Origin of the sequence: Dankookia sp. GCM10030260 (assembly GCF_042666655.1) — a bacterium.
Taxonomy (GTDB): domain Bacteria; phylum Pseudomonadota; class Alphaproteobacteria; order Acetobacterales; family Acetobacteraceae; genus Paracraurococcus.
The window spans coordinates 1-112,107 of sequence record NZ_JBHTDE010000009.1 but is presented as its reverse complement, the minus strand read 5'-3'; the positions used below and the strand labels follow the sequence as shown (position 1 = coordinate 112,107).

At 71.6% G+C, this 112,107-nt stretch carries 102 protein-coding genes, 1 tRNA gene and 2 pseudogenes (1 of these 105 only partly in view); 55 read left to right on the top strand and 50 right to left on the bottom strand.

Annotated features, from left to right (window positions below; genetic code table 11):
• Both ACFQS7_RS23060 and ACFQS7_RS23055 read right to left on the bottom strand, forming a co-directional pair.
• Positions 1-14, bottom strand: the start of a protein-coding gene (locus tag ACFQS7_RS23060; RefSeq protein WP_380069492.1) for a 3-oxoacid CoA-transferase subunit B. 646 nt of this gene lie to the left of the window's left edge; only the first 14 of its 660 coding nucleotides appear in the window; its start codon is at positions 12-14; the stop codon falls past the left edge of the window.
• A 13-nt stretch (positions 15-27) separates the two neighbouring features.
• Positions 28-726 (bottom strand): CoA transferase subunit A, encoded by a 699-nt coding sequence (locus ACFQS7_RS23055; RefSeq protein WP_380069491.1) that lies wholly within the window; start codon positions 724-726, stop codon positions 28-30.
• A 153-nt stretch (positions 727-879) separates the two neighbouring features.
• Here ACFQS7_RS23055 and ACFQS7_RS23050 point away from each other — a divergent pair, with 153 nt between their 5' ends.
• The 7 genes from ACFQS7_RS23050 (at position 880) to ACFQS7_RS23020 (ending at position 9,304) form a co-directional block, all read left to right on the top strand.
• Complete coding sequence (locus ACFQS7_RS23050; protein WP_380069490.1) at positions 880-1,884, top strand: Bug family tripartite tricarboxylate transporter substrate binding protein; 1,005 nt, start codon at positions 880-882, stop codon at positions 1,882-1,884.
• Positions 1,881-2,849 carry a Bug family tripartite tricarboxylate transporter substrate binding protein gene (locus tag ACFQS7_RS23045; RefSeq protein ID WP_380069489.1) on the top strand — a complete coding sequence of 323 codons (969 nt, stop codon included), beginning with the start codon at positions 1,881-1,883 and terminating at the stop codon, positions 2,847-2,849. Before ACFQS7_RS23050 ends, ACFQS7_RS23045 begins: the two co-directional genes overlap by 4 nt.
• Positions 2,850-2,865: 16 nt before the next feature.
• Positions 2,866-4,962, top strand: coding sequence for a 3-hydroxyacyl-CoA dehydrogenase NAD-binding domain-containing protein (locus ACFQS7_RS23040; protein WP_380069488.1), 2,097 nt, complete (start codon positions 2,866-2,868; stop codon positions 4,960-4,962).
• A gap of 71 nt (positions 4,963-5,033) precedes the next feature.
• On the top strand, positions 5,034-6,239 hold the full coding sequence (locus tag ACFQS7_RS23035; protein ID WP_380069487.1) for an acyl-CoA dehydrogenase family protein: 1,206 nt from the start codon (positions 5,034-5,036) through the stop codon (positions 6,237-6,239).
• On the top strand, positions 6,239-7,375 hold the full coding sequence (locus ACFQS7_RS23030; protein WP_380069486.1) for an acyl-CoA dehydrogenase family protein: 1,137 nt from the start codon (positions 6,239-6,241) through the stop codon (positions 7,373-7,375). Before ACFQS7_RS23035 ends, ACFQS7_RS23030 begins: the two co-directional genes overlap by 1 nt.
• A 13-nt stretch (positions 7,376-7,388) precedes the next feature.
• The gene (locus tag ACFQS7_RS23025; RefSeq protein WP_380069485.1) at positions 7,389-8,327 is read left to right on the top strand and encodes a dihydrodipicolinate synthase family protein; all 939 of its coding nucleotides are present in this window, start codon (positions 7,389-7,391) and stop codon (positions 8,325-8,327) included.
• 8 nt (positions 8,328-8,335) lie between these two features.
• Positions 8,336-9,304 (top strand): Gfo/Idh/MocA family protein, encoded by a 969-nt coding sequence (locus tag ACFQS7_RS23020; protein WP_380069484.1) that lies wholly within the window; start codon positions 8,336-8,338, stop codon positions 9,302-9,304.
• Here ACFQS7_RS23020 and ACFQS7_RS23015 read toward each other — a convergent pair whose 3' ends face one another.
• Together ACFQS7_RS23015 and ACFQS7_RS23010 are read right to left on the bottom strand one after the other, a co-directional pair.
• Positions 9,305-10,501, bottom strand: a complete 1,197-nt coding sequence (locus ACFQS7_RS23015) for a CaiB/BaiF CoA transferase family protein (protein WP_380069483.1) — start codon at positions 10,499-10,501, stop codon at positions 9,305-9,307.
• Between the two features lie 195 nt (positions 10,502-10,696).
• Positions 10,697-11,488 carry an SDR family NAD(P)-dependent oxidoreductase gene (locus tag ACFQS7_RS23010; protein WP_380069482.1) on the bottom strand — a complete coding sequence of 264 codons (792 nt, stop codon included), beginning with the start codon at positions 11,486-11,488 and terminating at the stop codon, positions 10,697-10,699.
• Between the two features lie 381 nt (positions 11,489-11,869).
• Between ACFQS7_RS23010 and ACFQS7_RS23005 the strand changes: the two genes are divergently transcribed.
• Entirely contained in the window at positions 11,870-13,324 is a 1,455-nt protein-coding gene (locus ACFQS7_RS23005; RefSeq protein WP_380069481.1) for a calcium-binding protein, read from the top strand.
• A 398-nt stretch (positions 13,325-13,722) separates the two neighbouring features.
• Here the strand turns inward: ACFQS7_RS23005 and ACFQS7_RS23000 are convergent, their stop codons facing one another.
• Together ACFQS7_RS23000 and ACFQS7_RS22995 are read right to left on the bottom strand one after the other, a co-directional pair.
• The gene (locus tag ACFQS7_RS23000; RefSeq protein ID WP_380069480.1) at positions 13,723-17,589 is read right to left on the bottom strand and encodes a PAS domain S-box protein; all 3,867 of its coding nucleotides are present in this window, start codon (positions 17,587-17,589) and stop codon (positions 13,723-13,725) included.
• Between the two features lie 278 nt (positions 17,590-17,867).
• Positions 17,868-18,293: a DUF3775 domain-containing protein gene (locus ACFQS7_RS22995; RefSeq protein ID WP_380069479.1), complete on the bottom strand. Its 426-nt coding sequence runs from the start codon at positions 18,291-18,293 to the stop codon at positions 17,868-17,870.
• Between the two features lie 169 nt (positions 18,294-18,462).
• Between ACFQS7_RS22995 and ACFQS7_RS22990 the strand changes: the two genes are divergently transcribed.
• Positions 18,463-18,771, top strand: a complete 309-nt coding sequence (locus ACFQS7_RS22990) for a hypothetical protein (RefSeq protein ID WP_380069478.1) — start codon at positions 18,463-18,465, stop codon at positions 18,769-18,771.
• Between the two features lie 117 nt (positions 18,772-18,888).
• Here ACFQS7_RS22990 and ACFQS7_RS22985 read toward each other — a convergent pair whose 3' ends face one another.
• Entirely contained in the window at positions 18,889-19,926 is a 1,038-nt protein-coding gene (locus ACFQS7_RS22985) for a WD40 repeat domain-containing protein (RefSeq protein WP_380069477.1), read from the bottom strand.
• A complete protein-coding gene (locus ACFQS7_RS22980; protein ID WP_380069476.1) occupies positions 19,923-20,897 on the bottom strand; it encodes a CobW family GTP-binding protein in 975 nt (324 codons plus the stop codon). The genes ACFQS7_RS22985 and ACFQS7_RS22980 overlap by 4 nt, the downstream gene beginning before the upstream one ends.
• Before the next feature lie 1,422 nt (positions 20,898-22,319).
• On the opposite strand from ACFQS7_RS22980, the gene ACFQS7_RS22975 reads away from it, so the two are divergent.
• Both ACFQS7_RS22975 and ACFQS7_RS22970 read left to right on the top strand, forming a co-directional pair.
• Positions 22,320-22,457 (top strand): hypothetical protein, encoded by a 138-nt coding sequence (locus tag ACFQS7_RS22975; RefSeq protein ID WP_380069475.1) that lies wholly within the window; start codon positions 22,320-22,322, stop codon positions 22,455-22,457.
• A gap of 253 nt (positions 22,458-22,710) precedes the next feature.
• Positions 22,711-23,205 carry a c-type cytochrome gene (locus ACFQS7_RS22970; protein ID WP_380069474.1) on the top strand — a complete coding sequence of 165 codons (495 nt, stop codon included), beginning with the start codon at positions 22,711-22,713 and terminating at the stop codon, positions 23,203-23,205.
• Positions 23,206-23,251: 46 nt separating this feature from the next.
• On the opposite strand, the gene ACFQS7_RS22965 is transcribed toward ACFQS7_RS22970, so the two are convergent.
• From ACFQS7_RS22965 to ACFQS7_RS22950, 4 genes are read right to left on the bottom strand one after another with little or no spacing between them, the layout of a single operon-like run.
• Positions 23,252-23,611, bottom strand: coding sequence for a hypothetical protein (locus tag ACFQS7_RS22965; RefSeq protein WP_380069473.1), 360 nt, complete (start codon positions 23,609-23,611; stop codon positions 23,252-23,254).
• A complete protein-coding gene (locus ACFQS7_RS22960) occupies positions 23,608-26,157 on the bottom strand; it encodes a cbb3-type cytochrome c oxidase subunit I (RefSeq protein WP_380069472.1) in 2,550 nt (849 codons plus the stop codon). The genes ACFQS7_RS22965 and ACFQS7_RS22960 overlap by 4 nt, the downstream gene beginning before the upstream one ends.
• Entirely contained in the window at positions 26,154-27,122 is a 969-nt protein-coding gene (gene coxB, locus ACFQS7_RS22955) for a cytochrome c oxidase subunit II (RefSeq protein WP_380069471.1), read from the bottom strand. The genes ACFQS7_RS22960 and coxB overlap by 4 nt, the downstream gene beginning before the upstream one ends.
• Entirely contained in the window at positions 27,119-27,805 is a 687-nt protein-coding gene (locus ACFQS7_RS22950) for a cytochrome c oxidase assembly protein (protein WP_380069470.1), read from the bottom strand. Before ACFQS7_RS22950 ends, coxB begins: the two co-directional genes overlap by 4 nt.
• A gap of 243 nt (positions 27,806-28,048) precedes the next feature.
• On the opposite strand from ACFQS7_RS22950, the gene selD reads away from it, so the two are divergent.
• Genes selD through ACFQS7_RS22915 form a run of 7 tightly spaced genes read left to right on the top strand, consistent with a single transcriptional unit; the run spans position 28,049 to position 36,611 of the window.
• The gene (gene selD, locus ACFQS7_RS22945; RefSeq protein WP_380069469.1) at positions 28,049-30,277 is read left to right on the top strand and encodes a selenide, water dikinase SelD; all 2,229 of its coding nucleotides are present in this window, start codon (positions 28,049-28,051) and stop codon (positions 30,275-30,277) included.
• Entirely contained in the window at positions 30,240-30,428 is a 189-nt protein-coding gene (locus ACFQS7_RS22940; RefSeq protein WP_380069468.1) for a hypothetical protein, read from the top strand. Before selD ends, ACFQS7_RS22940 begins: the two co-directional genes overlap by 38 nt.
• 13 nt (positions 30,429-30,441) lie before the next feature.
• Positions 30,442-33,633 (top strand): molybdopterin-dependent oxidoreductase, encoded by a 3,192-nt coding sequence (locus ACFQS7_RS22935; protein WP_380069467.1) that lies wholly within the window; start codon positions 30,442-30,444, stop codon positions 33,631-33,633.
• Entirely contained in the window at positions 33,630-34,538 is a 909-nt protein-coding gene (locus ACFQS7_RS22930) for a 4Fe-4S dicluster domain-containing protein (protein WP_380069466.1), read from the top strand. The genes ACFQS7_RS22935 and ACFQS7_RS22930 overlap by 4 nt, the downstream gene beginning before the upstream one ends.
• Before the next feature lie 8 nt (positions 34,539-34,546).
• Positions 34,547-35,449: an NrfD/PsrC family molybdoenzyme membrane anchor subunit gene (gene nrfD, locus ACFQS7_RS22925; RefSeq protein ID WP_380069465.1), complete on the top strand. Its 903-nt coding sequence runs from the start codon at positions 34,547-34,549 to the stop codon at positions 35,447-35,449.
• Entirely contained in the window at positions 35,446-35,733 is a 288-nt protein-coding gene (locus tag ACFQS7_RS22920; protein WP_380069464.1) for a hypothetical protein, read from the top strand. Before nrfD (ACFQS7_RS22925) ends, ACFQS7_RS22920 begins: the two co-directional genes overlap by 4 nt.
• On the top strand, positions 35,730-36,611 hold the full coding sequence (locus ACFQS7_RS22915; protein WP_380069463.1) for a formate/nitrite transporter family protein: 882 nt from the start codon (positions 35,730-35,732) through the stop codon (positions 36,609-36,611). Before ACFQS7_RS22920 ends, ACFQS7_RS22915 begins: the two co-directional genes overlap by 4 nt.
• Here the strand turns inward: ACFQS7_RS22915 and ACFQS7_RS22910 are convergent.
• Positions 36,574-36,663, bottom strand: a tRNA-Sec gene (locus ACFQS7_RS22910). The two genes, ACFQS7_RS22915 and ACFQS7_RS22910, sit on opposite strands and share 38 nt — an antisense overlap.
• Here ACFQS7_RS22910 and ACFQS7_RS22905 point away from each other — a divergent pair.
• Positions 36,626-36,850 (top strand): hypothetical protein, encoded by a 225-nt coding sequence (locus ACFQS7_RS22905; RefSeq protein ID WP_380069462.1) that lies wholly within the window; start codon positions 36,626-36,628, stop codon positions 36,848-36,850. The two genes, ACFQS7_RS22910 and ACFQS7_RS22905, sit on opposite strands and share 38 nt — an antisense overlap.
• Positions 36,847-36,966 (top strand): annotated as a pseudogene (locus ACFQS7_RS22900) (hypothetical protein); the annotation flags it as partial. The gene ACFQS7_RS22905 and the pseudogene ACFQS7_RS22900, both read left to right, overlap by 4 nt.
• A 1-nt stretch (position 36,967) precedes the next feature.
• On the opposite strand, the gene ACFQS7_RS22895 reads toward ACFQS7_RS22900, so the two are convergent.
• The 12 genes from ACFQS7_RS22895 to ACFQS7_RS22840 form a co-directional block, all read right to left on the bottom strand.
• Positions 36,968-38,959 (bottom strand): SelB C-terminal domain-containing protein, encoded by a 1,992-nt coding sequence (locus ACFQS7_RS22895; protein ID WP_380069461.1) that lies wholly within the window; start codon positions 38,957-38,959, stop codon positions 36,968-36,970.
• Positions 38,956-40,314 carry an L-seryl-tRNA(Sec) selenium transferase gene (selA, locus tag ACFQS7_RS22890; protein WP_380069460.1) on the bottom strand — a complete coding sequence of 453 codons (1,359 nt, stop codon included), beginning with the start codon at positions 40,312-40,314 and terminating at the stop codon, positions 38,956-38,958. The genes ACFQS7_RS22895 and selA overlap by 4 nt, the downstream gene beginning before the upstream one ends.
• Positions 40,315-40,316: 2 nt before the next feature.
• Entirely contained in the window at positions 40,317-41,264 is a 948-nt protein-coding gene (locus ACFQS7_RS22885; protein ID WP_380069459.1) for a hypothetical protein, read from the bottom strand.
• Positions 41,261-41,674, bottom strand: coding sequence for a c-type cytochrome (locus tag ACFQS7_RS22880; RefSeq protein WP_380069458.1), 414 nt, complete (start codon positions 41,672-41,674; stop codon positions 41,261-41,263). The genes ACFQS7_RS22885 and ACFQS7_RS22880 overlap by 4 nt, the downstream gene beginning before the upstream one ends.
• Positions 41,671-42,210, bottom strand: coding sequence for a DUF3341 domain-containing protein (locus ACFQS7_RS22875; protein ID WP_380069457.1), 540 nt, complete (start codon positions 42,208-42,210; stop codon positions 41,671-41,673). Before ACFQS7_RS22875 ends, ACFQS7_RS22880 begins: the two co-directional genes overlap by 4 nt.
• On the bottom strand, positions 42,207-43,529 hold the full coding sequence (gene nrfD, locus ACFQS7_RS22870; RefSeq protein ID WP_380069456.1) for an NrfD/PsrC family molybdoenzyme membrane anchor subunit: 1,323 nt from the start codon (positions 43,527-43,529) through the stop codon (positions 42,207-42,209). Before nrfD (ACFQS7_RS22870) ends, ACFQS7_RS22875 begins: the two co-directional genes overlap by 4 nt.
• A complete protein-coding gene (locus ACFQS7_RS22865) occupies positions 43,526-46,261 on the bottom strand; it encodes a 4Fe-4S dicluster domain-containing protein (RefSeq protein ID WP_380069455.1) in 2,736 nt (911 codons plus the stop codon). Before ACFQS7_RS22865 ends, nrfD (ACFQS7_RS22870) begins: the two co-directional genes overlap by 4 nt.
• Positions 46,261-46,926 (bottom strand): cytochrome c3 family protein, encoded by a 666-nt coding sequence (locus ACFQS7_RS22860; RefSeq protein ID WP_380069454.1) that lies wholly within the window; start codon positions 46,924-46,926, stop codon positions 46,261-46,263. The genes ACFQS7_RS22865 and ACFQS7_RS22860 overlap by 1 nt, the downstream gene beginning before the upstream one ends.
• 167 nt (positions 46,927-47,093) lie before the next feature.
• Positions 47,094-47,282, bottom strand: coding sequence for a hypothetical protein (locus ACFQS7_RS22855; protein WP_380069453.1), 189 nt, complete (start codon positions 47,280-47,282; stop codon positions 47,094-47,096).
• Positions 47,283-47,292: 10 nt separating this feature from the next.
• Positions 47,293-49,740, bottom strand: coding sequence for a DNA topoisomerase (ATP-hydrolyzing) subunit B (gyrB, locus tag ACFQS7_RS22850; RefSeq protein WP_380069452.1), 2,448 nt, complete (start codon positions 49,738-49,740; stop codon positions 47,293-47,295).
• Between the two features lie 56 nt (positions 49,741-49,796).
• Entirely contained in the window at positions 49,797-50,981 is a 1,185-nt protein-coding gene (gene recF / locus ACFQS7_RS22845; protein WP_380069451.1) for a DNA replication/repair protein RecF, read from the bottom strand.
• 21 nt (positions 50,982-51,002) lie between these two features.
• Positions 51,003-51,329: a TIGR02300 family protein gene (locus ACFQS7_RS22840; protein ID WP_133290384.1), complete on the bottom strand. Its 327-nt coding sequence runs from the start codon at positions 51,327-51,329 to the stop codon at positions 51,003-51,005.
• A gap of 124 nt (positions 51,330-51,453) precedes the next feature.
• Between ACFQS7_RS22840 and aroA the strand changes: the two genes are divergently transcribed.
• The 3 genes from aroA to rpsA all read left to right on the top strand — a co-directional run bounded on the left by aroA (position 51,454) and on the right by rpsA (position 55,496).
• The gene (gene aroA / locus ACFQS7_RS22835; RefSeq protein WP_380069450.1) at positions 51,454-52,803 is read left to right on the top strand and encodes a 3-phosphoshikimate 1-carboxyvinyltransferase; all 1,350 of its coding nucleotides are present in this window, start codon (positions 51,454-51,456) and stop codon (positions 52,801-52,803) included.
• Positions 52,800-53,459, top strand: a complete 660-nt coding sequence (cmk, locus tag ACFQS7_RS22830) for a (d)CMP kinase (RefSeq protein ID WP_380069449.1) — start codon at positions 52,800-52,802, stop codon at positions 53,457-53,459. Before aroA ends, cmk begins: the two co-directional genes overlap by 4 nt.
• Positions 53,460-53,777: 318 nt before the next feature.
• Positions 53,778-55,496, top strand: a complete 1,719-nt coding sequence (rpsA, locus tag ACFQS7_RS22825; RefSeq protein ID WP_380069448.1) for a 30S ribosomal protein S1 — start codon at positions 53,778-53,780, stop codon at positions 55,494-55,496.
• Between the two features lie 102 nt (positions 55,497-55,598).
• Here rpsA and ACFQS7_RS22820 read toward each other — a convergent pair whose 3' ends face one another.
• Together ACFQS7_RS22820 and ACFQS7_RS22815 are read right to left on the bottom strand one after the other, a co-directional pair.
• Positions 55,599-55,781 carry a hypothetical protein gene (locus ACFQS7_RS22820; RefSeq protein ID WP_380069447.1) on the bottom strand — a complete coding sequence of 61 codons (183 nt, stop codon included), beginning with the start codon at positions 55,779-55,781 and terminating at the stop codon, positions 55,599-55,601.
• A 432-nt stretch (positions 55,782-56,213) separates the two neighbouring features.
• Complete coding sequence (locus ACFQS7_RS22815) at positions 56,214-56,579, bottom strand: hypothetical protein (protein ID WP_380069446.1); 366 nt, start codon at positions 56,577-56,579, stop codon at positions 56,214-56,216.
• Positions 56,580-56,764: 185 nt separating this feature from the next.
• Here ACFQS7_RS22815 and sppA point away from each other — a divergent pair, with 185 nt between their 5' ends.
• The 10 genes from sppA (at position 56,765) to ACFQS7_RS22765 (ending at position 64,858) form a co-directional block, all read left to right on the top strand.
• Positions 56,765-57,676 (top strand): signal peptide peptidase SppA, encoded by a 912-nt coding sequence (gene sppA, locus ACFQS7_RS22810; protein WP_380069445.1) that lies wholly within the window; start codon positions 56,765-56,767, stop codon positions 57,674-57,676.
• 47 nt (positions 57,677-57,723) lie between these two features.
• A complete protein-coding gene (gene ihfB, locus ACFQS7_RS22805) occupies positions 57,724-58,050 on the top strand; it encodes an integration host factor subunit beta (protein ID WP_380069444.1) in 327 nt (108 codons plus the stop codon).
• A 117-nt stretch (positions 58,051-58,167) separates the two neighbouring features.
• Entirely contained in the window at positions 58,168-58,509 is a 342-nt protein-coding gene (locus ACFQS7_RS22800) for a lipopolysaccharide assembly protein LapA domain-containing protein (RefSeq protein WP_380069443.1), read from the top strand.
• Between the two features lie 5 nt (positions 58,510-58,514).
• Positions 58,515-59,228 carry an orotidine-5'-phosphate decarboxylase gene (pyrF, locus tag ACFQS7_RS22795; RefSeq protein ID WP_380069442.1) on the top strand — a complete coding sequence of 238 codons (714 nt, stop codon included), beginning with the start codon at positions 58,515-58,517 and terminating at the stop codon, positions 59,226-59,228.
• The gene (locus tag ACFQS7_RS22790; protein WP_380069441.1) at positions 59,225-59,860 is read left to right on the top strand and encodes a phosphoribosylanthranilate isomerase; all 636 of its coding nucleotides are present in this window, start codon (positions 59,225-59,227) and stop codon (positions 59,858-59,860) included. Before pyrF ends, ACFQS7_RS22790 begins: the two co-directional genes overlap by 4 nt.
• 58 nt (positions 59,861-59,918) lie before the next feature.
• On the top strand, positions 59,919-61,160 hold the full coding sequence (gene trpB / locus ACFQS7_RS22785; protein WP_380069440.1) for a tryptophan synthase subunit beta: 1,242 nt from the start codon (positions 59,919-59,921) through the stop codon (positions 61,158-61,160).
• A complete protein-coding gene (gene trpA / locus ACFQS7_RS22780) occupies positions 61,157-61,975 on the top strand; it encodes a tryptophan synthase subunit alpha (protein WP_380069439.1) in 819 nt (272 codons plus the stop codon). Before trpB ends, trpA begins: the two co-directional genes overlap by 4 nt.
• Before the next feature lie 72 nt (positions 61,976-62,047).
• On the top strand, positions 62,048-62,992 hold the full coding sequence (gene accD, locus ACFQS7_RS22775; protein ID WP_380069438.1) for an acetyl-CoA carboxylase, carboxyltransferase subunit beta: 945 nt from the start codon (positions 62,048-62,050) through the stop codon (positions 62,990-62,992).
• A gap of 7 nt (positions 62,993-62,999) precedes the next feature.
• A complete protein-coding gene (locus tag ACFQS7_RS22770) occupies positions 63,000-64,271 on the top strand; it encodes a bifunctional folylpolyglutamate synthase/dihydrofolate synthase (RefSeq protein ID WP_380069437.1) in 1,272 nt (423 codons plus the stop codon).
• A 230-nt stretch (positions 64,272-64,501) separates the two neighbouring features.
• Entirely contained in the window at positions 64,502-64,858 is a 357-nt protein-coding gene (locus ACFQS7_RS22765; RefSeq protein WP_380069436.1) for a hypothetical protein, read from the top strand.
• Here the strand turns inward: ACFQS7_RS22765 and ACFQS7_RS22760 are convergent.
• Positions 64,830-65,312, bottom strand: a complete 483-nt coding sequence (locus ACFQS7_RS22760) for a zinc-ribbon domain-containing protein (protein WP_380069435.1) — start codon at positions 65,310-65,312, stop codon at positions 64,830-64,832. The two genes, ACFQS7_RS22765 and ACFQS7_RS22760, sit on opposite strands and share 29 nt — an antisense overlap.
• A 39-nt stretch (positions 65,313-65,351) precedes the next feature.
• Here ACFQS7_RS22760 and ftsE point away from each other — a divergent pair, with 39 nt between their 5' ends.
• The 4 genes from ftsE to ACFQS7_RS22740 are packed head-to-tail and all read left to right on the top strand — an operon-like array spanning position 65,352 to position 68,328.
• Positions 65,352-66,014, top strand: coding sequence for a cell division ATP-binding protein FtsE (gene ftsE, locus ACFQS7_RS22755; RefSeq protein ID WP_380069434.1), 663 nt, complete (start codon positions 65,352-65,354; stop codon positions 66,012-66,014).
• A 15-nt stretch (positions 66,015-66,029) separates the two neighbouring features.
• Complete coding sequence (locus tag ACFQS7_RS22750) at positions 66,030-66,899, top strand: cell division protein FtsX (protein WP_380069433.1); 870 nt, start codon at positions 66,030-66,032, stop codon at positions 66,897-66,899.
• The gene (locus ACFQS7_RS22745; RefSeq protein ID WP_380069432.1) at positions 66,896-67,558 is read left to right on the top strand and encodes a YdcF family protein; all 663 of its coding nucleotides are present in this window, start codon (positions 66,896-66,898) and stop codon (positions 67,556-67,558) included. The genes ACFQS7_RS22750 and ACFQS7_RS22745 overlap by 4 nt, the downstream gene beginning before the upstream one ends.
• Positions 67,555-68,328 (top strand): lysophospholipid acyltransferase family protein, encoded by a 774-nt coding sequence (locus tag ACFQS7_RS22740; protein ID WP_380069431.1) that lies wholly within the window; start codon positions 67,555-67,557, stop codon positions 68,326-68,328. Before ACFQS7_RS22745 ends, ACFQS7_RS22740 begins: the two co-directional genes overlap by 4 nt.
• Before the next feature lie 237 nt (positions 68,329-68,565).
• Here ACFQS7_RS22740 and ACFQS7_RS22735 read toward each other — a convergent pair whose 3' ends face one another.
• Positions 68,566-69,120, bottom strand: coding sequence for a gamma-glutamylcyclotransferase (locus ACFQS7_RS22735; protein ID WP_380069430.1), 555 nt, complete (start codon positions 69,118-69,120; stop codon positions 68,566-68,568).
• 88 nt (positions 69,121-69,208) lie between these two features.
• Between ACFQS7_RS22735 and ACFQS7_RS22730 the strand changes: the two genes are divergently transcribed.
• Entirely contained in the window at positions 69,209-70,351 is a 1,143-nt protein-coding gene (locus tag ACFQS7_RS22730; protein WP_380069429.1) for a DUF2125 domain-containing protein, read from the top strand.
• Between the two features lie 162 nt (positions 70,352-70,513).
• Here ACFQS7_RS22730 and ACFQS7_RS22725 read toward each other — a convergent pair whose 3' ends face one another.
• Positions 70,514-71,899 (bottom strand): FG-GAP-like repeat-containing protein, encoded by a 1,386-nt coding sequence (locus tag ACFQS7_RS22725; RefSeq protein WP_380069428.1) that lies wholly within the window; start codon positions 71,897-71,899, stop codon positions 70,514-70,516.
• Between the two features lie 260 nt (positions 71,900-72,159).
• On the opposite strand from ACFQS7_RS22725, the gene ACFQS7_RS22720 reads away from it, so the two are divergent.
• Together ACFQS7_RS22720 and ACFQS7_RS22715 are read left to right on the top strand one after the other, a co-directional pair.
• A complete protein-coding gene (locus ACFQS7_RS22720; protein WP_380069427.1) occupies positions 72,160-73,395 on the top strand; it encodes an MFS transporter in 1,236 nt (411 codons plus the stop codon).
• A 99-nt stretch (positions 73,396-73,494) separates the two neighbouring features.
• Entirely contained in the window at positions 73,495-74,730 is a 1,236-nt protein-coding gene (locus tag ACFQS7_RS22715; RefSeq protein WP_380069426.1) for a multidrug effflux MFS transporter, read from the top strand.
• Positions 74,731-74,870: 140 nt separating this feature from the next.
• Here ACFQS7_RS22715 and ACFQS7_RS22710 read toward each other — a convergent pair whose 3' ends face one another.
• From ACFQS7_RS22710 to ACFQS7_RS22700, 3 genes are all read right to left on the bottom strand, one after another.
• The gene (locus ACFQS7_RS22710; RefSeq protein WP_380069425.1) at positions 74,871-75,167 is read right to left on the bottom strand and encodes a protease inhibitor I42 family protein; all 297 of its coding nucleotides are present in this window, start codon (positions 75,165-75,167) and stop codon (positions 74,871-74,873) included.
• Positions 75,160-76,890, bottom strand: a complete 1,731-nt coding sequence (locus tag ACFQS7_RS22705) for a C1 family peptidase (protein ID WP_380069424.1) — start codon at positions 76,888-76,890, stop codon at positions 75,160-75,162. Before ACFQS7_RS22705 ends, ACFQS7_RS22710 begins: the two co-directional genes overlap by 8 nt.
• Positions 76,891-76,984: 94 nt before the next feature.
• A complete protein-coding gene (locus tag ACFQS7_RS22700) occupies positions 76,985-77,560 on the bottom strand; it encodes a YqgE/AlgH family protein (RefSeq protein ID WP_380069423.1) in 576 nt (191 codons plus the stop codon).
• A gap of 193 nt (positions 77,561-77,753) precedes the next feature.
• Here ACFQS7_RS22700 and ACFQS7_RS22695 point away from each other — a divergent pair, with 193 nt between their 5' ends.
• Positions 77,754-78,236, top strand: coding sequence for a peroxiredoxin (locus ACFQS7_RS22695; RefSeq protein ID WP_380069422.1), 483 nt, complete (start codon positions 77,754-77,756; stop codon positions 78,234-78,236).
• Between the two features lie 121 nt (positions 78,237-78,357).
• Positions 78,358-78,624, top strand: coding sequence for a hypothetical protein (locus tag ACFQS7_RS22690; protein WP_380069421.1), 267 nt, complete (start codon positions 78,358-78,360; stop codon positions 78,622-78,624).
• Positions 78,625-78,630: 6 nt separating this feature from the next.
• Here the strand turns inward: ACFQS7_RS22690 and ACFQS7_RS22685 are convergent, their stop codons facing one another.
• Entirely contained in the window at positions 78,631-80,079 is a 1,449-nt protein-coding gene (locus ACFQS7_RS22685; protein WP_380069420.1) for a PLP-dependent aminotransferase family protein, read from the bottom strand.
• 98 nt (positions 80,080-80,177) lie between these two features.
• On the opposite strand from ACFQS7_RS22685, the gene ACFQS7_RS22680 reads away from it, so the two are divergent.
• From ACFQS7_RS22680 to ACFQS7_RS22665, 4 genes are all read left to right on the top strand, one after another.
• On the top strand, positions 80,178-80,897 hold the full coding sequence (locus tag ACFQS7_RS22680; RefSeq protein ID WP_380069419.1) for a pyridoxamine 5'-phosphate oxidase family protein: 720 nt from the start codon (positions 80,178-80,180) through the stop codon (positions 80,895-80,897).
• Positions 80,878-82,293 carry an amidase family protein gene (locus tag ACFQS7_RS22675; protein ID WP_380069418.1) on the top strand — a complete coding sequence of 472 codons (1,416 nt, stop codon included), beginning with the start codon at positions 80,878-80,880 and terminating at the stop codon, positions 82,291-82,293. The genes ACFQS7_RS22680 and ACFQS7_RS22675 overlap by 20 nt, the downstream gene beginning before the upstream one ends.
• Before the next feature lie 133 nt (positions 82,294-82,426).
• Positions 82,427-82,645 (top strand): hypothetical protein, encoded by a 219-nt coding sequence (locus tag ACFQS7_RS22670; RefSeq protein WP_380069417.1) that lies wholly within the window; start codon positions 82,427-82,429, stop codon positions 82,643-82,645.
• A 155-nt stretch (positions 82,646-82,800) separates the two neighbouring features.
• On the top strand, positions 82,801-84,024 hold the full coding sequence (locus ACFQS7_RS22665; RefSeq protein ID WP_380069416.1) for an FG-GAP-like repeat-containing protein: 1,224 nt from the start codon (positions 82,801-82,803) through the stop codon (positions 84,022-84,024).
• Positions 84,025-84,045: 21 nt separating this feature from the next.
• On the opposite strand, the gene ACFQS7_RS22660 is transcribed toward ACFQS7_RS22665, so the two are convergent.
• Positions 84,046-84,906: a TIGR01459 family HAD-type hydrolase gene (locus ACFQS7_RS22660; protein ID WP_380069415.1), complete on the bottom strand. Its 861-nt coding sequence runs from the start codon at positions 84,904-84,906 to the stop codon at positions 84,046-84,048.
• Complete coding sequence (locus tag ACFQS7_RS22655; protein ID WP_380069414.1) at positions 84,906-85,970, bottom strand: quinone-dependent dihydroorotate dehydrogenase; 1,065 nt, start codon at positions 85,968-85,970, stop codon at positions 84,906-84,908. Before ACFQS7_RS22655 ends, ACFQS7_RS22660 begins: the two co-directional genes overlap by 1 nt.
• Before the next feature lie 319 nt (positions 85,971-86,289).
• Here ACFQS7_RS22655 and ACFQS7_RS22650 point away from each other — a divergent pair, with 319 nt between their 5' ends.
• Together ACFQS7_RS22650 and ACFQS7_RS22645 are read left to right on the top strand one after the other, a co-directional pair.
• Positions 86,290-87,192, top strand: a complete 903-nt coding sequence (locus tag ACFQS7_RS22650; RefSeq protein ID WP_380069413.1) for a DMT family transporter — start codon at positions 86,290-86,292, stop codon at positions 87,190-87,192.
• Positions 87,193-87,425: 233 nt separating this feature from the next.
• Entirely contained in the window at positions 87,426-89,564 is a 2,139-nt protein-coding gene (locus ACFQS7_RS22645; protein ID WP_380069412.1) for a putative bifunctional diguanylate cyclase/phosphodiesterase, read from the top strand.
• A gap of 145 nt (positions 89,565-89,709) precedes the next feature.
• Here ACFQS7_RS22645 and ACFQS7_RS22640 read toward each other — a convergent pair whose 3' ends face one another.
• Complete coding sequence (locus ACFQS7_RS22640; RefSeq protein ID WP_380069411.1) at positions 89,710-89,898, bottom strand: hypothetical protein; 189 nt, start codon at positions 89,896-89,898, stop codon at positions 89,710-89,712.
• A gap of 4 nt (positions 89,899-89,902) precedes the next feature.
• Positions 89,903-90,253, bottom strand: coding sequence for a DUF952 domain-containing protein (locus ACFQS7_RS22635; RefSeq protein WP_380069410.1), 351 nt, complete (start codon positions 90,251-90,253; stop codon positions 89,903-89,905).
• A gap of 90 nt (positions 90,254-90,343) precedes the next feature.
• Here ACFQS7_RS22635 and htpG point away from each other — a divergent pair, with 90 nt between their 5' ends.
• Entirely contained in the window at positions 90,344-92,173 is a 1,830-nt protein-coding gene (gene htpG / locus ACFQS7_RS22630) for a molecular chaperone HtpG (protein WP_380069409.1), read from the top strand.
• Between the two features lie 639 nt (positions 92,174-92,812).
• On the opposite strand, the pseudogene ACFQS7_RS22625 reads toward htpG, so the two are convergent.
• From ACFQS7_RS22625 to ACFQS7_RS22580, 10 genes and pseudogenes are all read right to left on the bottom strand, one after another.
• Positions 92,813-93,838, bottom strand: a pseudogene (locus ACFQS7_RS22625) (recombinase family protein); the annotation flags it as partial.
• Positions 93,838-94,938, bottom strand: a complete 1,101-nt coding sequence (locus ACFQS7_RS22620; protein WP_380069408.1) for a tyrosine-type recombinase/integrase — start codon at positions 94,936-94,938, stop codon at positions 93,838-93,840. The pseudogene ACFQS7_RS22625 and the gene ACFQS7_RS22620, both read right to left, overlap by 1 nt.
• Positions 94,935-96,614, bottom strand: a complete 1,680-nt coding sequence (locus ACFQS7_RS22615) for a tyrosine-type recombinase/integrase (protein WP_380069407.1) — start codon at positions 96,612-96,614, stop codon at positions 94,935-94,937. Before ACFQS7_RS22615 ends, ACFQS7_RS22620 begins: the two co-directional genes overlap by 4 nt.
• 154 nt (positions 96,615-96,768) lie before the next feature.
• Positions 96,769-96,927 (bottom strand): helix-turn-helix domain-containing protein, encoded by a 159-nt coding sequence (locus ACFQS7_RS22610; protein WP_380069406.1) that lies wholly within the window; start codon positions 96,925-96,927, stop codon positions 96,769-96,771.
• Between the two features lie 313 nt (positions 96,928-97,240).
• Complete coding sequence (locus ACFQS7_RS22605) at positions 97,241-97,948, bottom strand: hypothetical protein (RefSeq protein ID WP_380069405.1); 708 nt, start codon at positions 97,946-97,948, stop codon at positions 97,241-97,243.
• A 220-nt stretch (positions 97,949-98,168) separates the two neighbouring features.
• A complete protein-coding gene (locus ACFQS7_RS22600; protein ID WP_380069404.1) occupies positions 98,169-98,777 on the bottom strand; it encodes a flavodoxin family protein in 609 nt (202 codons plus the stop codon).
• Between the two features lie 5 nt (positions 98,778-98,782).
• Entirely contained in the window at positions 98,783-99,493 is a 711-nt protein-coding gene (locus tag ACFQS7_RS22595; protein WP_380069403.1) for a type 1 glutamine amidotransferase domain-containing protein, read from the bottom strand.
• A gap of 33 nt (positions 99,494-99,526) precedes the next feature.
• Positions 99,527-101,323, bottom strand: coding sequence for a succinate dehydrogenase flavoprotein subunit (gene sdhA / locus ACFQS7_RS22590; RefSeq protein WP_380069402.1), 1,797 nt, complete (start codon positions 101,321-101,323; stop codon positions 99,527-99,529).
• Between the two features lies 1 nt (position 101,324).
• The gene (locus ACFQS7_RS22585; RefSeq protein ID WP_380069401.1) at positions 101,325-102,035 is read right to left on the bottom strand and encodes an SDR family NAD(P)-dependent oxidoreductase; all 711 of its coding nucleotides are present in this window, start codon (positions 102,033-102,035) and stop codon (positions 101,325-101,327) included.
• A gap of 10 nt (positions 102,036-102,045) precedes the next feature.
• On the bottom strand, positions 102,046-102,876 hold the full coding sequence (locus ACFQS7_RS22580) for an enoyl-CoA hydratase/isomerase family protein (protein ID WP_380069400.1): 831 nt from the start codon (positions 102,874-102,876) through the stop codon (positions 102,046-102,048).
• A 253-nt stretch (positions 102,877-103,129) separates the two neighbouring features.
• On the opposite strand from ACFQS7_RS22580, the gene ACFQS7_RS22575 reads away from it, so the two are divergent.
• The 6 genes from ACFQS7_RS22575 to ACFQS7_RS22550 all read left to right on the top strand — a co-directional run bounded on the left by ACFQS7_RS22575 (position 103,130) and on the right by ACFQS7_RS22550 (position 109,017).
• Complete coding sequence (locus ACFQS7_RS22575; protein WP_380069399.1) at positions 103,130-104,404, top strand: epoxide hydrolase family protein; 1,275 nt, start codon at positions 103,130-103,132, stop codon at positions 104,402-104,404.
• 35 nt (positions 104,405-104,439) lie between these two features.
• Complete coding sequence (locus ACFQS7_RS22570; protein WP_380069398.1) at positions 104,440-104,877, top strand: organic hydroperoxide resistance protein; 438 nt, start codon at positions 104,440-104,442, stop codon at positions 104,875-104,877.
• A gap of 33 nt (positions 104,878-104,910) precedes the next feature.
• Entirely contained in the window at positions 104,911-105,924 is a 1,014-nt protein-coding gene (locus ACFQS7_RS22565; protein WP_380069397.1) for an alpha/beta fold hydrolase, read from the top strand.
• Positions 105,925-105,928: 4 nt separating this feature from the next.
• The gene (locus tag ACFQS7_RS22560) at positions 105,929-107,341 is read left to right on the top strand and encodes an alpha/beta fold hydrolase (RefSeq protein WP_380069396.1); all 1,413 of its coding nucleotides are present in this window, start codon (positions 105,929-105,931) and stop codon (positions 107,339-107,341) included.
• Positions 107,342-107,360: 19 nt separating this feature from the next.
• Positions 107,361-107,987, top strand: a complete 627-nt coding sequence (locus tag ACFQS7_RS22555; RefSeq protein ID WP_380069395.1) for an isochorismatase family cysteine hydrolase — start codon at positions 107,361-107,363, stop codon at positions 107,985-107,987.
• A gap of 322 nt (positions 107,988-108,309) precedes the next feature.
• Complete coding sequence (locus tag ACFQS7_RS22550) at positions 108,310-109,017, top strand: response regulator transcription factor (RefSeq protein ID WP_380069394.1); 708 nt, start codon at positions 108,310-108,312, stop codon at positions 109,015-109,017.
• A gap of 5 nt (positions 109,018-109,022) precedes the next feature.
• On the opposite strand, the gene ACFQS7_RS22545 is transcribed toward ACFQS7_RS22550, so the two are convergent.
• Positions 109,023-111,392, bottom strand: a complete 2,370-nt coding sequence (locus tag ACFQS7_RS22545) for an ATP-binding protein (RefSeq protein WP_380069393.1) — start codon at positions 111,390-111,392, stop codon at positions 109,023-109,025.
• Positions 111,393-111,442: 50 nt separating this feature from the next.
• On the bottom strand, positions 111,443-112,107 hold a 665-nt coding region (locus tag ACFQS7_RS22540), incomplete at its 5' end, for a transposase (RefSeq protein ID WP_380069392.1).

Here is a 112,107-nt window from a genome sequence, read left to right as displayed (position 1 = left end):
GTCGTATCGTTCATCGCCCTTCTCCCGTCAGCGCGTCAGCTTCGGATCGCCGGCCGCGACATGCAGCACGCGATCGACGAAGATGCCCGGGGTGACGATCTCGTTCGCCGGCAGCTGGCCCACGTCGCAGACATGGTGCGTCTGCACCACCGTCAGGGCGCCGGCCATGGCCATGATCGGGTTGAAGTTGCGGCTGGCGTCGCGGAAGACGAGGTTGCCCCAGCGGTCGGCCATCCAGGCCTCCACCAGCGCGACGTCGCCTTGCAGCGCTTCCTCCAGGATGCAGGGGCGGCCGTTGTAGGTCCGCACCTCCTTGCCTTCCGCGACCAGCGTGCCGGCGCCGGTCGGCGTGTAGAAGGCCGGCACGCCGGCGCCGGCGGCGCGGATGCGCTCGGCCAGCGTGCCCTGCGGCACCACCTCGGCCTGCATCCTGCCGTCGCGCACCCATTCGCCGGCGACGCTCTGCGCCCGGACGAAACTGGTGATCACCTTCCGCACACGGCCGAGCTCGATCAGCCGGGCGATGCCGACCGACGCTTGGCCGGGCACGCGCACGCGGCCGGCGGAGTTGATGACGATGGTGAGGTCGCCGGCGCCCTGCTCGATCAGCCCGTCGAGCAGCGCGTTCGGCATGCCGACATCGCCGAAGCCGGCGATCAGCACGGTGGCGCCGTCGCGGACGCCGTCCAGGGCCTCCGCCATCGAGCGCACGAATTTGTCGATCATTCGCGGACGGTTCCCTTTGTGCCTGCTCTAGCGGCCTTGCCCGGAGTGTAGCCGCAGCTTCGCCGCAAGGGCCAGTGCCGGGGGTGGCGCGCCGCGCGCCGGGGTGGTTGACTGCCGCCGGGCGCGCGCAGACGCGCCGAGGGAGAGGAACAGATGGCCCGCAGTCCCTGGCCGGCCGGGATCCCGCGCCGCACCGCGCTCGCCCTGGGCGCCGGCCTCGCCGCGCCGGCGCTGGTGCGGGCGCAGGCGCGTTTCCCCGACCGGCCGATCCGCCTGGTGGTGCCCTTCGGCGCCGGCGGCAACCTCGACACCCTGGCCCGCATCCTGATCCCCGGCGTCGCCGAACGGCTCGGCCAGCCCATCGTCATCGAGAACCGTGCCGGCGCCGGCGGCAACATCGGCACCGAACTCGTCGCCCGCGCGGCGCCGGACGGCTACACCCTGCTGCTGGGCTCGAATGGCGCGCTGACCATCAATCCGCTGATCATGGAACGCGTGCCCTACGACCCGGCGAAGGATTTCGCCCCGGTCTGCCTCTGTTTCCGCACGCCGCAGGTCCTGGTGGTGAGCCCGAAGCTGCCGGTGAAGACGCTGGCCGAGTTCATCGCCCATGCCAAGGCGCGGCCCGGCCAGCTGCAATGCGGCTCGGCCGGCAGCGGCACGTCGAACCACCTCAACATCGAGCTGCTGAACGCGGCGACCGGCATCGGCCTGGTGCATGTGCCCTACCGGTCCAGCGGTGCCGCGACGCCCGACCTGCTGAACGGTGCGCTGGCCTCGTCCATGGAGCAGATCACCACCGCCTTGCCGCTGCATCGCGACGGGCAGTTGCCGATCATCGCCGCCGCGCTGCCGCGGCCCCTGCCGCTGCTGCCGGAGGTCCCGATCCTGGCCGAGGCCGGCGTGCCGGATGGCGGCCTGGTGTCCTTCATCGGCATCCTGGTGCCGTCCGGCACGCCGGAGCGCATCGTCGGCACCCTGCAGGCGGCCTTCGCCGCGGCGCTGGACGAGCCCGGGCTGCGGGCGCGGATCGAGGAGACCGGCAGCCTGATGGCCGAGCCGGCGACGACAAGGCCCGAGGGCTTCGCCGCGCTGATCCGCAGGGAAGCGGAACTGCCCCGCCGCGCCGCCGCCGCGGCCGGGATGCTGGTGCGATGATGCGGCGCCGTTCCCTCCTGCTCGCCGTGCCGTCGCTGCTGGCGGCGCGGTCGGGCGCCGCCCAGGCCTGGCCGACGCGGTCGATCAGCTGGATCGTGCCCTTCCCGCCCGGCGGCATCACCGACACCTCGGCGCGGCTGGTGGCACAGGGGCTGGGCACGCAGCTCGGCCAGCCGGTGGTGGTGGAGAACCGCCCCGGCGCCGGCGGCAGCATCGGGACGGAGGCCGCGGCGCGTGCCGCGCCGGACGGCTATACCATCCTCTACGGCACGCAGGGGACGCTGGCGACCAACCCGGTGCTCTACAAGGGCACGCGCTACGACCCGCTGCGCGACTTCGTCCCCCTGCACGGCCTGACGCAGACGCCGCTGCTGCTCCTGTGTCATCCCGGCCGGCCCTTCCGCGACCTCGGCGCGCTGATCGCCCTGGCGAAGCAGCGGCCGGGCGAGCTGACCTTCGCCACCTCCGGCGTCGGCACCGGCACGCATATGGCGGCCGAGCTGTTCCAGGGGGAGGCTGGCGTCAGGCTGACGCATGTGCCCTACCAGGGCAGCGCGCCGGCGCTGAACGACCTGGTCGCCGGCCGCGTCGACATCATGTTCGACTACCTGGTCGCCACGCGCGGCCATATCGAGGGCGACCGCCTGCGCCCGCTGGCGACCACCGGCCCGGCGCGGCTGCCGGTGCTGCCGGAAGTGCCATCGATCGCCGAGGCCGGGCTGCCCGGCGCGGTGACCGACAGCTGGTCCGCCATCATCGCGCCCGCGGCGATTCCGGCGCCGGTGGCGGCGCGGCTGACGGCCGGGCTGGCGGCGGCGATGGCGGAGCCGCGCGTGGTGCAGGCGCTGGCGGCCGGCGGCAGCACGCCGCTGATGCTCTCCGGCGCGCCGCTGCAGGAATTCGTGGGACGCGAGATCATCCGCTGGCGCGGCGTCGTCGAACGCTCCGGTGCTGCGGCCGGATAAGGGAAGGGACGAAGCGATGAGCGAGCGCGACGTGGTGCGGTTCGAGGTCGAGGACGGCATCGGGATCATCACCATCGACAACCCGCCGGTGAATGCGCTGGGCGCCGGCGTCTCGGACGGCATCGTCGCCGCGGTGGACCGTGGCGTGGCGGACCCGGCGGTGCGCGCCATGGTGCTGATCGGCGCCGGCCGCAGCTTCATCGCCGGCGCCGATATCCGCCGCTTCGGCACCAAGCGGGAGGCGCCGGCGCGGCGCAGCTACGACGCGCTGGAGGGCAGCACCAAGCCGGTGGTCGCCGCCATCCACGGCTATGCGCTGGGCGGCGGCCTGGAGAATGCGCTGTGCTGCACCTGGCGCATCGCTGTACCCGGCGCCAAGGTCGGGCTGCCGGAGGTGCTGATCGGCATCATCCCCGGCGGCGGCGGCACCCAGCGGCTGCCGCGGCTGATCGGGCCGAAGCCGGCGCTGGAGATGATCGGCACGGGGCGGCACGTGCCGGCGCCGGAGGCCAAGGCGCTGGGCATCGTCGACGAGCTTGTCGACGGCGACCTGCGCGGCGAGGCAGTGGCGTTCGCAAAGCGCATCGCCGATAAGCCGCTGCGCCGGATCGGCGAGATGCCGCCGCCGGCGGCCGAGCCGGGCATGTTCGACGCCGCGCGCAAGGCCATTGCCCGCAAGGCGCGCAACCAGCAGGCGCCCTATAGCGCCATCGCGGCGGTCGAGGCGGCGACCAGGCTGCCCTTCGCCGAGGGAATCGCCGAGGAGAAGCGGCTGTTCGGCGCGCTGGAGAATTCGGACGAGGCCCGCGCACTGCGCTACGCCTTCTTCGCCGAGCGCGAGGTGGCCAAGCTGCCGCACCTGCCGAAGGACATCGCCACGCCCGAGATCCGCAGCATCGCGGTGATCGGCGCCGGCACCATGGGCGGCGGCATCGCCATGAGCTGCGCCGATGCCGGGCTGCCGGTGAAGCTGCTGGACGCCTCGGCCGAGACCCTGACGCGCGGCCTGGCCCGCATCCGCGACAACTACGCCGTCAGCGTCAGGCGCGGCAGCCTGGACCAGGCTTGGATGGACCGGCGCCTGGCGCTGATCGAGCCGGTCGAGGGCTACGAGGCCATCGCCGACTGCGACGCGGTGATCGAGGCGGTGTTCGAGCAGCTCGAGGTCAAGCAGGCGGTCTTCGCCGAGCTGGACCGGGTGATGAAGCCGGGCGCGTTGCTGTTCAGCAACACCTCGGCGATCGACATCGACAGGATCGCGGGTGCGACGAAGCGGCCCGAGGCGGTGGCGGGGACGCATTTCTTCGCCCCGGCCAACGTGATGAAATTGTTCGAGGTGGTGGAGGGCACGCAGACCGCGCCGGCAACCATGGCGGCGGCGATGAAGCTCGGCCGCGCCATCGGCAAGATCAGTGCCTATGCCGGCAATTGCGACGGCTTCGTCGCCAATCGCAGCCGCATCCCCTTCACCATGGAACAGAACCTGATGGTGGAGGAAGGCGCGCTGCCGGAGCAGATCGACCGCGTCATGGTCGAGTTCGGCTACCCCATGGGCCCCTTCGCGGTGAACGACCTCTCCGGCCTCGACGTCAGCTACCAGACAAGGCGGCGGCGGCTGGCGGAGGACCCGAACTACCGCATGCTGCCCATCCCCGACCGCCTGGTGGAGCTGGGCCGCAAGGGCCAGAAGGCCGGCGCCGGCTGGTACCGCTACGATCCCGGCGACCGCACGCCGCATCCGGACCCGGAGGTGCACCGGATCATCAAGAAGGTCGCGGCGGAGAAGGGCATCGCCCAGCGCGAATTTTCCGACGAGGAGGTGCTGCAGCGCCTGCTGTTCGGCTCGCTCAACGAGGCCTGCAAGATGATCGAGGAGGGCAAGGCGCTGCGCGCCAGCGACATCGACGTGATGTGGCTGAGCGGCTTCGGCTTTCCGCGCTATCGTGGCGGCCTGATGTTCTGGGCGGACGGCATCGGGGCGCAGGCCGTCTACAACCAGATCGCCGCCTGGCACCAGCGCTACGGCGCGCGCTGGGCGCCGGCCCCGCTGCTGCGCCAGGTCGCCGAGCAGGGCGGCCAGTTCCGCGAATTGAAGGCGCCGAAGCTGCGCTAGCCTGCGATCGTCCTGCGTGGACACACGCAGGGCGTGAATCTCCGGCTCGAAGATTTGGAGGAGAACGGACCATGGACCTGCGATTCACCCCCGAGGAGACCGCCTTCCGCGAGGAAGTCCGCGGCTTCATCCGGGACAACCTGCCGGCCGAGATCCGCGAGCGGATGCGGCTCGGCTACCCGCCGCGCAAGCAGGACACCATCGCCTGGATGCGTATCCTCAACGCGCAGGGCTGGGCGGCCTTCTCCTGGCCGAAGGAGTATGGCGGCCCGGGCTGGACCGCGATCCAGCGGATGATCTTCCTCGAGGAGAACCTCTCGGCCCCGGCGCCGGAGATGCTGTCCTTCAACATCACCATGCTCGGCCCGGTGCTGATCCAGTTCGGCACCGAGGCGCAGAAGAACCACTTCCTGCCGCGCGCCCGGAACCTCGACGACTGGTGGTGCCAGGGCTTCTCCGAGCCCGGCGCCGGGTCCGACCTCGCCAGCCTGCGCACCGCGGCGAAGCGGGACGGCGACCACTACGTCGTCAACGGCCAGAAGATCTGGACCAGCACGGCGCACAACGCCGACTGGTGCTTCTGCCTGGTGCGCACCGACCCCACGGCGGCGAAGCGGCAGGAGGGAATCTCCTTCCTGCTGATCGACATGAAGACGCCGGGGATCGAGGTGCGGCCGATCATCTCGATCGACGGCAGCCACCACCTGAACGAGGTCTTCTTCACCGACGTGCGCGTGCCGGTGGCAAACCTGGTCGGCGAGGAGAACAAGGGCTGGAGCGTCGCCAAGTACCTGCTGGGCAACGAGCGCACCGGCATCGCCCGGCTCGGCAAGTCGAAGGAACGCGTGCGCTACGCGAAGGAGGTGGCGCGCGAGGTGCGGATGAACGGCAAGCCGCTGATCGAGGATCGCAACTTCCGCGCCCGCGTCGCCCAGATCGAGGTCGACATGAAGGCGCTGGAGATCACCCAGCTTCGCGTCGTCTCGGCCTTCGCCAAGGCCGGCGGCAACCGGCCGGACCCGCTCTCCTCGGTGCTGAAGATCAAGGGGACGGAGCTGCTGCAGGCGAGCAGCGAGCTGGTGATGGATGTCGGCGGGCCGCAGGCCATGCCGGTCTGGCAGCAGGAGCTGGCGGCCTTCGCCAACGAGCCCGCCATCGGCCCGGAATGGGCGCCGCAGATGGCGCCGGCCTATCTCATGCTGCGGGCCGCCTCGATCTATGGCGGCACCAACGAGATCCAGAAGAACATCCTGAACAAAGCGGTGCTGGGGCTGTAATGGACTTCGATCTCACCGACGACCAGCGCCTGCTGGGCGACAGCGTCACCCGCCTGCTGGCGGCCGAATACGGCTTCGAGCAGCGCAAGGCCCTGCTGAAGACCCCGGCGGGCTACAGCGAGAAGCTCTGGAGCCAGTATGCCGAGCTCGGCCTGCTCGGCCTGCCGATCCCCGAGGATTACGGCGGCTTCGGCGGCGGCCCGGTCGATGTCATGCTGCTGATGCAGGCCTTCGGCCGGCACCTGGTGCTGGAGCCTTACCTCGCCACCGTGGTGCTGGGCGTCACCGCGCTGCGCCTGGCCGGCACCGAGGCGCAGCAGGGCGAGATCCTGCCGGAGGTCGCCGCCGGCAGCATGAAGCTCGCCTTCGCGCATTACGAGCGGCAGGCGCGCTACGACCTGACCGACATCCTGACCACGGCGAAGCCCAGTGCCGAGGGCTTCGTGCTGGAAGGCGCCAAAAGCGTCGTGCTGCACGGCGACTGCGCCGACCGGCTGATCGTCTCGGCCCGCACCTCGGGCGGCCGGGACGATATCGAGGGCATCTCGCTCTTCCTGGTGGATGCCAAGGCACCGGGCCTGGCACGGCGCGGCTACACGCTGCGCGACGGAACGCGGGCGGCGGAGCTTTCCCTCAGCGGCGTCCGGGTGCCGCGCGACGCGCTGCTGGGCGAGCGCGACCACGCCCTGCCGGTGATCGAGCGGGTGGTCGAGGCCGGCATCGCCGCCACCGGCGCCGAGGTGATCGGCACCATGGAGGCGATGCAGGCCATGACGCTCGATTACCTCAAGACCCGCCAGCAATTCGGCAAGCCGATCGGCGACAACCAGGCGCTGCAGCACCGCGCGGCGGAGATGCTGGTGGCGATGGAACAGGGCCGCTCGATGGCCATGCTGGCGACCATGTCGCTGGAGGAGGAGGATGCGGCCGAGCGCGCCCGCAGCATCTCCATGGCCAAGGTCGGCATCGGCCAGGCCGGGCGCTTCGTGTCGCAGAACGCGGTGCAGCTGCATGGCGGGATCGGCATGACGGAGGAATACGCCGTCGGCCATTTCTTCCGCCGGGTGATGGTGATCGAGCACATGTTCGGCGATACTGCGACGCATCTGGACCGGCTGGCCGACCAGGTTGCCTGAGGGAGTTCCACGCATGCGTCTCGATGAATCCGCGAAGGGCGTCTATGTCATCGCGCCGACGCCCTTCCACGACGATGGCCGGATCGACGAGGCCAGCACCGACCGCATGACCGACTTCTTCCTCGAAGCCGGCTGCGAGGGCATGACCATCCTCGGCGTGATGGGCGAGGCGCCGAAGCTGGACCAGGCGGAGTCGCTGGCGATCAGCCGGCGGATCATCAAGCGGGCGGGGGAGGCGAAGATCATCGTCGGCGTCTCCGCCCCCGGTTTCGCTGCCATGCGGGCGCTGGCGCGGGGCTCGATGGAGGCAGGTGCGGCCGGCGTGATGATCGCGCCGCCCAGCACGCTGCGCACCGACGACCAGATCACCGGCTACTATGCCCAGGCGGTGCAGGCGATCGGTACCGACGTCCCCTTCGTCTTGCAGGACTACCCGCTGCTCTTCCAGGTGCAGATGACGCCCGGCGTCATCCGCCGCATCGTCCAGGACAACCCTTCCTGCGTCATGCTGAAGCACGAGGACTGGCCGGGCCTCGAGAAGATCAGCACCTTGCGCGGCTACACCGCGGAAGGCTCGATGCGGCCTATCTCCATCCTCTGCGGCAATGGCGGCCTGTTCCTGGATTTCGAGATGGAGCGCGGCGCCGACGGCGCGATGACCGGCTATGCCTTCCCCGACATGCTGGTCGACCTCGTGCGGCTCTCGGCAGCCGGCGAGCGCGACGCGGCGCATGACCTGTTCGACGCGCATCTGCCGCTGATCCGGTATGAGCAGCAATTCGGCCTCGGCCTCGCGGTGCGGAAATACGTGCTGGCGCGGCGCGGCATCATCGGCTCCGCCGCACAGCGCGCGCCGGGCGGCAAGCTCGGCGCGAAGGCGGTGGCGGAGGTCGAGTACCTGCTGGCGCGGCTCGGCCGCACCGATGCGCGGGCGCGGCTGGCGCCGGCCTGACGCGCGGCATGGTCACCGCGGGAATCGTCGGCCTGGGCTGGTGGGGAGGCATGCTGCTCGAAGCGGCCCGGGACCTGCCCGGGCTCCGCTTCGTCCATGGCGTGGCGCGGCATGCCGCGGCCGGCGCCCCGGTTGCCGCGCAATACGGCCTGCGCTTCTCCACCAGCCTGGATGCCATGCTGGCCGACCCCGGGGTGCAGGCCGTGGTGCTCGCCACGCCGCATAGCGCGCATCTGGCGCAGATCCGGGCCGTGGCGGCGGCCGGGCGGCCGGTCTTCTGCGAGAAGCCGCTGACCCTGACGCGCGCCGAGGCCGTCGCCGCGGTCGAGGCCTGCCGTGCCGCCGGCGTGCCGCTGGCGATCGGCCACAACCGTCGCTTCCTGCCGACCATCCAGGCGATGAAGGCGATCATCGCCGAGGGCCGGCTTGGCCGCCTGCTGCACATCGAGGGCCATTCGAGCAACCTGAACTCGTCGCAGAATTTCGCGCCCTGGCGGGCCGACCCGGCGGAATCGCCGGCCGGCGGGCTGACCGGCACCGGCGTGCACGTGCTGGACGCCTTCACCAACCTGGTCGGCCCGGCGCGCCGGGTCTTGACGCAGCTGACCGTGCAGAAGCCGGCGCCGGGCGCGCTCGACAGCCTCTCGGTCCTGCTGGAATTCGCCAGCGGCATCTCCGGCACGCTGGCCGCGGTGCGGGCGACGCCGCGCTACTGGCGGGTCCATGTCTTCGGCGACCGCGCCAGCGTCGAGACGGTGAGCGACACCGAGATCATCCTGCGGCAGGACGGGCGGGAGCCCGAGCGCATCGGCTTCGCCCCGGTCGACACGCTGCGCGCCGAGCTGGCGGCCTTCGCCGCAGCGGCGGCGGGCGGCACGCCCTATCCGCTGCCGCCCGAGGAGGCGGTGGCGACGGTCGCCTGCTTCGAGGCGATCGTGCGCTCGGTCGCCGCCGGCGGCGCGCCGGTGGCGGTCTGATCAGCCCAGCGCGCCGGCCGCTCGCAGCCGCGCGATCTCCGACGGGGCATGGCCCAACTCGGCCAGGATCGCGTCGGTATCGGCGCCGGGCGCCGGCGGCGGGGTGGCCGGCGCCTTGACCTCGCCATCGATATGCAGCGGGCTGTCCACGGTCCAGCCGCCGGCGGCGGTCGGCCTGATGGCGCCGGTGGCGCGGGCCTGGGGCGAGGCCGCGGCCTCCTGCGTCGTCGTCACCGCGTCGAAGGTCAGGCCGGCGGCATCCAGCAGCGGACGCCATTCGTCCAGGTCGCGCGCGGCGAAGGCCTCGTCCATCAAGGCGATCAGCGCCCGCGCATGCTCCCGCCGCAGCGGCTGGGTGGCGAAGCGCGGGTCGGTGCCCCAGGCCGGGTCGCCCAACACCCGCAGCAGCGCCGGCCATTGCCGCGGCTCGTTCAGCAGCGCCAGCAGGAACCATCGGCCGCAGCCGGCCCGGTACAGGTTGCCCAGCGCATTGGGGGCCTGGTCGCGCGGCGGGCGGGGGATGAAGCGGGCGCCGTCCAGCGCCGCCTGCACCATGAAGCCGTTCGACCAGAGCCCGGCCTCCAGCAGCGCGACATGCACGAAGCCGCCCTGGCCCGTGCGTTCGCGCCGGTACAGCGCGGTGACGATCGCGCCGTAGAGCGCCATCCCGGTCGGGTGGTCGCCCATCCCGGCGACGGAGCGGCCCGGCGCCGCGCCGGCATCGGCCCGCACCAGGTCCATCAGCCCGCTGCGCGCCCAATAGGCGGTGGCATCGAAACCGGTCTTGTCGGCTTCCGGCCCGCACTCTCCATAGGCGGTCAGCGCGGCGTAGATCAGCCGCGGGTTGATGGCCGCCAGCGCCTCGGGCGCGATGCCGAGCCCGGGGCGCAGGCGGGGAACCGCATTCGTGACGAAGACATCGGTGGTGGCGACCAGCCGGTGCAGCACGGTCTGTGCTTCCGGCCGCTTCAGGTCGAGCATCAGGCCGCGCTTGCCGCGGTTGTCCAGCACCCATGGGTAGTCGGTCTCGCCGCGCGGCTGGCCGGGCGCGCTGGCCAGGGCGCGGTAGGCGTCGCCGCCCGGCGGCTCCAGCTTGATCACCTCGGCGCCGAAATCGCCGAGGATGGTGGCGGCCGAGGGGCCGGCGACATAGCTGGCGGCGTCGATCACCCGCAGCCCGCTGAAGATCCCGGTCATCGGTGTTTTTCCCGTTGCTGTGGCAGGCAGGAAAGCTTGGGGAGGGACAAGCATTCCCTCCCCGAACGTGAGTGTCCCTTTGGCTTTCTTCTTCCGAGCCGCACCGGCCGCGCGGCGGATGCCAAGCCGCCAAGATGGAGGTGGGTCCAGGAGCGATACTTCCTCCCCAGCCTTCCTGTGCTGCGCAACCAGCGCCTAGCCGGTGCTGCCCTGCGAGATGCCGACCGGCGCCGCGGTCCGCCCGCCGTCCACCACGTACTGCGCCCCGGTGATGTTGCTGGCGAGGCCGCTGCACAGGAACAGCACCAGGTTTGCCACCTCCTCCGCCGTGCCGTAGCGGCGCAGCGGCAGGCCGGCCGAGTAGCGTTCCTCCACGCTGTCCGGGTTGTTGGGGGAGACCTGCCGGGCGATGTCCTGCACCATGCGGGTGGCGATCGGCCCGGGGCAGACGGCGTTCACCCGGATGCCGGACTTGCCGACCTCGGCCGCTGCCACCTTGGTCAGCCCGATCACCGCATGCTTGGACGCGACATAGGCCGGCATCCCCGCGGTGCCGACCAGCCCGGCGATGGACGCCGTGTTCACCACCGCGCCGCTCTCCTGGCGGATCATCACCGGCAGCACGTGGCGCAGGCCGAGGAAGACTCCCTTGACGTTGACGCCCATCACCGCGTCGAACATCGCCTCTTCGTACTCGGCAGTCGGCGCCACCTTGCCCTCGATGCCGGCGTTGTTGTGGAAGCAGTCGATGGCCCCGAAGGTGTCGAGCGCCGCCTGCACATAGGCCTGCACATCCGCCGCCCGGGTCACGTCGGCGGCGCGGAAGATGGTGGCGCGGCCAAGCTCGGCGGCCAGTGCCGTGCCGGCCTCCGCATCGCGGTCGACGATGACAACCCTGGCGCCGCGCTGCACGAAGCCGCGCACGACGGCCGCGCCGATCCCGTTGGCACCACCGGTGACGATGGCGACCTTGCCGTTGAAGTCCATGGTTCGCTCCTCCCCCGCGTGTCGCCGCGGTAGGCCGCCATGCTGGCCGCAGCCGGCGGGCAGGACAACACCCGGATCGGTGGGCGCCGCGGCGAGGCACCGGGTGGATGCTGGCCGGGCCGGCTGTGCGCCCGTCGCCGAGACTGGCCACCAGGCGCAATTCAGGGTTACGCGCCGTCCACCTTTGCGCGGGGCGGACGCGTCGCAGCGGCGCCTGGGGCGCCAGCCCGGACCGTCCTGTCCGCAAAGGTTTCATCGAACTCTGTCCGCCGCCGCAGAATTTTTCCGCAGGAAATTCCACGCCGTTCCGCATCCGCGCGCATTGCCTGGCTGTAACCCGTCCGGTGGGAAGAAGCCCATCGATCGGGAGAGAGAGCTCGCATGGCTTGGACGAATTTCGATTTCGGGACGATCGCCTCGTGGTTCCACAAGGCCGGGAACCCGCTTGCCGAGGCATGGCGCGGCCGCGACAACGTCGCGCAGGTCGATGTCGCGCGGGACACGGCGACGGAACGGGACCTGGGCAAGGGTGACGACGTCGTCCTGGTCAAGGGCACCGACGGCCAGGTCCGCCTGACCTTCACCAGCGCCGAGGTCGGCAACGGCAGCGCCGTCGATGCCAACAGCATGGCCAATCAGGATGGCGGCCTCGCGGTCCGCCTGCAGGCCGAGGACGGCGCCGATGGCCTCGCCGGTGCGGTGAGCCGCTTCGACGACGAGGGCATCAGCTTCAAGGCCGCGACCCCCGGCCTGACCTTCGACGTGCGTGACCTGGTCGCCGGCACCCAGCGCGGCGACCAGTTCGACGTGGTCAGCCTGGGCACCGCCGGCGACGACCGCTTCGATGAATCCGGCAGCCGCGATGCCTATTACATCAATGCCGGGATGGGCAACGACAGCATCACCGGCGGCCGCGGCGACGACTTCCTGGTCGGCGGCGCCGGCGACGACCGGCTGAAGGGTGGCCGCGGCGACGATTCGCTGCTCGGCGGCGCGGGCGACGACGTCGCGGTCTTCCGGCCCATGCGCGACGGGACGGACACGACCGACCTCGGCGCCGGCGACGACACGGTGCTGGTGAAGCACGGCCATATCGACCAGGTCCGGCTGACCTTCACCAGCGCCGAGGTCGGCAACGGCAGCGCCAACGACGCCGGCACCCTGGCCAACCAGGATGGCGGGCTGGCCGTGCGGCTGCAGGCGGAGGACGGCGCGGACGGGCTGGCCGGCCCGGTCAGCCGCTTCGACGACGAGGGCATCACCTTCACCGCGGCCCAGGGCGGCAGCTTCGACGTGCGCGACCTGGTCGCCGGCACCCAGCGTGGCGACCGGTTCGAGGTGGTCCAACTGGGGACCTCGGCTGGCGACACCATCGACCTCGGCGGCCAGCACCGGCCGGCCTATGTCAATGCCGGCATGGGCGACGACGCCGTCACCGGCGGGGCCGGCCGCGACTTCCTGGTCGGCGGCGCCGGCGGGGACAGCCTCGACGGCGGCGCGGGGCAGGACTCCCTGCTCGGTGGCGGCGGCGCCGACACCTTCGTCTTCGGCGCCCACGAATCCACGCCGGACAGCATCCTCGACTTCGTCGCGGGCGAGGACACCATCCTGCTCGATTCCACGGTCTTCACCGGGCTCGCCACCGGGGCGCTCGACGCCGGGGCCTTCGCCCTGCTGTCGGATGCCGAAGCCGCGGACGACCGCATCCTGTACGATGCGGATAGCGGGGGGCTGTTCTTCGACGCGGACGGCGGCGGGCGCGATGACCTTGTCAACTTCGCCGTGCTGACCACCCGGCCCGCCGGCCTGGCGGCGTCGGACTTCGTCATCGGCTAGCCCCGGGCTGCCTGGTGACAGGGCGCTGCGGCGGTGCCGCGTTCACCTTCGAACGCCAACCGCTGCGGCGTGGGCGCCGGACGGCCAGTGTCGCCGGCAGGTGATGGCGCCTTGGTCGCCATGACCCGCCGGGACGCGATCCTGCCGTCGGCCTCCCGTCGCCGGGATGCGGCGGGGCGCGCTGCGCCGGCAGGAGCATGATGCGTTCGGCTTCGCGCACGCATCATGCTCCCGCATCCGTTTGGTCGCGCGATTCAGGCTTCTCGGCGATCCCGCCTCAAGCCGTCGCGCTCTGATCCTCCAGCTGGTCGAGCACGGCCTCCGGCAGCGCCTCGATCGCCTGGGCCAGGCGCGGCGTATCGAAGCGCGGCAGCGCCGGGCAGGTTATGCGGGCGTCCTCAGACCGGTCCGGAAAATAGGGCGATGCCCAGCAGATGGGTCGGCCGCGGACCGTGGTCCGCGGCGAGCGGCAGCAGCAACCGCTCGAAGTACATCCGATCGCCACCGTCTTGGAAACAGTAGCGCGCATAATCGTGACACGGCACGCCGAGGCTGGCGGCGCGCTGGAAGGCGACGGTCAGCCCACCGAAGGCCTCGTCGGCCTCGGTGCCGTCATCCACCGCCTGGCCTGCCTGCGCGCTGTCCGGGCGAGCCGCCAGCGCGGCGCCGACCTGCAGGAAACGCAGCCGCGGCGGCGCCTCGCCATCCGGCTCGACCGCGACGGTATAGGCGTCGTCCGCGCCGGACAGCGCCGCGATCTCGGCCGGTGCGATCCAGGGCAGCGCCGTGCCGCCCAGCTCGTCGCGCCGCCGGCGCCAGGCGAAATAGGCCTCGCGCAGTTCCGCCCGGCTCAGCCGCATCAGCAGCCGGTCGTGCAGCGGCGCCGGCAGGCGGCCGAGCGCGGCCAGCACCTGGCGGCTGAATTCGGCGGCGGTGAAGGGCTTGCCGAGCACCACTTCGCCGTCCAGCGACTGCCGGTCGTTGAAACCGGTCAGGAACAGGAGGGGCACGCCCGGCCGGGCGGCACGCAACCGGCGCGCCAGTTCCTGGCCGTTGCCGCCAGGCATGGTGACATCGGTGACCACCAGGTCCAGCCGCTCCGCCGCCAGCGCCTGTGCCATCGCGGAGGCGACGCTGCTGGCCTCCAGCACCGCATAGCCCAGCTCGCGCAGCTGGCTCGCCGTCACCAGGCGGACCTGGTCGTCGTCGTCCACCACCAGCAGCGTCGCCGCGCCGTGCAGCGCCGGGTCGGGCTCGGCCGGGGCGTGGCCGGGAGTCGCGGCGTCCTCCGGCGCGGCGCGGGGCAGCCAGATCTCCGCCGTGGTGCCCTCGCCCGGGGCGCTCAGCAGCCGCAGCGCGCCGCCGGACTGCTGGGCGAAGCCATGCACCATCGCCAGGCCCAGCCCGGTCCCCTTGCCGCGCGGCTTGGTGGTGAAGAAGGGCTCGGCCGCCCGGGCCAGCACCTCCGGCGGCATGCCGGTACCGCTGTCGCGCACCGTGAGGACGACATGGTCGGCCCGGCCATCGAGGCCCGGCGGCCGGGCCTCGCCGCCCGCCGGGGCGTTCCTGACGGTCACCAGCAGCCCGCCCGAGCCCTGCATGGCGTCCCGGGCGTTCATCGACAGGTTGAGCAGCGCCACTTCCAGCCGGTGCGGGTCGGCAAGCACCGGCCAGGTCCCCGCCGCCGCCTCGACCGACAGCGTCACCCCGCTGCCGACCGCGCGGCGCAGCATCTGGTCGGTATTGGCCAGCAGCGCGACGGGGTCGACCAGCACCGGCAGCAGGTCCTCCCGCCGGGCGAAGGCCAGCAGCTGGCGGACCAGCGCGGCGGCGCGTTCCGCCGCGCGCTCGCCGTTGCGGGCCAGGTCGATGACCCGCTCGTTGCCCTCGGCGCGGCGGGTGATCAGCCGCAGGCTGCCCATGACCGCGGCGAGGACGTTGTTGAAGTCGTGCGCCACGCTGCCGGTGAGCTGGCCCAGCGCCTCCAGCTTCTGCGCCTGGACCAGCGCCGCCTGGGCCGCCTCGCGCCGCTGCATCTCGGCCTGCAGCGCGGCGGCGGCCTCGGTCAGCGCACGGGTCCGCTCGGCGACGCGGGTTTCCAGCTCGGCATTGTCGCGCGCCAGCGCGGTCTCGACGATCTTGGTCGCGGTGACGTCGAGGGTGACGCCGAGCATGCGGGTGGCCCGGCCGCCCGGCTCGCGCAGCACCACGCCGCGGGCCAGCAGCCAGCGTGGCTCGCCCTCTGGCGCGGCCACCCGGTACTCCGCCTCGTAGCTGTCCACCCCGCCGAGCGCCGCGGCCACCGCGGCCTCGATCGCCGCGCGGTCGTCGGGATGGATCGCGGCATGCCAGTTCGCATGGCTCGGCTCGTCCCGCACCGGGTCCAGCCCGAGCAGGCTGAAATTCCGCGCCGACCAGCGCTGCGTGCCGCTGGCGAGGTCCCAGTCCCAGATGCCGATGGCCGCCGCATCCTGCGCCAGGCGCAGCCGCTCCTCATTGTCGCGCAGCGCCGCCTCGGCCCGCGCCCGTTCGGACGCCTGCCAGGTGCGGTCGAGCGTGGTGCGCGCCAGCTCGATCTCGGCCGCGGTCCAGCCCTGCGGCGCCGCCCGCAGCAGGAACAGCATGGCGCGCAGCCGGCCGTCCTGCCGCAGCGGGACCGCGAGCGAGGCGCGCGCACCGAGCGCCTCGAAGGCCTGCTGCGCCACCGGGCTCCCGGCGGTCAGCGGATCGGCGATGGCCACCGGGTTGCCCTGGAACAAGGGCGCCAGCCGCTCCGGCGGCAGGTCGGCGAGGCGGTGCCGGCCGCTGGCCGCCGTCCGCCCATCCGCCCGCCAGCCGCCCTCGACGACGACATGCACGCCGTCGGGCTCGACCGCGCCGAGGGCCGCATGCACCAGGCCGAGCGCCCGGCCGAGCGCCTCGCAGGCCGCGGCGGCGGTGTCCCGCACCGTCCGGCTTGCGCGCAGCCGCTCCTCCAGGCCGAGCAGGACATCGTCGCGCCAGGCCCGCTCGCGCCCCGCCGCCTCGGCCAGCCGGGCCTCGGTGACGTCGAAGACGACGCCGAACGCCCGCACCGGTCGGCCATCCGCATCGTGTTCGCGCCGCGCCCGCGCCTCCAGGTGCCGCAGCTCGCCGGTGTCCGGCCGGATGATGCGGTATTCGTAGCGGGCTTCCGCATCGCCGCGGGCGAGCGAGCGGGCCCGCTCGGCCGCGGTGCGCAGCCGGTCCTCGGGGTGGCGGATGGCCAGCCAGTCGGCCATCGGCATCGCCTCCGACCCCGGCGGGAAGCCGAACAGGGTCGGGGCGCCCGGCGCCCAGCGATAGGCATCGGTCCGCAGGTCCTGGACATAGCTGCCGACCCGCGCCGCGTCCTGCGACAGCAGCATCACCGCGGTGCTCTCGCGCAGCGCCGCCTCGGCCTGGCGCTGGGCGGTGACGTCGTGCACCGTCTCCAGCAGCGCCAGCGGCGCGCCGGCCGGGCCGCGGCGCAGCACCTTGCGGCTTTCGACGATGCGCGTCTCGCCGTCCCGGGTGCGTTGCCGGAGATCGCTGGCCCAGCTGCCGTCGCGCTCCAGCCCGGCCCGGCCCGCGGCCTGGGGCGGCGGGAATTCGGTGTGCAGCAGGGTGTGGGAGACCTGGCCGATCGCCTCCTCGGCGGTCCAGCCGTACAGCCGCTCGCAGCCCTTCGACCAGAAGCGGATGGTGCCGTCGAGGTCGCACGCCATGAAGGCACCGAGGTCGAGGGTGGCCAGCAGCTCGCGCTGCCGCGCCTCGGTCTCGGCCAGCGCCGCCTCGGCCGCTTTGCGGGCAGCGATGTCCTCCAGCACCATGATGAACCGGTCCGGCCGTCCCGCCCCGTCGCGCAGCAGGGACACGGTCGTGGTGGCCCAGGCCAGCATGCCGTCACCCCGGCGGTAGCGCTTCTCCATCGCATAGGTCGGCACGCCGCCGTCGAGCAGCGCCCGCATCCGCTCAAGCTCGGCGGCGAGGTCGTCCGGATGGGTGATCTCCTGGAAGCGGCGCCCGAGCAGCTCCGCCTCGGCATGGCCGAGGATGGCGGAGGCCCGGCCGTTCACCCGCAGCCAGCGTCCGTCCAGCCCGACCTGGGCGAGGCCGACCGCGGCCTGCTCGAAGACGCCGCGGAACTCCGCCTCGCGCGCGGCCAGGGCGCGTTCCGCCTCCTGCAGCACGGTGAGGTCGATGGCGGCGGAGACCGGCAGGGGCCGTCCCGCCACATCCTGGCCGATGGCGGCGGCCTGGAACACCGGATATCCTGGCAGTCCGCCTTGCATCACCCGAACGGCCCGCTGGTGCTACGACTGGCAGCCGGCATGCCGCGGGACGGGGCCGTCGCCGGTACGGCGACGGCCAAGGCACCGGACCGGCACCATTGTACCGAGATGGTGTGCAACGCCATGGCTGACAGGAAAATACACTGCAACGAAGTCTATGGGAATAATTGAAGCTTCGTAATTCGCGTCGTGTGGTTCTGCGCCTGGCCGGTGTCGTTGCCCGGTTCACGCCCGCCCCGTGCAGGGATGGTTCAGCGTTCGATGTCCTCGATCGACAGGCCGAAGGCGGCGACGCCTTCCGCCAGCAGGTCACCTGCCATGTCCATGCCCAGCAGGTAGCCACCGGCATCCCCGGTCGCGTTGCGCTCGACGGCCAGGCGCAGCGCCTCCTCCCATTCCTCCGGGCCATAGTCGCCGCGGCCGACCCAGACGAGGGCAATGAGCGCCGCCTGCTCGTCGTCGTTCAGCCCGTCGATGAACTCGCGGAGGCTGTCCTCCGTCATGTCGTCCGGATTCTCCTGCAGCAGCGCCGCCTCGCTGTTGTCATCCTCGGAGAGCTGGTCGGGGTCGGTCTCCTCGGTCACCTGCAGGGCGCGGACGTGGTCGACCACGGTCGCCACCGTTTCCAGGCTGATACCGAGATCCACGTCGTCGTCGTCATCGGGTGTGCGTGCCATCACTGCGTCATCCCCAGGAAAGCCGGGTAAGGCCGCGAAGGCCGCTCCGGTTGCATGCCGGTTCCCCGCCGGGCCGGGAATCTTCCAGCGGGAACAGCATGGCGGAGCCCGGCGTTGGCGGACCAGCCGAATCGCGTCGGGACGGACGCCCAGCAAGGGCCGGTAAGTCATGCAGAGGATCCGCACGGGTGGCAGGCCGGGACGGTGCTGCGTCGCCATCGGGTTGCTGATCCTGGGATCGGCCATGCCCGGCCCGGCGGCGGCCGGGCTTGCGGTGGCGACGCCGCTGATGCGCATGGCGGGCTGCGGTCCGGCCATCGGGATGCCGGTGGCACGGGCGAAGCCGCGGCGGCCGCCGCCCCCCGAGGTGGAAGAGCCGCCGGCGATGGCCATGCATGCCTTCTACACCTGCGCCACCCCCCGGCCGCGGCCGGCCGGGCAGGGTTGGCGGGCGGTGGGCCCGCTGCGGCGCGGCTAGGCGAAATTCCCCGGAGTCCGCAGGCGGAAAAGTCGCCAGGCCGGCATTTCCATCACGCGACGCCGCCGCGCGAAGGGTGGCCCGGTCGACGAAAGCCTGCCGGGGACCGGCCCGGGCTCAGCCCTTCTTCGAAAGGTCGACCAGGCCGGCGAAGCCGGTTTCCGTCCCGAAGGCAAGGTGGGTCCCGGTGGCGTTCCAGCCGAGCGCCGAGATGCTGCCATGGCCGGGGGCGGCGACCGGCACGACCTTGCCGGAGGCGATCTCGGCCAGCAGCACCAGCCCGTCGGCGAAGCCGGCCGCGACCACCTCGTGCTGCGGGTGGCAGGCGACGGCGCTGACCAGCACGCCGTCGCCGCCGGCCAGTTCGGTCGGCGCCTTGCCCATCGGGCCGCCGCCGAAGAAGGGCCAGACCACCACGGCATCGGCGCCGCTGGTCGCCAGCCACTTGCCGCGGGCGGTGAAGGACAGGAAATGGGTCTTCGACGGGTAGCCCGACATCCGCATGTGCTGGCCATCCGCCAGGCGCCAGCCATGCAGGGCGTTCTCCTGCATCGCTGTTACCACATGGGTACCGTCCGGGCTGATGGCGATGGCGGCGTGGCTGCCCTTCCATTCCAGCACCCGCGGCTTGTCCTCCTTGCTGGCCACGAACCACAGCGACGCGCCGTTGTAGTGGCTGGCGGCGACCCGCTTGCCCTTGGCATCGAAGGCGATGCCGCCGACGGCCGAAGGGTGCGGCAGGATCTTCGCCTTCTCCCCCTTGGCGTCGAACAAATACAGCTGCTTGCCGACCGAGGCGGCACGGAGACCCGATTCGTGCGCCGCGACGTGCTCGACCCATTTCATCGCGCCGAGTCGGGCGAGTTCGGTGGTGGCGGCGTCGGGTGCGGTGCGGACCAGCCGGCCGTCGTCGCCGCCCGACAGGAATCCGTCCCTGGCATCGGCGCAGAAGGACAGCACCGCGCCGTCATGCGCCGCCGCGCTGGTCCAGGCGGCGTCGGGGTTGCGCGGCTGGGCGATGTGCACGCTGCCGTCGCCCAGGCCGAGGCCCAGGCTGCCGTCGCGTCCGAAGGCGAGGCCGACCACCCAGGCGCCGAGCTCCCGGCTGGTGCCCCGCGTATCGAGCAGGAAGTCTGCGGCGGCGGTCTCGCTCATGCCTCCACCTGGCAGCTCTCAAAGCCGCGGCGGAGCTGCGGGCGGTTCAGGTCGCGGCCGATGAAGACGATCTTCGACCGGCGCGGGTCGCCATCCTTCACCGGGCCGATGAAGTCGCCGTCGGCGATCATGTGCACCGCCTGGAAGGCGAAGCGGCGGTCGTCGCCGGCGTAGTAGAGGATGCCCTTGGTGCGCAGCAGGTCCTGGCCCTTCGCTGCCAGCAGCTGGGTCATCCAGGCGTTGAACTTCTCCGGGTCCACCGGGCGGGTAACCTCGAAGGACACCGACAGGATGTCGCCGTCGTGCTCGTGGTGGTCCTCGCCGGACAGGAATTCGGGCTCGCGCTCCAGGATGCGCTTCAGGTCGAAGGCCTCCCGCCCGATCACCGTCGAGATCGGCACGTCGGACTTGGTGCTGCGGCGGATCTCGGCATAGGGGTTGATGGCGCGGATGCGGCGCTCGACCTCGACCGCCTCGGCCTCCGAGACTAGGTCCATTTTGTTCAGGACGATGATGTCGGCGAAGGCGATCTGCTCCACCGCCTCCTTGCTGTCGGCCAGGCGGGCCGGCAGGTTCTTGGCGTCGACCAGGGTGACGATGGCATCCAGCCGCGTCGCGCGCTTGACGTCCTCGTCGGCGAAGAAGGTCTGGGCGACCGGGGCGGGGTCGGCGAGGCCGGTGGTTTCCACGATGATGCCGTCGAATTTGCCGCGGCGCTTCATCAACCCGCCGATGATGCGGATCAGGTCGCCGCGCACGGTGCAGCAGATGCAGCCGTTGTTCATCTCGAAGACTTCCTCGTCGGTATCGACGACGAGGTCGTTGTCGACGCCGAGCTCGCCGAATTCGTTGATCACCACGGCGTACTTCTTGCCGTGGTTCTCGCTGAGGATGCGGTTGAGCAACGTGGTCTTGCCGGCGCCGAGATAGCCGGTCAGCACGGTGACGGGGACGGGTGCGGTTTCGGACATGGGGAAGGGGGCTCCGCAGGGCGGGGAAGGATTGGGGTGGAATATGGGGCGGCCGGCGCCGGGGGGCAAAGGGGGTGGCCGCGGGGCGGCCCCGGCCGCAGACGAAAACACCCCGGCGGAGCGATCCGCCGAAGTGCCAAGGGCCAAGCCGCCGCGGCCGTGTCGGCTGCCCCTAAGCTGACACCCTGATGGCACTCAAGCCCGCGAAACGCCTAGACCTGGCCGAGCGCAAACGATGACATGCCGGGTGCGCCTATCGACACTGGGCCTCCACTGAAGCGCATTTCATGACACAGGTCGGCGGGGGCCAGCTTCACCTTATCCGCCTGGTGTGCGCCTCCGCCCGGTCTCCGCCGTGCCAATGTGCCAGCGCCCCGAGTAGGCAAATCGGTCGATGGTGCCGACGTGCTGGCGCAGGCGGGCGGCCCGTCCCCGATGGCCGCCGATCGTGGTTTCGAGTGCTGACATCGCAGCCGTCCGCGCGTGCAGAGGCTGCCGCCGGCACGCGCATGGGGCGCATAGGATGACATGAATGCACAACTTGAGCGCGTATTCTGACACTGCGGCACCGCGCGCAGCCCCCGGAATGTGGCATGAAGCGCAGCCACGATCGCCTGCGGCGGCGCTCCGGGACGCAGTACCGACGGGGCAGCGAACCTCTGCCAGGACGCGCCGAAGTTCCAGCCGCATGACCGGCGAGACGCTGGGCCGACATGGCCCGGTCAGGATCTTGAGGGCGAGGTCCCCGTTTTCGGCGACCGCTTGCACCGCCTCGTCCAGCCACAAGCCTCGCTATGTCATCGAAGCTGCTGGCCACGTTGAGGATGGAAGCGCGGATAGGGTTAGCCGACGCCCTGGACTGCATCGGCCGACAGTCTGGCGAAGCGGGAGGTAGTGGAAGACCCACGCGTCCGAGAAGCAGGATTCAAGGCGGTCAGGCGCTTCGGCACGATCTTTCGCCTGCGACACGCGTCGCCGCCTGTGGACGCGGGGGGGGCGGTTCGTGACAGTGACTGCTCCGAGGAGCGCATTTGCTGACACATGCATGCGCGAAGAGCACGCTTGGTGGCACCGGTGTTTCACACGAGCGCATCTGCCGACATTCGGTGCGCGGCGCGGGAGGGTGAAGGTTAGAGCGCTTTGCAAATCGAATGGGACACCGCTGCCCCTATGTCAGGGCTGAGCCGTACACGGTTAGGCCAAACTCGAGACTGGTCCTGTCTCGCTCCCACGGACACCCCGGATAGGCTGGAGGGTCCGAGAGGTGTCGATGGCGGAGGGCAATAGACAGCGGCCATCCTTTCCGGAAACGCTCAAGCTCGAGGCGGTGGCCGCGCTCCGCCTATGGCTCCGCGCGCCGGCCTCTGTCCCCGCCGCCTCTTGGCGTCCGTTAGATGACGTCAAGGCTTCCACCCCAAACAGTTGCTGCCCGGCTATGCCGGCGTGCTGCGCCGGGCCGAACCGGTGGCCATCGAGCGCGAGCATGTCAGCTTCACCCCCGACGGCATCCGGCTTCAGATCCTCCGTGGCAAGGCCGACACGGCAGGGCAGGACGCCTAGTCCGGCATTTCCCTCGGAAGCGAGCCTGAGACCTGTCTGGTCCATGCGCTGGAAGCCTGGCTGGACGCGAGCAGCTGCCGCTTCGGCCCGGTGTTCCGCAAGCTCAATCGCTGGGGCGATGTCGAGCCGGCGGCGGCTTCCAAGGCCGCCGTCATGGAAGGGAGGGGCCCCGTCACCGAAGCTCCTCGCCGCGCGCCGGGCAACCCGGTGTGGTTGCGTAGCGTTGCCCTGCGCGCGCCGCAGGGGCCATGCCGTGACTAAACGATTTCCCGCCACGGGCTTTCCTGGCCTGAGCCGAAGGCAATTCGGTCTGAGCCTCATCCTGCTTCTCGCCACCGGCTGCGAGGCCGAGGAACCCGCCGCCCTGCAGGTTGTGGGTGGCGATCCGGGCCGCGGCCCGGCGGTGATCCTCGCCGCGGGCTGTGGCGCCTGCCATGTCATTCCTGGGGTGCGCGGCGCCGTCGCCTGGGTCGGGCCGCCTCTCATGGAATGGTCGCGGCGCGGCTATGTTGGCGGCCGTTTGCCGAATACGCCGGAGAACCTGACCGCTTGGCTGCGCGACCCGCAGGCGATCTCGCCCGGTTCCGCCATGCCGGCACTGGGTCTGAGCGAGGCAGAGGCGCGCGATGCGGCGGCCTACCTCTTCACCCTCGGCGCCGGGCGCCTGCCGCCGGTGCCGGCCGGGTTGCCGCTTGGCCCAAATGAAGGCGGGCCGCGCGAGATGCCGCGGATCCGCCCGCGGGCTTGAGCCGGTACCCTGCCTGACGGCCCGCACCCGTCAAGCCGGGACCCAGTCAGCCGCAGCCCGACAGCAGCAGCGCCGGCACTGCCTGGAACACCACCGCCAGCGCCGCCAGCACGGCGGTGCTGGCGGCAAACCAGCGGGTGAAGCGCGGCTCCGCCTCGCCGCCCTCGGTCAAGGCCATTTCGGGGTCGGCCAGGGCCGGGCGCAGCACCAGGGCCAGCAGGGCCAGCGCCAGCAGGGTGGCCAACCCGACCAGCGCCGGCACCAGGGGCAGGCCGAGCAGACTGTCGGCCACCAGCCCCCGTTCGCAGGCCAGGGCACTGACCGCATAGACGGCGGTGAAATGCCCGGCCCAGACCACCAGCCCGGCGACCGAGAGTAGCACGCCGAAGACCGGCCGCGCCGTCATGCCAGCAGCCGCGGGAAGCCATGCAGCAGCAACAGCCCGACAACCCCCTGCCCGGAGGTGTAGAGCCAGAACAGCATGACGATGTCGAAGCTCAGTCGGCGCGTGCCATCCAGCATGCCGGCCCAGGCACGCGCCGCGACATAGAAGGCCATGATGAACGCCACGGACACATGCAGCCCCTGCCACACCAGCAGTGCATAGGACGCGGCGCCATGCGGGTGCAGGCTGGGCCGAAGCCCTGCCTGCCACAGCGCCAGGAGATCCGCCGCGAAGCCGCCCAGCAGCAGCAGGAGAGCCGCCGGCATCAGCAGGCCGGGCAACCCATCCCACCGACGCAGCGCGCGGGAGGCCAGCAGCACCAGGCCGGCGCTCGCCAGATAGCCGGCCAGCGCGGCGGCGCCCCAACCGAGCCGAGGCCGCTCCATCCCGGCGGGTGGCCACATCGCGTCGCCATTCACCAGCCAAAGGAAGAGGTAGCTGCCCATGGTGCAGGTATAGGCCGTGCCGCTCACCAGCATCAGGCAGACCATGGCCCACCAGGAGGTGGCGAGCGGACCGGTGACGTAGTTCGGCAAATCCAGCCCCGCGCCGATGCCGCCCTGGCGTGCCGGCAGCGGACCGAAATCGGTCCCGGTCCAGAGCCAGCGGAGGAAGCCGGCCAGGGCCACCAGGCCGAAGCCCGCCGCCGGCACTACCGCCGAGACCGCGAGCGAGAGGAAGAACCCGGCGGTGCCCAAGGCCGCCACCAGATGCGCGAAGCCTGGGCCGGGGATGACGGCGACATATTGCGGCAGCGCTTCGGCCGGGCTGGTGACCAGCGCCTCCCGCCGGCCGGTCAGCGTGCCGGGCAGGAAGTGGCGGCCAGCCGCAACCTCCGTCCCCAGCCGCGGATTGTCCCAGAGCGGGTAGCGGCCGGTGATCTGGGGGATGCTGCGCAGGCCGAAATCCTCGCCCGGCAGCCACTCCGTCGTCCCGGCATTCCACGGGGAATGGTCGCTGCCCCGGGTCAGCCGGAAGTTGCGGGCGATATCGGTCAACAGCACCAGGCCGCCTACCAGTACCATCGCCGCCCCGGCCGAGGAGAGTGCGTTCCAGAGCTCGAGTCCCATGCCGGCGGGATAGGTGTAGATCCGCCGCGGCATGCCCATGAAGCCGGCGAAATGCATCGGGAAGAATGTCAGGTTGGTGCCGAGGAAGAGCAGCCAGAAGGCCCACTTCCCCAGGCGCTCCGACAGCGGCCGACCGATCGCCGGCGCCCAGTAATACAGCGCCGCCAGCAACGGGAAGACCATGCCGCCGATCAGCACGTAGTGCAGGTGGGCGACGATGAAGTAGGTGTCGTGCGCCTGCCAGTCGAAGGGGGTGGCGGAGACCATCACCCCGGTCAGCCCGCCGAGCACGAAGATGAAGAGGAAGCCGAAGACGAAGAGCGTCGGCGTGGCGACGCGCACCTTGCCACCCGCGGCGAAGGTGCCGATCCAGGCGAAGACCTGCAGGCCGGAGGGCACCGAGACGGCGAAGCCGGCCGCCGAGAAATAGGCCAAGCTCAGACCCGGGATGCCGGTGGTGTACATGTGGTGCACCCACAGGCCGAAACTCAGGAAGGCGGTGCCCACCAGCGCCGTCACCACCAGCCCATGCGCCAGCAGCGCGGTGCCCGCCATGGCCGGGACGATCATCGAGACCATGCCGGCTGCCGGCAGGAAGATGACATAGACTTCCGGATGGCCGAAGAACCAGAAGAGGTGCTGCCACAGCAGCGGGTCGCCGCCGCGCTCCGGCAGGAAGAACGGCCAGTCGAAGGCGCGCTCCAGCTCCAGCAGGGTGCTGGCGACGATCACCGCCGGGAAGGCGAAGACCACCATGGCGGCAAAGACCAGCATGGCCCAGGCGAAGATCGGCATGCGCCCGAGCGTCATGCCCGGCGCGCGGCAGCGCAGGATGCCCACAATGAGCTCAATGGCCCCGGCGATGGCCGAGATCTCGATGAAGCCGATGCCCAGCAGGTACATGTCGGTATTGATGCCGGGCGAATAGGCCTTGCCGGTCAGCGGCGGGTACATGAACCAGCCGCCATCGGGCGCCACCCCGAAGAACAGCGAGGAGAAAAAGGCCAGCCCGCCGATCAGGTAGATCCAATAGGCATAGGCACCCAGCCGCGGCGTCGGCAGCTCGCGCGCGCCGAGCATGGCCGGCAGCAAGGTGATGCCCACCGCCTCCACCGCCGGCACGGCAAACAGGAACATCATCACCGTGCCATGCATGGTGAAGACCTGATTGTAGGTCGCGGCGTCGATGAGGGTGAGGCCCGGCATCGCCAGCTGCGCCCGGATCAGCACGCCGAGAAGCCCAGCCAGCGTCAGAAACAGCAGGGCGGTGGCGACGAACAGAGGGCCGATCAGGTTGTTGTTGACCTCGCCGAGGGCGCGCCAGCCGCGCGGCCGCTCCCAGGCGGCGCGCAGCCGGCCGAGCTCGTCCGGCGGGCGCGGCAAGGGGTTGGGCAGCGCGTCGATGCCTGGCGCGGCGGTGCCCTCAGGCGGGCTCATCGCAGCGCCTCCAGCCAATCCGCCAGCGCCAGCAGCGCCGCACCTTCCAGCGCCCGGCCATAGGGGGGCATGGCGTTGCCAGGCTTGATGTCCTGCGTACCCGCGATCCAGCCGGTGAGGTTGCCGCGGTGGTTCTCCAGCATCCCGGCGCCGAGCGTCAGGCGCGCGCCGATGCGCGACAGGTCGGGCGCCAGCCGCCCCTGCCATTCCGTGCCGCGCACCGCATGGCAGGCGCCGCAGCCGGCCTCGCCGAAGATGCGCATGCCCTCCGCCTGGGCCGCCGTCGCCGGCGGCGGCACCGGGGCCCGCTGGCGGGCGACCCAGGCGGCAAAGGCGTCAGGCTCGTGCGCCACCACCGCGAAGGCCATGAAAGTATGCTGCACGCCGCAGAACTCGGTGCATTGCCCGCGCAGCACGCCGGTACGGTCCACCCGCAACCGCTGGCGGTTCACCCGGCCGGGGATCATGTCCATCTTGCCGTGCAGGTTGGGGATCCAGACGCTATGGATCACGTCGCCGGAGCTGAGCTGCAGCTCCACCTCCCGCCCCACCGGCAGATGCAGCTCGTTGGCGGTGACGGCGCCCTCGCCGAGATCGGGGTAGCGCACCTCCCACCAGTATTGCCGGCCGATGATCTCGACGCGCAGCGGCGCCTCGCCGCCTGGCAGGGTCAGGGCGCGGGAGATGCCGAGGGAATAGAGCAGCAGCGCTGCCAAGGTGACGGTGGGGAAGATAATGCCGCCGCCGATGACGAAGCGGCGCGAGCCCATGGCCCGGCGCAGCTTCCCTGGCGCCAGCAGCGCGGCGGCCAGGAACCCCATGGTCAGCAGGAAGATCGCCGTGCCGCCGAGGAACAGCACCCAGGTCAGCTCGGCAATGTGCCCAGCCTGCGGCCCCCAGGGGTCGAGCGGCGTTTGCTCGCCGGAACAGCCGGCGAGCAGCAGGAGGACGGCCAGCCGCCTCACGCCGCGAAGCGCCCGCGCCGCATCGCCACCACCAGCGCGCCGAGCGCCACCCCGGCGAAGGCCAGCCCGCCCGGCACCCACATCAGCAGCCCACCGAGTTGCTGGTCCTCGAGCGGAGTCAGGCCCCAGGCCAGTGTGGTGAACTCATGTGGCGGAAAGATCGGCCGCGGCGCAAAGGTCAGGAAAGCGCCGAGCGCTCCCATCTGCGCCGCGGTGGCGAGGCCGGCCGGCAGCACCGCCTCCGGCCGTGTCGCCGCCGCCAGCAGCAAGCCACGCCACAGCCACACGGCGGCACCCAACAGGCTGAGGTGCATCGCCCAATAGGCGAGGTCGGAGCGGAAGGTCGCGACATAGGGCCCGGGCAGGTGCCAGAGCCAGAGCAGCACCGCGAAGCCTCCCGCCGCCGCGGCGATGCCGCCCGCCGTGGTCGGCCGGCGCGGTGGGGCGAGACCGAGCGCCAGCAGCGGTGCCGCCGCCAGCAGGATGACCAGATGCTGCCCGACCCGGGCGGAGAACAGCGCGACGGACAGGCTGCAGAGTGGCGAGACCAGCGCCAGGGCCAGCACGGCCCATCCGGCCAGCAGGGCGCGCCGGTCCGCGATGCGTCCCCAAGCCAGTCCCAGCCCGGTGACCAGCGCGATACCCAGCAGCGGATCCCAATTCCAGGCCGTCCCGCCTGGCACGGGCGGTGCGCCGCAATAGGCCAGCCAAGCTGGATCTCCCGGCCACGCGCCCATCCCACTTCCCTTCTTCCTGCCTGGGCGTTCTCCTTGCCCGGGCGTTGCGCCCAGCTCGATTTCATCGGTGCCGGCCGAACCACCCTGATATCCGGCCGGGCGGCCACCTCAGTGTCTTGGGCGGGTTCGTCCGAGATGACTTTGCTGTAACGCGGTGCAAGCCGGAGCGGCTGCGTGGGAGAATGACGAATGATCGAGCGGGAGGTCGTGCTAGCGGGCAGCGGTGCGGCGCATCTGGCCGCCCTGCGCCACCTGGCCATGCGGCCCCTGCCACCCAGGATACGGCTGACCTTCCTGGTGCCGGAGCCGGAGCAGCCCTATTCCGGCATGGTCCCCGGCGTCATGGCCGGCCGCATCCGCCGTGACGCGGCCCGGGTGGATCTCGCCGCGCTGGCCCGCGCGGCGGGCGCCCGGCTGGTGCTGGGCCAGGCTGTCGGGCTGGATCCGGCAGCGCGGCTGCTGCGGTTGGCGGGCGAAAGGCCGCCGCTGCGCTACGACCTGCTCTCGCTGGCCATCGGCGCCGAGCCGGCCCTGGTGCCCGGCGCCGCCGAGCACGCACTGCCATTGAAGCCGCTGGGCCGCTTCCTCGATGTCTGGGTTGCCCTGGTGGCGGACCCGCCACAGGACCTGCTGGTGGTCGGCGGTGGCGCGGCGGGGGTGGAGGTGGCGCTGGCGGCCCGTGCCCGGCTGGGCTCTGGGCCGCGCATCGCCCTGCTCGCCCCGACCGGGCCACTGCCCCGGCTGGCGGCCGGCGCGCGACGGGCAGCCATCCGGGCGCTTGCAGCGGCCCGGATTGAGACGCTGGTAGGCGAAGCCGTGGCGGTCGAGCCGCAGCACCTGCACCTGGCGGGCGGCCGCACCCTGCCCTTCGGCGTCGCCCTCTGGGCCGCCGGGGCCGTCGCGCCGGCCTGGCTGGCGGAAACCGGACTCGACCTTGCGGAGGGCGGCTGGTTGGCCGCCGATGCCACCCTGCGGAGCACCGGCGACCCGGCCGTCTTCGCCGCCGGCGACGCCGGGGCGGTGCTGCCGCATCCCCGGCCGCGTAACGGCGTGTACGCCGTGCGCCAGGGCGTGCCGCTGGCTGAGAATCTTCGTCGGGTCCTTGCCGGGAAGGCGCCACGCCCCTTCCGGCCGCAGCGCTGGCACCTGTCGCTGCTGCTGGCGGGCGAGCGGGCGATCGCCGCCAAGGGGCCCTTCGGCATCGCCGGGCGCTGGGCGCTGCGGCTGAAGGACCGGATCGACCGTGACTGGGTGGCCAGCTTCGCCCGGCTGCCACCCTTCATGGCGCGGGCCATGCCGCAGCCCGCCATGCGCTGCGCCGGTTGCGGCGCCAAGGTGCCGCCGGCGGTGCTCGCCCGGGTGCTGGCCCGACTGCCACACTCGCCGGATACGGGCGTGCCGCTGGGGCTGGAGGCGCCGGACGATGCCGCGCTGCTGGCCGCGCCGGCGCCGGGCCGGGTCCTGGTGCAATCGGTCGATCATTTCCGTGCCCCCTGCGACGACCCCTGGGTCTTCGGTCGCATCGCCGCGTCGCATGCGCTGGGCGACATCGCTGCCATGGGGGGCGTGCCGCGCGCCGCCCTGGCGATCGCCGGTCTGCCGCCAGCCGCCGAACCGGTGCTGGAAGCCGATCTGCTGGCCATGCTTGCCGGTGCGCAATCGACGCTGGAGCCTGCCGGCGCCCGGCTGGCCGGAGGCCATAGCGGCGAGGCCGCAGAGGCCTCGCTTGGCTTCGCGGTGACGGGCGAGGTCGCACCCGAACTGGCGCTGCGCCGCTCCGGCCTCCGCCCCGGCGAGGCGCTGATCCTGACCCGCCCGCTCGGCACCGGCGCCATCCTGGCCGGCTGGATGCGCGGCTTCGGCCGGGGGCGGGATTGGGCGGCGGCGCTGGCGACGATGCAGCGGGACCCCTTCCCGGCTTCCCGCATCCTGCTGGCGCATGGCGCGACGGCGGCGGTTGATGTCACCGGCTTCGGCCTGCTGGGGCATCTGCTGGAGATGCTGCGGGCCTCCGGCTGCAGCGCCCTGCTGGATGCGGATGCGGTGCCGGCACTCGACGGGGCACTGGCAGCGCTGGCGGCCGGCTTCGCCAGCACCCTGCATCCGGGGAATGCCGAGGCCTGTGGCCCGCACCTGCTGGACGCCGACGGCATCGTGCCAGAGCGCCTTGCCTTGCTGCTGGACCCTCAAACCGCAGGCGGCCTGCTGGCCGGAGTGCCGGCGAGGCAGGCTGCGGCCTGCCTGGCCGCTTTGCGAGCGGCAGGCGAGGGTCCGACACTGATTGGCTGGACCATCGCAGGGCCAGCGCAAATTGCCTTGCAACCGGATCGAAGCCGTCGGCGTTCAGGTCCGGATGGAAAGCACGAGCGGCCGGGTATTGATGGTGCAGGAGAGCCGCTTCCGGCTGCTGCGGGATGACGGCCGTGGCTTGACCCTGGTGCTCGCCCCCTCGGCGGCGATTGAGCCGCAGGACCTGCCGCCGCTGACCCACCGCCGGGTGCTGGTCGATTGGCGGGACGCACCGGGGTTGACCGGTGGCACCGCCCACCGTGTCGAATTGCTCGACTGACCGGAGAGACGGTATGGCCCGCCCCCCCTTGCGCCGCAGCCTGTCCCACCGCGCCGGTCAGTTCCTCGAGGAATGGTCGGTGCCCCGCCAGCTTGCCGGGCAGGATCATGCCGGTACGGCGGCCGAGGCGGCGACTTCGCGCGGCCTGCGGCCGCGCACGGACCAGGCGGATAGGGTCGGTACCTCCATCTGCCCCTATTGCGCGGTCGGCTGCGCCCAACTGATCTATGCGAAGGAAGGCCGGCCCATCGCCGTGGAAGGCGACCCGCGCAGCCCGATCAACCAGGGCACGCTCTGTCCCAAGGGCGCCGCGACGCTCGGGCTGATGACCAGTCCGCAGCGCATCGATCGCGTATTGCACCGCGCACCGCATGCGCGGGAATGGCGCGCGGTGCCGCTCGACTGGGCGATGGACCGCATCGCTCATTTGACGAAGCAGGTGCGTGACGACAGCTTCGTCGGCGACGCACCGGACGGCACCAGGCTGAATCACACCCTGGCACTCGGTTCGCTCGGCGGCGCGACGCTCGACAATGAGGAGAATTACCTCATCAAGAAGCTGTTCTCCGCCGGTTTGGGCATGGTCTTCATCGAGAACCAGGCCAGGGTCTGACACAACAACTCGGTACCCAGTCTGGGTACCGCCTTCGGCCGGGGCGCGGCGACGCTGCCCCAGTGGGATCTCGCACGCGCCGACGTGGTGCTCGTGATGGGGTCCAACATGGCCGAGAACCATCCCATCGCCTTCCGCTTCGCGCTCCAGGCCAAGGCGCGGGGGGCGACCCTGATCCATGCCGATCCGCGCTTCACCCGGACCTCGGCGCTGTGCGACCTCTATGCGCCGCTGCGGGCCGGGACCGACATCGCCTTCCTCGGCGGCATCATCCGGCATCTGCTCGAGAACGACCTCTGGTTCCGGGATTGGGCGCTGCCCTACACCAACCTCTCGACCATCATCGAGGCTGGTTATGAAGGCCCCGAGGACGATGGGCTCTTCTCCGGCTGGAACGCCGGGGAACGGCGCTATGACCCGGCAAGCTGGCAGTACCAGGGCCTGACCGTGCCCTCGCCCCTGGCCGAGGCCTGGATGGAGACCGGCGGCGACTTTGCCGAGCGGGTCGCGCAGCTGCGCGAGGGCCCGCCACCGCGCGACGAGACCCTGCAGCACCCGAACTGCGTCTACCAGATCATGCGGCGCCACTTCGCCCGCTACACGCCGGAGGTGGTGGCGCGGATCACCGGCTGCCCCGAGGACGTCTTCCTCAAGGTCTGCGACGCCATGGCGCGCAATTCGGGGCGGGAGCGCACCGGGGTCATCTGCTACGCCGTCGGCTGGAACCACCATACGACAGGGGCGCAGATCATCCGCGCCGGGGCGATCCTGCAGGGGCTGCTGGGCAATGTCGGGCGGCCCGGGGCGGGGATGCTGGCCCTGCGCGGGCATACCTCGATCCAGGGCTCCACCGACATCGCCACGCTCTATGACCTGATGCCGGGCTACCTGCCGCAACCGCATGCGCTGCGCCCGCATGGCACGCTGGCGGAATACCTGACGGTGGAGACGGCACCGACCGGCTGGTGGGCGAATTTTCCCGCCTATGCCGTCAGCCTGCTGCGCGCCTGGTATGCGGGTGAGGCGAGCGCCGCCAATGGCTGGGGCTATGACTGGATGCCCCGCATCGTCGGCGACCACAGCCAGCTGCCGATGACCCTCGCCATGCGTGACGGCATCATGCGCGGGCTGTTCGTCATGGGCCAGAACCCGGTGGTCGGCGGCAGCAATTCCAGGCTGGTGCAGCGCGGCCTGGCGCGGCTCGACTGGATGGTGGTGCGCGACATCGCCGAGACCGAGACCGCCACCTTCTGGCGCGACGGCCATATGGTGCGCGACGGCGAGATGCGGCCGGAGGATATCGGCACCGAGGTCTTCCTGATGCCCGCCGCTCTCAGCGGGGAGAAGGCCGGCAGCTTCACCAATACCCACCGCCTGGTGCAATGGCACGACAAGGTGGTGGAGGCGCCGGGCGACAGCACTTCCGAGCTCTGGTTCATCCACGACCTCGGCCGCCGGCTGCGGGCGTTGTACGCCGGCAGCACGCGCAGCGAGGATGCCGGGCTGCGCAACCTTTCCTGGGACTACCCGGTGGATGCCGATGACGAGCCGGATGCCGAGGCGGTGCTGCGGGAGATCAATGGCTGCACCCTGGCCGACGGCAAGCCCGTCGCCTCCTTCCAGGCTCTGAAGGATGACGGCTCCACCGCCTCCGGCGCCTGGATCTATGCCGGCGTCTTTCCCGAAGCAGGCCGCAACCTGTCGCGCGCCCGGGTGCCGGACGGCCGGGCGGGACCGGGGACGCATCTCGGCTGGGGCTTCGCCTGGCCGGCCAATCGACGAACGCTGAACAACCGCGCCTCGGCCGATCCTGCCGGCAAGCCCTGGTCGGCGCGCAAGGCGCTGATCCAATGGGACGAAGCGCAGGCGAAGTGGACCGGCCCCGACGTGCCGGACTTCCCGCTGGAGAAGCGCCCGGACTATCAGCCGGATTGGACGAAGACCCCAGGCGGCATGGACGCCCATGCCGGCACCGATCCCTTCATCATGCTGGCCGATGGCCGGGCGGCGCTCTTCGCACCCTCCGGCCTCAAGGACGGGCCGCTGCCCGAGCATTACGAGCCGGTGGAATCGCCAGTGGGCAATCCACTGCATCCGCAGAACGCCGCCAGCCCGGCGGCCAAGCAATGGCAGCAGGCGGACAACCGGCTCGCGGCCAGCGGCGATCCGCGTTTCCCGCATGCGCTCACCACCTTCCGGCTGACCGAGCACCATTCCGGCGGCACGCCGACCCGCATCGTGCCGACCACCGCCGAGTTGCAGCCGGAGGCCTTCTGCGAGATCCCGACCGAGCTCGGACGCGCCATGGGCCTGCGAGACCTCGACTGGGTCGTGCTGTCGACGCCGCGCGGCGAGATCGAGGTCAAGGCATTGATCACCGACCGGCTGCGCCCCTTCCCCGACGGCAAAGGCGGCGAAATGTACCAGCTCGCGCTGCCCTGGCATTACGGCTGGGCCGGCTATGCCACCGGCGACATCGCCAATGTGCTGACCTCGATCATCGGCGATTCCAACACCGGCATGCACGAGAACAAGTCGCTGTCCTGCGCGTTGCGCCGCGGCAGGCTTCCCCGCCGCCAGGAGACCACATGATGGATGGCGGGCTTTCGCATGACCGGGCGCGCGGCCCGCACGGCACCGAGGCATGCCTCCCGCTGCCGCAGGAAGCCGAGCTCACCTGCGGCACGCGGATCGAGCCGGGCCGCGCCTACGGCTTCTTCACCGACACCACGCTCTGCATCGGCTGCAAGGCCTGCGAGGTGGCCTGCAAGGAATGGAACAACCTGCCGGCCGACGGCATGACGCTGAGCGGCCGGTCCTACGACAATACCGGCGCGCTCGGCGCGCATACCTGGCGGCACGTGACTTTCGTGGAGAAGCTGGCACCGCAGGGTGAGCGCCCGGGCGCAATGCCGCCCTTCCAGTCCAACTGGCTGATGCTGTCGGATGTCTGCAAGCATTGTGACCCGGCGCCCTGCATGGAGGCCTGCCCGACCGGCGCGCTGTTCCGCACCGAATTCGACACCGTCGTGGTTCAGCAGGATATCTGCAACGGCTGCGGCTATTGCGTGCCGGCCTGCCCCTTCGGCGTGGTCGAGCTGGCGAAGGAGGATGGCAAGGCGCACAAGTGCACGCTTTGCTACGACCGGCTGAAGGGCGGCATGGAGCCGGCCTGTGCCAAGTCCTGCCCGACCGACAGCATCCAGTTCGGCGAGGTCGAGGAACTGATCGGGCGCGCCGAGGCACGGGTGGCGCAACTGCAGGAGTTGGGCCAGGACCGCGCCTACCTGTATGGCGCCCCCGGCACGCCGGGCGCGACGCATGGCCTCAAGCGCCTCAACGCCTTCTTCCTGCTGACCGAGCGGCCCGAGGTGCATGGCCTGCCGGCGGCACCGGTGCGGCCAGCCCGGCGGGCGCGGCCCTCCATCGTCTCCGGCCTGGCGACGGTGGCAGGGCTGGCCGTGGCGGCGCTGTTCCTCGGGGTCGGGCGGCGATGAGCGCGCCGATGGCAGAGCCCTGGCGTGGCGAGACCTATCACGGCCGCCCCGCGCTGAAGCCGGCCGGCTTCGACTGGAAGGTCGCCACCTATATCGCGGTGCTGGGCACCGCCGGCGGCGCGCAGGTGCTGGCGGCGGTGGCGCGGCGCAACGATCCCGGCGACCGCGACGGGCTGGCGCGGCGCGCCCGGCTGCTGGCGCTGGCCGGTTCCGTCATCGGGCCCGCCGTGCTGGTCGGCCACCTGAAGACACCGAAGCGCTGGTACAACATGCTGCGGATCCTGCGGCCGGACTCGCCGATGTCCTGGGGCTCCTGGCTGCTGACCGGCTTCGGTATCGCCAGCGCGGCGACCGCGCTGGGGGATGTGCTGGGCGAACGCTGGCCGCGGACGAAGCGGCTGGCTGACGTGGCGCAGGCGCCAGCCGCAGCGGCTGGGGCGGGCATGGCGGTCTATACCGCCTCGCTGCTTTCGGCGACGAGCAACCCCTTATGGGCCTCGGCGCCGGCGCCGCTCGCCGCGCAATTCGGCGCTGCCTCGATGGCTGGCGCCGCCGCCGCCCTGGCGCTGCTGCAGCGCCGCGCCGGGGAAGCGGGCAGTGCCCGGCGGCTGGAGCGGTTCGGCAACCTGGCGCTGGCCGCAGAATTCCTCGCCGGCGAGGTGGCCGGCTCCCGCTGGCGGCAGGCCGGCGTCGCCGGGCCGCTCGAGCAGGGACCGCTGGCCTCGCAGTACCGCATCGGCGGCAAGGCGGTGGGCCTGGCCCTGCCGGTCGCCGCGCGTGCGGTGGGCAGCCCGGTGCTCGGCTCGCTCGCCGTGCTGGCCGGCAGCGCCCTGCTGCGCCATGCCCTGCTGCGCGCCGGCGATGTCAGCAGCAAACGGCCGCACGACTATTTCGGCGCCACCCAGCGATGAGTGCCGAAGCTTCCGCCGCCCGGGCCATCGCCGCGCTGGACCGGCTGATCGTCGCCGCGCCGCCCTGCGACCTCGACGGCGCGCGCCAGGTCTTCGAGGCGCTGGTCACCCTGCGCGACGGCCTCGCCGCCCGGCGCCGGGCCGGCGAAGCGGTCGAGCCCACCCTGGCCCGGGTCAACGCGGCGCTCGCCCTGACCTGGTCCGGCGCGCTGCCGGTCGCCGGCTTCCGCGCCGGCCGGCTGGAACGGGCCAGGGCGCTGTTGCTGGAGGGGATCGAAGGATGACGCAGCCGCCGAGCCCGGAGGCCCGGGCACCAGAGGCCATCGCCTCCCAGGCCAGCGCGGCCGGGGCGAGGAAGGCTGGGCTCGACTGGCCGGTGGTCACGGTGCTCGGCTTGCTGGCCGGCGCCTATATCGGCTTCGGCGGGCTATTCGCCACCGTGGCGCTGGCGGGCGCGGAGGGCACGCTGCCCTTCGGCGCGGCGCAGGTGCTGGCCGGCGTGGCGTTCTCGCTCGGCCTCGTCCTGGTGCTGGTGGGCGGGGCGGAGCTGTTCACCGGCAATACGCTGATGCTGGTCGCCTGGGCCGAGGAGCGCGCCGGGATGCGCGCGATCGCTGCCAAGCTGGGCCTGGTCTATCTTGCCAACCTGGTGGGGGCGGTGGCGGTGGCGCTGCTGGCCTTCCTCGGCGGCGTGCACCTGGCGGGGGAGGGCGCGGTGGGCGCGGCGGCGCTGGCCGGCGCGCAGGACAAGGCGGCGCTGCCGCCGGGCCGGGCCTTCGCCAGCGGCATCCTCGCCAACATCCTGGTCTGCCTGGCGGTCTGGCTGGCCTGGGGCGCGCGCAGCGCGGCGGACAAGGTGCTGGTCGTCATCCTGCCGGTCGCCGGCTTCGTGGCGCTCGGGCTGCAGCATTCTGTCGCCAACATGATGCTGATCCCCTGGGGCTGGCTGGTGCTGCACCAGGCCGGGGCGGAATTCTGGACCGGGGCCGGCATCACCGCCGCCGCCTTCCCGGACCTGACGCTGGCCGGCTTCGTCGCCAACCTGGTGCCGGTCACGCTGGGCAATATCCTCGGCGGCGTGCTGGTCGGCAGCGCCTACTGGTTCGCCTATCTGCGGGATCCGGCGGAGGCGGATGGGAATCGAACCCACCATCCGCGCTGAGCGGATCCACGGTTTTGAAGACCGCGGGGGCCACCAGGCCCCTGTCGCCTCCGCTGCTGCAACCGGCAGCGCGGCCGCTGGTTGCAGCGGCGGCGCGCCATGCCGCCAGGTTCATCGCAGGAGGAAACGACGACGCGCAGTTTCGCCCCCAGGCCTTCATCCTGGTGCTCGGGATCGCCGTCCCGCCGACCTTGGCGCAGACCGCGACCACGCCCGGCCAGCAGCGCGCCGAGGCCTGATCGACCGGGACGTCTGCAGCGCGGATGACATCGAGATCGGGGAGGTCGATGATCCCATCCTCGATGCCGAGGGCCGCGTCGCCGCCGTGGTCGTCGAGATCGAGAGCCGGCTGGGCTTCACCGAGAAATACCTGGCGGCGCCTTTCGCGCAACTCCAGCCGGATGGTCGCCGGGCGAGGCTGCCGATGACGCGCGACCAGACACGGGCGCTGCCCGGCTTCCGCTATCCGGACTGACCGCCGCCAGGTGCCGCAGGTCGCCGGCGCGCCGGCTGAACCCCTCGGCATCCAGCCGCTCCAGCAGCGGCACGGTGAAGCGGCGGCTGATGCCGAGCCGGGCGCCGCAATCGGAGACCGAGACCCCCGCCGGCCGGGCCGCCAGCAGGCCGGCGAGCGCGGCCCGGGCCGTGGCGACGGCCTCGGCATGGAAGACCACCTCGCGCTTCTGCACCGCATCGGGGCAGCGCAGCAGCACGCCGCTCCGCAGCAGCAGGCGGATCGCCTGGGCGCGGCGCGGGTCGCACGCGGCGACGGCCGCCGCATCGGGCGGCATCAGGCCGCCGGCGCGGAAGGCCGCCTCCACCGCCGCGATGGCCGCGCGGTCCTGGTCGGAGAGCAGCGCCACGCGGTCGAGGCCGCGCAGCCGCAGCCGCCCGGCCGCCAGGGAGAGGGCGCCGCGGGCAACCAGCCGGGCGGCGATGGCCGCACCGGGCGCCTCGGGCGGCAGGCTGGAGGCGAGCAGCGGGCCGGCCTCGGGACCAGGGCCCATGGGGTCGGCCCGCTCCGCCGCCTCCACCGCGCCGAGCAGCTTCGCCTCCAGCGCCGCCAGCACGTCGCGGTGCAGCAGCGGGCCGGTGCGCAGCGACACCGCCTCCGCCGCGGCGGCGTCCAGCGCCGTCGGTGCCACGCCGACCAGCCGTGCGAGGCTTGCGGCCTCCAATCCTGCCGCGCCCGCCGCCCGCAGTCGCAGCGACGCGGCCCGCGCCGGCGTCGCCAGTCGCATCGCGTCCAGCAGCGGCGCATCGCGGGCGCGGCGGCGCGGCGGCGCGGGGTCCAGCACCATGCCACCGGCGACGGTGCGCGGCGGCGAGGGCAGCCGCAGCACGAAAGGTTCGCGCACCGGCAGCGCCAGCCTCCGGTCCAGGACGAATTGCGCCAGGCCCGCCTCGCCCGGCGCCAGCGCCGCCGCACCCAGCAGCCGCAGCCGCGCCCCGGCCTCCGCCGTGCCGCAGAGCAGCCGCAGCGTCTCACCCTGGCGCAGCGCGCGGGGCGCCGAGGCGAGCACCGTCACCCAGGCATCGAGCCGCTCCGTGGGAGCGAGCAGGCCGGGCGTCGCCAGCGCCTCGCCCGGCGCCACCTCGCCCCGCGCGATGCCGCGCAGCGCGACGGCGACCCGCCTGCCGGGCGCCGCCCGCGACACTGCCATGCCATGCACATGCAGGCCGCGGATGGTGGCGGGGCGGAGCCCGGGGAGGAGTTCCACCGCATCGCCCAGCGCCAGCCCACCCCGCCGCAAGGTGCCGGTGACCACAACCCCCGCGCCGGGCAGGGTGAAGGCGCGGTCGAGCGGCAACCAGGCGCCGCCGGGGCCCGCCACACCCTCCCGCGTCAGGGCACCGAGCGCAGTGGCCAGGGCGGCGATCCCCTCGCCGGTCCGCGCCGAGGTCTCGACGACCGGCCAAGTGCCAAGGGCAAGTCCGGCGAGCAATGCCCCGGTTCCTGCCGAGGCTGCGGCGCGCTCCTCTGGCGTAGCCAGGTCGCAGCGGGCGATGGCGACGACGCCGCGGCGGATGCCGAGCAAGGCGGCGATCTCGACATGCTCGCGGGTCTGCGCCCGGACCCCTTCGCGCGCATCCACCGCCAGCAGCGCGGCATCCATGCCGGAAGCGCCGGCGATCATGGTGCGGACGAAGCGCTCATGCCCCGGCGCATCCACCAGATCCACCTCGCCGCCATCGGGCAGCGCCAGGCGGGCGAAGCCGAGGGCGATGGAGATGCCGCGGGCGCGCTCCTCCGGCAGCCGGTCGCACTCGGAGCCGGTCAGGGCGCGGACCAGCGCGGTCTTGCCATGGTCGACATGGCCGAGCACGGCGATGAGGGCCGTCCTCATGCCAGCGCGCCTGTCACGGCTTCGGCGGCCCCGGCGATCTCCGGCTCGGCGAGGCAGCGCGGGTCGAGCAGCAGCCGGCCGCGGTCGAGCCGGCCGAGCAGCGCCGGCCGCGCCGCCCGCAGCCGCGCCGCCAATGCCTCGGCCGGCAGCCCGGCGGGGCGCAGCGCCACCAGCGTGGTCGGCAGTTCCAGCAGCGGCAGGGTGCCGCCGCCGGCCAGGGAGACACCAGCTTCCAGGCTGCCACCGGCCGCGGTCGGCAGCAGCGCCAGCAGCCGCCCGGCGCGGCCGGCCAGCACCTCGGGTGGCGTCGCCAGCATGCCCAGCGCAGGCACCGCTTCGGCCAGCCGGGCAGGGTCGCGGTAGAGCTTGAGCGTCGCCTCCAGCGCGGCGAGCGTCAGCTTGTCCGGCCGCAGCGCCCGCATCAACGGGTGGCGGGCGCAGCGGGCGATGGCGTCGGCGCGGCCGATCAGCAGCCCGGCCTGCGGGCCGCCGAGCAGCTTGTCGCCGCTCGCCGCCACCACGTCGAAGCCGGCGGCGACGCTCTCCGCCAGGGTCGACTCACGCGGCAAGCCGAAGCGGGCGAGGTCGACCAGCGCGCCGCTGCCGAGATCCTCGATCGCCAGCAGGCCCCGCGCATGCGCCAGCCCTGCCAGCGCCGCCGGTGCCACCGCCTCGGTGAAGCCGAGGATGCGGTAATTGGCCGGGTTCACCCGCAGCAGCACCCGCGTCGCCGGGCCGATGGTGGCGGCGAAATCCGCCAGCCGGGTGCGATTGGTGGTGCCGACCTCGACCAGCTTGGCGCCGCCCTGGGCGACCACCTCTGGGATGCGGAAGCCGCCGCCGATCTCGACCAGCTCGCCGCGGGAGACGATGGCCTCGCCCCCCGCCGCCAGGGCCGAGAGCGCCAGCAGCACCGCGGCGGCGCCGTTGTTCACCACCAGCGCCGCCTCGGCGCCGGTGAGCTCCCGCAGCAGCGCGGCGCAGCCGGCATGGCGGTCGCCGCGGCTGCCACCGTCGAGGTCGAGCTCGAGATTGGCATAGCCGCCGGCGAGATCGGCGATGGCGGCCAGGGCGGTGGGGGCCAGCGGCGCGCGGCCGAGGCCGGTATGCAGCACCACCCCGGTGGCATTCAGCACCCGCCGCAGCCCGGGCGTCGCACCCAGCGCCTCGGTGGCGGCGGCCAGCAACGCGGCGGCATCCGGCGCAGCGGCCCCGGCCCGGGCGGCCTCCAGCGCCGTCCGCAGCGCCGCCACCACGGCGGCGCGCGGATGCGCCGCCAGCAGCGCCTGGGCCTCCGGCGCATGGAGCAGGCGGTGCAGCGCCGGCAGGCGGCGGCGCGGGTCGTGCCCGTCCATGCTCAGCCGGCCCGCGCGGTGCGGCGCCAGGCCAGGGCGACAGCCAGCGCCATCGCGCCGGGCACCAGCGCATCCGCCAGGACCGGCGTCGCGTTGCCGGCAAGCGTCGCATCCGGCCGCACCACCCAGGCCAGATGCGCCAGGTGCTGCACCAGCAGCAGGGCGCTGACCGCCGCCAGCCGCCAGCGCCGCCACTGCGGCACCAGCGCCAGGCCGATCGCCGCCAGCAGCGCCGGCACCGCGATCCCTGCCTTCACCCAGCCCCAGGGCCCTCCGGAGCGCCGCAGGTACCATGCAGCTTCCTGCGGCAGGTTGGCGGCGTAGACGACGACATATTGGACGAACCAGAGCCAGAGCGTGGCCATGGCGAAGGTCAGCAGCGCGCGTTCCAGGCCGGTCCGGGCATCGTCGTCCGGTGTGACATGCCGCAGCGCCAGCAGCGTCGCCAGCGCGATGGCGGCACCCGCCTGCTCCACCAACAGCGCCAGGCCCTGCAGGCTGCCAGTCCAGGCCTGGTCGCGGGACAGTGCCCAATCCTCCATCGCCAAGGCGCCAGTCAGCACCAGCAGCAGCAGCGCCGCGCCGGCCGTGCGACCCCGCACGTACGGCCGGGCCAACAGCCGGCCGAGCCCGACCCAGAGCAGCAGCACGGCCAGGCCGCGCAGCAGGAAGGCGTCGGCCCGGTACCAGGCGCTGGCCCCCGGCGCTGCGGCCCAAGGATAGAAGGCGGGCGGGACCAGCAGCAGCGGCAGGGCCAGCGGCAGCAGCACCGGCGCGGCGCGGGCCATGGCGGCAAGTGGCGGGTGCAGCGGCGCCAGCCAGGCCTCGCCCAGCAGATGGCCCAGCGCCAGCGCCACCAGCGCGCCGGCGGTCAGCCCGGCCGCCAGCAGGAAGGCGGGCAGCCAGGCCTCGGCCCATGGAGCAACCAGGGGCGAGGCGAGTTCGATCACTCTGCCCACCGCAAAGCTGCGACATGCCGCGCCACCGCCCAGCGCTGGCGCGGGTCCAGTCGGTCCGCCAGCGGATGCGCGCCGGCGAGGTTTCCGGCGATCGCCGCCATGCTCCGTGCCGGATCGGCCGGCAGCGGCGGGATGGGCGGATGGCCGCGCGCGACCACCACGCCATCGCCGCGGCCGGAGGCCCCATGGCAGGGGGTGCAGTAGATGGCGTAGCGCCCGGCGCCCTCGGCCAGCAGCGCGGCGTCCACCGGCGGGCCCGGCGGCGCCAGCGCGGCGCGGTGGGCCGCCGCCCCGCGCGGGACGGCGCCTTCCGGCGGCGCGGCGGGCGGCGGCGGCTTCGGGCTTTCCGGCCAGCCGTCGCAGCCGGCCAGCAGCAGCAACAGCGGCAGCGCCCGGATCATGCGGCGCGCACCGTGGAGACCCGCAACGGCCGGAGGCCGCGCAGGAATTCCAGCGCCGCCTCGGGCGCGAAGATCGGATCCTCGGCCGACAAATAGAGGAAGTAGCGGTCCTGGGTGGCGCGGTGGAAGCCGCGGGCGAAGAACACCGGGTGGTGCAGTCGCGGCAGCCGGTTCAGCCACAGCATTCCCAGCAGCGCCGCCGCCGCCGCCCAGAGCACGCCGACGATATAGGCCGCCGGCAGGAAGACCGGCCAGGCATCCATCGGCCTGCCGCCGACATTCAGCGGGTAGTCATGCACGGAGAGGTACCATTCTGTGCCATAGGCGGTGATCGCGCCGAAGATCCCGGCGGCGATGGCGATCCAGGCAACCGGCGTGGCCCGCGCGCCGAGCGCTTCCGCCGCCTCCGGCACCGGATGCGGTGCATGCGCGTCGAGCCGCGACCAACCGGCCGCGCGGGCGGCACGGACCGCGGCGACCAGCGTGTCGGCCGCGGCAAATTCGGCGATGGCGCCGTGGAGCGGCGGCTGGCTCACCGTTCCTCCTCGGCCGTTTCGGCGAGCGTTTCCTCATGGCGGATCTCGAAGATCGCCACGACGGGGATGTAGCGGCCGAACAGCAACAGGGCGGCGGCGAACAGCGCGGCGCTGCCGCCGAGCAGCGCCCATTCGGCCGGGCTCGGTGCATAGGCCACGGCATGGGCCGGCAGGCGCTCGCGCAGCATGCCGCCCACCACCAGCGACCAGCGGTCGAGCCAGACGCCGGCGGCGGCCAGCAACCCGACCGGGATGGCAACCCAGGCACGCAGCCGCAGTCCGCGCGACCACAGCACTTGCGGCAGCAGCACCGCCAGCAGCACGGCGCCCCAATAGGCCGGCGCCCCGGCGCCGAAGGCGCGGGCGACGAAGGCGACGCGGGTCTCGGCATCCTCCAGCAGCAGGCCGGTGACCAGTTCATGCGCATAGGCAGCGCCGGAGGCCAGGGCGGCGCAGGCCAGCAAACGGGCCAGCAGGTCCATGTCCCCCGCATCGACGAAGCGTTCGAGCGAGAGCGCGTGGCGCAGCACCGCCGCCATGGCCAGCACCACGCCGAGGCCGGAAGGCAGGCCCGTCACCACCACATGCACCGGCAGCCGCGCCTGGTGCCAGGCCGGGACCAGGGTGGTGGCGAATTCCAGCGCCACCACGGTCTGCGCCGAGAGCAGCAGAGGCAGCACCAGCGCGGCGACCAGCCGATAGGCCAGCTGATGCCGGTGCCAATGCATGACCGAGCCGCGCCAGCCCAGCGCGAACAGCCCATAGGTCCGGGCCATGGCCCAGTGGCCCTGGGTCGCGGCGCGGTCACGCAGGGTCGCCAGGTCGGGGATCAGGCCGATGAACCAGAACAGCGAGGTGACGACGACATGCGCCATGATCCCCCAGAAATCCCAGACCAGCGGGCTGCCTAATTGCGGCCAGAGGCGCGTCGTCGCCGGATAGGGGATGGTCCAGCCGAACAGCCAGGGCCGGCCGAGATGCAGGATGGGATAGAGCGCGGCGGCCAGCACGGCGGCGAGTGCGACGGCCTCGGCGAAGCGGTTCACCGCGGTTCGCAGCCCGTGCCGGCGCAGCACCAGCACCGCGGCGAAGAGGCTGGCGGCATTGGCGATGCCGATCCACCAGGCATAGGCGATGAGGTCGAAGCCCCAGACATAGGGGATGTTGTTGCCCCAGATGCCGATGCCGAGGACCAGCAGCGCGGCGACCGCCCCGGCCAGCACCGCGACGCCCGCCAGGGCCAACAGCAGCGAGACCTGGAACCCCCAGCCACCGGGCCGCAGGGTGGCGGCGACGACCGGCGCTGCAGAGATACTCAAGCCGGCGCGTCCGGCAGGATCTGCGCCAGGTAGGTGGTGCGCGGCCGGGTGCCGAGATGGCCGAGCAGGGCGTAGCTGCGGCCATCCCGGCGCAGCGCGGCGACGGCGCTGCCCGGCGCGTTCAGGTCGCCGAAGGTGATGGCCTGGGTCGGGCAGGCACGCTGGCAGGCGGTCTCCACCTCGCCGTCGCGCAGCGCGCGGCCCTCGAGCCCCGCCTGGGTCCGCGCCGCTGTGATGCGGTGGCTGCAATAGGTGCATTTCTCCATCACCCCGCGCGGCCGCAGCGGCACCTCAGGATTGCGGCGCGGCGTGTCCATCGCCCGGCGATGGTCGTCCCAGTTGAAGCGGCGGACCTTGTAGGGGCAATTGTTGGAGCAGGTGCGGGTGCCGATGCAGCGCGCATGCACCATGACGTTCAGCCCCTCGTTGTCATGCACCGTGGCATTGACCGGGCAGACCGGCTCGCAGGGCGCCTTCTCGCACTGCATGCAGGGCACCGGCTGGAAGCTGGCTGCGGCGGCCTCGGGCGCCGGGCTGTCGTAGCGGTCGATCCGCAGCCAGTGCATGCCGCGGCCGCGGGCCAGCTCCTCCGGTCCGACCACGGGGACGTTGTTCTCCGCCTGGCAGGCGACGGCGCAGGCGTTGCAGCCGATGCAGGCGTCGATGTCGATCGCCATGGCCCAGGCGCGGCCGGCATAGGCCCAGTCCGGATGCAGCGAGGCCCCGGGCGCGATCGGCGGCAGCGCCTCGCCCGGCCGCAAGCGTGGCACCGCCCCGGCCTCGTCCGGCCGGTGATGCGCATCGGTGGCGACCAGCGCGGCGCGCCGGCCGGTGGCCCGCACGCCGAGGCCCGGCGCCGTCCAGGCGCCATCGGCCGGGCGCAGCCGGTTGGCATCGAAGCCGCGCCCGGTGCCGACCTCGCCGGCCGCCCGCCGGCCGCCGCCGAGCGGCAGGGTGACGCAGCCCGGCGCATGGCCCGGCACTGGCCAGCAGGCGGCGAGCACCCGGCGGCCGTCGAGGGTCAATTCCGCCTCGTCGCCAGGGGCGAGGCCGAGGGTCGCCGCGGTCAGCGGGTCGAACAGCGCGGCATTGCCCCAGGCGAGGCCGGTCAGCGGGCGCGGCATCTCCTGCAGCCAGGCATTCTGCGCCTCGGCGCGCAGGCCCGCGTCGGGGGCGAAGACCGCCGTCAGGGCGGCGGGGGGCGCTCCGCCCGGCTGGTCCCAACCGGGGAGCAAGGCGGGGGTGACGGTGGGGGCGGGATCGCCGGCGATTCCGGCTTCGAGCGCAGCATCCCAGCGGGCGTCGAAGCCATCCTCGCCCCAGGCGGCACGCCAGGTGGCGGCGACCGCCTCGCGCGCGGTGAGCGGCGTGCCGAGCAGCGCGCCGAGCAATTCGGCCTCGCCGCGCGCTGCCTCGGCCAGGGGTAACGTCACCGGCTGGCGGATCGCCAGGGTGCCGTCGAAGGCACGGGAATCCCCCCAGGCCTCCAGCGGATGCGGCAAGGGCACGTGCCAGCGGCAGAGATGCGCCGTCTCATCCACCCACTGGCCGGCATGCAAGGTGAATTCCACCCGGCGCAATGCCCCGGCGAAGTCCAGCGCCGCCGGCGCCTCGGCCACCGGGTTGGCGCCGAGCACCAGCAGATGCGTCACCACCCCCACCTGCATGGCCTGGGTCAGGTCAGCGAGCGAGGTGGCCATGGGCTCTGGCCGGGCCAAAGGCGGGACGATCAGCCGCAGCGCGGTGCCGGAGGCGCCGAGCGCCTGGTTCATCGCATGCGCCAGGGCATGCACCGCCGGCGGCTGGCCGCGCCCGGCGAGTACCAGCCCGGCCGGACCGGCGTCGCGCAGCGCGGCGCCGATGCCGGCGGCCTCCGGATGGGCGCCGTCCCTGGCCAGACCGGGCAGGCCGAGCGTGGCGGCGACGGCGCGGGCAAAATCCTCGGCCTCGGCCGGGTGCAAGGGGATGCGGCGGTCGGCCCGGGCGCCGGTCAGGCTGGGCGAGGCCTCCGCGACGAAGAGCCGTGGCATCCGGCCGGCGGCCCGGCCTTTCCGGCGCCCGCTGCTCCAGTCCCGCGCCTGGCGCAGCTGCGCCGGTCCCGGCCCCAGCGGATCGGCGCCGAGGCAGAGCACCGCCTGCGCCCGCGCCAAGTCCGGCAGCACGGCGACCGGTTGGCCGACTGCGGCCATCGCCCCGGCCAGCGCCGCGTCATCGGCCAGCGGGTCGTGCTGGTGCCAGTGCGCGCCAGGATATTCCGCCAGCACCTCGCCGATCAGCCGCGCCAATGTGGGCGAGCCGACGGGTCCGGTCAGCAGCCGCAGCCCGGCGCCCTGATCCGCCAGCAGCGCCGTCCGGATCGAGTCCAGGGCGGCATCAAGCTCCGCTGGCGGGCGCGGAGCGCCATCGCGGCGGATCCGGCGGGAGCGTGCGGGGTCGTGCAGCGAGAGCACCGCCGCTTCGGCGAAGATGTCGGTGGCGCCGAGGCTGGCCGGGTGCTGCGGGTTGCCCTCCAGCTTGATCGCATGGCCGGCCCGGGTGCGGGCCAGCACACCACGACCCAGCCCTTCGAGGTCGAGCACGGTGGCGAAGCTGGCGGCTTCCCCGACCACGCCGCGCGGACGGGCATGCAGCGGGTGACCATGCTCGTCCGGCCCGTCGCAGCCGGCGGCGGCGAGGGCGATGGAAGCGCCCATCAGCAGGACGTCGCGGCGGCTGGTGGGATCGGCCGGCATCAGCGGTGGCATGTCGAGCAACGGGTCAGCGGCGAGACCTCGATGCCCTGGTGCAGGACGGGCTGCGCGGCAAGACCGAAGGGCCGGTCGGGGGGCTGCCCTTCCACCGGCGTGCGGTCGAAGACCTGCTCCACTGTGCCCTGGCGCGGTGCCGGGTCGCGGTGGCAGTCGAGGCACCAGCCCATCGACAGCGTCTCCGCCTTCACCGTCCGCGGCATCTCCCAGACCGGACCATGACAGGTCTGGCAGGAGACGCCGGACTGAACATGCGCGGCGTGGTGGAAACGGACATGGTCCGGCAGGCGATGCACCGAGGCCCAGGCGACCGCCGTGCTCCGCGCCAGGGCGGTGGCCAGCGGCGCGAATTGCGGCACCACGGTCCAGACCCGGGCGTGGCAGCCGAGGCAGGTCTCGGCGGTCGGCATGCCCGCCGCGGCCTCCCGCTCGACTCCGGCATGGCAGAAGCGGCAATCGAGGCCGAGGCCCCCGGCATGCACGGCATGGCTGAAGGGGATAGGCTGCAACGCCGGCCTCCCGACCGCCCAGGCGGCGCCGGAGCGGGCATAGGCGAAGCCCACCGCGAGGCTGAGGAACAGTGCCGCCGCCCCGATGGCCAGCGCCAGGCGCAGCCGGCGATCCGACCTGGACGAGAAGATCTGCGGCATGCTGTCCCGGCACCTGCAACGGTTCGGCTAACGCCAGCGACCCGGTATGGTTTACTGTTTTTTCATTGACTGCAGATGTTCGCGCCGACCGGCTGGCGACAACCCGACAGAAACACGCTTTGCAGCATCATTCTGCTCGACCATCCGCTACTGGTGGCTTTCGTTAATTAATAAATTTTCATCTGAAGCGTGGCGTGGTGATCCAGTTCGACACCGACGACGACGTGCACGGGAGCGATAACCCTGGCGTCGCAGGCCGCCGCCAAGGTCGAGGCGACACCGGCGCGGTTCGCCGGCCAGCTCACCTGCATTGAGGTGCAGCTCGGCGACGAAAGTGCGACCCGGTCCGGCAGCATGGACAACCGGCTAGACGTCGAGGTTCGCCACCTTCAGCGCGTTAGTGACGATGAAGTCGCGCCGCGGCTCGACCACGTCCCCCATCAGGGTGGAGAAGACCGTCTCGGCGTCCTCCACATCCTCGACCCGGACGCGCAGCTGCGTGCGCACCGCCGGGTCCAGCGTGGTCTTCCAGAGCTGCTCGGGGTTCATCTCCCCCAAGCCCTTGAAGCGCTGGATGGTCAGGCCGCGGCGGCCGAGCGCCAGGATGCGGTCCAGCGCCATGGCCGGGCCCTGCACCGCGGCGTCGGTGCCGTCGATGGTCAGCCGCGCGCCCTCGGCGAAGTCGCGCGACAGCCCTTCATGCCGCTCGTCCAGCCAGCGCGCCTCGGCGCTGCGCAGCGCCGCCGGGGTCAGCGCATGGCGTTCGGTCACGCCGCGCACCACGCGCCGCAGCTGCAGCCCGCCCTCGTCGGCGGTGGCCTTCCAGCCCTTCTCGTTCGGCAGGGCCAGCGCATCCAGCCGGGCCGCCAGGACCTGCGCCGCCGCCAGGGCCCGCTCGGGCTCCAGGGTCAGCGCGCCGGCGACCGCGGCCTGCTCGATGATCTCGGCCGGCACGGTGGTCGCCAGCCGGCGGATGCGGGACGCGATCTGCCGCAGCGCTTCCGCCTCCGCCTTCAGCTCCGCCCCGGTCACCGCCCGCCCGCCGCCGAGCGTCAGGCTGGCGCCGGACAGCGCCTTCTCCAGCAGGAAATCCTCCAGCGCCCGGTCGTCCTTCAGGTACCGCTCGTCGTTGCCGCGCTTGGCCCGGTACAGCGGCGGCTGGGCGATATAGAGATGCCCGCGGGTGATCAGCTCGGGCATCTGGCGGAAGAAGAAGGTCAGCAGCAGGGTGCGGATATGGCTGCCGTCCACGTCGGCGTCGGTCATGATGACGATGCGGTGGTAGCGCAGCTTGTTCGGGTCGAACCCGCCCTTGGCCGGCTCCCCGCTGCCGATGCCGGTGCCGAGCGCCGTGATCAGCGTGCCGATCTCGGCCGAGGACAGCATGCGGTCCAGCCGGGCGCGCTCGACGTTCAGGATCTTGCCCTTCAGCGGCAGGATCGCCTGGAAGGCGCGGTTGCGGCCCTGCTTGGCGGACCCGCCGGCGCTGTCACCCTCGACCAGGAAGAGCTCGCACTTGGCGGGGTCCTTCTCCTGGCAGTCGGCCAGCTTGCCCGGCAGGGTCGAGAATTCCAGCGCGTTCTTGCGGCCGACCTTCTCGCGGGCCATCTGCGCCGCCTTGCGGGCGGCGCCGGCCAGCACGACCTGCTCGATGACCAGCTTGGCTTCCTTCGGATGCGTCTCGAACCAGTGGGAGACGGCGTCGGCGACGGCCATCTGCACCACCGGCTGGACTTCCGAGCTGACCAGCTTCTCCTTGGTCTGCGAGCTGAACTTGGGGTCGGGCACCTTGACCGACAGGACGGCGGTCAGGCCTTCCCGCATGTCCTCCCCGACCAGCTCGATCTTTTCCTTCCTCGCCAGGTCCTCGGCGTATTTCATCACCACCCGGGTCAGCGCCTGGCGGAAGCCGGCCTGGTGGGTGCCGCCGTCGCGCTGCGGGATGTTGTTGGTGAAGCAGAGCGTCATCTCGCGCGGGGTGGTGTTCCACCACATCGCGATCTCGACCTTGATGCCCTCGATCTCCTTCGACGTCACCGCGATCGGCGGCTTGAACAAGGGCTCCTTGCCCTGGTCCAGCCATTCGACGAAGGCGGTCAGGCCGCCGCGGAACTGGAAGAAGATCTCCTGCGCCGGGACATGGCGGTCATCCCGGAAGGAGATCGCCAGGCCGGAATTCAGGAAGGCCAGCTCGCGCAGGCGGCGTTCCAGGATGGCGAATTCGTATTCGACCTTGGTGAAGGTGCCGGCGGAGGGCTTGAAGGTCACCTCGGTGCCGTTGTGCTCGGTCGAGGTGCCGGTGACGCGCAGCGGCTGCACCGTCTCGCCATGCTCGAAGCGGATGAAGTGCTCCTGGCCGTTGCGCCAGATCTTCACCTCCATCCATTCGGACAGGGCATTGACCACCGCGGCGCCGACGCCGTGCAGGCCGCCGGAGACCTTGTAGCTGTTCTGGTTGAACTTGCCGCCGGCATGCAGCCGCGTGAGCACCACCTCGGCGGCGGAGACGCCTTCCTCCTCATGCATGTCGACGGGGATCCCCCGCCCGTCGTCCCGCACGGTGACGCTGCCGTCGCCGTTGAGGGTGACCTCGACCTTGCTGGCGAAGCCCGCCTGGGCCTCGTCGACGGCGTTGTCGATGATCTCGAAGGCCATGTGGTGCAGGCCGGAGCCGTCATCGGTATCCCCGATATACATGCCAGGGCGCTTCCGCACGGCTTCGAGGCCACGGAGGACGGTGATCGATGCGCTGTTGTAATCGCCGCCGCTCTGGTCAGGCAGGGACGGCTCGGCGCGCTCGGCGGGGTCACTCATGCCGGCGGCAAACTCCTTGGGTCATCGCGTCGGGAAACTGGCTGCAATATAGGGATTCAGGCGCCCCCAGGCACGGGAAAATCTCCATCCGGAACGAGTGCCCCCGGGGAAGCCCTGAAAGCCTCGGCAATTCCCCGCAGCGGGGCGAAGACGGCGGCATCCGTCCCGGTCAGGAAGGCCTGGGCCGGCAGGGCGGCGAGCGCCGCGAACAAGGCTTCCCGCCGGGTTTCGTCCAGGTGGGCGGCCACCTCGTCCAGCAGCAGCAGGGGGGCGAAGCCGCGCGCCGCGGCGATCAGCGCGGCATGCGCCAGCACCACGGCGACCAGCAGGGCCTTCTGTTCCCCGGTCGAACACAAGGCCGCGGGGATGTCCTTGGGCACATGGGTGAACAGCAGGTCGGCCCGGTGCGGCCCGGTCAAGGTCGCCCCCGCCGCCGAGTCGCGGCCGCGGCAGGCCGCCCAGTCGGCCCGCAGCCCATCCTCCACCGCCAGGGCCGGCGCCGCCGCCAGCGCCGCCGAGACCGGGCAGGTGAGCGCCAGCCGCGCCGCCGGGAAGGCGCCGGTGACGCCATCCGCGAGCGTCGCGTTCAGCCGCGCGACAAGCCCGCGGCGGGCGGCGGCGACCGCTACCCCGTGCCGCGCCATGGCGTCCTCCAGCCCGGCCAGCCAAGCGGGGTCGACCCGCAGCCCCTCCCGCCGTTCCTGCGCCAGCAACCGGTTGCGCTGCGCCATGGCATTGTCGTAGGCGGCGACCTCGCGGGCGTGGTGCGGCTCCAGCGCCCAGACCAGGCGGTCGAGGAAGCGGCGGCGGTCGCCGGCGCCATCCTGGAACAGCCGGTCCATCTGCGGGGTGAGCCAGACCGCGGCCAGCCGCTCGGCCAGCTCCGCCTGGGCGCGGACCGGGGCACCGTCCAGCCGGAAGATGCGGCGTTCCGGCGGGCCGCCCTCCGGCGTGCCGGTGCCGACGTCGAATTCCTGGCCGAGCGGGTCGCGGAACCGCCCGGCCGAAGCCCAGGGGAGGGGGGCGCCAGCCGCGTGCCGGCCCAGTTCGGCCGTCTTCGCCCCGCGCAGCCCGCGACCGGGGCCGAGCAGGCTGATCGCTTCCAGCAGGTTGGTCTTGCCGGCGCCGTTGGAGCCGGCGACAACGACGATACGCGCCTGGAACGGGACGGTCAGCGCGGCCCAGCTGCGGAAATCCCGCAGCATGAGCCGGGTGAGGCAGAGCGCAGGGGCCGGCGCCATGGTCAGGCGCCGGCTCCGGACTCAGCTCTCTTCGTCGCGGTCGGCCTCGACCTCGAGCTCGTCGCCGATCGTCTCCGCATCGTCCTCGAGCTCCTCGGCGTCCTCGACCGCCTCGTCGCCCTCCACATCCTCCAGCTCCACCTCGTCGGATTCGGCCTCCGCGACGGGAACGCGCTTCTTCACCTTCTCTTCCGGCGGGAGGGAGCCGGCGCTGCGGCGCAGCCGCGGCTGCTCCGCCGGCTGTTCGGTGCCGCATTTCGGGCAGATCGCCGGCGCGCGGGTCAGGTCGTAGAACTTCGTGGCGCAGGCGACGCATACGCGCTTGAGGCCCAGTTCGGGCTTGGCCATCGGTGAAGCCTCATCTCTGGAAAGGGCGAACCGCGCGCAGGGGCAAGGATGCCGCCGCGGGCGGGTGCCAAAAATCGAGCGCGGCGCATTGCCATGCGGGGTGGCGCATGTCAAACGCGCCGGCATGGCCCACCCCGACGCCCCGCACCCCTTGCGCGCTGCGGCGCCGTCCCGCGGCCTCTCCGGCCGCCACGCCGTCCCCGGCGACAAGTCGATCAGCCACCGCGCCCTGATGTTCGGCGCGCTGGCCGTCGGCACCACCGAGATCAGCGGATTGCTGGAAGGCGAGGATGTGCTGCGCACCGCCGCCGCCATGCGGGCCCTGGGGGCCGAGGTCGAGCAGACGGGCCCCGGCGCCTGGCGGGTCGCCGGCCGCGGCGTCGGCGGGCTGGTGGAGCCCACCGACGTGCTCGACATGGGGAATTCCGGCACCGCCGCCCGGCTGCTCTGCGGGCTGCTGGCCGGCCATCCGATCTTCGCGGTGATGACCGGCGATGCCTCGCTGCGGAAGCGGCCGATGCAGCGGGTGACCGCGCCGCTGTCCGCCACCGGCGCCAGCTTCTGGACCCGCGCGGGCGGCAGGCTGCCGCTGGCGGTGCAGGGCGCGGCGGAGGCCCTGCCGCTGGACTATACCCTGCCGGTCGCCTCGGCCCAGGTGAAGTCGGCCTGCCTGCTGGCCGGGCTCTGTGCCCGCGGCACCACCCGGATCATCGAGCCGGAGCGGACCCGGGACCACACCGAGAACATGCTGCGCCATTTCGGCGCCACCGTCCGGGTCGAGGACCTGGCGCATGGCCGGCTGATCGAGCTGGAAGGCCAGCCCGAACTGGCCGCCGCACCGATCCTGGTCCCCGGCGACCCGTCCTCCGCCGCATTCCTGCTGGTCGCGGCGCTGCTGGTGCCGGGCTCCCGCGTCACGGTCGAGAATGTCGGGCTGAACCCGTTGCGCACCGGGCTCTTCGCCACCCTGCGTGAGATGGGCGCCCGGCTGACGGTGGAGAACGCCCGCGTGGCCGGCGGCGAGCCGGTCGGCGACGTCACCGCGGAATACGGCCCGCTGCAGGGGGTGGAGGTGCCGCCCGGCCGGGCGCCCTCGATGATCGACGAATACCCGGTGCTGGCGGTGGCCGCCGCCGCGGCTGCCGGCGAGACCCGGATGCGCGGCCTGTCGGAACTGCGGGTCAAGGAGAGCGACCGCCTGGCCGCCACCGCCGCGCTGCTGGCGGCGAACGGCATCGCGGCGCGGATCGAGGGCGACGACCTCGTCGTGACGGGCACCTCCGGCGCCATCCCCGGCGGCGGGCTGGTGGCGACGCATATGGACCACCGGCTGGCGATGAGCGCGCTGGTCATGGGCTTGGCCGCCCGCGCCCCGGTCGCGGTGGACGACGCCGCCTTCATCGAGACCAGCTTCCCGGGCTTCGCCGCGCTGCTGAACCTGGCCGCCGGGGAGCCGGCGATCGGGCCGGCGTGACCGGTCCCGGCCCTGGCCTCGTCATCGCCGTCGACGGTCCCGCCGCGGCCGGCAAGGGGACGCTGGCCCGCCGCCTCGCCGCCACGCTGGGCCTCGCCTATCTGGATACCGGGCTGCTGTACCGCGCCACCGGCCGCCGCGTGCTGGATGCCGCGGCCGACGCGCGCGACCCGGAAGCGGCCGAAGCCGCCGCCCGTGGCCTGACCCCCGCCGACCTGGCCCGGACCGACCTGCGCGGGCCGGCGGCCGACCTTGCCGCCAGCGCCGTCGCCGCCATCCCCGCCGTGCGTGCCGCCCTGCTGGACTGGCAGCGCGATTTCGGCCGCCGCCATGGCGCGGTGTTGGACGGCCGCGACATCGGCACCGTGGTCTTCCCCGAGGCCGCGGTGAAGCTTTTCGTCACCGCCAGCCCCGAGGAGCGCGCCCGCCGCCGCTTCCTTGAGCTCCGGGCCCGTGGCGCCGCCGCCGACCAGGTCCAGGTCGCCGCGGAGCTGCAGGCGCGGGACGACCAGGACAGCCGCCGCGCCGTCGCCCCGCTGGTGCCGGCCGCCGATGCCGTGGTGCTCGATACCACCAGCCTCGACGCCGAGGCGGCCTTCGCCGCCGCCATGGCGGTGATCCGGCAACGCCTGGGCGAAGTGCCGCCGGCAGCCTAGCCCTGTGGGCGATACGGTTCGATTCCGCTTGACGGCCTTTCCGCAAGGTTTTAGCGAACCTTATCCGCGCGCCTAGGGGGGCCGTGGCGTCCGATTTTTCGGGGTCCGGCTCGCCGGAACGCCTCGCGGGACGGACCGGTAACGGGCGGGCCGATACGCCGTCCTTGCACAAGGGTCGCCAGACGCCTTCGCCCCTTCCACTGGAAGGGCCGGCGCCGGACCAGGTCGTGTCCGTTCGGTTCCGGCATCGCTCCGGGACGTGGCGGAGGCGCAGGGCGCTTGCCTGCATCCGCAGGCTTCCCGGGAATACACTGCTACATGGCAACCGCCACCAGCTCCGCATTCGACGCGGGGATCGAAGATTTCGCCGCACTGCTCGACGCCACGCTTGGCCCCGATACCGGCTTCGCCGGCTCGGTCGTGTCCGGCCGCGTGCTGCGGATCGATGACGACTACGCCGTCGTCGATGTCGGGCTCAAGTCCGAGGGGCGCGTGCCCCTGAAGGAATTCGCACCCCAGGGCTCGAAGCCCGAGGTGCAGGTCGGCGACGTCGTGGAGCTCTTCGTCGAGCGCTACGAGGACCGCGACGGCGCCATCGTCCTGTCGCGTGAGAAGGCGCGGCGCGAGGAGGCCTGGACCAACCTCGAGAAGGCCTATACCGCGCAGCAGCGCGTCAACGGCGTGATCTTCGGCCGGGTCAAGGGCGGCTTCACCGTCGACCTCGGCGGCGCCGTGGCCTTCCTGCCCGGCTCCCAGGTCGACATCCGCCCGGTGCGCGATGTCGGGCCGCTGATGGGCAGCCCGCAGCCCTTCCAGATCCTCAAGATGGACCGCGCCCGCGGCAACATCGTGGTCAGCCGCCGTGCGGTGCTGGAAGAGACCCGCGCCGAGCAGCGCTCGGAGCTGATCCAGGGCCTCAAGGAAGGCATGATCCTCGACGGCGTGGTCAAGAACATCACCGACTACGGTGCGTTCGTCGACCTCGGCGGCGTCGACGGCCTGCTGCACGTGACCGACATCGCCTGGCGCCGGATCAACCACCCGTCCGAGGCCCTGACCATCGGCCAGCCGGTCAAGGTCCAGGTCATCCGCTTCAACTCCGAGACGCAGCGCATCAGCCTCGGCATGAAGCAGCTGATGTCGGACCCCTGGGACGGCGTCGCCATCAAGTACCCGGTGCAGGGCAAGTTCTCCGGCCGCGTCACCAACATCACCGACTACGGCGCCTTCGTGGAGCTGGAGCCGGGGGTCGAGGGTCTCGTGCACGTCAGCGAGATGTCCTGGACCAAGAAGAACGTCCATCCGGGCAAGATCGTCGCCACCAGCCAGGAGGTCGACGTCCTCATCCTCGACGTGGACGAGCCGAAGCGCCGCATCTCGCTTGGCCTGAAGCAGGCCCAGGGCAACCCGTGGGAGGTCTTCCTGGAGGCCCATCCGCCGGGCACCGAGGTCGAGGGCGAAATCCGCAACATCACGGAATTCGGCCTGTTCATCGGCATCGGCCCGGACATCGACGGCATGGTCCACATGTCCGACCTGTCCTGGGACGAGGCCGGCGAGACCGCGATGGGCAAGTTCGAGAAGGGCCAGACCATCAAGGCCAAGGTTCTCGACGTCGATGTGGAGAAGGAGCGCATCTCGCTTGGCATCAAGCAGCTCCAGGCCGACCCGGCCGCCGAGGTGCTCGACCGCGTCCGCAAGGGCGACATCATCACCACGATTGTCACCGCCGTGCAGGCGAACGGCATCGAGGTGAAGGTCGAGGACGTGCTGACCGGCTTCATCCGCCGCGCCGAGCTCGCCCGTGACCGTGGCGACCAGCGCCCCGACAAGTTCGCCGTGGGCGAGAAGGTCGATGCGAAGATCGTCGCCGTGGACCGCGCCGCCCGCCGGCTCTCCCTGACCATCAAGGGCAAGGAAGTCGACGAGGAGCGCGAGGCGATGAAGGAGTTCGGCTCGACCGACAGCGGCGCCTCGCTGGGCGACATCCTGGGTGCTGCGATCCGCCGCCGCCGCGAGATGGCCGGCGAGGAGTGATCCTCCCGGCATGAGGCCGGGCCCCGCGGGGCCCGGCCGAGGGAACAAGGGGGCGGGCCGCGAGGTCCGCCCCTTTTTTCGTGCCCGGGCCGGGGCAGGGGCTCAGTAGGCCGGCGCCGGGCGGCGCGGATTGGCCGGCACCGTCGCCGGCGAAGCGGGCGCGCCGCCCGGGCGCACGACGGTCACGTCGCTGCGCATGCCGCCAACCTGGCCGCCGGTCGCGCCGGTGCCTCCGGTCCCCGCCCGCTCGGCGCCGCCGACATTCGGGTTGACGTCGGTGACCACGGATCCCGGATGCCCGGATTGGCCCCCGAGCCGGCCTTCTGCAGTTGCTGCTGCCGCAACCGGCATTCGACCGTGCCGGGAGGCAGCGCGATCGGCCCGGTTCTCGTCGCCGGGGGTACGGAGCCGCAGCCGGCCGTCAGAAAGCCGATAAGCGCGATGCAAGCGAGGCTGCGCCTGGATGGCATGGTCCTGCCCTGCGCTGGGGCCGAGCCCCGGACAAGGGCGGAATTCCGCAGGACGGGTTCCGTCCCGGGCGGTGGGGCCTGGAGTCCGGACAACAAAAAAGGCCCAGGGATTCCCCGGGCCTGATCGTGTGGCCGCCTTGACCATGGCCGGTGCCGCTGGGCATCCCGACCATGGTCGGCGCTTCGTCTCGTTCCCTGGTCCTGCCTTCGGCCGCTCGGCCTTGGGCGACCAGGGTCCGGTATGTCTTCAGTTCGTGGTCGGCTGCGGCCGGCGCGGGTTGTTGGGCACCGTGGACTGGGTCGACGGCGCGCCGCCCGGACGAACGACGGTCCCGTCGCTGCGCATGCCGCCCACCTGGCCGCCGGCCGAGCCGGCGCCGCCGGTGGTCGACCGCTCGATGCCGCCGGCACCCGGGTTCACGGCGGTCACGCCCGGGTTCTGCATGCCGCGGCTCGGGTCGGACTGCACATTCTGCAGCTGCTGCTGGCGCAGCTGGTACTCGACCGTGCCCGGGGTCAGGGTGATCGGAGACGCTGCCGGGGGCGTTGCTTCGCAACCAGCGACCAGCATGGTGACGAGGGCCAGGCCCCCGAGGGTACGCGTGAACGACATCTCTCTCACCTTTTCCGCTAGAGCGCTGTTTCCATTGCCCAGACCGGCACGCTAGCGAAAGGCTCCTGCGTGCGCAACCAAGATAGCCCCAGGCACCGTGTCTGTTTTGCCACTGTTGCATGAATGCAAAGCCCTGGTCGAGTGCCGCCGGGCGCCCAAGATGTGGAGCGAATGCGGAGCGCAGCATGGCCCTCGAGACCGACCTCCTGATCGACCGCCGCCGGCTGAAACGCCGCCTGTCGCTGTGGCGGGCCGCCTGCGTGCTGCTGCTGCTTGGCGGCGTCCTGGCCTTCGGGGCGACGCGGATCGAGGCCGGCTTCGGCGGCGGCCAGGTCGTGCGCTTGGCGGTCGAGGGCCTCATCTCGGACGACCGCGAACTGGCCGAGGCGATCGACAAGCTGGCCAAGGATGTCCGGGCCAAGGCGCTGATCGTCTCGATCGACAGCCCCGGCGGCAGCGTCGGCGGCGGCGAGATGCTGCACGCCGCCCTGCTGCGGTTGCGCGAGGCCAAGCCGGTGGTCGCCGTGATGCGCGGCACCGCGGCTTCCGCCGGCTACATGACAGCCGTGGCGGCGGAGCGCATCTGGGCGCGCGAATCGACCGTGACCGGATCGATCGGCGTGTTGCTGCAGACCTTCGACGGCTCCGACCTGCTGGGCCGCATCGGGATACGCACCGATTCGATCATATCCGGCCCGCTGAAGGACCAGCCGAGCCCCTTCCACCCGCTGTCGCCCGAAGGCCGGGCGGCGCTGCAGAGGGTGATCGGCGACATGTACGACCAGTTCGTCGGCATGGTGGTCGCCGGCCGGAAGCTGCCGGAAGAGAAGGTTCGCGCCCTGGCCGATGGCCGCATCTTCACCGGCCGGCAGGCCCTTGCGGTGGGTCTGGTGGACGCCATCGGCGGCGAGCCTGAGGCGCGCGCCTGGCTGGCGGCCGAGAAGCAGGTGGCGGCGGACCTGCCGGTGCGCGACCTGGAGACCCGCGGCACGGCCGAGAAGCTGTTTGACGCGACCTGGAACGGTGCGATGAAAACCCTTGTTTCAGAATGGCTTGGCGTTGACGGCATCCGTGCGCTCTGGCAGCCTGCCCGTTGACCCCGGCCCCATGGGTTGGGCGCGGCCAGCTTCTGGGACCTGCGGCGATGACCAAGAGCGAGCTGATCGCGCATCTGGCGGCGGAAAACCCGCATCTGCGCCAGCCGGATATCGAGCTGATCGTGGCGACGATCTTCGACGAGATCACCGCCGCCCTGGCGCGCGGCGACCGGGTGGAATTGCGCGGCTTCGGCGCCTTCTCGGCCAAGCAGCGCGACGCCCGCACCGGCCGCAACCCGCGCACCGGGGAAGCCGTACCGGTCGCCGGCAAGGCGGTGCCCTATTTCAAGCCGGGCAAGGAGTTGCGCGAACGGGTCAATGGCGGCTCGCCGCAGGCCCCGGCGCGCGTGCCGCGCAGCCGTGTCGAGGCGTAACGGCTGCGTCACGCGCCGGGCGGCGCCGCGCCGGGGCATTCCCCTCGGAGCCCCCGGGTTGTAGTGCTTTCGCCCGATTTCTTGTCGTCCCGCCCCTTGCCGACGGAAGGCCTTCCGATGCGCTGGATCCTGCTGCTGCCCCTGCTCGTCCTGCTGGTGCTGTTCGGCCTGTCGAACACCGGGGAGGTGGCGCTGCAGCTCTGGCCCTTCGACCTCACCTGGGTCGCGCCGCTCTCGGTCGCGGTGCTCGGGATCGGCGCGGTCTGCTTCCTGTTCGGGGCCGTGGTCACCTGGATGGCCGGCCTGCCGCATCGCCGCCGCGCCCGGCGGATGGAGGAGGCGGCGCGGGTAATGGAAGCCGAATTGTCCGAATTCCGCGCCGCCGCCGCCCGCCGCGTCGGCCCGGTGCCGCCGCCGGCCGGGGCCAGCCTGGTGCCGATGCAGCGCTCGGCGGCCTGACACGCGTGCTGCCCCGCCCGAGCCAGCCCACCGCCCGGCTGATCCCGGCGATCGATACCGCCGACCCGGCCCGGGCCGCGGCGCTGGCCGGGGCGCTGGCGCCGCATTGCGGGGCGCTGAAGCTGGGGCTCGAACTCTTCACCGCGGAAGGCCCGGTGGCGATGCGGGCGATGGCGGATCGCGCGCCGGTCTTCCTCGACCTCAAGCTGCACGACATCCCCAACACGGTCGCCGGCGCGGTGCGCTCGCTGCTGCCGCTGCGGCCGGCGATGCTGACGCTGCATGCGGCGGGCGGGGCGGCGATGATCGCCGCGGCGCGCGCGGCGGCGGAGGCGGCCGGCACGGCGCGGCCGATCATCCTGGCGGTGACGGTGCTGACCAGTATGGATGCCGCGGCGCTCGCCGCGACCGGCGTCGCCGACGCCCCGGTGGACCAGGTGCTGCGGCTGGCGCGGCTGGCCCTGGCGGCGGGCGCCGACGGGCTGGTCTGCTCGCCGCAGGAGGTCGCCTGCATCCGCGATGCCTTCGGCGCTTCCCCCTTCCTGGTGGTGCCGGGCGTCCGCCCGGCCGGCAGCGCGATGGGCGACCAGGCCCGCACCGCGACCCCGGCCGAGGCGGTCGCCGCCGGCGCCGACTGGATCGTGGTCGGCCGCCCCATCACCGGCGCCGCCGACCCCGTCGCCGCGGCGCGGGCGATCGCGGCGAGCCTGCCGGCGTGACCCTGGTGAAGATCTGCGGGCTGAACGACGCCCCGGGCTTCGATGCCACGGTGTCGGCGGGCGCCGACATGATCGGCTTCGTCTTCTACCCGGTTTCGCCGCGGGCGGTGACGCCGGCGCAGGCGGCGGAACTTTCCAGCCGCGCAGCGGGCGGGCCGGAGCGCGTGGGACTGTTCGTCGACCCCGACGATGCGCTGCTGGAAGCGGTGCTGGCGGCGCTGCCGCTCGACGTCATCCAGTTGCATGGGGAGGAGACGCCGGCCCGTGCCGCCGCGGTCCGGGCGCGCTTCGGCCTGCCGGTGATGAAGGCGCTGGGCGTGGCGGAGCCCGCCGACCTGGCGCGGCTGGTGGACTATGCCCCGGCGGTGGACCGCTTCCTGCTGGACGCCAAGCCGATGCCGGGCGCGGCGCTGCCGGGGGGCAATGCCACGGCCTTCGACTGGCGGCTGGTGGCGGGCGCCGCCATCCCGCGGCCCTGGCTGCTGGCCGGGGGCCTGACGCCGGACAACGTGGCGGAGGCCTTGCTTCAATCTGGCGCGCCGGGGGTGGACGTGTCCTCGGGCGTCGAGCGGGCGCGGGGGGTGAAGGATCCCGACCGCATCGCCAGATTCGTCGCCGCCGCGCGGGGCTGAGCGACTTTCGTCCCCGGCTGGCCTGCTCTATGACCAGCGCAAGATGCGGGGACCGCCAGTGAACAAGCCTCTGCCCAATACCTTCACCCAGGGCCCGGACGGCCGCGGCCGTTTCGGCCAGTTCGGCGGCCGCTTCGTCGCCGAGACGCTGATGCCGCTGATCCTCGAGGTCGAGAAGGCCTATGAGGCGGCGAAGCGCGACCCGCAATTCGATGCGGAATGGCGGCACCTGCTGACGCATTACGTCGGCCGTCCCAGCCCGCTCTGGTATGCCGGGCGGCTGACCGAATACCTGCGGGCCAAGGCGGCAGGCCCCGAACTGGGCGCGAAGGTCTACTTCAAGCGCGACGAGCTGAACCACACCGGCGCGCACAAGATCAACGCCGTGCTCGGGCAGATCCTGCTGGCCAGGCGGATGGGCAAGACCCGCATCATCGCCGAGACCGGCGCCGGCCAGCATGGCGTGGCGACGGCCACCGCCTGCGCCCTGTTCGACCTGCCCTGCACCGTCTTCATGGGCGCGACGGACGTGGAGCGGCAGCAGCCCAACGTGTTCCGGATGAAGCTGCTGGGCGCCGAGGTGCGGCCGGTGACCGCTGGCGCGGGCACGCTGAAGGACGCGATGAACGAGGCGCTGCGCTACTGGGTCGGCAATGTCGACGACACCTACTACTGCATCGGCACCGTCGCCGGCCCGCACCCCTATCCGCAGATGGTGCGCGACTTCCAGAGCGTGATCGGCACCGAGGCGCGCGCGCAGATGCAGGAGGCCGAGGGCCGCCTGCCGGATGCGCTGGTCGCCGCCATCGGCGGTGGTTCGAACGCGATGGGCCTGTTCCACCCGTTCCTCGATGACCCCTCGGTGCAGATGATCGGGGTCGAGGCGGCCGGCCGCGGCCTGCATACGGAAGAGCACGCCGCGTCCCTGGAGAAGGGACGCCCCGGCGTGCTGCACGGCAACCGCATGTACCTGCTGCAGGACGCCGACGGGCAGGTGCAGGAGGCCCATTCGATCAGTGCCGGCCTCGACTACCCCGGCGTCGGGCCGGAGCATTCCTGGCTGCACGAGCTTGGCCGCGTGCAATACGTGGGCGCGACCGACGACGAGGCGCTGGCCGCCTTCCAGCTCTGCTCGAAGCTGGAGGGCATCATCCCGGCGCTGGAGCCGGCGCATGCCCTGGCCGAGGTCATCAAGCGCGCGCCGGGCATGCCGCGCGAGAGCATCCTGCTGATGAATCTCTGCGGCCGCGGCGACAAGGACATCTTCACCGTCGCCCGCCATCTGGGAGTCGAGATGTGAGCCGCATCGCCGCGCGGTTCGCCGCACTCAAGACCGAGGGCCGGGGCGCGCTCGTCACCTACCTGCAGGCCTACGACCCCGACCCGGCGACCTCGCTGGCGCTGCTGCGTGGCCTGCCCGGCGCCGGTGCCGATGTCATCGAGGTCGGCGTGCCCTTCACCGACCCGATGGCCGATGGCCCGTCGATCCAGCAGGCGGCGCTGCGGGCGCTGAAGGCCGGCGCCACGCTGTCCCGCGTGCTGGCCATGGTGCGCGACTTCCGCCGCGAGGACGACGCCACGCCGGTCGTGCTGATGGGCTACTACAACCCGATCCTGTCCTATGGCGTCGAGCGCTTCTGCACCGATGCCGCGGCCTCCGGCGTCGACGGCCTCATCATCGTCGATGTCCCGCCCGAGGAGGCCGACGAGGTCGAGCCCTCCGCCCAGGCCAACGGCCTCGACCTGATCCGGCTGATCGCGCCGACGACCGACGAGGCGCGGCTGCCGCGCGTGCTCGCGGCCACCTCGGGCTTCGTCTACTACGTCTCGATCGCCGGCATCACCGGGACGAAAAGCGCCAGCAGCGCCAGCCTCGAATCCGCGATCCCGCGCATCCGCCTGCACACCGACCTGCCGGTCTGCATCGGCTTCGGCATCCGCACGCCCCAGCAGGCCGCGGAAGCGGCGCGGCTGGGCGATGGTGCGGTGGTCGGCACCGCGTTGGTGGACACGCTGGCGGCGAGCCTCGACGAGGACGGCCGGGCACGGCCGGAGACGGTGCGGCAGGTGCTGGACCAGGTGCGCGGGCTGGCGGAGGCGATCCGGGCGGGGTAAGGCCGGCAATGTTGCCCCCTTGCATCCCGGGGCCCGCCGCGCCTACTCCGGCCGCATGGTCGTGAGGATCGGATGAACTGGATCAGCGAATGGGCGCTGCCGAAGATCAAGACGCTCTTCGGCGCGCCGCGCGAGGTGCCGGACAACCTCTGGCACAAGTGCTCGGCCTGCGAGCAGATGATCTTCCACCGCGACCTCGAGCGCAGCCTGCATGTCTGCCCGCATTGCGGCCACCACATGCGGGTCGGCGCCCGGCAGCGGCTGGACTACACGCTGGATGAGGGCTGGCAGCGGATCGAGCTGCCGAAGGCCCCGGCCGACCCCCTCCGGTTCCGCGACCAGCGCCGCTACGGCGAACGCCTGCGCGAAGCCCAGGCCAAGGCCGGCCAGGAAGACGCCGTGGTGGTCGCGCATGGCGCCATCGAGGGCAACCGCGTCGTCGCCGCGGTCTTCGAATTCAGCTTCATGGGCGGCTCGATGGGTGCCGGGGTGGGGGAGGCGCTGGTCACCGCCGCGCGCCTGGCGGTGCTGCAGGACAGCCCGCTGATCGTCTTCACCGCCTCGGGCGGCGCCCGCATGCAGGAAGGCGCCATCAGCCTGATGCAGATGCCGCGCACCGTCATCGCCACGCGGATGGTCAAGGAAGCCGGCCTGCCCTTCATCGTCGTGCTGGCCGACCCGACCACGGGCGGCGTCACCGCCTCCTTCGCCATGCTGGGCGACATCCAGATCGCCGAGCCCGGCGCCATGATCGGCTTCGCCGGCGCCCGGGTGATCGAGCAGACGGTCCGGGAGAAGCTGCCCGAGGGCTTCCAGCGCGCCGAATACCTGCTGGAGCACGGCATCCTCGACATGGTGGTGAAGCGCCCGGACATGCGGGCGACGCTCGCCCGGCTGATCGGCCTGCTGCGCCTGCCGGAACGTCTGCCCGAGGCGCCGGTGGCCGAGCCCGCGGGCGCCGTGCCGCTGCCCCTGGCCGCCCCCGCCGAGCCCGAAAGCGCCGGCCCGGCGGCGTGAGGCTGCGGTGAGCCGATCGGAAGCCATCATCGACCGGCTGCACGCGCTGCACCCGGTGCTGATCGACCTCAGCCTCGGCCGCCTGCAGCGGCTGCTGGCCGCGCTTGGCCACCCCGAGCGCGCCCTGCCGCCGGTGGTCCATGTCGCCGGGACCAACGGCAAGGGCAGCACCTGCGCCTTCCTCCGCGCCATCGCCGAGGCCGCCGGGCAGCGGGTGCATGTCTTCACCTCCCCCCATTTGGTCCGCTTCCACGAGCGCATCCGCCTGGCCGGGACGCTGGTCGAGGAGGATGCGCTGGCCGCGGCGCTGGAGGAGGTCGAGGCGGTGAATGCCGGCGCCCCGATCACCGTCTTCGAGGTGATCGCCGCCGTCGCCTTCCTGCTGTTCAGCCGCACCCCGGCCGACCTGCTTGTGCTGGAAGTGGGCCTCGGCGGCCGGTTCGACGCGACCAACGTGATCGCCCGCCCGGCGGTGACGGCGATCACCAGCATCTCCATGGACCACATGGATTTCCTCGGCGACACGCTGGAGAAGATCGCCTTCGAGAAGGCCGGCATCCTGAAGCCCGGCGTGCCCTGCGCCACCGGGGCGCAGGACCCGGCCGCCTTCGGCACGATCGCCGCCGAGGCCGCGCGGCTGGGCGCGAGGCTGCGCGCGCGCGGCGATGCCTGGGACATCGAGGAGATCCCGGGCGGGCTGCGCTACGCCGATGCCGCAGGGGCGCTGGGCCTGCCGCCGCCCGGGCTGATCGGGCCGCACCAGGCCGACAATGCCGGCATCGCCATCGCCGCGCTGCGCGCCTGGTCCCCGTCCTGGCTGACGGATGCGGCGGTCGCCGCGGGCGTGGCGGCGGCCGTTTGGCCGGGCCGGTTGCAACGGCTGCGGGGCGCATTGGCGGCCGGGCTGCCCGCGGACTGGGAATTGTGGCTCGATGGCGGACACAATGCCGGCGGCGGGCTGGCGCTGGCGGCGCAGCTCGCCCGCTGGCGCGACCGGCCGCTGCACCTCATCGTCGGGATGAAGGGCGGCAAGGCGGTGGTGGATTTCCTCCGCCCGCTGCTGCCGCATGCCGCCAGCCTCTGGGCTGTGGCGGAGCCGGGGCAGCACCTGGCAACGCCGGTCGAGCGCATCATCGAGGCGAGCGGCGGCCTGGCCCGCCCCGGCCCGACCGTGGCGGCGGCGCTCGCCGTCCTGCCGCGCGGTGGCACGCCGGCCCGGGTCCTGGTCTGCGGCAGCCTCTATCTGGCCGGCGAGGTGCTGAAGGCCGACGGGGCGTGAGGCCGGGCCCGGACCGTGCGCAGGAACCACCGTCCTCGGCAGCGCCGGCGCCGACAGCATCACCGGCCACGCCCTCGCCACGCGCCAGCAGGTGCTGGACGGCATGGCCGGCGCCGACACGATCGACGGTGGCGGCATCGCCCTGAACCTGGTCGACTACGGGCACGGCGCCGCCGGCGTCGGCATCCACCTCGGCGCCGCCCGCCGCCGATGGCTGGGGCAGCCTCGACGTGCCGGGCCGTGTGCTGCATGTCCGCGGCTCCGCCTTCGAAGACACCGTCCGCGGCCACGCCGGCGGCAACGAGATCTTCGGCGCCAGCCTCGGCAACGACGGCTATGCCGCCCAGGGCGGCACCGACACGCTGAGCGACGCAGGCCTCGCCGGCCGCGGCGTCACCGTCCGGGTGACCGGCGACGATTCCCGCGACGCGGCGAAAGGCACCACCGACGGCATCGACCATCCCAGCCGCATCGCCGCGCTGCAGCCGACATGGAAAACGGGAAGGGTGGGGGTTGGGACGGGAATGCCATGTCCTCCCAACCCTGCCTGCCGGCGTCTCAGCCCTGCGCGGTCGCCCCGAACATGAGATAGAGCCGCGCCGCGGGCGGCCATGCCTCGACGATCTCGGCGCGAAACAGCCAGAGCGCGAGCCCCATCCCGGCCACGGCAAGGAGCGAGGCGCCCCAGGCCAGGCGCAGCGCGATTCCGCCGCTGAGCGGCAGGTCGGAGGGCCGCGGCAGCGGCGGGTCGATGATCTGCGGCGCCCGGCGCAGCGGCGCGGTGGGCGGCGGCTCGGGCAAGGGTGGCAGCGGAACCGCAGCGGCGGCCGGTGGCCTGCCAGCCTCCGCAGCCTCGATCGGCGCCCCGGCCGCCGGGGGCGCCACCCGCCAGGCATGACCGCAGCTTCGGCAGCGCAGGCTGCGCCCGGTGCCGAGCAGCCTGTCCGGAACCTCGTAGGCGGCCGCGCAGGCCGGGCAAATGATCCGCATCGTTGCCGCACTGTGGCGGCGCGGCCGGTCGGCCGCAAGCGTCGCCGACATGGCTTGGCGCTGCCGCCCCGCGCCGTCATTGTCCGCCCCATGGTGCGTTTCGGGAATGTCGGGTTGCGGTACGGCGGGACGGGGCCGGAGGTCCTGTGCGACCTCGACTTCATGCTGGAGCCGGGCAGCTTCCATTGGCTGCTCGGCCCGTCCGGCGCCGGCAAGTCGTCGCTGCTGCGGCTGATGCACCTGGCGGCGCGGCCGAGTCGGGGGGAGATGGAGGTGCTGGGCGTCGACCTGGCGCGCGCCCGACGCTCCGCGCTGCCGGCACTGCGCCGGCGCATCGGCGTGGTCTACCAGGATTTCCGCCTGCTGCCGCATCTGCCGGTCTTCGACAACGTCGCCTTGCCGCTGCGCGTCGCCGGGCGGGCGGAGGCGCAGAGCCGCGCCGACGTCACCGAGATCCTGCGCTGGGCCGGGCTCTCGGCCAAGGCCGATGCGGCCCCGGCGGCACTTTCCGGCGGCGAGCAGCAACGGGTGGCGATCGCCCGCGCCGTGGTGATGCGCCCCGCCCTGCTGGTGGCGGACGAGCCGACCGGCAATCTCGATATCCCGCAGGCCCGCCGCGTCCTGTCGCTGCTGCAGGAGATGCACCGGATGGGCACCACCGTGGTGGTCGCCACCCATGCCGAGTCGCTGGTCGCCGAATACCCCGCCCCGGCCCTGCGCCTGGCCGAGGGGCGGCTGGTCTCGCATGGCTGAGGGGGCGGCGTGGCGATGAAGCTTCGCCGCAGCCGCGGCCGCGACCCGCTCGGGCTGCGCCGGGTGCTGTCGGACCGCCTGCTGCCGGCGCTGGTCGGCGCCATGGCACTGCTGGCGGCGCTGACCCTGGCCGGGGCCCGCGGCGCCGCCGACCTGGTCGCCCGCTGGGAAGGGGGTGCTGCGACCGCGCTGACCGTGCAGTTGCCGCATGGCGCCCGTACCGACCGGCCGCTGGCGGCGCTGGCCGCCCTGCCGGAGATCGCCGAGGCGCGGCTGGCCGACCCGGCCCGGCTGGCGGCCTTGCTGCGCCCGTGGCTGGGCGAGACCCCGTCGCTGCCGCTGCCGGTGGTGATCGAATTGCGGCTGGCCCGGCTGCCGGACGATGCCACGGCGCTCGGCGCCCGCATCGCCGCGGCGGTGCCGGGGGCGACGGTGGAGGCCCACGGCGTCTGGGTCGCCCGGCTGCTGGCGCTCGCGCGCAGCCTGGAGGCGGTGGCGCTGGCGGCGCTGCTGCTGGTCGCCGGGATAGCGACGGCGGTGGTGGCGGTCGCGGTGCGGGCGGGGATTTCCGCGCGGCGCGAGGCGATCGCCATCCTGCACGCGCTGGGGGCGACCGATGGCGACATCGCCGGCCGCTTCGCCCAGCGCGTCGCGCTGCTGGTCGGGCTCGGCGCCCTGGCCGGCACCGTGCTGGCGGCGCCGGTCCTGGCCGGCTTCGCCGGCCTCGCCGCGCCGCTGCTCGGCGGGCCGGCCGCCGCTGCGGCCCCGCTGCGCTGGGACGTCCTGCCCTGGGCCGAACTCGCTTTGCTGCCGCCGGCGACGGCGCTGATCGGCTGGCTGACCGCGCAGGTCACCCTGCGGCGCTGGCTGCGGCGGCTGCCGTGACCCGGCCGGCCCGCCGCTGGCGGCTGGTGCTGCTGCTGCCGGCGCTGGCCCTGCTGCTGCTGGGCCTTGGCTTCGTCCGCTTCCTGGCGCTCGCCGCAGCCGGGCCTGCCGAGCCGGAGCGACCCACCGACGGCATCGCCGTGCTGACCGGCGGGGCGGAGCGGGTGGAGACCGGCCTGCGCCTCCTGCGGCAGGGGCGGGCGCGGGTGCTGCTGGTCTCCGGCGTCCATCGCGGCGTCACCCTGGCCGACCTGGCGCATCTGGCGGCGATGGAGCCGGGGGAGCTTGCCGGCCGCGTCGCGCTGGGGCATCGGGCGACCAGCACGCATGGCAACGCGGCGGAGGTCGCCGCCTGGGCACGGGCCGAGCAGTTGGGCTCGGTCCGCGTGGTCACCGCCGGCTACCACATGCCGCGGGCGCTGCTGGAAGTGCGCCGGGCCTTGCCGGAGGTGGCCGTGCTGGCGCATCCCATGCTGCCGGCGACCCTGCGGGAGGCCGGCGCGGCGGGGCGGCTGCGCACTTGGTCGCTGCTGCTGCGCGAATACCTGAAATATCTCGCGGTCCGGGTCGGGCTGCCGGCCCCGGCAGCGCCGCGAAACACCCATCCGGCGGAGCCGGGAACCGCAATGGAACCGGCCGAGCCGGGGGATGCACGATGAAGATCTGGCTGCGCTCGCTGCTGTTCAACCTGGCCTTCTGGCTGCTGACGCTGATCCTCGGGCTGATCAGCCTGCCGCTGCTGTTCGGGCCGCGGCAGCTGTTGCTGCCGCTGATGCGCTTCTACGCCACGATGAACACCACGCTGCTGCGCTGGACCTGCGGCATCCATGTCCGGGTCGAGGGGCGGGAAAACCTGCCCGCCGGCGGCGCCATGATCGTCGCCGCCAAGCACCAGTCGGCCTTCGACACCTTCATCTGGTTCGGCCTGCTGCCGGACGTCGCCTATGTCATGAAGCAGGAATTGCTCTGGGTGCCGGTCTGGGGCTGGTTCGCCCGGAAGACCCGGCAGATCGCGGTGGACCGCTCGGCCGGCTCGGCCGCGCTGCGGCACCTGGTGAAGGCCGGCAAGGCGGTCGCCGCCGAGGGCCGGCAGATCGTCATCTTCCCCGAGGGCACCAGGGTGGCACCCGGCCTGCAGGGGGTGATCCAGCCGGGCATCGCCGCGCTGGCCTCGGCGACCGGGCTGGCGGTGATCCCGGTGGCGACCGACAGCGGCTATTGCTGGGGACGCCGCGCCTTCCGCAAGCGGCCGGGGACCATCCGTATCGTCGTCCGTCCGGCCCTGCCGCCGGGCCTGCCGCGGGCGGTGATGGTCGCCCGGCTGGCGGCGGCGATCGAGCTCGGTCCGGTGCAACCGGAAGGGTCGGCCGCTGGGGAGGAAGCTGTGGATAAGCCGGTGGAAAGTGGCGCGGAAAGGCTTCGCCGCTGACTCCAGCAAGCCGGCACAAGTGGCTGCAAACGGCCGGCTTTTCGCCGCAACGCGGCGCCCCCGGGGCGGTTGTCCACAGGCCGGCTTCGGTTTAAATAGTTGAAAAGACTGATTGTTTGCCGTGAGTCCGGCTGCGGCGCCGGCATGCATCGCATGCCGCCGCAACCCGGACGGGACCCGCCGGCCTGGCGAACCCGCCCTTGTGGACAATCCGTGCGGCTTGCGACACGGATCGGTTCATCCGGGCGGCGGCAGCAGCGCCGCGATCCGGTCCAGCCCGGCATCCCGGACCCCCATCGCCTGCAGGTGCGTCAAGGTGTTCAGCAGGTAGTCGCGGTTCGCCCCGGCCTGACCGATGCCGCGGGCGATGGCTTGCGCCGCCTCCTCGGCCGCCGGGCGGCAGTAGCGCGGGGTGGTGCGGTCCACCACATAGGCCACCGCGCGGACCATCCGGCCGCTGTCCAGCAGCCGCACCGGCAGCAGGCGGCGGGCATAGACCACCTCGTCGCCGATATTCTCGCGCGCATCCAGGTAGTGCAGCACCGCCGCCGCCTCCCGCCCCGGGACGCGGAAGGCGACCCCACGGCAGGCACCGCCGCGGTCGAGCCCGAGCACCAGGCCCGGCGCCTCCGGCGAGCCGCGGTAGATGTGGCTCCAGATGCAGAAGCGACGGTGGAAGCCGCGCAGCAAGGCGGGGTGCATCGCCGCATGGGCGAAGCCCGGCCGCCAGATCAGCGAGCCGTAGCCGAAGACGTAGAGCTGGCCGTCGGGGTCGAGCGAGCGGTCGGGCATGCGGGTCGGGTCATCTCCCGGTCGGGTGCCGCCCCGGCGGGCGGGCGTCTCGCCGCCGGCGGCAGGGGGGCCTATATCGCCGGGCGGAATGGCACTCAACCCGAACCCTCCGCCGCGGCGACGCGGCCGGCTGCTGCTGCGCGGCCTGCTCGGCCTCGCGCTGCTCGCGGCGCTGCTGGCGGCCGGCCATGCGCTGCTCTGGCGCTGGATGGGCGGGCAGCTGGAGGCCGGCTTCCAGGACTGGACGGCGCAGCGCCGGGCGCTGGGCTGGCGGGTGGAGCACGCCGCCCCGGTCCGCGGCGGCTGGCCCTTCGCCGCCACCCTGACCCTGCCGCGCTTCCGGCTGGAGGGCGGCGGCGCCACCCTGCCGGGCGGGATCGACTGGCAGGCGGAAGCGCTGGTGCTGCGCCTGGCGCCGCCGCGGCTGGACCGGCTCGCGGTGGAGATGCCGGGGCGGCACCGGCTGCGGCTCGGCGACTGGGACCTGCCTTTCGCCGCCGACCGGCTGGCCGCGACCCTGCCGCTGGAAGCCGGCGTCCTGCCGCGGGAGGCGCGGCTGGAGGCCGGGCGGCTGCGGCTCGGCACCCCGGCCGGCGCGGTCGAGCTGCGCACGGCGCGGCTCGAGGTCGAGACCCGGATGACGGCGATCGAGGGCGAGCCGGCGGTGACGCTGCGGGTCGCGGCCGGGGAGGTGCTGCTGCCGCCGGGCGAGGGCAGCGCGCTGGCGCCGGCGGTGGCGGTGCTGGGGCGCGGGATGACGGAGGCGATGCTGGACCTGGTGCTGGGCGGCCCGATGCCGCCCGGGCGTGGCCCGGCGGCCAAGGCCGAGGCCTGGCGCGACGGCGGCGGGACGCTGGCGCTGCAGGGCCTGGCGCTGCGCTGGGGGCCGCTGGCGGCGAGCGGCACGGCGACGCTGACGCTCGACGAGGACCTGCAGCCGATGGGGGCCGGCACCCTGCGGGTGGCCGGTGCGGGGGAGGCGCTGCAGGCCGCGGCGCAGGCCGGGCTGCTCGGCCGCTCGGCGGCGGCGACCGGTCGCACCGTGCTGCGGCTGTTGAGCCGGACCCCCGCAGCGGGCGGGCCGGCCGAGCTGGACCTGCCGCTGACCCTGGAAAACCGCGTGCTGGCGGCAGCGCGGGTGCGGCTGGCGCAGCTGCCGGAATGGCACTGGCCGGTGCCGCCCGAATTGCCGGATGCGGCGCAGGATCCGTCGCTGCCGGCGCGGGATTGAGCGATGCGGTGAAGGCAAGGCCCGGGCGGAGATATCCTCCCTGGACCCGCCTCTGTTTCCCCGGCTTGGCCCCTGCCCCGCGGCCGGGGCCAGGCCAGACAAGGCACGAAGGCTGGGGAGGAGATGCTTTCCGTCCCAGCCCGATGCTGTCCGCGGCTGGCGTCAGACCGTCTGCCAGTCGTTCGCCACGAAGCCGAGCGTGCCGACCCCGGCCACCGTCATGCCGTCCATCGTCCAGACCTGGAGCTCGGTGACGGCGGTCCCGACGATCGGCGCGTGCCGCCACAGGATGTCCGACCGCCCGTCGCCGTTATGGTCGGCGACGCCGGCGACGATCCAGTCGGTGCCGGGATTGTAGATGGTGGCGCCGTCGCGGACGAGCAGGCCGTTCATCTCCCAGATGGCGACCTTGCCATCGGTGTTGCGCCACAGGATGTCGTCCCGCCCGTCGCCGTCGAAATCGCCGGTCCCGGCCACCGACCAGTCGAGGCCGATGGCAGCGAGGGTGTCGCCGCGCAGGAAGGTGGCGCCGTCCATCTCCCAGACCGCGGTGTTGCCGGTGGCGTCGCGCCAGAGCAGGTCGGTCTTGCCGTCGCCGTCGAAGTCGCCGGTCCCCGTCACCGTCCAGCCGGCACCCGCGAAAGGCAGCGCGGTCTCGTTGGCCAGCGTCTGGCCATCGGCCGCGAGCTGCAGGAGCTTCAGGCCGGCATAGGACAGTCCGGTGCCGGGATCGACCACCGTGGTCGCCAGCAGGATGTCGGCCCGGCCGTCGCCGTTGAAGTCGCCGCTGCTGGCGACCTTCCAGTCCTCGCCAACCGGGGCTGTCCAGACCGTGCTGCCGTTCAGGAAGGTGTCGCCGTCCATGGCCCAGACCGAGATCGCGCCGGTCGCCCGGTTCTGCCAGAGCAGGTCGGCCTTCAGGTCGCCGTTGAAGTCGGCCGAGCCGACGACCTGCCAGTTGCGTTCCACCGCGGCGATGGTCTCGCCACTGACGAAATTCGCGCCGTCCACCACCCAGCGGGAGATCAGCGTGTAGTCGGTGCCCTGGTAGCTTTCGACAGTGTTGTCGAAATAGACGGCGAAGGCGCCGGGCACCACGTGATCGACCGGCGCGAGCGCGTCCTCGACGCGGACCGAGGCCATCTCCACCCCCACCATGTCGAGATGCAGGGTGGCGTTGACGAAGGGTACCGCCGGGTCGATGGCCCCGCGCGCCTGCTGCGCGATGTAGTAGTCGAGCTGCGACAGCGCCGCGCGGATCGCCGGGTCGGCGTATTGCGTGGCGGTGACGCCGAGGACCAGCGTGTCCATCCCGGCGCCGCCGAAGATGATGTTGAACTCCCCGAAATCGGGTCTGGCGAAGAGCAGGTCGTCGCCGCCGCCGCCATGCATCTGGTTGTGCCCGTTCGCACCGGCGAGCCGGTCGGGTCCCGAACCGCCGACCAGCGTGTCGTCGCCCGCCAGTCCGCGCAGGACCACGGAAACGGCAAAGGCGGAAGCATCCAGCAGGTCGTTGCCGCTGGTACCATTGAGCTCAAACTGCGCCATCCGGACTCTCCGCGAGGTCACCAGGCCATTTGGGCGGCGTGCTCCGGCACGCGCCATCGCGGCATGGTAGATCGAATGTGATCTTGATGATCCGGTAGATAGACTATTCAGTAAGGAATACGCTACCTCTGGCTGAGGTTGGGACGAATTTTGGCACACGCCGCCGTAATCGCCGCGCCGGCTGCCACGCCCTCCGCCACCCTGGGCACCGCACGCCGCGCATGGCTTGATACCCGCTGCACAGGTGCAGGAAGCCATTGATGCGGGCGGCGGACGATCGGGGCGAGGCCAGGGAGGGCCGTGCCGCCTGGGCCACGGCGATCGCCGCGACCGCGATCCTCTCGGTCTCCTTCGGGGCCCCGCAGCTTCTGGTCGTGGCGCTGGCGCCGATCGCCGCCGATCTCGGCGCGGCGCGGGCGGTGCCCTCGCTGGCCGCCTCGGCGGCCTATTTCGGCGCCGGGCTCGGCGGCATCGGCATGGGCTGGATCGCCGGGCGGACCTCGGCGCGGCTCATCGGCCTGCTGGGCGGGGTGATGATCGCCGCCGGCTGCGCGCTGGCGGCCGGCGGCGCGGCCTGGCAGCTGGTGCTCGGCTACGGGTTGCTGGTCGGGCTGCTCGGCAACGGCGCGCTCTATGCGCCGCTGATGACGCATGTCTCGCACTGGTTCGACCGCCGGCGCGGCACCGCCATCGCGCTCGTCTCCTCCGGCCAGTATGTCGCCGGTGCGCTCTGGCCCAGCCTGTTCGAGCGGGCGGTGGCCGCCTGGGGCTGGCAGCGGACCATGCTGGGCTACGGGCTGCTGGCGGCGGCGGTGATCCTGCCGATCGCCGCCTGGCTGCGCCCGCCACCCGCGCTGCCGGCCGCCGGCAGCCCCGCGGCGGGGCCGGCGCCGGGCGGGCGGGTGCTGGGTCTCGCGCCCAATACGGCGCTGGCACTGCTCGCGGTCGCATCCTTCCTCTGCTGCATCCCGATGGCCATGCCGGCGGCGCATCTGGTCGCCTTCTGCGGCGATCTCGGCATCGCCGCGCGGCAGGGGGCGCTGATGCTGTCCCTGCTGCTGGCCATGGCCTTCCTGGCGCGGCAGGGCTGGGGCTGGGTGGCGGACCGGATCGGCGGGCTGCGCACGGTGCTGGCCGGCAACCTCTTGCAGGTGGTGGGCATGGCCGCCTTCCTGGCGACGCAGGACGAGGCCGGGCTGTTCCTGGTGGCCGGGCTGTTCGGGCTGGGCTTCAGCGGCATCGTGCCGGCCTATATCCTGACGGTGCGGGAGCTGTTCCCCGCCGCCGAGGCAGCCTGGCGGGTGCCCAGCCTGCTGTTCCTGAGCCTGTCGGGCATGGCGGCCGGGGCCTGGCTGGCGGGGTGGCTGTATGACGGCTTCGGCAGCTATGCGGTGGCCTGGCGGTTGGGCATCGCCGCCAACCTGGCGGCGCTCGTGATCCTCGGCGGGCTGGTGCTGCGGCAGGGCGGGCGGTGGCGGGGCGTGCCCGCGGCGTGATCCGCCGCCCGCTGACATCCGCGGCAGCCCGTCGTCCGCCGGGCAGATTCACCCGGCCGGGCGCTCACGCCCTCCCGCGATCTGCTCTAGAACCCCCCGGTGAGCCCACGCGACCTCCCGGGCGGCAGCCCCGCCCCGCCTGACCTGGGCGCCCCTGGCCCCCCCCGGCCGAAGCCCTCCATCTTCCTGCTGGTGGCGATGACGGGCATCGGCCCCTTCACCATGCAGATCCTGATCCCGAGCCTGCCGATGCTCGCGGTGGCGCTGGCCGTGCCCTATGCGACCATCCAGCTGACCCTGACGCTGTATCTGGTGGGGGTGGCGCTGGCGCAGCTGGTCTACGGGCCGCTGTCGGACCGCTACGGACGCAAGCCGCTGCTGGTGGCGGGCCTGTGCATCTACCTGGTCGGCAGCGTCGGCGCGGTGCTGGCGCCCACGGCGGCCTGGCTGATCGCGGCGAGGGTGCTGCAGGCGGTCGGCAGCTGCGCCGGCCTCGTGCTCGGCCGCGCCATGATCCGCGACAGCTACCCGCGCGACAAGGCCGCCGCGGTGCTCGGCTATGTCAGTACCGCGATGGCGGTGGCGCCGATGCTGTCGCCGATCATCGGGTCCCTGCTGCACGAGCATTTCGGCTGGCGCGCCACCATGCTGTCCTGCTTGGTCTTCGGCCTGCCGCTGCTGCTGGCGGTGCGCGCCTGGCTGCCGGAGACCCTGGTCCAGCCGGCGCCGCTGCCGGGCCTGGGCGGGATGCTCGGCGCCTACCGCACCCTGCTGCGCATCCCGGTCTTCCGCGGCTACTGCGCCATCACCGCCTGCGCCACCTCGATGTTCTTCTCCTTCGCCGCCGGCGGGCCGGTGGTGGTGGTGCAGGGGCTCGGCCATGCGCCGACCACCTATGCCGTCGCCATGATGCTGATCTCGGTCGGCTGGTCGAGCGGCACCTTCACCGCGGCGCGGCTGGTCGGGCGGCTCGGCACCGGGCGGATGCTGCGGATCGGCAGCCTGGTGACCGTCGCGGGCGGGCTGCTGGCGCTGGCACTGCCGCTGCTGGCGCCGCCGAGCCTGCCGGGCTTCTTCCTGCCGATGGCGCTGGTGGCGCTCGGCAACGGGATGACCCAGCCGAGCGCGGTCGCGGCCGCGATCAGCGTCCGGCCGATGCTGGCGGGCACGGCGTCCGGCCTGATCGGCGCGCTGCAAATGGGCGCGGGGGCGCTGGCGACGGTGCTGGCCGGGGTGACCGAGGGCGGCTCGGGCATCGCCACCGGGGCCTGGATGCTGGCCGGGGCGCTGGGGGCGCAGGTGGCCTTGCGGGCGGTGCGGAAGGCGGGGGGATAGGGCAAGGCCAGGGAGGAAGTATCCTCCCTGGACCCTCCTCTATTTCTGGGTGTCGGCACCCGTCGCGCGGCGGGTGCCAAGCCCACAAAAAGGAAGGGTGGGGTTTGGGGAGGGAATGCTTTTCCCTCCCCAACCTTTTGCTACCGCGCCCGCACCGTGATGCGCAGCTCCCGCGTCGCCGTGCTTTCCCACGGCCGGCGCAGCCGCAGCACCACCACATGCTCGCCGGGTGCTGCGGCGCGGAGCCGCAGCACCTCCAGCGTCGCGCCGCCGACCGTGCCGGCGCCGCCCGCCCTGGGCAGGATCGCCAGCTCGGCGATGCCGGCCGGGGGGGGCATCACCTCCCAGGCATAGCCGGCGGTGCCGTACCGCTCGAGCGGCACCTCCCCGACCGCGCCGACGGCGAGGTCGAGGGTGCTGGTTTCGGGGTCAGGCATTCCACCACTTCTGCCAGACCTGGTTGTCGGTGCCACGAACGAAGACGTGCTCGTGGTTCGGCCCCATCGAGCCGGGTGCGGGTTCCGAGGCCAGCACGCCGCCGTCGTTGTGCCGGCCCCAGTCGTGCCAGGCATTGTTGAACCAGGCCTTCTGCCACAGCGCGTTGTCGGTGCCGCGGACGTAGATGTTGCAGACCGTGCCGTTGCGCGAGATCACCGTCGGCGCGCCCTGGAATCCGCCCGGGGGGGCGCCCAGCGCGAACCAGCCGGACCAGCCCTTCTGGCCGGTCCAGAACTTCTGCCAGACCTGGTTGTCGGTGCCGCGGACGAAGACGTGCTCATGGTCCGGGCCCATCGACCCGGCGGCGGGTTCCGAGGCCAGCACGCCGCCGTCGTTGTGCCGGCCCCAGTCGTGCCAGGCATTGTTGAACCAGGCCTTCTGCCACAGCGCGTTGTCGGTGCCGCGGACATAGATGTTGCAGACCGTGCCGTTGCGCGAGATCACCGTCGGCGCGCCCTGGAATCCGCCCGGGGGGGCGCCCAGCGCGAACCAGCCGGACCAGCCCTTCTGCGCGGTCCAGAATTTCTGCCAGACCTGGTTGTCGGTGCCGCGGATGAAGACGTGCTCGTGGTCCGGCCCCATCGAGCCCAGCGCGGGCTCGGAGGCCAGCACGCCGCCATCGTTGTGGCGGCCCCAGGCGTGCCAGGCATTGTTGAACCACGCCTTCTGCCACAGCGCGTTGTCCGTGCCGCGGACATAGATGTTGCAGACCGCGTTGTTGCGCGAGATCACCGGCGGGGCGCCGGCGAAGCCACCCGGCGGCGCGCCCAGCGGGACCCAGCCGGACCAGCCGCGATGCGCGGGCAGCACGGTGCCGGTGGCGAAGTGGAAGGGGAATTCGCCGTCGATGCCGCATTCGCCATAGGCGATGCGGAAGAAGCCGCCGTCGCCCCAGCCGGTCCCCCAGGAATTCTTGCAGATCCAGCAGCGGTCGGCTTCCGAATAGCCGACCACCTGGACGCAATGCAGCCCGGCCTCGGCGCCCGAGACATGGTGGTAGATGCCGCTGCCGTAGGAGAAGAAGTCGTCGAAGACCCGCAGCACGGCGGAACACGGCCCGACATGCGACAGGTGGTGCTTGCGCGCCGCCGCATCGGCCAGGCTGCCGAAGGAGGTGATCTTCACCGCGCGCGCGTTGCGGTCGGCCGCGGTGTGGCAGACCGGGGCGCCGCCGGGGCCCTCGAAGGCGGTGGCATAGGGGAAGGCGGCCTCGTCCGGCACGCCGCGCGACTGGAGCTGGCCGAGCGCCTGGTCGGGCCACCAGCCGCCGCAATTGGCGCCGTGCGAGGAGCAGAAATGCAGGTCGGCCTCGGCCAGGTCGAGGGTCTTGCCGTGCTCGATCGAAGCCATCGACTCGACCACCGCCGTGCAGCAGAAGGACACGCAGGAGCCGCAGCCGCCCTGGTCCTTCACCGGCGTGACGTGGTTCCTGCCGCCGCGGTTGCGCCAGTCAACCGCCGGATCGAACGAGAGCGCGGCCAGCGCGACGAAGGCCTGGCGCGGCGCCATGGCGGCGGCGAGCGAGGCCTGGTCGACGACGACGCCGAGCCGCCGGCGGAGCTGGTCGGCGGGCAGGGTGGTGAGCGGCGTGACGCGCGGTTGCCATCGGGCATTCGCCTGCGTCAGGGATTGCGCGAGCGCCGCGATCTGTGGGTCGGGCATGGCGTGGTTCTCCTGCCGGAAGCCGGCGGGGCCACGTTGGCATATCGTATGAAATCAGCCTGTGCCGTGGCGCACGCCCGGCCTAGGGCCGCCTTCAGGCGTGGCCGGCCGCACCCGAGAGCAGCGCCGGGTCGACCTTCAGCTTGGCCATGGCCTGCAGCCATTTGCCGTGGCCATCCTCGCCGAACAGCAGCGCCTCGTCCGGAGTGACGGAGAGCCAGGCATTGGCCTGGATCTCGTCCTCCAGCTGCCCCGGCCCCCAGCCGGCATAGCCCAGCGCCAGGATGCCCTGGCGCGGGCCGCCGCCGCCGGCGATGGCGGACAGGATGTCGACGCTGGCGGTGAGCGCTAGGTCGTCGGCCACCGGCAGGGACTGGTCGTTCGACCAGTCCCGGGTGTGCAGCACGAAGCCGCGGCCGCCTTCCACCGGGCCGCCCTGGAACAGCCGGATGCGGCGCTGCGGCGGCACCGGCTCCAGCCCCAGCTGCTTCAGCAATTCGTCGAAGGACAGCCCTTCCAGCGGCTTGTTCAGGACGATCCCCATCGCCCCGTCCGGCGAATGGGCACAGAGGCATATTACCGCGCGGGCGAAGCGCGGGTCCTGCAGACTGGGCATCGCGATCAGCACCTGCCCGCCGAGATAGCCTTCGGCGCGGGAGGAGCGCGTCATCGTTCCAGGTCGCACGCGTTTTGCCATGTCGCAAAGATGGCGGCGCCCCGGCCACGGCGCAAGCATCCCGGCCCCCACGCGCCGCAAGGTGTCACCGGGGGTGCCGGCGCCCGCTGTGCCGGGGCCGCGGTGACAGGACGGGCGGAAGCCTCTACATCCGAGATGACCGCAACGCGGAGGAAGGGACCAACCCATGACGATCCAGGTCGGAGACAGCATCCCGTCGGCCAAGCTCATGCAGGGCACGGCCGAAGGCCCGAAGGAGATCACCACCGAGGCGCTGTTCGGCGGCAAGACCGTCGTGCTGTTCGGCGTGCCCGGCGCCTTCACCCCCACCTGCTCGGCCAAGCACCTGCCGGGCTACGTGCAGCAGTTCGACGCGCTGAAGGCCAAGGGCGTCGATACCGTCGCCTGCATGGCGGTGAACGATGCCTTCGTCATGGGCGCCTGGGGCAAGGACCAGGGCGTCGGCGACAAGGTGATGATGCTGGCCGACGGCAGCGCCGACTTCACCAAGGCGCTCGGCCTCGAGCTCGACCTGGTGTCGCGGGGCCTCGGCGTCCGCTGCCAGCGCTTCGTGCTGGTGGCCAAGGACGGCAAGGTCACGCATGTCGCGGTCGAGGCGCCGGGCGCCTTCGAGGTGAGCAAGGCCGAGACCGTCCTCGCCGGCCTGTAGGGGCGCGCGGAAGAAATAGCCTGCCGCGCCGCGGCGGGTGGCCTATGCTGGGCCGGGATGCGGGCAGCCCGCATCCCGGCCCTTGCCGATTCTGCCGCGCATCACACGGAGAGACCAGGCGTTGAACCCCTTCACCACCGTCACCCTCGCCTGGCAGACCGCCCTGGTCTTCAGCCTGCGCAGCTTCGAGCTCTGGACCGAGCCGCATGCGGCGCAGGCCCGGCTGACCGGCTATGCGCTGGAGAAGCAGAAGGCCTTCACCGCCGGCGCCATGGCGGCCGGTGCGGCGATGCTGGCCGGGCAGATGGCGCCCGCGGTGATGCAGGCGGCAATGGCCCCGGCGCATCGCCGGGTGCAGGCCAATGCGCGGAAGCTGATGCGGGGCTGAGCCCCGCTACAGCACCGCGCCCAGCGCCCATGCCGCCCGGCGCAGCGCGGCTGGCTCGTGCCCGGAAAACCCCAGCATCAGTGCCGCCACCGGCGGCGCCGCCAGGAACATCGGGCTCACCGGCCGCGCCACCACCCCGCGGCGCGCCGCGGCCGCGGCCAGCGCCACGTCGTCCATCCCCGCCGGCAGCCGCGCCAGCAGCTTCAGCCCCTGGTCCGGCGGCTCCGCCGCGAGTGCCGGCGCGTGCTCGGCCAGCGCCGCCACCAGGGCGTCGCGCGCGGCGCGGTAGCGCAGCCGCATCCGCCGTACATGCTGGGCGAAATGGCCTTCCGCCAGGAAGTCGGTGACCACGCCCTCGGCCAGCCCCGCCGGGTGCCAGTCGACCAGCAGCCGCGCCGCCCGCACCGCTTCCAGCAACGAAGGCGGCAGCACCGCGTAGCCCAGGCGCAGGCCGGGAAACAGCACCTTGCTGAAGGTGCCGACATAGATCACCCGCCCCGCGTCATCGATCCCCTGCAGCGCCGCCAGCGGCCGGCCGGCATAGCGGAATTCGCTGTCGTAGTCGTCCTCCAGCAGGAAGGCGCCGGCGCGCCGTGCCCAGGCCAGCAGGTCCAGCCGCCGCGCCATCGAAAGCACCACGCCCATCGGGTACTGGGACGATGGGGTGACATAGGCCAGCCGCGCCGCCGGCGCCGCGGCGATGCCGGCGGCGACGTCCATCCCCTGGCCGTCCACCGCCACCGGGACGATGCGGACGCGGGCCGCGGCCAGCGCCGCGCGCAGGGCGGGGTAGCAGGGATCCTCGACCCAGACCGCGTCGCCCGGCTCCAGCAGCACCCGTAGCACCAGGTCGATCGCCTGCTGCGCGCCGGCGGTCACCACCACCTGGTCGGGGTCGCAGCGCACCGCGCGGGCGGCGCGGAGATGGGTGGCGATCGCCTCCCGCAGGGGGCGGGCGCCCTGCGGGTCGCCATAGCCGAACAGCGCCGGATCGGGGCGGGCCAGCCGCCGCAGCGTCAGGCCGCGCCAGACCGCCTGGGAGCGGTCGTCCCAGGACGTGCGGCCGGTGTTGAAGGGCAGGGCGGAAGGCTGGTGCGCCGCCGCATCGGGCCGGAAGCGGTGGGCCGCATCGGGCGCCGGGGCGGGCGGCGCGGCCGGCGGCGGCGGCGGGGCGGCGGCGTCCAGGCCTTCCGGCAGGTCGCGGGAGACCTGGGTGCCGGCGCCGACCCGGCCGGTGACGAAGCCTTCGGCCAGCAACTGGTCATATGCCGCGACCACGGTGTTGCGGGCCAACCCCAACTGCCGCCCCAGCGCCCGGGTCGAGGGCAGCCGCGCCCCGGGCGGCAGGGCGCCGGCCAGGATGGCGGCGCGCAGCGCCAGGTAGACCTGCCGCAGCATCGGCACCGCGCCGGTCCGGTCGAGGTCGGGGAGCAGCAGGTCGGCGGGTGGCTGCATGGATTGAATGGACCAGGGCCGAGGGCCGGAAATGGCCCTCGCGCCGGTCCAATCATCCATGCGAAACAGCAACCTGTCCAACCCCTGCGAGTATCCCGATGGCCGAGACCAGCTACCCCGTCACCGCACGCAACAAGGTCCGCCGCCTGCACGAGCGGGCGCGCTACGACCATGCCTCGGTGCATGCCATCCTCGATGCCGCGATGCTCTGCCATATCGCCTATGTCATCGACGGCCTGCCCTACTGCACGCCCACGGCCTTCTGGCGCGAGGGCACGCATCTCTACTGGCACGGGTCGTCCGCCAGCCGGATGCTGCGGACGCAGAAGCCGGGCCTGCCGGTCTGCCTGACGGTCTCGCACCTCGACAGCCTCGTGCTCGCCCGCTGCGGCTTCAACCACTCGGTGGACTACCGGTCGGCGATGTGCTTCGGCACTGCGCATATCGTCGACGACCTCGACCACAAGGCGCGCGCGCTGGATGCGATGATCGACCGCTTCTACCCCGGCCGGAACGCCGAGCTCCGCCCCAGCACCACGCAGGAGCTGAAGGCGACCATGGTGGTGGGCATGGAGATCGAGAGCGCCGCGGCCAAGGTGCGCGCCAAGGGCGTCGGCGACGAGGAGGCGGACTACGCGCTGCCGATCTACGCCGCGCGCTTCCCCGTCACCCAGGTGATCGGCGCCGCCGAGCCCTGCCCGCGCATGCCGCAGGGCGTCGCCTATCCGCCGGGCCTCGCGGGCTTCCGCGATGGCCGCCGGCTGGACGAGGTGATGCTGGAGAGCCACCATAGGCTCTATGGCAACCCGACCGACTGACGACCTGGCGACCGCCCCGGCGGTGGAGATGGCGGCGATGGTGCGCGAACGGCGCGCCTCGCCGGTCGAGGTCACCGATGCCGTGCTGGCGCGCATCGCCGCCTGCGAGCCGAAGCTCAACGCCTTCGTGGCGCTGGACGCCGAGCGCGCCCGCGCCGCGGCGCGGGCGGCGGAGGAAGCCGTGATGCGCGGCGCCGTGCTCGGCCCGCTGCACGGCGTGCCGGTCACCATCAAGGACATCCAGGCGGTCGAGGGCCTGCCGACCCGGCGCGGCTCGCGCCTCTCGGACCCGACGCCGGCCACGGCCGATGCGCCGCTGGTCGCCCGGCTGCGCGCGGCCGGCGCCATCGTCCTCGGCAAGACCACCAGCACGGAACACGGCTGGACGGCGGTCAGCCACAACCCGCTGACCGGGGCGACGCACAACCCCTGGGCGCACGGCCTGACCTCGGGCGGGTCTTCGTCGGGCGCCGCGGCGCTGGCCGGGGCGGGCTGCGGGCCGCTGCATCTCGGCACCGATGGCGCGGGTTCGGTCCGCCTGCCGGCGCATTTCTGCGGCGCGGTCGGCTTCAAGCCGACCTATGGCCGCGTCCCCTACGTGCCGCACCCGAACAACGGCGCGCTGTCGCATGCCGGGCCCATCACGCGGTCCGTCGCCGATGCGGCGCTGATGTTCTCGGTCATGGCCGGGCCGCATCCGCTCGACCACACCACCTTGGGCGAGACCTTCGCGGCCGAGGTGCCGCCCGGCGGGGTGCGCGGCCTGCGCATCGCCTACAGCCCCGATCTCGGCCATGCCAAGGTGGACGCGGAGGTCGCTGCGCTGGTCGACTCCGCGGTACGCGCCCTGGAGGCCGCCGGTGCGGTGGTGGAGCAGGTGACGCCGCCCTGGGGACCGGACGGCCCGGCGCTGGAGCGGCGGATCTGGGGCGGCGCCTACCGCCCCTTCCTGCCGAAGGACGCCGCCGAGGCGGCGCAGCTCGACCCCGGCTTGGTTGCCTGCACCGAGTCCTATCGCGACTTCTCCTTCATGGACGGCTTCGCCGCGCAGGGTCGCCGCATCGCCTATGCCGCGGCGGTGAATGCCTGGTTCGGCACGGCGGGCTTCGACCTGCTGGCGACGCCCAGCGCGTCGGTCGCCGCCTTCCCGGTCGGGCTGCAGCGGCCGCCGCATTGGGACCAGCACGCCTGGGACTGGCTGGTCTGGGCGGAATTCTCCTACCCCTTCAACCTGTCGCATGGCCCGGCGATCTCGGTCCCCTGCGGGCTGACCGCCGCCGGCCTGCCGGTCGGGCTGCAACTGGCCGGGCCGCGCCTGGCCGACAGCCTGGTGCTGCAGGCGGCGGCGGGGTTCCTGGCGGCGCATCCCTTCGCGCCGGGCTTCGCCACGCCGTGACCCCGGGTGGCGTGGATCGGGGTATCGGCATGGACGGACCGACCCGCCGGCGTGCATAGTGCCGGCAGAGCATCGGCCGCGCCGGCGGCCTCCAGCCGTCGCGAGAAGGCTGCTCCAACCGGGAGACATCCAAATGTTCGATGCGATCACCAGCCATATCGGCCGCAACCTCTGGCTCTGGACCGTGATCGGCCTCGCCGTCAGCTTGCTCGGCATCATCGCCCGCAACAGCCTCGGCAACGGGTTCTACCTCGGTGAGATCATCAGCTTCGCCGCCATGTTCGCCGGCATCACGCTGATCCTCATCAGCCAGAAGGGCATGGCCCACGCCTCCGACGACGAGGCGGCCTGAGCCTTCCGTCCCGCGGCACGCCCATGCCCGGCCGATCCGCCGGATTCTACATTCCCTGCCATGCAAAGGGATCGGAAATGCCCCTCCGGCGTTTCGAAACCTAAGCGACGGTCCCGCGGGATCGCCGCATGGGTCGAGATCGAGGGGATTAAGGAATGACGGTTGTCCTTGGGACGCCGGGCCGTGATGGCCTGTCGGCTGGCGGCGGCGGCGATCTGGTGGTCGCGGGGCGGGGCGATGATTTCGTGGTGGCCGGCGCCGGCGCCGATACCTTTGCCTTCTCGCCTGGTGATGGCCAGGACTGGATCCAGGGTTTCACCCCCGGCGTCGACAAGCTGCAATTCGCCGGTGGGCTGACCCCGGGCGGCATCAGCGTGCAGGCGACCACGCTGCTCGGCGTGCAGGGCTTGGCGGTGTTCTACAATCCGGGCACCTTCGAGCTCGCCTTCCTCGCTGGCGTCACCGCTCTGGGGCCGAACGACCTCACTTTCCGGTCGCTGCCGCCGGTCTACTTCGCGCCGCAGGCCCCGAACACCAACGGCGACGGCTTCGCCGACATCCTGCTGCAGACACCCTTCGGCACGGTGGTGAACTGGATGATGGTGGGCGCCAATGTCGGCGGCGCCGCCATCCTGGGCGATCCGCCGGCCGGCTATGCCGTGGCGGGCCATGGCGACTTCAACGGCAACGGCCGCAGCGACATGCTGCTGCGCGGCGCCGACGGCACGCTTCTGTCCTGGCAACTGGACGGTGCCGCGGCGCCGGTGCAGGGCTTCATCGGCGCGCCCGGGCCCAACTGGCGGGTCGATGGCGTCGACGACTTCAACGGCGACGGCCGCGACGACATCCTGCTGCAGAATGCCGACGGCACGCTCGGCATCTGGCAGATGAACGGCACGGCGATCGAGGCCGCGACCAGCTTCGCCAATCCGGGCAACGCGCTGTCGGTCGTCGGCACCGGCGACCTGAACGGCGATGGCCGCGCCGATATCCTGCTGCGCGCGGCGGACGGCACGCTGACCCAGTACCTGATGAACGGCGGCACGCTGCTGTCCCAGGCGGTGATCGGCAATCCCGGCGCCAACATGCAGCCGGTCGGCATCGGCGACTTCAACGGCGACGGGCGCGACGACATCCTGCTGCGCGGCGAGGACGGCGCGCTCATGGACTGGAACATCGCCGGCGGCACGCTGACCCTTATCGGCACGCCGGGGCCGCAGACCGAGGTGCAGTACACCGGCGACTACAACGGCGACGGCACCGACGACATCCTGCTGCGCGGCTTCGATGGCACCATCACGTTGCTGCAGATGGCCGGCGGCGTGCTGGTCGCGGTGCCGCAGGTGACCAACCCGGGCAACGACTGGAACATCGTGTGATGTCCCGGTCGGGGCGCTGCGCTACCAGCGCAGCGCCCTGATCGCGGCGATCGGGTCGACCCCCTCGCGCAGCGCCACTTGGCGCAGCAGCTCGGGCGAGGGGTCGTCGCCATGCTCGTGCTCGGCCAGGCCGGTCAGCGCCCAAAGCGCATCCAGCCCCGCCGCCTGGGCACCGGCCAGGTCGGTATGCGGCGTGTCGCCGATGGCGACCACCCGGCGGCGGTCGGCGATGCCGAGGATCTCCAGCACCGGGTCATAGACCGCCGGGTCCGGCTTGCCGACCTCGAAGATGTCGCCGCACATCGGCTTGTAGAGATCGGCCAGCGCGCCGGCGCAGATCAGCCGCTCGCCGCCCACCATCACGTGCCGGTCCGGGTTGACGCAGAGCATCGGCAACCGGTGCCTCGCCGCGGCTTCCAGCGCCGGCATGTAGCGTGACGCGTCATGCGCGCCGCGGTCGGGGTCGGGGCCGGTGTTCAGCAGGAAATCGGCCTCGGCGGCATCCGCCACCAGCACCGCCACGCCGTCCTCGGCGACCGAGAGGTCGCGCTCCGGCCCGATATGGAAGGCCTTCGGGCCAAGCCGGGCGAACCAGGGATGCTGCCTGTCCCGCAGCATCCGCCAGGCGATCTCGCCCGAGGACATGATGCCGTCGTACAGCGCGCGGTCGAGCCCCATGCGGTCCAGCATGCCGCCGATGAACCAGGCGCGCCGCGGCGCATTGGTCAGGAAGACGATCCGCTTGCCGCGCGCCTTCAGTGCGCCCAGCGCCTCCGGCACGCCCGGATAGGGCCGCTTGCCGTCATGCACCACGCCCCAGAGGTCGAGCACGTAGCCGTCGTAGCGGTCGGCGATCGGCGCGATGCCGTCGAGGATGTCCATCAGAAGTCCTTTCGGGCGTCGACGCCCACGGCGTCCGCAACGCCCGGAAAGCCGTCGCGCCGCAGCAAGGCGGCGAGTTCCGCCTTGATGCGCGGAATCAGTGCCGGCCCGGCATAGGCGAAGCCGGCATAGAACTGCACGAGGGAGGCACCGGCGCGGATCTTCGCATAGGCCTGCGCGCCGGAGGCGACGCCGCCGACCCCGATGAGGGTCAGCCGGCCGCGCGAGAGCCGGTACACCTGCCGCAGCATCGCGGTCGAGCGCTCGAACAGCGGCTGGCCGGACAGCCCGCCGGCCTCGCCGCGGTGGCGGCTGCGCAGCGTCTCCGGCCGGGCGATGGTGGTGTTGGAGACGATCAGCCCGGCGACCCGGTGCGCGACGCAGGCCTCGACCATCGGGCCGAGCGCGGCCTCGGCCAGGTCGGGGGCGATCTTCACCAGCAGCGGCGGGCCGCCGGCGCCGCGCACCGCGGCGATGGCCTCGAGGATGGAGACCAGCCGCGCCTCCCCCTGCAGGTCGCGCAGCCCGGGGGTGTTGGGCGAGGAGACGTTGAGCGCGACATAGTCCGCCACATCGGCAAGCGCCGCGAACAGCGCGGGGTAGTCGCGCTCCGGCACCGCATCGTCCTTGTTCACCGCGATGTTGGCGCCGAGCACCGCCGGCAGCGGCCGTGGCAGCGCGGCCAGCCGGGCGCGGAATGCGTCGAGCCCGCGGTTGTTCATGCCCATGCGGTTGATGACGCCCTGGTCTTCCTCGAGCCGGAACATCCGCGGCCGGGGATTGCCGACCTGCGGCCGGGGGGTGACCGAGCCGGCCTCGACGAAGCCGAAGCCGAGCCGCATCAGGGGCCCCACCGCTTCGGCATTCTTGTCGAAGCCGGCGGCCAGGCCCACCGGGTTGCGGAAGCGCAGGCCGAGGGCGCTGGTCGCCAGCACCCGGTCGTCCTCGCCGCGGTCGGCGCCGGCGAGGCCCGCATTGAGAGCCTTCAACGCCAACCCATGCGCCGTTTCGGCGTCGAGGCTGCGGACCAGGGGCATGAGGGCGGAGGCGAGGCGAGGGGTCATCGGCGCGGTGAATGCCCGAAGCGGGGCCCCAAGGGAACCCGCTTCCGATGCCGCGGCCGGCCGGGCCGCCGTTTCTGCGGCGCCGGGCTCGCCCCGCACGGCCGGGCCAGCCGCCGGCCCGGCGGGCTGCGGCCGGCGCCCGACCGGGCCGCCCCGCTGCCGCGCCGGGTCCCGCTGCAATGTCCGCCGCGCCGCCCCGATGCCGGCGCAATCCACCCCCGCGCCGCGCAGGGTCGGCAAGCGCGGCGCCTTCTGCGATACCCTGGACCGACATCCGGGCGACAGCCGAAGCGCCCATCGAGGACCGGGAGGATACCGCGTGAGGGGACCAGCGCTGCTGCTGGCCGGCATCGTGCTGTTCAGCCTGCTGGACGCCAACAGCAAGCTGCTGTCCGGCCAGTACGGCGTCGGCCAGGTGATCTTCCTGCGCTATGCCGTCCTGGTCCCGGCCTTCCTGGCGGCGCGGGCCATCCGCCCCGGCTTCGGCGGGCCGCTCGCCACCCGGCATCCCGGGCTGCATGCGGTGCGCATCCTCGCCATGATGGTCTCGGCCGCCAGCTTCTTCCTCGCCTTCCGGCAATTGCCGCTGGCCCAGGGCTACCTGGTCTTCTTCACCGCGCCCTTCCTGACCCTCGCCCTCTCGGCCCTGGTCTTGCGGGAAGCCGTGCCGCGCGCCGCCTGGTTCTGGTGCCTGGCCGGCTTCGGCGGGGTGCTGCTGGCGGTGGCGCCGAACCTCGGCGGCGGCGCCGGGTCGCTCGGCGGCTATCTCGCGGTGTTTATCGGCACCGTCGCATTCGCCGTCTCGCAGACCGTCAACCGCCGGCTGCGGGGGGAGCCCGGCTTGGTCGGCGTGGTGCTCTGGCCCGGCCTGGTCGGGCTGCTGGTCTTCGGGCCGATGGCCGCGGCCGACTGGGTGGCGCCGCCGCCGCTCGACCTGCTGCGGCTCGGGCTGAACGGGCTGCTGGCCGGCACCGCCGTGGTGCTGACCGCGGCGGCCTACCGCCATGCCGATGCCGCCCGGCTCGGCCCCTATGGCTTCGTCGCCCTGCCGGTCTCGGTCGCGCTCGACCTTGGCCTCTGGGGCGTCGCGCCGGACCCGGCGACCCTGCTGGGCGGGGTGGTGGTGGTCTTCGCCTGCGTGATGAGCGAGCGGGCACGCCGGGCGGCCGGCGTGGACGGCACCATGGCGCCGGCCGCCGCCCGTCTGCCGGTGCCGCCCTGACGGTGGCAAAAAAGCCGATCACGCCGGATTTCATGCCGCAGTTGAACAAAGTCTAACGGATTCGATTGCGCGAAATCACGTTCGGGCGATTAATGGGATGCAATTTCGTTGCCCTGGCTTCGCCGCCCCGGTTTCGCCACCCATGGTCCGGACCAAGGAGAATCGATGCCTCGCGCCAGGAGATGCGGGACGCCGGCAGCCTCCGCGGGGGATCGGTCCCCGGCAGGCCGGCCGTGACCGGCGGCATCCCGCCGGCGGTGCTCGCCGCGCTGCAGTCGGTCCTTGCCTCCGGCTCCGGCTGCGGGCGCATCGCCGAGGCGGAACGCGGGTTGATCGAGTCCCTGGGCGTCGCCGTCTATGCCGTCGACGCCCAGGGGTGGCTGACCTTCTACAACAAGGCCGCGGCCGAGCTCTGGGGCTGGTCCCCGCCGCTCGGCGAGACCCGCTGGTGCGGTGCCTGGCGGCTCTTCGCCCTGGACGGCACGCCGCTGCCGCACGACCGGACCCCGATGGCGGCCTGCCTGCGGGACGCCCGGCCGGTCCGCGGCCGATGGGTCTACGGCGAACGGCCTGACGGCACCCGGCTGCCCTGCGCTCCCTTCCCGACCCCGCTGCACGATGCCGCCGGGCAACTGGTCGGCGCCGTCGGCGTGGTGGTCGACCTCAGCGGCCTGCAGGCCGCCGATGCGGCGCGGGAGGTCAGCGAGGCCCGCTTCCGCGCCGCCCAGGAAGCCGCGCCGCAGGGCTTCATGGTCGGCGTGCCGGTGCGCGACGCGGCCGGCCGGGTGGTGGACTTCACCATCGACTATGCCAATCCGGAGGCGGCGCGGCTGTTCGCCCGACCCCGCACCGACATGCAGGGCGGCTCCCTGCGCGCACTGCTGCGCGGCGACCCGCGCACCGATGCGGTGATCGAGGGCTATGCCGGCGTGCTGGCCAGCGGCGAGCCGCTGCGGCGCGAGATCAGCTATGCCCGGTCGGGCGCCCGGCCGGGCCTGCTCTGGATCCGCAGCCAGACCATGCGGCTGGACGACAGCGTCGCCGTCGTCTTCGAGGATATCAGCCAGCGCAAGGAGGCGGAGGCGCGCATCCGCCACCTGGCGCTGCACGACGCGCTGACCGGCCTGCCCAACCGCGCCGCCTTCCAGGAACGCCTGGCCGAGGCGGTGCGGGCGAAGCGCGGCGTGGCGGTGCTGTCGCTCGACCTCGACGGCTTCCGGGTGGTCAACGATGCGCTGGGCCATGGCGTGGGCGATGCGCTGCTGCGCGAGGCGGCGGGCCGGCTCAGCCTGTGCCTGGAGCCGGACGACCTGGCGGCGCGGCTGGGCGGCGACGAATTCGCCCTGTTGCTGTGCGGCGCGCTGGTGGGCGAGACGCTGCGCAGCCGGGCGGCCGGGATGGCGCGGCGGCTGCGCGAGGCGCTGACCCGGCCTTTCCTGCTGGGCGAATACCGCGCCAGCATCGGCGCCACCATCGGCATCGCGGTGGCCGAGCACGACCGGCCGATGCCGCAGCCGGAGATGCTGCTGCGGCATGCCGACCTTGCGCTGTTCCGCGCCCGGGCCGAGGAGCGCGGCGGCGTCCGCTTCTTCGTCCCGCCCATGGCGGCGGAGCGCGAGAAGCGCCTGCTGCTGCACGCCGACCTGCGCGAGGCGCTGGGCACCGGCGCGGTGACGCTGGCCTACCAGCCGATCTTCGACCTGAAGCAGAACCGGCCTTCGGGGTTCGAGGCGCTGCTGCGCTGGACCCACCCGCGGCGCGGGCCGATCCCGCCCGCCGAGTTCATCCCGATCGCCGAGGAGACCGGGCTGATCCTGCCGCTCGGCGAATGGGTGCTGCGGCGGGCCTGCGCCGATGCGGCGACCCTGCCGGCGCATGCCAAGGTGGCGGTCAACCTGTCGCCGGTGCAGTTCGTCGGCGGCGAGGTGGCCCGGGTGGTGCGGGAGGCGCTTGAGGCCGCCGGCCTAGCGCCGCAGCGGCTGGAGCTGGAGATCACCGAATCGGTGCTGCTGCAGCGCAACGACGCGGTGCTGGCGTCCTTGCGCGAGCTGCGCGAGATGGGCGTGCGCATGGCGCTCGACGATTTCGGCACGGGCTATGCCTCGCTGGGGTACCTGCGGACCTTCCCCTTCGACAAGATCAAGATCGACCAGTCCTTCGTGCGCGACGCGGTGGCGCGGCCGGACTGCCTGGCCATCGTGCGGTCGGTCGCCGGCCTGGCGGCGGAGCTGGGCATGACGGCGACGGCCGAGGGGGTCGAGGGGCCCGAACATCTGGCCATGGTGCGCGGCGCCGGCTGCGCCGAGGCGCAGGGGTACCACCTGGGGCGGCCGATGCCGCTGGCCGAGGTCGTGGCGCTACTGGGGGGATAGGCAAGGCCGGGGCGGAATTGTCCTCCCGTTGGACGCATGCGTCCAACCTTCCGCTATCTTTGTGGGGTAGCACTCGCCGCGCGGCAGGTGCCGAGCCACAAAAGGGAAAAGTGGGGTTTGGGGAGGGAATGCCTTTCGTTCCGGTTCAGGCGGAGGCGAAGTCGCCGGCGACCAGCGTGGCATTCCCCGCATGCGACACGATCGGCGTCGCCGACGCCGCGCCATCCGCCAGGCGGTCCGCGTGCAGGTAGGTCACCCCGCCCATGTCGCGCAGGTAGGTGAAGCTCGCCGCGCCGGAGACGCCCTCGAAGCGCAGCACGTCGCCGCCGGCCACGCCCTCAGGGAATCTCCGCAGGAAAGCCGTGCAGCCCGTCGGCCCCGAGCGGCAGCGGCGTGACGCCGGCGACCGCCGCCAGCGGCAGCGCGCCATACAGGTGGGGGAACCGCCCCGGCCGGCTGCCCGCCGGCTCCCAGCGCAGCGCCTCGCCCAGCGCCGCCGCCTCCACCGCCACCAGCAGCAGGTCCGTCTCCCCCGCCCGGTGCTTCGCCGCGCTGGCGCGCAGCTGGCCGGCGGCCGAGAAATGCAGGAAGCCGTCGCGCCGGTCGTCGGCGCTGCCGCGGTATTCGCCGATCCGCTCGGCCTCGTGCCAGTCGGCGGCGCGAACCATGGTGTAGATCATCGGCTCCATCCGTCGCATCTCCCCCGCGCCGGTTGAAAGCCGGCCGCGGCTCCCGCATATCGCCCCTCGTTTCTGACGTCACCTGGTTGGGGGAACACCGTGAGCGAGACCGTGGAGCGGCATGAATTCGGCGCCGAGGTCGGGCGCCTGTTGGACCTGGTGGTGCACGCGCTCTATTCCGAGCGCGAGATCTTCCTGCGCGAGCTGGTCGCCAACGCCGCCGACGCCGTGGACCGGAGGCGCTTCGAGGCGCTGACCAATCCCGCGCTGGCGCTGCCCGAGGCGCCGACGCTCCGCATCCTGCCGGACAAGGCGGCGCGGACCATCACCATCTCGGATGCCGGGATCGGCATGGCCAAGGCCGACCTGGTCGAGCATCTCGGCACCATCGCCCGGTCAGGGACGCTGGCCTTCGCCAAGTCGCTGGCGGAGGCGCCGGCCGGCGACAAGCCCAGCCTGATCGGCCAGTTCGGCGTCGGCTTCTATTCCGCCTTCATGGTTGCCGACCGGGTCGAGGTCACCTCGCGCCGCGCCGGAACGGAGGAGGCCTGGCTCTGGGCCTCCGAGGGGAAGGGCGACTACACCCTGGCGCCGGCGGCGCGCGAGGAGGCAGGGACCGACATCGTCCTGCACATGAAGCCGGATGCGGACGAGTTCCTCGAGCCCTTCCGGCTGCAGACGATCATCCGCAAATGGGCCGACCACATCGCCATCCCCATCACCGTCGCCCGCGACGGCAAGGATGAGCCAGCCAACGAGGGCACCGCGCTCTGGCGGAAATCCAAGTCCGAGGTGACCGAGGAGCAGTACGCCGAATTCTACCGCCATGTGGCGCATGCCTTCGACACCCCCTGGGCGACGCTGCACTGGCGGGCGGAGGGGATGCTCGACTTCGCCGCGCTGCTCTTCATCCCCGGCATGAAGCCCTTCCAGGCGGTGGAGGGCGACCGCGAGAGCCGCGTCCGCCTGCACGTGCGGCGCATGTTCATCACCGAGGAGGCCGCTCTGCTGCCGCCCTGGCTGCGCTTCGTCCAGGGCGTGGTGGACACCGAGGACCTGCCGCTGAACGTCAGCCGCGAGATGCTGCAGGCCACGCCGGTGCTGGCCCGCATCAGGAAGGCCGTCACCGCCCGCGTGCTGTCGGAGCTGAAGGCCCGCGCCAAGGACACGGAGGAGTACGCCAGGTTCTGGGAGAATTTCGGCCCGGTGCTGAAGGAGGGCATCTTCGAGGATGCCGAGCACCGCAAGGATGTCGCCGCCCTGCTGCGCTTCCGCTCCTCGGCGGTGGAGGGCTGGACCTCGCTGGCCGACTACCTGTCCCGCATGAAGGAGGGGCAGGAGGCGATCTACGTCCTGTCGGGCGACGACGCCGCGGCGCTGGCATCCTCCCCGCAGCTGGAGGGCTTCCGCGCCAAGGGCGTCGAGGTGCTGCTGCTGTCCGACCATATCGACGCCTTCTGGCCGGACCGCCTGCCGGACTACGAGGGCAAGCCGATCCGCAGCGTGACCCAGGGCAGCATCGACCTGTCGAAGGTCGAGGGCGGCGCGCCGGCGGGCGAGGCGACCGACGTCACCGCCCTGCTGGCGCTGCTGCAGGAGGCGCTGAAGGGCCAGGCCTCCGAGGTCCGCGCCACCGACCGGCTGGTGGACAGCGCCGTGGTGCTGGCCGCACCCCAATACGGCCCCGACCTGCAGATGCAGCGCCTGCTGCGCCGCGCCGGGCGGGAGACCGGCGGCGCGCTGCCGGTGCTGGAGGTCAATCCGCGCCATCCGCTGATCGCCAAGCTGGCAGCGAACGCCGTCAACGACCCGCTGCTGGCGGAGACGGCCGGGCTGCTGCTGGACCTGGCGCGGGTGCAGGACGGCGACGTGCCGCGCGACCCGGCGGCCTTCGCCAAGCGGGTGGCGGCGGCCTTGGCCTTGGGGTGAAGCGAAGGCGAGGCCAGAGAGGAAGTATCCTCCCTGGCCCTCTTTTACCGAACTAGCGAACATAGCAAGGACGCTCGTGGCGTGAACGTCCTGATCTCCCGCTTCGCCGAGGCCGCCGGCCCGCAGCATGGCAAGAAGATCGCCGACCAGCTCCACCCCTGGCGGTCCACCGCCGTCCCCTAGTGGGTGGATCACGACGCGGTCTACCAGGGCGCGGGCTGCCTCCAGAGCGTCGGGCGCATCGCCGGCGTTCAAAGCGTCATGCAGTGTCGCTACCCGCTTACGGTAGACCTCGGCCAGGTTCGGGTGCAGCGCTGGAACGGAATGGGGCGTGGCGGCCGTCAGGCGCGCCAGTTCCGCCTTCCTGGCCTCGAGTCCCTCCAGCTTCGCCCGAAGACCGGCCGACGCGAGCCCCTCAGCAATCGCATCGACCAGGTTGGCGATCTGCCGCTCAACACCTCGCAGCTCGCGGCGGTGACCTTCGGCTGCTGCTCCGGCCTCGGCCGTCATCCTGTTCCATTCAGCGGTGAACTCGGCGACGAAATCGGCCACCAACTGGGGCTGCATCAGCTGCCGCCCAAGCGCCTCGCACACCCGCTGCTCCAGCGGTGTCCGGCGGATGGTGTCGCGGTTGCGGCAGGCGCCCTGCCGGGCATGGCGGCAGCCCAGATAGTCCTTGGTGCGGACCTCGAACAGGGCGCCGCAGCTGCCGCAGACCACCTTGCCCGAGAGGAGGTGCTGCGGTCGCCGCTGCAGCCAGTAGGCCGGCTTGCCGGATGGTCCAGCAGGGGATGCTGCGTCGGCCGCCAGGCGGGCCTGCACGCGCTCCCAGAGTGCATCATCGACGATCCGTAGATCAGGGACCGACTGGATCACGAAGTCGGATGGGCTGTTGTTGCGGCGCTGCTGCTTGCCGGTGGTCGGGTCCTTGAGGGAACGGCGCCGGTTCCAGACCAGGCGGCCCGCATAGATCTGGTTGCGCAGCAGGCCGTCGCCGCGGCGCGGCCGACCACGGATGGAGCTGTCGTACCAGATGCCGCCACCGGGCGCCGTGACGCCCTCGGCATTCAGCGTCATGGCAATGGCGCGCGGGCTGTGGCCGGCCGCGTACTCGGCGAAGATGCGGCGGATGACGACCGCCTCGGCCGCATCGATCTCGCGTAGGCCGCGCTCGGGCTCGCCGTCGGCGCCGAGGCGGATCACCTTGCGATAGCCATACGGCACCTCGCCGACCGCACGACCCGCCTTGATACGCCCCTCCAGGCCGCGCCGGGTCTTGTCGGCGAGGTCCTTCAAGTAGAGGGCGCCCATGGTGCCCTTGAGCCCGATGTGCAGCTCGGAGACCTCGCCCTCGGCCAGGGTGACCACCTGCACCCCGGCAAAGCGCGCCTGCTTGTAGAAGCCGGCGATATGCTCCTGGTCGCGACTAAAGCGGTCGAGGCTCTCGGCCAGAACCAGGTCGAGCTGTCCGGCCCGCATGGCCATGAGCAGGGCCTGAAAACCAGGGCGGAGCGTGGTGGCGCCGGAGATGGCGGCGTCGGCGAAGACCTCGACCACGGTCCAGCCCTCGCGCTCGGCGCGCACCCGGCAGATGCGGAACTGATCCTCAATCGAGGCCTCGCGCTGCTGGTCCGAGCTGTAGCGGGCGTAGAGGCCGCAGCGCATTATCGAGGCTCCTCGGCTTTGTCGGCCGGCAGAATGGTGCCACGTCGTAAGCCGGTCATGATGGCCTGCATGCTGCGGGCCGCCTCGAGGCTGTGCGCCTGGTTGTAGTAGCGCTCGGTGGTGGCCTGGCTGCGGTGGCCGAGCAGCTGGCTAGCGATGCCGATCTGGGCCGGATCGTCGATGGCGACGGAGGTCGCGGCGCAGTCGCGGAAAAGATGCGGGTTGATGCCCTGGCCGAAGGCCGCGCGGGTCGCCGAAATGATCCGGTCGTAGAGCGCCATGCCGGTCATCGGCGAGCCGTCGGCCGAGAGCCAGAGGGCCGCGCCCGCCGCCCGGTGCCAGCGCCCGCGCTGGCCGGCCAGCGTTGGCCGGTGCACGGCGAGCCAGGTCTCGAGCATCGGGATGAGCGCCTCCGGCCAGGGCATCTCGAGCGGCGCATGGGTCTTGGTCTCGGCGGCCGCGAGCACGATCCACCATGCCGCGTCGCGCTGCACTAGGCTGGTGCCGAGCGTGAGCCCGGCCAGATTGCGCCGGCGGAGTGGCCGGGCAGCGAGCAGCGCGATGGCCAGGCCGTCGCGGTACTGCACCGCCCGCTGCCGGGGTGTGCCGGCGGCCTTGGCCATCAGGTCGCAGCCGAGGGCAAAGAGGTCCTCCGCCCCGACCAGCCGCGCCCGCTTGTCGCGGGCCGGCTGGTGCCGGGCCCGAACCCGGCCGGCAAGCCGGCGCAGCCAGCTCCAATCGGCGCTGGGATCCATGACCCGGGCGGCCTGGTAGAGCTCCTCCAGCCGCGAGATCTGCGTCAGGGTGGCATTGACCTGCTGCATCTCGGCCAGCCAGGCGCCGACCGCGGCAGGGGTGATGCGCGAGCCGGGCTCGGCGGCGGCATCGAGCGCGCCGCGGTGCTGCAGCCCGGCCAGCCAGCGGCCGTAACCGACGCGCACCTTGTGGTTCGTCGCCGGCCGGAAGTGCGCCCGGCTGCCGCCGGGCTCGAGGAGGTCGCCGGGCTGGAGCGCTGCCAGCCAGCGCTCCCGGTCAACGGGCGGCCACTCGGCGAGGGTGAGGCAGCGCCGGGCCGGGTCCTTGGCGAGGGACCGGGTCATGTCCGGTCCCCGCCATTCGGTTTGCGCAGCTTGAGGATGGTGGCATCGAAGTGCCGCACCGCGGCCGCGGTCTCGAGGCCGGTGTAGTAGCTGGTGGTGGTCTCGATCGAGCGGTGGCCGAGCACGCGGCGGACCACCTCGTAGCTGCCGGGATTGGCATCGAGGTAGAGCTTGGCCGTGATGTGCCGGAAGAGGTGCGGGTGGACCTGCAGACCGGTGTGCTGGAACACCGCCTTGCTGATCTGCCGGCCCAGGACGGCGCGCGCCTTGCGGCCGCCATCCCGGCCCGGAAAGAGCGCCCGGCAGGTGGCCGTGGTCAGCACGGGTCGGTAGTCCTCCAGGTAGCACTCGAGCAGGGTGATGCTCTCGGGCGGGAGCGGGAACTCGAGATCCTGGCGGTTCTTGACCGCGGTGCCGGGGATGACGAGGTGCAGGCCCGCCCCGCGCCGGTTCGGCCGCAGCAGGTGCCGGTCGAGGTCGAGCGCGGCGAGGTTGTCGATCCGCACCGGCGCCATCAGCAGCAGCTCGATAGCCACGGCACTCTGCACCATGAGCGCCGCGCGGTGTTGCTGCCGCGCCGGGATGCGCTCGGCGAGCGCGAGCAGCCGGGCCGGCAGGCCGAGCAGCGCGCGGACGTTGGCCGGATCGTCGAACTGGCGCAGCCGCGCCCGGTTGGTCTCGGTCAGGGTTCGGCTGCGCACCTCGAGCCGGCGCTGCAGCGCGCTGATCTGCTCGAGGTGCGTCGGGGTCACCTTGACCCAGTGCCGGGCGATGGCCTTGACGGTCGAGAGCAGGTCGGCGATGGCGCTGCTGCTCTGGCCACCGCGGCGGTCGAGCAGGTAGCGAAGCGCCTCCTTGAGGGCGCCGATCTCGACCAGGTCGGCGAGGCTGCGCAGCGCGGCCGGGTCCCGCCCGCGGTGGACGAGGGCCGAGGCGACCATACGGATCTGGTGGTCGCGCGCGACGACCGTCCCCGGCTTGACTGGACGGAACGGCAGCTCCTCCAGCGGATCGCGCCCGGCCAGCCTGTCCAGGTAGGCGCGGGCGTCAGCTGCCAAGCCTGGCGCCAGAGCCGACCAAGCCACGATGTACCCTTTGGGGCGCAGGACCGGATCGACGGGCCGATCCGGCCAGCCCGGGCATTCCCGGCAGGCCCGGTTCCAAGCGCCCCGGGTATCGCGCAGCTGGGTCGCTGGCGACTTGAGCAAGCTGCGCTCAAGCGCCACTCCAAACTGCGCCATCACCGCCTCGTCCACCATCCCGGGCGCGAGGCCGGCAGCGCTGCAGTGGTGCAGGAAGCGGGTGAGGATGGCTCGCTGACTGCGGGTGGGCAGCGCGTCCAGCAGCGCCTGCCACTCGGGCGTCAGGCCATCGAGGTGCCGGCCCGGCATCATCGGCTCGGCCAGGTCGAGAGCCGCCCGAAGCAGGCTGCGGATATTGTTCCAGCGCCCGCGGCTCAGCCCGTGAGCTGCCGGCGCGATCTCAGCCAAGCGCGCGACCAGCAGCCGCGGCTCGAGTGGGATCAGCGCCGGGTCGCTGCCGAGCAGCTTGGCGATACTGCGCAGCGCAGAGAGCAGTTCCTGGCGGCGGCGGGCCGAGAGGTCGGGTGCGGCCTCGATCCAGCGGATCAGGTCGGCGAGGGTGCGAGGGACTGGTGAAGGTGGTTGGGGTGACATGGGGTGCCTCGTGATGACGCATGATGACTGGAGTATCGGATCGTGACTAGCTAGCATGCCAAAGGAACGCGCTCTGAAAGACCAAGTAATCACGAGCTGAATTAGAACACTGGACTTACAGTGACACGCACTGTCAGCCGGAGAATTCGGCGCGTTACCGCCGAGCTTTGCGCAGGAAGTGCTCGAGGTCGCTCGCGGCTATGCGGACGGCGCGGCCGAGTTGCAGCACCGGCAACTCATCGGCGGCGATCCAGCGGCGCACCGTGCGCACCGCGACCTGGCAGCGACCGGCCACCTGGGCGACGGTCAGCAAGGGGGGCGCGGGCTTGGGTTGTGTGGGACTGGGTTGTTTCGGTGGCATCGGCTGGCTCCGGGTCGGCCACCGCACGCACCTCGGCGAACAACTCAGCCGCGGCCTGCCGCGCCAGGGCGCGGACCAGCCGGCGCAGCGCGTCAGCCGGCTCGACTGGGCAGGTCTGTTCGGTAATCGGGATGGGGCGGGGCGGATGGGTCACGGCCCCGAGATGACCGAAATCGCCGCCGCCTATTAGTCAGCACACTGCAGGAGGTGCAGTGATTCGATTTAAACCCAAGCCAGCCGCGGGTTTGCGGCCTTTGGCCCAATGTCACCGACTCGATTTCGACGCCTTCAGGGTCCCCGGTTCACGCCAGGTCGATGGAGTCTCCTCGGCCCAGGCGTCATTGAAAGCGCGCACAGAGAGCCGTGGGAAAGCAGCCTTGGCCTCCCGCCAGTAGTCGGCCTTGCCGTACTGCTTGTCGCCCGCGGCGACCTTGGCCCGTAGCCACGGGCGAACGGCGCTCCGTGCCTGGACCGTGGCCGGCCGTGTGTCGGGCCTGAACCAGAATGGCGGCAGCGCGAAGCCAGCCTCGCTGCAGAACGCGCCGAAAGCATCCCGGCCGACCTCAAACATGGCGAGCACCGGCTTGGTCAGGTCGTGGTAGTCGTCCCACTTCGCCACGGCGAGCACGGTACAGGCGGCCGCCAGCAGTTCTGGAGTTTGCTGGGCCGGATCTGTCGGCCAGATGACGCGCCGGCGGAGATCCACCAGGACCGAGCCGTCTGGCTGTACGACCGGATCATCAGGCGGGAGGTCCTCTGGCCGGTCGACCACGATCAGCCCCGCATCCTGTGGCGCGTGCCGGCAGCCGTTCAGCACGCGCACGCGCGGATCGATGTCTCGCGCCTCTGCGACACCGGGCAGTGTCACCTCCAGCTCGCCGCGCCAGAATGCCTGGAGCAACCAAGCCTCGATTTCAGCGACCGATGGCCGCTGCGGCATATCCCTCTGCCAGTGACGGGCGAGATCGAGCAACGACAGACGAGGCGACGATAGCGGGTACATAGACGGAGCATGCAGGACCGACGCCAAGCGGGTCGAGAGGTCCTTGCGCTCGCCTCGGGCTTGATGGTTCGAATCCCGTCACCCGCAGCGGTGGGAACCGGGATACGAAATTCTCTGACCCGGGCAAGACACCGGCCAAATCGGGCCTGCCCGGAACCTGCTGCTGTACCGCGCCCGGTCACTGCGCGCGTTAGGCGGCCATACGACCCCGAGCCATCTGGAGAGCCACCTTCGCCACACGCTCGCCGAGCCTCTCTGCAGTGAGCAGATCCGCCGGCGGCGGTGCCTTATCAGGCCCCTCATCCGCATTCGACTGCGCCGCGGCGCCAAGGAAAACGCCCAGGCGGTTGAGGTCCTCCTCCGAGCCGTTGGATTGATTGTTGCCCGGCGGAATGCCTAAATTCACCCAATGCATGCCAAGTTGGCCGGCAAGAATGGCGAACTGGAGCAAGGTCGCCAGCTTGTCGCCGGAGCGCGAGGCGGAATTGGTGAAGCCGGCGGCGAGCTTGTCGCGCCAGGCGCCCGAAGCGAAGACCTTTGATGTCGCGTCCATGAACGCTTTGAACTGGCCTGACGCGCTGCCCATGTAGGTCGGCGCACCGAAGATGATGGCATCGGCCTGGGCCAGATCATCCCAGCGCTTTGGTGCCTCCTCCGATGTCAGGTACAACACTGACGCGCCGGCCACCTTCTCGGCGCAACGGCGGACCGCTTCAGCCTGGCGGGCAGTGTGCCCGTAGCCGCTGTGGAAGACGATGGCGACCAGGACCTCCGGTCCCGAAGGACTGATATCCGGCATCGCGGTCATCCTTGGCTCGGGGCGAGGGCTGCCCGCTGCATCTCGGCCATGAGATGGAGCAGGGCCTGGGCGCCCGCGGTGGAGGAGGCGGGGTTCTGCCCCGTAATCAGCCGACCGTCTGTGATGACGAAGCTCTGCCAATTCGGAGCCTGCTCGTACAGGCCGCCGAGCCGTTTCAGCTCGTCTTCCACGAGGAAGGGCACGACCTGGGTGAGCTGGACCTCTTCCTCCTCGCTATTGGCGAAGCCGGTGACGCGCTTGCCATTCACGATCGGCGCGCCCTGGTAGGAGACGCGGTGAAGCACGGCAGGTGCGTGGCAGATGGCGGCAACGGGCTTGCCGGAGTTGTACAGGGCTTCGATCAGAGTGATAGAATCCGCATTGTCAGCCAAATCCCACATCGGACCATGCCCGCCGGGGTAGAAGACCGTGTCGAAATCCTCCGCCCGCATGTCCTTGAGCAGGACTGTGCTGGCCAACTTCTTCTGCGCGGCGGGATCCTTCTTGAATCGCTCCATCGCCGGCGTCTGGTTCTCGGGCAGGTCGCTCTTCGGGTCGATCGGCGGCTGGCCGCCCTTCACCGAGGCGATTGTCAAATCGACGCCGGCATCGCTGAACACGTAATAGGGTGCCGCGAATTCCTCGAGCCAGAAGCCGGTCTTGCGGCCGGTGTTGCCGAGCGTGTCATGTGAGGTAAGCACCATGAGGATCTTCATCGGTCGTCTCCTTGGGGGTGGCTGAGTAATCCGTCAGTAGACGCGCTCCCGCGGCGGGATGGACGCGACCTCGTTGGACAGGGGCTGCAGGTGGACCGGCCGGTAGCCCATGCGGACGCCGCCGCTCTCATCGAGCCAAGCATAGCTGTGCTTCAGCCAGTTCTCGTCGTCGCGCTTCGGGAAGTCCTCGCGCGCGTGGGAGCCGCGGCTTTCCGTCCGCGCGAGGGCGGAATGAAGGCTCACGATCGCCTGCGCCATCATGTTGTCGAGTTCGAGCGCCTCGGCGAGGTCGGTGTTGAAGATCATCGAGCGGTCCACGACCTGGAGGTCGCTTCTCGCCGCCTCCGCCACATCGCCGAGCCGCGAAATGCCTTCCTCTAGCAGCGGCCCGTCGCGGAACACGGCGCAGTGCTTCTGCATAACGATCTGCATGGAAAGGCGGATCGCACCCACCGAGCTGCCGCCGTTGGACCAGCGGATCCGGTCGAAGCGGGCGATGGCCCGCTCGGTCGTTTCCTTAGTTAGCGGCGGGTGCCTGCGGCCCGGCTGCACGCATCCGCTGACGCGGTGGGCTGCGGCACGGCCAAAGACAATGATGTCCAACAGCGAGTTGGAGCCGAGGCGGTTGGCGCCATGGACCGACACGCTCGCCGCCTCGCCGATGGCCATGAGGCCGGGGACGACGGCCTCGGGGTCGTCCTGCCGCTCGGTCCTTGCCTCGCCGTGCAGGTTGGTCGGAACGCCGCCCATGTTGTAGTGGACGGTCGGCAGAACCGGGGTCGGCTCCTTCGTCACGTCCACGCCGGCGAAGATCCTGGCGGTCTCGCTAATACCCGGCAGCCGCTGGTGCAGCAGCTCGGCACCCAGATGCTCCAGGTGCAGATGGATGTGGTCCTTCTGCGGGCCCACGCCGCGGCCCTCGTTGATCTCGATCGTCATGGCGCGGCACACCACGTCGCGGCCTGCGAGATCTTTCGCGGTGGGCGCATAGCGCTCCATGAACCGCTCGCCCTGCGCATTCGTCAGATAGCCGCCTTCGCCGCGCGCGCCTTCGGTGACGAGGCAACCCGAGCCGTAGATACCGGTCGGGTGGAACTGCGTGAACTCCATGTCCTCCAGCGGCAGGCCGGCGCGGAGCGCCATGGCATTGCCGTCGCCGGTGCAGGTGTGCGCGGCGGTGCAGGAGAAGTAGACCCGGCCATAGCCGCCGGTGGCGAGCACGGTGCGATGCGCGCGGAAGCGATGCAGCGTCCCATCCTCCATGTTCCAGGCCAGGAGGCCGCGGCAGGCTCTCTCCTCGTCCATCAGGAGGTCGAGGGCCACGTACTCGACGAAGAACTCGGTGCCGTGCTTCAGACATTGCTGGTACAGCGCGTGCAGGATGGCGTGGCCGGTGCGGTCCGCGGCAGCGCAAGTCCGCTGCGCCATCCTCTTTCCGTACTCGATGGTCTGGCCGCCGAAGGGGCGCTGGTAGATCCGGCCATCCTCGGTGCGCGAGAAGGGCACGCCGTAATGCTCCAGCTCAAGTACGGCGGGAGCGGCCTCCCGGCACATGTACTCGATGGCATCCTGGTCGCCGAGCCAGTCGGAGCCCTTGACGGTGTCGTACATGTGGTAGCGCCAGTTGTCGCCATCGCCCATGTTGCCGAGCGAGGCCGCCATGCCGCCCTGGGCCGCGACAGTGTGGCTACGGGTTGGAAAAACCTTAGTGATGCAGGCCGTCCTTAGGCCCGAGGCAGCCATGCCGAGGGCGGCGCGCATGCCCGCACCGCCAGCGCCGACGATGGCGATGTCATAAGCATGTTCGATGATATCGTAGGACTGGGTCATGTCAGTGACCTGCGCTCTGGCCGCCATCGACATGCAGGATCTCGCCCGTCACGAAGGGCGCGTCCTCCAGATAGAGGACAGCCCGCACGATGTCGGAGATCTCGCCCATATGGCCGATCGGATGTAGCCCATCCAGGGCGGCGTGCGTCTCGGGCAGATGCATGGGCGTACGAATGATACCGGGCGATACGGCATTCGCGCGGATTCCGCGTCGCGCATATTCGATGGCCAGCGTGCGGGTCGCAGCATTCAGGCCGCCTTTGGTGAGTGCCGCCAGGACGGCGGGTACCCGCGAGCTCGCCTGCTCGGCCAGGGTGGTCGTGAACTGCACCACATGCCCGCTGCCGCGCTTCTCCATCTCAGCGATGGCGAGTTGGGTGATATGAAAGAAACCTAAGGTGTTCACTGCGAGCACCGCTTCGAGATCGGCCACGGTGTAGGAGGTGAAAGTCTTCGAGACGAAGATGCCGGCATTGTTCACTAGCGTGTCGATGCGCCCGAAGCGCGCCATGCCTTCGAAGATCGCGCGCTCGGCTGTCCGGCGGTCGCCAATGTTGCCTGCAATGGGCAGAACGTCCGGGTCGTCGGACGCCGGCATCGAGCGAGCGATTGCGACGACCCTGTAGCGGCGCGCCCGAAAAGCAGCGACCAGGGCCGCACCTATTCCCTGCGAAGAGCCCGTGACGACGGCGACCTTGCTGTCCGCGTTCATGGCGACGACCTCACGCACCGAGCTGACCGACATAGTGACCGAGCCGGGCCTCGACCTCACCCGGCCGGTGGAAACCACGATCCATCAGCTTCCTGATCCTTTCCTGCGCGGCCGGGCGATTCAGCGAGCCCAGGAAGGCATCCCATTCCGGAGCGATGTCTGCGTCGGGCGGAAGGCTAGCGATATTCACGAGCCGCTTCGTCTCCGCGATTGCCTGGCGGTCGAAGGTGGAGATCCGCTGCGCGAGGGCATCGACGAAGCCGTCGAGCTCCGCATCGGGGAAGGAGCGGTTCACATAGCCGTAGCGCTCCGCCAGCACGCCATCGACGTCATCCGCCCCGAGCAGCACCTCCATCGCGCGGCCGCGCCCGATGAGTCTCGGCAGCCGCGCCATCGGACCGCCGCCCGGCACCAGGCCAGCGCCCACCTCCCATTGCGAGAGGATGGCCTTTTCGCGGCTGGCGAAACGCATGTCGCATGCGAGGGCGAGTTCGCTGCCCACGCCGGTGGCGCGTCCGCGGATCTTGGCGATCGAGACCACGGGCGCGCGGCTGATGCGGACCAGGAGGTCGGGAAGCTGCTGCAGCCCCGTCGGTCCCGGGGGGAGGCTCAACGTCGCTTCGGGATCGGCTAGAAAGTCGTAATGGGTGATGAAGAAGTCGTCGACCGCGCTGTCGAAGACGACGACCTTCACCTCGGGATCCGTCTCGATCGCGGTGACGATCTCGTTCAGCTGCGGCAGGGCGTCCGGCCCGAAGATGTTCAGCGGCGGGTGGTCGAAGGTGACGCGCCACCAGGCAGGCGAAAGCCGCTGGAGTAGAATTTGCTTGGGCTCCGACATCTTTGCCTCCGACGGATGCGCCGGTTCATGCCGGCCGAAGCTGGATGGCAGATGAGGGGTAAGGGATCCTATCGGACGAAGGTATCGGCGATACCTTCGTCTCAGCGGTGCCCGCGATCCGGGCTGCTCGCCCGCGTCGTTCTCCAAGGTATCGGCGATACCAAGGTGCAATCGTTCTAGGAACGCGGGAGGCGCAGCTTGGCGGAGCCGAACGGGCCATTCCGGCCACGGCCATGGTCTCCGGAGAACCATCATGCTAGACCCCGCCCCGTCCTTCACCCGTCGCGACATGCTGGTCGCAGGCGCGGCCGCCGGCACCGTTTCCGTGATGGCCACCAGGGCCCGGGCCACCGACGGCATCCGCCCGTTTCAGGCCCAGTTTCCGGACGAGGCGCTGCGCGATCTTCGGCGCCGAATCTCTGAGACGCGCTGGCCGAGCCAGGAGCTTGTCCCGGATGCGACGCAGGGCGTGCAGCTGGACACCATGCGCAAGCTCGCCGAGCACTGGCGCGAGTACCATGACTGGCGGAGGGTGGAAGCAAAGTTGAACACCCTGCCGATGTTCCTCACCGAGATCGATGGGCTGGACATCCACTTCATCCATGTTCGCTCGCGGCATCCGCGAGCGCTGCCGGTGATCATCACCCATGGTTGGCCCGGCTCGGTGATCGAGCAGCTGAAGGTCATCGCGCCGCTCACGGACCCCACCGCTCATGGCGGTCAGGCTGAGGATGCCTTCGACGTCGTGATCCCTTCGCTTCCCGGGCATGGATTCTCGGCCAAGCCCACGGCGACGGGCTGGGACCCGCAGCGCATCGCGCGCGCCTGGACGACGCTGATGTACCGACTGGGCTACCAGCGCTACGTCGCGCAGGGCGGCGATTGGGGCGACGCCGTCACGGAACAGATGGCGCTGCTCGGGCAGCCGGAGCTGGTCGGTATCCACACCAACATGCCCGCGACGGTGCCGGGCGAGATCTCGAGTGCGCTTGCCGCCGACGCCGAACCGCCGGCCGGCCTCTCGGCCGAGGAGCAGAACGCCTATGACCAGCTCAGCTTCTTCTACAAGCACGGCCTCGGCTACGCGCAGGAGATGTCGAACCGACCGCAGACCCTCTACGGGCTGGAGGATTCACCCATCGGCCTCGCCGCCTGGATCCTCGACCACGACGCGCGCAGCTACGAGCTGATCCGGCGAGTCTTCGATGGCGGACGCGAGGGGCTCTCGCGCGACGACGTGCTCGACAACATCACCCTCTACTGGTTGACACGGACGGCTGTGTCATCCGCGCGGCTCTATTGGGAGAACAAGCTTGCCTTCTTCGCACCCAAAAACGTCACCATCCCGGTCGCCGTCAGCGTTTTCCCGGACGAGATCTACGCGGCGCCGCGCAGCTGGGCCGAGCGGGCCTTTCCCAATCTGATCCATTTCAACCGGCTCCCGAATGGCGGGCACTTCGCGGCCTGGGAGCAGCCCGAACCCTTCTGCGCCGAGCTGCGCACGGCCTTCCGGCGCCTGCGCGCCTGACGCGACCTCCAGCCCGTTCCGAGACGGAGATGACGATGAGCCAATCCGCTGTCCCATACGCCGCCAAGCTGCTCTACACCGCCAGGGTCCACACGACGGGCGGACGCGAGGGCGGGACCTCGCGCAGCTCGGACGGGCTGCTCGACATCCGCATATCGCCACCCGGTGCGCATGGACCGGGTACCAACCCCGAGCAGCTCTTCGCCGCGGGTTGGTCGACCTGCTTCGAGAGCGCCATCGGCATCGCCGCGCATCGACGGAAGGTGGCCCTTCCGCCCGACCGGGCCATCGATGCCGAGGTCGATCTGAGCCTGGTGAACGGCGCCTATACCCTCAGCGCCAGGCTGAACGTCAGCCTTCCGGGCCTGGAGCGCGGCCTCGCTCAGACGCTGGCAGACGAGGCGCACACGCTCTGCCCCTACTCGCGGGCGACGCACGGCAACATCGACGTCACGACCGAAGTGTCGGTCTGACGCGCCTACCTTCCGGATGAAGGAGCATTCCCGATGAACAGCCTGGCCCCACCCTCAGCGCTTCAGCTCGACCGCCGGCATCTGGTCGGGGCGGCCGCCGTGTTCGCCGCCGAAATCGGACTTCCGGCTTCTGTCGCCGCGCAATCCCGTCCGCTCGGGCCCATCCGTCAGGTTGAGGCGGGTCCGCTCAGCATCGGCTATGCGGAGCTCGGGCCGCCGCAGGGGCCCGCGGTCATCCTGCTGCATGGCTGGCCCTACGACATCAACAGCTATGCCGAGGCCGCACCGATCCTGGCTGCCGCCGGCTTCCGGGTGATCGTGCCGCATCTCAGGGGCTACGGGACCACGCGCTTCCTGTCGTCCACGACGCCCCGCAACGGCCAGCAGGCTGCCCTCGCGGCTGATGCCGTCGCGCTTATGGACGCCTTACGGATTCCGGCTGCCGTAGTCGCGGGCTACGACTGGGGTGCGCGAACGGCCAATATCATGGCAGTGCTCCATCCGGAGCGTTGCAAGGCGATGGTCTCGGTCAGCGGCTACCTGATCGGCAGCCAGGCGGCCAACCGCCAGCCGCTCCCGCCGCAGGCCGAGCTCGCCTGGTGGTACCAATACTATTTCGCCACGGAACGCGGGCGGCTCGGCTATGCCGCCAATACCGCGGCCTTCGCCCAGCTGATCTGGCAGACCGCCTCGCCGCGATGGCGCTTCGACGAGGCGACCTTCGCGCGCAGTGCCGCCGCCTTCGACAATCCCGACCATGTGGACATCGTGATCCACAACTATTGCTGGCGGCTGAGCCTTGCTGAAGGCGAGGCGCAGTACGACGCAGTGGAACGGGTGCTCGCCACGGGGCCGGCGATCTACGTGCCCACCATCACGCTGGAGGGCGATGCGAACGGGGCGCCGCATCCGGACCCGCAGGCCTATGCCGGCAAGTTCTCCGGAAAGTACGAGCACCGGACCATCCGCCCCGGCATCGGACACAACCTGCCGCAGGAGGCGCCGGAAGCTTTTGCCCGGGCCGTGGTAGACGCCAGCAGGATGTGAAGCGATGCGCCGCGCGATCACCTACCGCACGGCCGAGGTCGACGGCCTGCCGATCTTCTGGCGGGAGGCCGGCGATCCGCATGCGCCGGCGCTCCTGCTGCTGCACGGGCTGCCTTCCTCGTCGCGCATGTACCAGCCCCTGCTCGAGCGGCTCTCCGGCCGCTACCGCCTGGTGGCGCCGGACTATCCGGGCTTTGGCCACAGTGCGGCGCCGGAGCCGGCCGTCTTCCCCTACACCTTCGACCGCCTCGCGGAGGTCATGATCCGCTTCACCGAGCACCTCGGCCTCTCGCGCTACAGCCTCTTCCTGCAGGACTACGGCGGGCCGGTCGGCTTTCGGATGGCCCTGGCGCATCCGGAGCGGCTGGAGGCACTGATCATCCAGAACGCCGTGGCGCATGAGACGGGCCTCGGACCGGCCTGGGTGACGCGCCGCGCCTTCTGGGCCGACCGGGCCGCGAACGAGGCGGCGCTGCGGGTCAACCTACTCTCGCCCGAGGCGACGCGGCGGCGCCATGTCGGCGACGATCCCGCCGTGGAGCACTATGATCCGGATCTCTGGACCGATGAACTCGCCTTCCTCGGCCGTCCCGGCCAGTCCGATATCCAGACCAAGCTCTTCCACGACTACGGGAGCAACGTCGCCGCCTATCCCGCCTGGCAGGACTGGCTCCGCCGGACGCGGCCACGCCTCCTCGTTCTGTGGGGGAGGCACGATCCGTCCTTCGATCTTTCCGAGCCCGAGGCCTACCGGCGCGATGTGCCCGGGGCGGAGATCCACATCCTGGATGCCGGGCATTTCGCCCTCGACACGGAGGCCGATCGGATCGCCGCGCTGGTCGGCCGCTTCCTCCAGCTCACCGGAAACCGAAATCCAACAATGGAGAATGACATGAAAGAGGACGAGATCGTCGATTCCAGCTTCACGGCGATGATCCACGCTCCGCTGGAGAAGATCGACATCCCCGCCTGGTGCTTCTCGCTCAGTGAGCAGGAATATCAAGGCTGCTCCCCGGCTCATCTTGCCGCCGGCTTCACCACCGCGCCGGACGGCAGGCGGATGTCCATCAATGTCGAGATCATCGGAGGCAGCCTGATGGTCCAGCACTATGTCGAGACTTTCGGCCGGAAGGATCACCTGATCCTTGAGTCTGTCTCCGATGTCTTCACGCCCAGTGGACGGACTACCATCCATGTCCATTGGGAAATGAGCGTGAAGCCGCTGGAGAGTGGGATTTGCGAGTTCACCAACCGCGTTCGCTCGACGGCCACGCCGGAGTTCAAGACCTTCCTCGACCGGCAAGGTATCCCCTTCGACGTTTTCAGGGCTCAGCGGCAGCCCATGTCCATCGCCCATAACCGGGGCGAGACGCCACTCTTTGCAGCAAGCATCGAACGCGTAGCCATCGCCAGCTGACCGGATGCAGGAGGCTTCCATGTCGCAGACTCTCTACGACAAGCGCTCGACGGCGCTGCTCTTCGTCGACCCGTACAACGACTTCCTGTCTGAGGGCGGGAAGATCTGGCCGCGCGTGAAGGCCGTCGCCGAAGAGGTCGGCCTCCTCGACAATCTGAGGCGCATCAACGAGGCCGTGCGGCGAGCCGGGCTGAAGGTATTCATCGTCCCCCACCGGCGTTGGGAGCCCGGCGACTACGAATGCTGGTGCCATCCCAATCCAACGCAGCGCGCCATCATGAAGCGGCACTCCTTCGCCCGCGGGGAATGGGGGGGCGAGTGGCATCCCGACTTCGCTCCGCGCGAGGGCGACATCGTGGTCAAGGAGCACTGGGCTCAGAGTGGCTTCGCGAACACGGACCTCGACCAGCAGCTTCGACAGCACGGCATCACGCATGTCATTGTGGTGGGCCTGCTCGCCAATACCTGCATCGAATCCACCTCCCGATACGCGATGGAGCTCGGCTTTCACGTGACCCTTATCCGCGATGCGACGGCGGCCTTCACAATGGAGATGATGCATGCCGCGCATGAGCTGAACGGCCCGACTTATGCTCATCAAATTTTGAGGACCAGGGAGCTAATCGCAGCGCTCCCCGGCGGCTAAGCGGGCAGCAGGGTAAGGATCGGCGGTTCCCCGGTCCCGCATATTTGAGGTCTGTGATGAACGGCAGGTGCCGGGGCAGAAGCCCGGCGCCTGTCATGCGTTTTGGGATCCTTCTGCATCGCCGTTCTACCGTCCGTCAAAGGTAGTTCGGGAGGTACATGACAATTCATGACGATTGATTCGCGGTGGATTCAGGAACGGGCAACATGTCCCAAGCCGTCAAGCGACGACGCTGCATCCAAGGATAATTCTTCCGGACCGCCATTTCTGGGAGGAGAGGCGCTCTGTAGCTGATGCAGGGAAGCCAGCAGGAGCTCGGGTCATGCAACAAGCATCGAAGGTCGTGATGAATGCCAACACCTCGCCCTCCTTTTCGGTTGGTATGCCCTCACTCGGGCCGTCCGCACCCATCGTATTCATCGCCGTTGAGGACGCGAATACACGGGAGGCGCTTACCGAGATCTCTCGCGCCATGGGTTGGCGGTCGAGAGAGTTGCCCTCGGCCAGGGCTTTCCTGTCGGAGCCTGAGGACACCGTGCCGAGTTGCCTCGTGCTCGACGTCTCGGTGCCCTGGTATGGTGATCTGCGTTTCCATGAACGGCTCACCGCGGAGCGAAAGGATACGCCAGTCGTTTGCGTGACGGGAGTTGCGGATATCCTGATGACGGTGCGCCTGATGAAGGCCGGAGTCGTCGACGTCCTGCCCAAGCCGGTGCGGCCCGACCTCCTGGTGGATGCTGTCCGCAATGGCCTAGTGCGCAGCGAAGCTGGCCTGCGGGAGAGGACGGCACTCGGCCGCCTCCGCCAGAGCTATGAGTCCCTGAGCAGGCGCGAACGCGACGTCATGCGGCTCGTCGTATCGGGGCTCCTGAACAAGCAGGCGGGGGGAGAACTCGGGATCAGCGAGATCACTGTAAAGGCGCACCGGGGGCGGGTCATGCGCAAGATGAACGCGCGCTCCTTTGCCGATCTGGTGAACATGGCGGATCGGTTAAAGCTCGGAGCAACCGCGCATGCGGAGCCGGCATAGGTCCATCACCCGTTTGCGGACAGCACCCTTATGAGCGCCTTGGCCCGCCGCAGATCGGCCGTCTCGAATCCTTCGATGAAACGCCCGTAGATGGGCGCCAGGAGATCGAGCGCCTCGCGTCGCCGCCCGTGTCTCTGCTGGCGCAGCGCCAAGCTCAACGCGGTGCGCAGCTCCCAGGAATGGGCTTCTTGCCGGCGGGCCCAGTCGAGCGACCGCCGAAAGCATGTCTCCGCCTCGAGATGTGCTGCCTCGTCGCCCAATACCAGGAGGAGTTCACCCTTGATGCGCAGGACCTCGGCGATGCACCAGAGTTCTTCGTCGCGCTCGCACATGCGGAGCGACTTGTCGATAACCCTCAGCCCTTCCTCAACCTGGCCGGCAAGCCCCAGCCCGGCGGCATACTCCGCGTAGACCCAGGTTTGGCGTAACGAGAAGCGATTCTCTGGCAACACGGCCAGGGTAGCCCGAAGCAGATCCAGTCCCGTCGTGACGTCGCCTTGCTTGATCATGAGAATGCCCTGGAAACACTTTCCCCAGGCATGCCAGATCGGCAGGCCATCCCTTGCCGACCGTTTGAGCAGGAGATCCACGTAGTGCTGCGCGCCAGGCAGGTCGTTCGCCATGAGCGTCAGCAGACAGGCTCCCTTCGTCAGGGAGTTGCATAGGGTCAGCGTGTGGTCGAGCGCCTGCGCCTCCTCGACATTCGTCGTATTCATCGTAAGGGCCTGGGCGACGAACCCTTGTAGCCAGAGGATCGAGACCAGGAAGTTGCGGGCCGTAATCTTTTGATCGAACTGGAAGCGGATGATGTGCGCGCGGTGCACCGGCACCACGTAGCGGTCCAGCATGTACTCGATCTTATGGCGTGCCACTCGCTGGTCGCCGAGGAAGTGGACCGTGAAGCCGCGCATGCGCTCGCCGGTCAGCGGGTCAACGGGGTCTGTAGAATCGGCTGCGACATCGCAAAATCGGTCTGCAAGCGCCAGGGCTTCGCGAAAGGTGCCGCGGTTATGTGCATGACACCACAGGCACCAAAGCACGCGCATTCTGTAGTCGGTGTCATCGAGCTGCTCAGCGATTGCCAGCGCCTCGTTCAATGCGGTCTCCAGCACAGAGCCGGACGCCTCGATGTTGAGCAGCACCGCGCCGAGGGCATGTTGGAAGCGGAGCTCGAGGCGCAGATCCCGCTTCTCCCGGGACGTGAGGACCGAGAGTGATTGGGCAACGCGGGACCGGCACTCGTTCATCAGTGATAGATGCATCCAAAGGGGGAGCGAGGCCTCGGTCAGGGCAACGCCCAGCATGGCGTCGCCCGTGGTCGAAAAGCACCAGTCCAGCGCCTTGCGGTGATTGTCGATCTGATATCCGTAAGCATGGAGCCAATCCTCTCTGCCCATGATCTCGGCTTCGGTACCAGCGCGAGACAGAACGGCGCAGCAATGCGCAGCGTGGCGTCGTGCTGTCGAGGCGTATTCGCCGCTCTCCACCAGCTTTTCGGATGCATATGCGCGCGTCGTGTCGAGCAGCCGATAGAGCGGCCGATGGCCTTTGGCGTTCACGGAAACCAAGGACTTAGCAACCAAGTCGGCAATTGCACGAATGACGTCAGCCTGGTCGTCCGCTTCATCGATCGCTATCGTTTGCGCAGCCTCAAGCGTGAAGCCGCCCACGAAAATTGAGAGCCGACACAGGACCGTTTTTTCGGTCGAGTCGAGGAAATTGTAGCTCCAGTCCAGCGCTGCCGCCAACGTCCGGTGCCGCGGCAGGGCAGTGTTACGCTCCTGCATCAGGAGCTGGAAACGGTCGTCGAGTTGCGATGCCAGCTCGCGCAGACCCATGCTTCGGACGTGGCCGGCGGCAAGTTCGATCGCAAGCGCCATCCCATCCAGTTTACGGCAGATGCTTGAGACAACAGATATTGTTTCGTCAGTGACCTCGAATGCGTGAGATTGCGAACTCGCCCGCTCCACGAAAAGTTCGATGGCGGGGAAAGCGAGGGCCTGCCGTACGGTCAACGAGGGGATGTCTGGTGGCACTGCGAGTGGCTCGAGCTGATGAACGGTTTCGCCCTCCACGCGGAGCAATTCGCGACTTGTGGCTAGAACTCGCAAGCTGGTGGTGCCCTCTAGAAGGGCATGCGCAAGGTCACCGGCCGCTTCCAGCACGTGTTCGCAACTATCCAGAACAATCAGCGCCTGCCGATCTGCCAGGAATTCCACCAGCTCCGCAATCGGATCGTCCGAGTTCACAGCAAGCCCCAGCGTCCCGGCTACCACGCTCGACAGCGTGATCGAATTCGATGCTGCAGCGAGATCGATGAAGAAGGTACCAGCGCCATGGGCTGGCGTTGCTTCATCGGCGATGGCGATGGCCACCGTCGTCTTGCTGTAGTGCGGCCGGTTGTTGAGACAGCTGGCTGCGCTGTTCAGGCGGCCAAGGGTAGGTTGGCCAGTTGGCATCGAGCAAGGCCGCGTTGCTCGGCGCGGATCTGGTTCGGGGTGCGGTAGCCGTGCCGGGCGACGAGCCAGGTGGCGTTGTAGTGAGCCACGAAATCCTGCAGCCCGCGGCGCAGCTCCTCGATGGTGTCGAAGGTGTGCACCCAAAGGAAGTTCTCTTTCAGGGTACGGATAAAGCGCTCGGCGACGCCGTTGCCTTCGGGCTGGCGGACGAAGGAGGGCGAGCTCTCGATGCCGAAAAAGGCGATCTCGTCCTGGAAGTCGCCAGACAGGTAGTTGGAGCCGTGGTCGTGACGGAGGGAGAGACCCTTGGCCGCATTCTTTTCGATGCGGCCGAAGTGGCGCAGCACGCCCTGGCGGACCGGCTCGAGTGCCTCGAAGCGGTTGCCAGAGCGGGCGGCATGGTTGCCGACGCACTCGCCCGAGCAGTGGTCGACGGCAACGAATACCCGGGCCCGGCCGTCTTTAACGGTCACAGTCTCGGTCATGTCGGTGCCCCACATCGCGTCCACCGCCGTGGTGGTGATGGTGCCGTCATGGGCGCGCTGCTCGGGACGGCCGACGCGGTGTGGCGCGAGCAGGCCGTGCTGGCCCATCAGGCGCCGGACCCGCCGGGCCGAGGTGCGGATGCCGC

Coding starts and splice junctions, on each gene's coding strand:
- ACFQS7_RS22615 (WP_380069407.1), bottom strand. CDS start 96,614: ATGTCACCCCAACCACCTTCACCAGTCCCTCGCACCCTCGCCGACCTG.
- sppA (WP_380069445.1), top strand. CDS start 56,765: ATGGCCCTCGAGACCGACCTCCTGATCGACCGCCGCCGGCTGAAACGC.
- ACFQS7_RS22895 (WP_380069461.1), bottom strand. CDS start 38,959: ATGAGGACGGCCCTCATCGCCGTGCTCGGCCATGTCGACCATGGCAAG.
- ACFQS7_RS22685 (WP_380069420.1), bottom strand. CDS start 80,079: ATGCAGCCACCCGCCGACCTGCTGCTCCCCGACCTCGACCGGACCGGC.
- ACFQS7_RS22720 (WP_380069427.1), top strand. CDS start 72,160: ATGCGGGCGGCGGACGATCGGGGCGAGGCCAGGGAGGGCCGTGCCGCC.
- ACFQS7_RS23055 (WP_380069491.1), bottom strand. CDS start 726: ATGATCGACAAATTCGTGCGCTCGATGGCGGAGGCCCTGGACGGCGTC.
- ACFQS7_RS22595 (WP_380069403.1), bottom strand. CDS start 99,493: ATGAAGATCCTCATGGTGCTTACCTCACATGACACGCTCGGCAACACC.
- ACFQS7_RS22985 (WP_380069477.1), bottom strand. CDS start 19,926: ATGAGCGAGACCGCCGCCGCAGACTTCCTGCTCGATACGCGGGGCACC.
- ACFQS7_RS22565 (WP_380069397.1), top strand. CDS start 104,911: ATGAACAGCCTGGCCCCACCCTCAGCGCTTCAGCTCGACCGCCGGCAT.
- ACFQS7_RS22660 (WP_380069415.1), bottom strand. CDS start 84,906: ATGGACATCCTCGACGGCATCGCGCCGATCGCCGACCGCTACGACGGC.
- ACFQS7_RS22880 (WP_380069458.1), bottom strand. CDS start 41,674: ATGATCCGGGCGCTGCCGCTGTTGCTGCTGCTGGCCGGCTGCGACGGC.
- recF (WP_380069451.1), bottom strand. CDS start 50,981: ATGGCGCCGGCCCCTGCGCTCTGCCTCACCCGGCTCATGCTGCGGGAT.
- ACFQS7_RS22710 (WP_380069425.1), bottom strand. CDS start 75,167: ATGCCTGACCCCGAAACCAGCACCCTCGACCTCGCCGTCGGCGCGGTC.
- ACFQS7_RS23020 (WP_380069484.1), top strand. CDS start 8,336: ATGGTCACCGCGGGAATCGTCGGCCTGGGCTGGTGGGGAGGCATGCTG.
- ACFQS7_RS23010 (WP_380069482.1), bottom strand. CDS start 11,488: ATGGACTTCAACGGCAAGGTCGCCATCGTCACCGGTGGTGCCAACGGG.
- ACFQS7_RS22960 (WP_380069472.1), bottom strand. CDS start 26,157: ATGAGCCCGCCTGAGGGCACCGCCGCGCCAGGCATCGACGCGCTGCCC.
- ACFQS7_RS23030 (WP_380069486.1), top strand. CDS start 6,239: ATGGACTTCGATCTCACCGACGACCAGCGCCTGCTGGGCGACAGCGTC.
- gyrB (WP_380069452.1), bottom strand. CDS start 49,740: ATGAGTGACCCCGCCGAGCGCGCCGAGCCGTCCCTGCCTGACCAGAGC.
- ACFQS7_RS22635 (WP_380069410.1), bottom strand. CDS start 90,253: ATGGAGCCGATGATCTACACCATGGTTCGCGCCGCCGACTGGCACGAG.
- ACFQS7_RS23025 (WP_380069485.1), top strand. CDS start 7,389: ATGCGTCTCGATGAATCCGCGAAGGGCGTCTATGTCATCGCGCCGACG.
- nrfD (WP_380069465.1), top strand. CDS start 34,547: ATGGCAGAGCCCTGGCGTGGCGAGACCTATCACGGCCGCCCCGCGCTG.
- ACFQS7_RS23005 (WP_380069481.1), top strand. CDS start 11,870: ATGGCTTGGACGAATTTCGATTTCGGGACGATCGCCTCGTGGTTCCAC.
- ACFQS7_RS23015 (WP_380069483.1), bottom strand. CDS start 10,501: ATGACCGGGATCTTCAGCGGGCTGCGGGTGATCGACGCCGCCAGCTAT.
- accD (WP_380069438.1), top strand. CDS start 62,048: ATGAACTGGATCAGCGAATGGGCGCTGCCGAAGATCAAGACGCTCTTC.
- ACFQS7_RS22865 (WP_380069455.1), bottom strand. CDS start 46,261: ATGCCGGCCGATCCCACCAGCCGCCGCGACGTCCTGCTGATGGGCGCT.
- ACFQS7_RS22920 (WP_380069464.1), top strand. CDS start 35,446: ATGAGTGCCGAAGCTTCCGCCGCCCGGGCCATCGCCGCGCTGGACCGG.
- rpsA (WP_380069448.1), top strand. CDS start 53,778: ATGGCAACCGCCACCAGCTCCGCATTCGACGCGGGGATCGAAGATTTC.
- ACFQS7_RS22705 (WP_380069424.1), bottom strand. CDS start 76,890: ATGCCCGACCCACAGATCGCGGCGCTCGCGCAATCCCTGACGCAGGCG.
- ACFQS7_RS22570 (WP_380069398.1), top strand. CDS start 104,440: ATGAGCCAATCCGCTGTCCCATACGCCGCCAAGCTGCTCTACACCGCC.
- ACFQS7_RS22680 (WP_380069419.1), top strand. CDS start 80,178: ATGGCCGAGACCAGCTACCCCGTCACCGCACGCAACAAGGTCCGCCGC.
- ACFQS7_RS22965 (WP_380069473.1), bottom strand. CDS start 23,611: ATGACGGCGCGGCCGGTCTTCGGCGTGCTACTCTCGGTCGCCGGGCTG.
- sdhA (WP_380069402.1), bottom strand. CDS start 101,323: ATGACCCAGTCCTACGATATCATCGAACATGCTTATGACATCGCCATC.
- ACFQS7_RS22750 (WP_380069433.1), top strand. CDS start 66,030: ATGAAGCTTCGCCGCAGCCGCGGCCGCGACCCGCTCGGGCTGCGCCGG.
- ihfB (WP_380069444.1), top strand. CDS start 57,724: ATGACCAAGAGCGAGCTGATCGCGCATCTGGCGGCGGAAAACCCGCAT.
- selD (WP_380069469.1), top strand. CDS start 28,049: ATGATCGAGCGGGAGGTCGTGCTAGCGGGCAGCGGTGCGGCGCATCTG.
- ACFQS7_RS22655 (WP_380069414.1), bottom strand. CDS start 85,970: ATGACCCCTCGCCTCGCCTCCGCCCTCATGCCCCTGGTCCGCAGCCTC.
- ACFQS7_RS22940 (WP_380069468.1), top strand. CDS start 30,240: ATGGTGCAGGAGAGCCGCTTCCGGCTGCTGCGGGATGACGGCCGTGGC.
- ACFQS7_RS22555 (WP_380069395.1), top strand. CDS start 107,361: ATGTCGCAGACTCTCTACGACAAGCGCTCGACGGCGCTGCTCTTCGTC.
- ACFQS7_RS22575 (WP_380069399.1), top strand. CDS start 103,130: ATGCTAGACCCCGCCCCGTCCTTCACCCGTCGCGACATGCTGGTCGCA.
- ACFQS7_RS22550 (WP_380069394.1), top strand. CDS start 108,310: ATGCAACAAGCATCGAAGGTCGTGATGAATGCCAACACCTCGCCCTCC.
- ACFQS7_RS22800 (WP_380069443.1), top strand. CDS start 58,168: ATGCGCTGGATCCTGCTGCTGCCCCTGCTCGTCCTGCTGGTGCTGTTC.
- ACFQS7_RS22580 (WP_380069400.1), bottom strand. CDS start 102,876: ATGTCGGAGCCCAAGCAAATTCTACTCCAGCGGCTTTCGCCTGCCTGG.
- ACFQS7_RS22855 (WP_380069453.1), bottom strand. CDS start 47,282: ATGCTGCCGGACCGGGTCGCACTTTCGTCGCCGAGCTGCACCTCAATG.
- ACFQS7_RS22840 (WP_133290384.1), bottom strand. CDS start 51,329: ATGGCCAAGCCCGAACTGGGCCTCAAGCGCGTATGCGTCGCCTGCGCC.
- ACFQS7_RS22675 (WP_380069418.1), top strand. CDS start 80,878: ATGGCAACCCGACCGACTGACGACCTGGCGACCGCCCCGGCGGTGGAG.
- ACFQS7_RS22995 (WP_380069479.1), bottom strand. CDS start 18,293: ATGGCACGCACACCCGATGACGACGACGACGTGGATCTCGGTATCAGC.
- ACFQS7_RS23050 (WP_380069490.1), top strand. CDS start 880: ATGGCCCGCAGTCCCTGGCCGGCCGGGATCCCGCGCCGCACCGCGCTC.
- ACFQS7_RS22670 (WP_380069417.1), top strand. CDS start 82,427: ATGTTCGATGCGATCACCAGCCATATCGGCCGCAACCTCTGGCTCTGG.
- selA (WP_380069460.1), bottom strand. CDS start 40,314: ATGGACGGGCACGACCCGCGCCGCCGCCTGCCGGCGCTGCACCGCCTG.
- ACFQS7_RS22735 (WP_380069430.1), bottom strand. CDS start 69,120: ATGCCCGACCGCTCGCTCGACCCCGACGGCCAGCTCTACGTCTTCGGC.
- ACFQS7_RS22695 (WP_380069422.1), top strand. CDS start 77,754: ATGACGATCCAGGTCGGAGACAGCATCCCGTCGGCCAAGCTCATGCAG.
- ACFQS7_RS22760 (WP_380069435.1), bottom strand. CDS start 65,312: ATGTCGGCGACGCTTGCGGCCGACCGGCCGCGCCGCCACAGTGCGGCA.
- ACFQS7_RS23035 (WP_380069487.1), top strand. CDS start 5,034: ATGGACCTGCGATTCACCCCCGAGGAGACCGCCTTCCGCGAGGAAGTC.
- aroA (WP_380069450.1), top strand. CDS start 51,454: ATGGCCCACCCCGACGCCCCGCACCCCTTGCGCGCTGCGGCGCCGTCC.
- ACFQS7_RS22560 (WP_380069396.1), top strand. CDS start 105,929: ATGCGCCGCGCGATCACCTACCGCACGGCCGAGGTCGACGGCCTGCCG.
- ACFQS7_RS23040 (WP_380069488.1), top strand. CDS start 2,866: ATGAGCGAGCGCGACGTGGTGCGGTTCGAGGTCGAGGACGGCATCGGG.
- ACFQS7_RS22620 (WP_380069408.1), bottom strand. CDS start 94,938: ATGACCCGGTCCCTCGCCAAGGACCCGGCCCGGCGCTGCCTCACCCTC.
- ACFQS7_RS22600 (WP_380069404.1), bottom strand. CDS start 98,777: ATGCCGGATATCAGTCCTTCGGGACCGGAGGTCCTGGTCGCCATCGTC.
- ACFQS7_RS23045 (WP_380069489.1), top strand. CDS start 1,881: ATGATGCGGCGCCGTTCCCTCCTGCTCGCCGTGCCGTCGCTGCTGGCG.
- ACFQS7_RS22665 (WP_380069416.1), top strand. CDS start 82,801: ATGACGGTTGTCCTTGGGACGCCGGGCCGTGATGGCCTGTCGGCTGGC.
- ACFQS7_RS22740 (WP_380069431.1), top strand. CDS start 67,555: ATGAAGATCTGGCTGCGCTCGCTGCTGTTCAACCTGGCCTTCTGGCTG.
- ACFQS7_RS22730 (WP_380069429.1), top strand. CDS start 69,209: ATGGCACTCAACCCGAACCCTCCGCCGCGGCGACGCGGCCGGCTGCTG.
- ACFQS7_RS22700 (WP_380069423.1), bottom strand. CDS start 77,560: ATGACGCGCTCCTCCCGCGCCGAAGGCTATCTCGGCGGGCAGGTGCTG.
- ACFQS7_RS22915 (WP_380069463.1), top strand. CDS start 35,730: ATGACGCAGCCGCCGAGCCCGGAGGCCCGGGCACCAGAGGCCATCGCC.
- ftsE (WP_380069434.1), top strand. CDS start 65,352: ATGGTGCGTTTCGGGAATGTCGGGTTGCGGTACGGCGGGACGGGGCCG.
- ACFQS7_RS22930 (WP_380069466.1), top strand. CDS start 33,630: ATGATGGATGGCGGGCTTTCGCATGACCGGGCGCGCGGCCCGCACGGC.
- ACFQS7_RS22990 (WP_380069478.1), top strand. CDS start 18,463: ATGCAGAGGATCCGCACGGGTGGCAGGCCGGGACGGTGCTGCGTCGCC.
- ACFQS7_RS22725 (WP_380069428.1), bottom strand. CDS start 71,899: ATGGCGCAGTTTGAGCTCAATGGTACCAGCGGCAACGACCTGCTGGAT.
- ACFQS7_RS22815 (WP_380069446.1), bottom strand. CDS start 56,579: ATGTCGTTCACGCGTACCCTCGGGGGCCTGGCCCTCGTCACCATGCTG.
- ACFQS7_RS22980 (WP_380069476.1), bottom strand. CDS start 20,897: ATGTCCGAAACCGCACCCGTCCCCGTCACCGTGCTGACCGGCTATCTC.
- ACFQS7_RS22860 (WP_380069454.1), bottom strand. CDS start 46,926: ATGCCGCAGATCTTCTCGTCCAGGTCGGATCGCCGGCTGCGCCTGGCG.
- ACFQS7_RS22585 (WP_380069401.1), bottom strand. CDS start 102,035: ATGAACGCGGACAGCAAGGTCGCCGTCGTCACGGGCTCTTCGCAGGGA.